The sequence below is a fragment of the Myxococcus sp. AB025B genome, from assembly GCF_006518215.1.
Classification (GTDB): Bacteria; Myxococcota; Myxococcia; order Myxococcales; family Myxococcaceae; genus Myxococcus; species Myxococcus fulvus.
Genome location: NZ_SRLW01000002.1, coordinates 1 through 97,185, shown reverse-complemented (window position 1 = coordinate 97,185; position 97,185 = coordinate 1). Strand labels below are relative to the sequence as shown.

The window sequence follows — 97,185 nt, the reverse complement described above, 5'->3', positions numbered from 1 at the left end:
GGTAGGCGGGGTCCTGGTGTCCGCCGGGCCTGGCGAGGACGAGGCGAGCGCCGGTGAGAAGGGGCCAGAAGAACTCCCAGACGGAGACGTCGAAGCTGAAGGGAGTCTTCTGGAGGACGGTGTCGAGGGCGGTGAGGGAGTACTGCTGCTGCATCCAGAGGAGGCGGTTGACGACGCCGGAGTGGGCGTTCATGGCGCCCTTGGGGCGGCCGGTGGAGCCCGAGGTGAAGATGACGTAGGCGAGGGAGTCAGGGCCCGCGAGAGGGGAGGGAGAGGCGGAGGACTGACGGGAGACGGCGTCCCACTGGGTGTCGAGGCAGAGCACCTGGGAGGCGTGCTGAGGCAGGACGGAGGTCAGGCGTGAGTGGGTGAGGAGGACGGGGGCCTGGGCGTCCTCGAGCATGCCGGCGAGACGCTCGCGCGGGTAGGCGGGGTCGAGGGGGACGTAGGCGGCGCCGGACTTGAGGACGGCGAGGAGTGAGACGACGAGGTCGAGGGAGCGCTCGAGGCAGACGGCGACGAGGAGGCCCGGGCGGGCGCCGAGGGAGCGCAGGTGGTGGGCGAGCTGGTTGGAGCGGGCGTCGAGCTGAGCGTAGGAGAGGGAGGTGCCCTCGAAGCGGAGGGCTTCGGCGTGAGGCGTGCGGAGGGCCTGGGCCTCGAAGAGGGAGTGGAGGGTGGCGTCCTCGGGGTAGCGGACGTGCTCGCCCTGGAAGTCGGAGAGCAGGAGCTGCGTCTCGGTGGCCGAGAGGAGCTTCAGGCTGTGCAGCGGCTGGTCGACGTGGGTGGTCGCCTCGGTGAGCAGGCTCGTGAAGTGGCGAGCCATGCGCTCCACGGTGGAGACGTCGAACAGGTCTGAGTTGTAGTCCAGCGCGCCCTGCAGCTTGCCGCCAACCTCGCTCATGCCGAGGAAGAGGTCGAACTTGGCGGAGTGCAGTTCGGAGGTGAGGACGTCGAGCTCGAGGCCAGGGAGGTCGAGGTCTTCGTCGGGAGTGTTCTGGTAGACGAAGGACACCTGGAACAGCGGCGAGCGACTGAGGTCGCGCTGCGGCTGGAGTTCCTCGACGAGCTTCTCGAAGGGGATGTCCTGGTGCTCGAACGCGGCGAGCGTGGACGCACGCGTGTGGGTGAGCAGCTCCCGGAAGGAGTGCTCGGGGTTGATGCGCGCGCGGTGGACCAGCGTGTTGACGAAGAAGCCGATGAGGCCCTCCGTCTCGGAGCGGTTGCGGTTGGCGATGGGCGAGCCCACCGAGATGTCGTCCTGCCGTGAGTAGCGCGACAGGAGGACCTGCCAGCCCGCGAGCAGCACCATGAACGGCGTCGCGTTCTCACGCTGCGCGAGCGCCTTCACCGCCTGCGTCAGCTCCGTCGAGAGCGTGAACGGAAGGACCGCGCCGTTGTAGGTCTGGACGGCGGGACGAGGCCTGTCGGTGGGCAGCTCGATGGCGGCGGGAGCCCCCGCGAGCTGAGTGCGCCACCAGCCGAGCTCCTTCTCGAGCACGTCACCGTGCAGCCACTGGCGTTGCCAGACGGAGAAGTCGGCGTACTGGATGGGAAGCGGCGCGAGCTGCGTGGGCTCGTTGCCGGAGAACTGGCGATAGAAGGCCGCCAGCTCGCGGACCATGACGGAGATGGACCAGCCGTCGGACGCGATGTGGTGGATCGTGACGAGCAGCCTGTGCTCCCGCGCATCCAGACGGACGAGCGAGGCACGGACCACGGGACCCCGAGCCAGGTCGAACGGACGCACGGCCTCCTGGGAGGCCAACCGCTGGGCCTCGGCCTCACGCTCCTGTGCGGGCAGGGCGGACAGGTCGATGACCGGCATCTCCAGCATGAAGTCCGGCTGGATGACCTGGACGGGCTGGCCGTCGTGAATGGAGAAGCGAGTGCGGAGAACCTCGTGGCGCTGAGTCAGAGCCTGGAGGGACTTGAGGAGAGCGGAGGAGTCGAGTGCGCCGGAGAGCTTGAGGACCCAGGGGATGTTGTAGGTGGAGGAGCCGGGCTGGAGCTGGTCGAGGAACCAGAGGCGCTGCTGAGCGAAGGAGAGAGGCAGCGGCTGGGAGCGGTCGACAGGGACGAGAGGAGGCTGACGGGAAGCGGAGCCGTGCTGGTCGAGGCGCTGAGCGAGGAGCGCGACGGTGGGTGCGGCGAAGAGCTCACCAAGAGGCAGCTCGACGCTGAAGGCGGAGCGGATGCGAGAGACGACCTGGGTGGCGAGGAGAGAGTGGCCACCGAGCTCGAAGAAGTCGCCGTGGAGGCTGACGCGCTCCAGGCCGAGGACGTCGGCGAAGATGGAAGCGAGACGGGCCTGGGCGGGAGTGGAAGGCTCGACGAACTCGTCGGCGGAAGAGGCCGAGGCGAAGTCGGGAGCAGGGAGTGCCTTGCGGTCGAGCTTGCCGTTGGCGGAGAGGGGGAAGGCCGACAGCGAGACGAAAGCCGAGGGCACCATGTACTCAGGCAGTCGCTGCTGGAGGAAGGCCTTGAGCGAGGCGGTGTCGACAGAAGAGTCGCCTGAGGTGAAGTAGGCGACGAGACGCTTGTCGCCGGGGACGTCCTCACGAGCGAGGACGACGGCCTCCTGGATGCCGGAGAAGAGGCGCAGGGCCGCTTCGACTTCACCCAGTTCGATGCGGAAGCCACGAATCTTCACCTGGAAGTCGTTGCGGCCGAGGAACTCGAGGGTGCCGTCAGAGAGCCAGCGAGCCTTGTCGCCGGTGCGGTAGAGGCGAGCACCGGGGGCGCTGCTGAAGGGGTGAGGGACGAAGCGCTCAGCGGTGAGGTCGGCGCGGTTGAGGTAACCCCAAGCCAGGCCGTCACCACCGACGAAGAGCTCGCCGGGGACGCCCGGAGGAAGCGGCTGGAAGGCGGAGTCGAGGACGAAGGCGGAGGAGTTGGAGAGAGGAGAGCCGATGGGGACGGAGCGGGAGACTTCGTCACCGTGGCGAAGGGAGTGGGTGGCGGAGAAGGTGGTGTTCTCGGTGGGGCCGTAGCCGTTGACGAGGACGTGGCCTTCGGGGAGGCGGGCGAGGTGCTCACGGACGCGGTGAGGCGGCAGCACGTCACCGCCGGCGAGCAACTGGCGGACACCCGCCAAAGCAGAAGGCTGGGCCGCAACCATCTGCTCGAAGAGGGCAGCGGTCAGCCAGAGAGAGGAGACCTTCTCGCGGGAGAGGACGGCACCCAACTCCTCAAGAGAGAGGGAGTGAGGAGGAGCGAGGACGAGCTTGGAGCCGTGAAGCAGGGCCCCCCAGATTTCGAGGGTGGAGGCGTCGAAGGCGACAGGAGCGGCGTGGAGCCAGACTTCGGAGGCACCGAAGTGGATGAAGGAAGAAGAGACGAGGCGAGTGACGCCACGGTGGGGAACACAGACACCCTTGGGCTCGCCGGTGGAGCCTGAAGTGAACATGACGTAGGCGAGGTCATCGCCCGTCACTTCGGAAACAAGCGCAGTCGTGGGGCGACGTGAGATGCGAGAGGCCTCCTCATCGACGAGGAGGAGGACGGCACCAAAAGCCGGCAAGTCATCCGCGACGTCGGAGTGGGAAACGAGGACGCCGGCAGCGGACTCACGGAGGACGAAGGAGAGGCGCTCAGAGGGCCAGGCCTTGTCGAGGGGGACGTAGGCCGCGCCGGCCTTGAGGATGGCCAGCAGGGAGACGATGAGGTCAGCGGAGCGGTCGAGGCGAACCGCGACGCGAGAGCCGGGGAGGACACCGAGGGCGCGCAGGTGGTGGGCGAGCTGGTTGGAGCGCGCGTCGAGCTGCGAGTAGGTGACAGCCTCATCTCCCGCGACGACAGCGACTGCGTCGGGTGAACGGGCCACCTGCTGTTCGAACAGCGCATGCACGCTCGCGTTGCGCGGGTAATCCGTGACGGTGTTGTTCCACGTCGAGAGCACGGCCTGCTTCTCTGCGGACGTGAGCAGCGGAATCTGGCGGAGCTGGGTCTCCGGTGAAGAGACGACCTCGATCAAGAGCACCGAGAAGTGCTGTGCGAGGCGCTCCATCGAGGCCGCGTCGAACAGGTCGGTGTTGTAGTTGATGATGCCGGAGAAGCCGTCCTTGCCCTCTTCGAGGAGGAGGCTGAAGTCGTACTTGGACGTCTCGATGCTCGGAGGCACGCCACCCAGCGTGACTCCAGGGAGCGTCAGTGCCTCTTCCGGAGCGTTCTGAAGCGTGAGCGTGACCTGGAACAGGGGCGAACGGCTGAGGTCGCGCTGCGGCTGCAATTCCTCGACGAGCTTCTCGAAGGGGACATCCTGGTGCTCGTAGGCCGCGAGGGTGTTCAGGCGCACCTGTCCCAGCAGCTCGCGGAATGAACGCCGCGCATCGATGCGTGAGCGCAGGACGAGGGTGTTGACGAAGAAGCCGATGAGGCCCTCCGTCTCGGAGCGGTTGCGGTTCGCGATGGGCGAACCCACGGAGATGTCGTCCTGTCCTGAGTAGCGAGAGAGCAGGAGCTGGAAGGAGGCCAGCAGGACCATGAAGGGCGTGGCACCTTCGCGCTGGGCCAGCTCCTTCACCTGGGTGCTGAGGTGCTTGGAGAGCGCCACAGGCACGACGGCGCCGCCGTAAGTCTGGATGGCGGGACGAGGCCTGTCCGTGGGTAGCTCCAGCGCCGGAGAAGCGTCCGCGAGCTGCTTGCGCCACCAGTCGATCTCCGAGGCGAGGACGTCGCCATGGAGCCACTGGCGCTGCCAGACGGAGAAGTCAGCGTACTGGATGGGCAGGGGCGCGAGCTGCGCGGCTTCTCCACCGGAGAACTGGCGGTAGAAGGCGGCGATTTCCCGCGTGATGACCGCGATGGACCAACCATCCGAGATGATGTGGTGGGCGGTGACGAGGAGCAGGTAGTCCTCGTCGCTCATTCGCACCAGTGACGCGTGCACGAGCGGACCGCGGGACATGTCGAACGAGTACAGCGCCTCCGCGCGCGTCAGTCGTTCGGCTTCGGTTTCGCGAGCCGCGGGCTCCAGCCCCCGCAGGTCGATGACAGGCAGATCGAGTCGAACGTCAGGACGAATGACCTGAACGGGCTGACCGTCGTGGACCGCGAAGTGAGTACGGAGCACCTCGTGGCGAGCGAGGAGTGCGTTGAGCGACTGGCGCAGCGCGCTGACATCGAGTGCGCCGGAGAGCTTGAGGGCCCAGGGGATGTTGTAGGTGGAGGAGCCGGGCTGGAGCTGGTCGAGGAACCAGAGGCGCTGCTGGGCGAAGGAGAGAGGCAGCGGCTGGGAGCGGTCGACAGGGGCGAGAGGAGGCTGACGGGAAGCGGAGCCGTGCTGCTCCAGACGCTGAGAGAGGAGCGCGACGGTGGGGGCGGCGAAGAGCTCACCGAGGGGCAGCTCGACGCTGAAGGCGGAGCGGATGCGAGAGACGACCTGGGTGGCGAGGAGGGAGTGGCCACCGAGCTCGAAGAAGTCGCCGTGGAGGCTGACGCGCTCCAGGCCGAGGACGTCGGCGAAGATGGAAGCGAGGCGAGCCTGGGCGGGAGTGGAGGGCTCGACGAATTCGTCAGCGGAAGCCGCCGAGGCGAAGTCAGGAGCAGGGAGTGCCTTGCGGTCGAGCTTTCCGTTGGCGGAGAGGGGGAAAGCTGTCAGCGAGACGAAAGCCGAGGGCACCATGTACTCGGGCAGTCGTTGCTGGAGGAAACCCTTGAGCGCGGTGGTATCGACGGAAGAGTCGCCAGAGGTGAAGTAGGCGACGAGGCGCTTGTCGCCGGGGCCATCCTCACGAGCGAGGACGACGGCCTCCTGGATGCCGGAGAAGAGACGCAGCGCGGCCTCGACTTCACCCAGCTCGATGCGGAAGCCGCGAATCTTCACCTGGAAGTCGTTGCGGCCGAGGAACTCGAGGGTGCCGTCAGCGAGCCAGCGAGCCTTGTCACCGGTGCGGTAGAGGCGAGCACCAGGGGCGCTGCTGAAGGGATGAGGGACGAAGCGCTCGGCGGTGAGGTCGGCGCGGTTGAGGTAACCCCAAGCCAGGCCGTCACCACCGACGAAGAGCTCGCCCGGGACGCCCGGAGGAAGCGGCTGGAAGGAGGAGTCGAGGACGAAGGCGGAGGAGTTGGAGAGAGGAGAGCCGATGGGGACGGAGCGGGAGACTTCGTCACCGTGGCGGAGGGAGTGGGTAGCGGAGAAGGTGGTGTTCTCGGTGGGGCCGTAGCCGTTGACGAGGACGTGGCCTTCGGGGAGGCGGGCGAGGTGCTCACGGACGCGGTGAGGCGACAGCACGTCACCGCCGGCGAGCAACTGGCGCACGCCAGAGAGGGCCACTGGCTGGTGGGCAACCATCTGCTCGAAGAGGGCAGCGGTCAGCCAGAGAGAGGAGACCTTCTCGCCGGAGAGGACGGCACCCAACACCTCAAGAGAGAGGGAGTGGGGAGGCGCGAGGACGAGCTTCGAGCCGTGAAGCAGGGCCCCCCAGATTTCGAGGGTGGAGGCGTCGAAGGCGACAGGAGCGGCGTGGAGCCAGACTTCGGAGGCACCGAAGTGGATGAAGGAAGAAGAGACGAGGCGGGTGACGCCGCGGTGAGGAACGCAGACACCCTTGGGCTCGCCGGTGGAGCCGGAGGTGAACATGACGTAGGCGAGGTCATCGCCGGAGACGTCAGAGGGCAGCGCAGTCGTGGGCCGACGTGAGATGCGAGAGGCCTCCTCATCGACGAGGAGGAGGACGGCACCAAAGGCCGGCAAGTCATCCGCGACGTCGGAGTGGGAAACGAGGACGCCGGCAGCGGACTCACGGAGGACGAAGGAGAGGCGCTCGGAAGGCCAGGCCTTGTCGAGGGGGACGTAGGCCGCGCCGGCCTTGAGGATGGCCAGCAGGGAGACGATGAGGTCAGCGGAGCGGTCGAGGCGGACAGCGACGCGAGAGCCAGGGAGGACACCCAGGGCGCGCAGGTGGTGGGCAAGCTGGTTGGAGCGCGTGTCGAGCTGCGAGTAGGTGACAGCCTCACCTCCCGCGACGACGGCGACGGCATCGGGTGAACGGGCTACCTGCTGTTCGAACAGCGCATGCACGCTCGCGCTGCGCGGATACGCCCGGGCCGTTTCGTTCCACGTCGAGAGCACCTGCTGCTTCTCGTGAGCACCCAGTGCCGAGAGCGTGCTCAGAGACTGCTCGGGCCGAGAGACGGCTGCCTCGAGCAGCACGGTGAAGTGGCGAAGCAGGCCCTGCATGGTGGCAGCTTCGAACAGGTCGGTGTTGTAGTTGAGGACGCCCGAGAACCGGTCGCCTTCATCGAACAACAGGCTGAAGTCATACTTCGATGTGTTGATTTCAGCGGGGACCGGCTCAAGCACCAGGCCCGAGAGCGCGAGGGCGGCCTCGGGTGCGTTCTGCAGCGTGAGGGTGACCTGGAAGAGCGGGGAGCGGCTCAGGTCACGCTGGGGCTGGAGTTCCTCGACGAGCTTCTCGAAGGGGACATCCTGGTGCTCGTAGGCCGCGAGGGTGTTCAGGCGCACCTGTCCCAGCAGCTCGCGGAAGGACTGCCTGCCATCCAGGCGTGAACGGAAGACGAGGGTGTTGACGAAGAAGCCGATGAGGCCCTCCGTCTCGGAGCAGTTTCGGTTGGCGACGGGGGAGCCGACCGAGATGTCGTCCTGTCCAGAGTACTTGGAGAGCAGGAGCTGGAAGGAGGCCAGCAGGACCATGAAGGGCGTGGCGCCCTCGCGCTGGGCCAGGGCCTTGACGGCCTGGGTGAGTTCCCGAGAGAGCTCGATGGGGAGCACGGCGCCGCGGTAGGACTGAACGGCGGGGCGAGGCTTGTCGGTGGGCAGCTCGAGCGAGGAAGCGGCGCCCGAGAGCTGCTGACGCCACCAGCCGAGCTCAGAGGCGAGGACGTCGCCGTGGAGCCACTGGCGCTGCCAGACGGAGAAGTCGGCGTACTGGATGGGCAGGGGGGCGAGCTGCGCGGCCTCTCCCCCGGAGAACTGACGGTAGAGGGCTGCGAGTTCGCGCAGGATGACGGCAATGGACCAGCCGTCGGACGCGATGTGGTGAACGGTGACGAGCAGCAGATGCTGCGACGCGGCCAGGCGGACGAGTGACGCCCTGACCACGGGCCCCTGCGCGAGGTCGAACGGACGCAGCGCCTCCTGCGAGGCCAACCGCTGGGCCTCGGCCTCTCGCTCCTGTTCCGAGCGCGAGGAGAGGTCGGTGACCGGCAGCTCCAGAGAGAAGTCCCGGTCGATGAGCTGGACGGGCTGACCCTCGTGAACGGCGAAGCGAGTACGCAAAGCCTCATGTCGCTGGATGAGCGAGTTGAGGGAGAGGCGCAGCGCGTTCACATCGAGTGCGCCAGAGAGCTTGAGGACCCAGGGGATGTTGTAGGTGGAGGAGCCGGGCTGGAGCTGGTCGAGGAACCAGAGACGCTGCTGAGCGAAGGAGAGAGGCAGCGGCTGGGAGCGGTCGACAGGGACGAGAGGAGGCTGACGGGAAGCGGAGCCGTGCTGCTCGAGGCGCTGAGCGAGCAGAGCGACGGTAGGCGCGGCGAAGAGCTCACCGAGGGGCAGTTCGACGCTGAAAGTGGAGCGGATGCGAGAGACGACCTGGGTGGCGAGGAGGGAGTGGCCACCGAGCTCGAAGAAGTCGCCGTGGAGGCTGACGCGCTCCAGGCCGAGGACGTCGGCGAAGATGGAAGCGAGACGAGCCTGGGCGGGAGTGGAAGGCTCGACGAATTCGTCAGCGGAAGAGACCGAAGCGAAGTCAGGAGCAGGGAGTGCCTTGCGGTCGAGCTTGCCGTTGGCGGAGAGAGGGAAGGCCGACAGCGAAACGAAAGCCGAGGGCACCATGTACTCAGGCAGTCGCTGCTGGAGGAAGGCCTTGAGAGAGGCGGTGTCGACGGACTGCTCTTCTGCGGCGATGAAGTAGGCGACGAGGCGCTTGTCGCCGGGGACATCCTCACGAGCGAGGACGACGGCCTCCTGGATGCCGGAGAAGAGGCGCAGCGCGGACTCGACTTCACCGAGCTCGATGCGGAAGCCACGAATCTTCACCTGGAAGTCGTTGCGGCCGAGGAACTCGAGGGTGCCGTCGGAGAGCCAGCGAGCCTTGTCGCCGGTGCGGTAGAGGCGAGCACCGGGGGCGCTGCTGAAGGGGTGAGGGACGAAGCGCTCGGCGGTGAGGTCCGCGCGGTTGAGGTAGCCCCAAGCCAGGCCGTCGCCGCCGACGAAGAGCTCGCCCGGGACGCCAGGAGGCAGCGGCTGGAAGGAGGAGTCGAGGACGAAAGCGGAGGAGTTGGAGAGAGGAGAGCCGATGGGGACGGAGCGGGAGACTTCGTCACCGTGGCGGAGGGAGTGGGTGGCGGAGAAGGTGGTGTTCTCGGTGGGGCCGTAGCCGTTGACGAGGACGTGGCCTTCGGGGAGGCGAGCGAGGTGCTCACGGACGCGGTGAGGCGGCAGCACGTCACCGCCGGCGAGCAACTGGCGCACGCCCGCCAAAGCAGAAGGCTGGTGGGCAACCATCTGCTCGAAGAGGGCAGCGGTCAGCCAGAGAGAGGAGACCTTCTCGCCGGAGAGGACGGCACCCAACTCCTCCAGGGAGAGGGAGTGGGGAGGCGCGAGGACGAGCTTCGAGCCGTGAAGCAGGGCCCCCCAGATTTCGAGGGTGGAGGCGTCGAAGGCGACGGGAGCGGCGTGGAGCCAGACTTCGGAGGCACCGAAGTGGATGAAGGAAGAAGAGACGAGGCGAGTGACGCCGCGGTGAGGAACGCAGACACCCTTGGGCTCGCCGGTGGAGCCGGAGGTGAACATGACGTAGGCGAGGTCGTCGCCAGAGACGTCAGAGGGCAGCGCAGTCGTGGGCCGACGTGAGATGTGAGAGGCCTCCTCATCGACGAGGAGGAGGACGGCGCCAAAGGCCGGCAAGTCATCCGCGACGTCGGAGTGGGAAACGAGGACGCCGGCAGCGGACTCGCGGAGGACGAAGGAGAGGCGCTCGGAGGGCCAGGCCTTGTCGAGGGGGACGTAGGACGCGCCGACCTTGAGGATGGCCAGCAGGGAGACGATGAGGTCAGCGGAGCGGTCGAGGCGAACCGCGACGCGAGAGCCGGGGAGGACACCCAGTGCTCGCAGGTGGTGGGCGAGCTGGTTGGAGCGCGCGTCGAGCTGCGAGTAGGTGACAGCCTCATCTTCCGAGACGACAGCGACGGCATCGGGTGACCGACCCACCTGCTGCTCGAACAGCGCATGCACGCTCGCGTTGCGCGGATACTCGACGGCAGTGCCACTCCAGTTCGTGAGGACCTGCGCCTTCTCCTCCGTGGAGATGATGGGCAGGTCATTCAGCGTCAGATCGGGGCGAGTGACCGCGGCCTCGAGCAACACGGTGAAGTGACGGAGCAGGCCCTTCATGGTGGCCGCTTCGAACAGATCGGTGTTGTAGTTGATGATGCCCGAGAGCTGCTCGGCCTCCGTGAACAAGAGGCTGAAGTCGAACTTCGACGTGTTGATCTCGGCTGGCAGCGCCGTGATGTCGAGTCCCGAGAGCGCCAGAGAGGACTCCGGCGCGTTCTGCAGGGTCAACGAGACCTGGAACAAAGGGGAACGGCTGAGGTCGCGCTGAGGCTGGAGTTCCTCGACGAGCTTCTCGAAGGGAACGTCCTGGTGCTCGTAGGCGGAGAGCGTGCTCAGGCGCACCTGTCCCAGCAGCTCGCGGAACGAACGCTGTCCTTCGATTCGCGCACGCAGGACCAGCGTGTTGACGAAGAAGCCGATGAGGCCTTCGGTCTCGGAGCGGTTGCGGTTGGCGACGGGGGAGCCGACCGAGATGTCGTCCTGTCCAGAGTACTTGGAGAGCAGGAGCTGGAAGGAAGCCAGCAGGACCATGAAGGGCGTGGCGCCCTCGCGCTGGGCCAGGGCCTTGACGGCCAGAGTGAGTTCCCGAGAGAGCTCGATGGGGAGCACGGCGCCGCGGTAGGACTGAACGGCGGGGCGAGGCTTGTCGGTGGGCAGCTCGAGCGAGGAAGCGGCGCCCGAGAGCTGCTGACGCCACCAGTCGAGCTCGGAGGCGAGGACGTCGCCGTGGAGCCACTGACGCTGCCAGACGGAGAAGTCGGCGTACTGGATGGGCAGGGGGGCGAGCTGCGCGGCCTCTCCGCCCGAGTACTCGCGGTAATACGCACCCAGCTCGCGGACCATGACCGCGATGGACCAACCGTCCGAGATGATGTGGTGGACGGTGACGAGCAGCAGATGCTGCTCGTCATCCGTGCGGATGAGTGAGGCACGGACCAGTGGCCCTCGAGCCAGGTCGAACGGTCGCGAGGCCTCTTCCCGCGTGAGTCGCTCGGTGGTGGCCTCCTGCTGTGCAGGCGCGATGCCTCGCAGATCCACCAATGGCAGTTCGAGCCGGAGATCGTCCTGGATGATTTGGACGGGCTGTCCTTCGTGCGTGGAGAAGCGAGTGCGAAGGACCTCGTGGCGTTGAGTCAGAGCCTGGAGGGACTTGAGGAGGGCGGAGGAGTCGAGTGCGCCGGAGAGCTTGAGGACCCAGGGGATGTTGTAGGTGGAGGAGCCGGGCTGGAGCTGGTCGAGGAACCAGAGGCGCTGCTGAGCGAAGGAGAGAGGCAGCGGCTGGGAGCGGTCGGCGGGGACGAGAGGTGGCTGGAGGGAAGCGGAGCCGTGCTGCTCCAGACGCTGAGAGAGGAGCGCGACGGTGGGGGCGGCGAAGAGCTCACCGAGGGGCAGCTCGACGCTGAAGGCGGAGCGGATGCGAGAGACGACCTGGGTGGCGAGGAGGGAGTGGCCACCGAGCTCGAAGAAGTCGCCGTGGAGGCTGACGCGCTCCAAGCCGAGGACGTCGGCGAAGATGGAGGCGAGAAGAGCCTGGGCAGGAGTGGAGGGCTCGACGAATTCGTCAGCGGAAGCCGCCGAGGCGAAGTCAGGAGCAGGCAGAGACTTCCTATCGAGCTTGCCGTTGGCGGAGAGGGGGAAGGCCGACAGCGAGACGAAAGCCGAGGGCACCATGTACTCGGGCAGTCGCTGCTGGAGGAAGGCCTTGAGCGAGGTGGTGTCGACGGACTGCTCTTCTGCGGCGATGAAGTAGGCGACGAGACGCTTGTCGCCGGGGCCATCCTCACGAGCGAGGACGACGGCCTCCTGGATGCCGGAGAAGAGGCGCAGGGCCGCTTCGACTTCACCGAGCTCGATGCGGAAGCCGCGAATCTTCACCTGGAAGTCGTTGCGGCCGAGGAACTCGAGGGTGCCGTCAGAGAGCCAGCGAGCCTTGTCGCCGGTGCGGTAGAGGCGAGCACCAGGGGCGCTGCTGAAGGGGTGAGGGACGAAGCGCTCAGCGGTGAGGTCGGCGCGGTTGAGGTAACCCCAAGCCAGGCCGTCACCACCGACGAAGAGCTCGCCCGGGACGCCCGGAGGAAGCGGCTGGCAGGAGGAGTCGAGGACGAAAGCGGAGGAGTTGGAGAGAGGAGAGCCGATGGGGACGGAGCGGGAGACTTCGTCACCGTGGCGGAGGGAGTGGGTGGCGGAGAAGGTGGTGTTCTCGGTGGGGCCGTAGCCGTTGACGAGGACGTGGCCTTCGGGGAGGCGGGCGAGGTGCTCACGGACGCGGTGAGGCGGCAGCACGTCACCGCCGGCGAGCAACTGGCGCACGCCAGAGAGGGCCACTGGCTGGTGGGCAACCATCTGCTCGAAGAGGGCCGCCGTCAGCCAGAGAGAGGAGACCTTCTCGCGGGAGAGGACAGCACCCAACTCCTCAAGAGAGAGGGAGTGGGGAGGAGCGAGGACGAGCTTGGAGCCGTGGAGCAACGCCCCCCAGATTTCGAGGGTGGAGGCGTCGAAGGCGACGGGAGCGGCGTGGAGCCAGACCTCCGAAGCGCCGAAGTGGATGAAGGAAGAGGAGACGAGGCGAGTGACGCCGCGGTGGGGAACGCAGACACCCTTGGGCTCACCGGTGGAGCCAGAGGTGAACATGACGTAGGCGAGGTCGTCGCCAGAGACGTCAGAGGGCAGCGCAGTCGTGGGGCGACGTGAGATGCGAGAGGCCTCCTCATCGACGAGCAGAAGGACGGCGCCGAAGGCCGGCAAGTCATCCGCGACGTCGGAGTGGGAGATGAGGACGCCGGCAGCGGACTCACGGAGGACGAAGGAGAGGCGCTCGGAGGGCCATGCCTTGTCGAGGGGGACGTAGGCCGCGCCGGCCTTGAGGATGGCTAGCAGGGAGACGATGAGGTCAGCGGAGCGGTCGAGGCGGACCGCGACGCGAGAGCCGGGGAGGACACCGAGGGCACGCAGGTGGTGCGCGAGCTGGTTGGAGCGCGCGTCGAGCTGCGAGTAGGTGACAGCATCATCCCCGGAGACGACAGCGACGGCCTCCGGTGAACGGACCGCCTGCTGCTCGAACAGCGCATGCACGCTCGCGCTGCGCGGATACGCCCTGGCTGTCTCGTTCCACGTCGAGAGCACCTGCTGCTTCTCGGCGGACGTGAGCAACGGAAGCCGCGCGAGCTGCGTGTCGGGCGTGGAGACCGCCTCGGTGAGCAGCACGGAGAAGTGGCGCGACAGGCCCTCGATGGTCGCCGCGTCGAACAGGTCGGTGTTGTAGTTGAAGACACCCGCGAATCCGCCCGAGTCCTCCTCGAGCAGCAGGCTGATGTCGAACTTCGAGGTCTCCAGCTCCGGTGGAAGCTGCGTGAGGGTGATGCCGGGGAGCGTCAGCGTGGCGCTCGGCGTGTTCTGCAGGGTGAGGGTGACCTGGAACAGCGGCGAGCGGCTCAGGTCACGCTGCGGCTGCAGTTCCTCGACGAGCTTCTCGAACGGGACATCCTGGTGCTCGTAGGCAGCCAGGGTGCTCAGACGCACCTGTCCCAGCAGCTCACGGAACGTGCGCTGCGTGTCGATGCGCGAGCGCAGGACGAGCGTGTTGACGAAGAATCCGACCAGGCCCTCGGTCTCCGCGCGGTTGCGATTCGCGATGGGCGAGCCCACGGAGACGTCGTCCTGGCCCGAGTAGCGCGAGAGCACGAGCTGCCAGGCCGCGAGCAGGACCATGAACGGCGTGGCGCCCTCGCGCTGCGCGAGCGCCTTCACCGCGTTGCTCAGACTCCCGGACAGCTCAATTGGAAGCACCGCGCCGCGCTCGGTCTGCGCGGCCGGACGCGGCCTGTCCGTAGGCAGCTCCAACGCCGACGGCGCACCCGTCAGCTGTTCCCTCCACCAATCCAACTCTCCTCGAAGCCGCTCGCCGTCGAGCCACTGCCGTTGCCAGACGGAGAAGTCGGCGTACTGGATGGGCAGGGGCGCGAGCTGCGCGGCCTCTCCGCCAGAGAACTGGCGGTAGAAGGCCCCCAGCTCACGGACCATGATCTCCGTGGACCATCCATCCGAGATGATGTGGTGGACGGTGACGAGCAGCAGGTGCTGTCGCGCATCCAGCCGCAACAGCGAGGCTCGCACCAACGGTCCACGCGCCAGGTCGAACGGACGGAGCGCCTCTTCGCGCATCAGTCGACGCGCGTCCTCCTCGCGCGGCTGTCCATCCAACCCATCGAGCTCCACCACGGGCAGCTCGACCTCGGCCTCGGGCCGGATGACCTGGAGGGGCTGTGAATCACGAACGACGAAGTGCGTGCGCAGCACCTCATGGCGCTGAACGAGCGCGCGCAGCGACTGCCTCAGGGCCGCGACATCCAGCGAGCCCTCCAGTCGCAGCGCCGCGGGCAGGTTGTACGACGCAGTGCCGGGCTGGAGCTGATCCAGGAACCACAGACGTTGCTGGGCGAACGACAGCGGAATTGCCCCCGTCCGGGAGACAGGCGCCAGCTTCGCCGCGCCCTCGGCCTCCCCCTGCGACAGTGCACCGAGCCGCTTCGCGAGCAGCTCCACCGTCGGTGCCTCGAAGAGGTCCCGCAACGGCAAAGTGACGCCCGTGGCGGAGCGCAGCTGCGCGACCAACCGCGTTCCCAACAGCGAGTGTCCACCCAGCTCGAAGAAGTGGTCGGTGGCACCGACCTGCTCGACCCGGAGGACCGAGGCGAACAGGGACGCAAGCAACTGCTCCGTCGGCGTGCGAGGCGCGACGAACTCCCGCGCGACAGGGACGAAGTCAGGCGAGGGGAGCGCCTTGCGGTCCACCTTGCCGCTGGGGCTCAGCGGGAGTGCGTCGAGGAAGACGAACGCGGACGGCACCATGTACTCGGGCAGGCGCTGGGAGAGCGCATCCCGGAGAGCCGAGGTGTCCTGTGACGTGGAGACGACATAGGCGACGAGACGCGCCTCGTCGCGCACGGTGACGACCGCATCGGAGACGGACGGAACCGAACGCAGCGCGTTCTCGACTTCACCGAGCTCGATGCGGAAGCCACGCAGCTTGACCTGGAAGTCGGAGCGGCCGAGGTACTCGAGGGTGCCGTCGGGGAGCCAGCGAGCGAGGTCACCGGTGCGGTAGAGGCGAGCGCCGGGAGAGTCGCTGAAGGCATCGGGGATGAAGCGCTCGGCGGTGAGGTGAGGAGAGCGCCAGTAGCCGAGGCCGACCTGGACACCGCCGATGAAGAGCTCGCCCGGGACGCCGACGGGGGCGGGTTGCCCCTGGGAGTCGAGGACGTAGAGGCGGGTGTTGGCGACGGGCCTGCCGATGGGGATGGAGGAGAGGGAGGAGCCGCGAGCGCAGTGGAAGAAGGAGACGTCGACGGCGGCCTCGGTGGGGCCGTAGAGGTTGTGGAACTCGGAGGAAGGGTGAAGGCGCGAGTGGGCGCGTGAGACGAGGTCCGCGGGGAGGGCCTCACCGGAGCAGAGGACGCGGCGCAGGTGGTTGAGGGAGTCGAGCCCCGGCTCCTCGAGGAAGGCGCGGAGCATGGAGGGGACGAAGTGGACGGTGGAGACGCGCTCGTCGGAGAGGAGGTGGACGAGGTAGGCGGGGTCCTGGTGTCCGCCGGGCCTGGCGAGGACGAGGCGAGCGCCGGTGAGAAGGGGCCAGAAGAACTCCCAGACGGAGACGTCGAAGCTGAAGGGAGTCTTCTGGAGGACGGTGTCGAGAGCCGTGAGGGAGTACTGCTGCTGCATCCAGAGGAGGCGGTTGACGACACCGGAGTGGGCGTTCATGGCGCCCTTGGGGCGGCCGGTGGAGCCCGAGGTGAAGATGACGTAGGCGAGGGAGTCCGGGCCCGCGAGAGGAGGGAGAGAAGCGGAGGACTGACGAGAGACGGCGTCCCACTGGGTGTCGAGGCAGAGCACCCGGGAGGCGTGCTGAGGCAGGACGGAGGTCAGGCGTGAGTGGGTGAGGAGGACGGGGGCCTGGGCGTCCTCGAGCATGCCGGCGAGACGCTCGCGAGGGTAGGCCGGGTCCAGGGGGACGTAGGCGGCGCCGGACTTGAGGACGGCGAGGAGAGAGACGACGAGGTCGAGGGAGCGCTCGAGGCAGACGGCGACGAGGAGGCCTGGGCGGGCGCCGAGGGAGCGCAGGTGGTGGGCGAGCTGGTTGGAGCGGGCGTCGAGCTGAGCGTAGGAGAGAGACGCGCCCTCGAAGCGGAGGGCTTCGGCGTGAGGCGTGCGGAGGGCCTGGGCCTCGAAGAGGGAGTGGAGGGTGGCGTCCTCGGGGTAGCGGACGTGCTCGCCCTGGAAGTCGGAGAGCAACTGGACGTGCTCATCCTGGGTGAGCAACGGCAGCTCGGACAGACGGGTGTCCGGGTTGGCGGCCACCGCGCCGAGCAGCGTGTAGAAGTGCCCACGCAGCCGCTGGACCGTCGTCACGTCGAAGAGGTCGGTGTTGTACTCGAGCCAACCGAAGATCTCGTCCGGCCGGTCCTCGCGCAGCTCCAGCAGCAGGTCGAACTTGGCCGAGCCGGGGTCCACGAGTAGATACGTGGACTGGAGCCCCGGCATGGACAGGTCCTGCCGCGGGGTGTTCTGGAAGCTGAACATCACCTGGAACAGCGGGTGACGGCTCAGGTCGCGCGGGGGCTGCAGCTCCTCGACGAGCTTCTCGAACGGCAGCTCCTGGTGCGCGTACGCCGCCATGCACACGTCCTTCGCGCGGCGCAGCAGCTCGCGGAAGGTGGGGTTGCCGCCCAGGTCGTTGCGCAGCACCAGCGTGTTGACGAAGAAGCCGATCAACGACTCCAGCTCCGGCACGTTGCGGCCGGCGATGGGAGAGCCGACGGTGATGTCCGTCTGCCGTGAGTGACGGTGCATCAGCGTCTGGAACGTCGCCAGCAACGTCATGAAGAGGGTGGCGCCCTCTTGCTGGCTCACTTCCTTGAGTGCGCGCGTGAGCGCCACCGGGAGCGTGACGAACTGACGCGAGCCCCGGTACGTCTGGCGCACGGGACGCGGCCTGTCGGTGGGCAGCTCCAGCGGCGCGGGCAGCGTCTTCAGGTGCTGCTTCCAGAAGTCGAGCTCGACGCGCAGCCGCTCGCCCTGCATCCGCTCGCGCTGCCACTCCGCGAAGTCCGAGTACTGGATGGCGAGCTCGGGAATCGCGGGCGATTGTCCCGTGACTTCCGCGGCGTAGAACGCCATCAGCTCGCGCACGAAGACGCCCAGCGACCAGCGGTCCGTCACCAGGTGGTGCATGGTGACGAGCGCCACGTGGTTGTCGGGCCCCAGGCGCAGCACCTTGCCTCTCAGCAGCGGCCCCTTCGCCAGATCGAACAGGCGCTGGGACTCCTCGCTGGTACGGCGCTCCACCTCCGCGTCCTGCTCCTCCTTGGCCAGCGCGGAGATGTCCTCCACGGGGATGCTCAGCGTCAGCTCCGGCAGGACGACCTGCACGGGGAGCCCGTCGTCGCGCGCGGCGAACACCGTGCGCAGCGACTCGTGCCGGCGCACCACCTGGTTCACGCACCGCTCCAGCAGCGGGATGTCCAGCGTGCCGGTGAACTGCACGGTGATGTGGACGTTGTAGGCGAACGCCTGGCCGCCCTCGAGCTGGTCCACGACCCACAGGCGCTGCTGCGGGAAGGACGCGGGCGCGGGCTCGGTGCTGGCGCGACGCGGGATGGTCCGCTCGAGCGCCTGGGCCGACGAGGCCTGCAGCTGGCCCTTCTTCTCCTTGAGGAGCAACTCGTACAGCGCGCGCTGCTTGGGAGTGAGCTTGTCGAGGTTCTTGGAACTACCGCTCATTGCTGGACTCCGGGTCCTCCGGTGGCTGGGGATGGCCCAGGGCGGAGGGAAGTTCGAGAGGGCCGGACGAGCAGGGCTCGCCGGTCCATGAAAGGTTCAGGGCCGGCTACCGCGAGCGACGCGCGAGCTCGGCCTCGATTTCTTCGTCACTGAGGTTGGCCAGCTCATCGAGCGCGGCCTGACTGGCGGCCTCTTCCAGCGCCGCCTGATGGTCCGCCACCAGCTTCGCCAGCGAGGCCACCGTGGCGGCCTCGAAGAGCTTCGCCAGGGGAATGTCCAGGTCGAACTGGGTGCGCAGCCGTCCCGCCACGCGCGTGGCCAGGAGCGAGTGGCCACCCAGGTCGAAGAAGTTGTCGTTGAGGCCCACGGAGTCGACGCCGAGGACCTCCTGCCAGAGCGCCGCGAGCTGCTTCTCCAGCTCGGAGCCGGGCGCGACGAAGGGCGTCTTCGAGCGACGCGGCTTGCCGGCCGCGCGGGCTCCCGCGGTGGGCTGCGACGTCTCCCGCTGAATCCACAGGCGCCAGCGCTGCGCCAGGTCACCGGTGGCGACCACCACCTGACCCTCCACGCCGAGCGTCACCAGCCGGCGCACGGCCTCCGCGCCCTCCGCGGGCGTCATGGCGTACTGGTCCATGCTGGTGCGCACGTTCGTGTGCTTCGTCTCCTCGGGCCACGGGTCCCACGACGCGCTCACCCAGCGAGTCCCCGTGCGGCCCGCGCGCGCCTGCGCGAAGGCATCCATGAAGAGGTTCGAGGACGCGTACGTCAGGTAGCCCAGGCCGCCGAGCACCGCGGCGTTGGACGAGAAGAGCAGCACGAAGTCCGCCGAGCGCCGGCTCAGCACCTGCTCCAGGGCATAGGTGCCATGGACCTTGGGACCGAACTGCGTCTCGGACTCGCTCCGGCCGATGTCCGTCAGCGGGTTGTAGAGCGACGGGCCCTGCGTGACGCCCGCGCAGTGGAGCACGCCGTTCAACGCGCCGAAGCGGGCCTCCACCTTGGCGACGGCCGCCTCCAACCGCGCCGCGTCCGCGACGTCCGCCTGCACCACCATCACCTGGGCGCCCGCCTGCTCCAGCTCCCGCACGCGGAGGATGCGGTGCGCCACGGCATCGTCCTCGGGATGCGTGGCCAGGTAGGAATCCCACTCGGAGGGCGCGGGCAGCGCCGTGCGACCCAAGAGCGCGATGCGCGCGTGGAGCGTGCGCGCCAGGTGCTCGGCCAGCATCAGGCCGACCCCGCCGAGGCCGCCCGTGATGAGGTACACGCCCTGCTCACGCAGCGGCGTGGGAGCCTCGCCGGCGGGCTCCAGGCGCAGCGGCGAGTGCGTCTGCGCGTAGCGGAGGCTGCCGCGCCATGCGACGACGGCGTCACGCGAGCGCTGGCTCAGCTCGGCGAGCAGTCGCTCCGCGAGCTTCTCCACCGCCGGGCTCCCGGGCGCGGGGGCGACGACGTCGAGGCAGCGCGTGGAGACGTGCTCCTGTTCCTGCGGAATCACCTTGCAGGGCCCCAGCAGCGTGGCCTTCTCGGGGAGCGCCGTGCCCTCGCCCGCGACGTCCTGCACGCGGTCCGTCACGACTTCAACGCGCACCGGGCGCGACGTGTCGCCCTTCGCGAGCGCCTGCCCCAGGTGCAACAGGCTGTAGTAGCCCGTGTCCTGGACCTTGCGGAACAGCTCGGGGCTGGACGGCTCGTCGCCCGAGGAGCCCAGGCTCCACAGGTGCACCACCACCGAGGGGCTCAGGTCCTGGTCGGCCAGGTCCTTCCACAGCGTCGCGTAGTCACCGCGCAGCCGGGCATCCAGCGCGTAGCGCTTCGCCGCGTCGCGCATGAAGGCGCCGCCCTGGCGCACGCGCACCACGTCCTGCCCGGCCTCCTCCAGTCGACGGGCCAGCGCCTCGCCGACGCCCAGGCCGTCCACGAAGAGCACCCAGCAGCGACGCTCCCGCAGCGCCTTGCGGTCCAGGGCGATGGGCGCCGTGCGGTGCCACGCGGGGACATGGAACCAGTCCGCGACGTCCGCGAGCTTTCCTTGCGGTGCCTGGGACGACACGGCCTGCGTGGACTCGGCGCGCGCGGCGGGGGCCACCCAGTAGCGCTGTCGCTCGAAGGGGTAGGTGGGCAGCGGCACGCGGCGAAGGCCACGGTCCTCGTTCACGTCGTCCCAGTCCACCTCCACGCCGTCCAACCAGAGCTGGCCCAGGGTGTTCAGCACCGAGGCCGGCGCGGGCAGCGAGTCCGCGAGGCTGGTCCTGATCGCGCGCGTGCCCGTGGTGCCGGCCAACGCACGGGCGCGCTCGACCAGCGCCCCCGGGGTTCCCATCGTGAGGACGACGCGGGTGGGCTCCTTCACCAGCTCGCGCAGCGCATCGTCCAGGCGGGACGTGTTGCTCGCCGCGTCCATCCAGGTCTCCGGGCGCATGGCGTCGGCATCCGTGATGAAGGCGCCCGTCGCGGCGGAGAGCAGCGGCATCTCGGGAGCCTTCAGCCCCGAGCCCGTGAGGCCCGCACGCTGACTGCTCGGGTCCCCGAGCAGCGCCATCGTCAGGGCCTTCTCCAGCGGGAGCCCACCCGAGAGCGCCGCCGCGACCCACGCGCCGATGCCCTCGCCCAGCACGGACTCGGGCGTCAGGCCCCAGGCCATCCACAGGCGTGCCAGCGCGTACTGCTCGACAAAGCGCGCCATCGTGCCCAGCGGGGCAGGGAGCGAGGGACGGCTGCCGTCCTCGGGATACATCGCGGCGCTCAGGTCCAGGTCCAACGGCGAGCGCAGCAGCTTCGCGCACGCGTCCACCTCCGCGCGGAACACCGGCTCCGAGCGGTAGAGCGACTCCAGCGGCGTGCCCGCGCCGGCATCGGAGAAGAGGAACGACACGGGCCGCTGGCTCGTCTCGTGCGTCGCCGTGAGGACGCGCTGGGGCTCGGCCATGCGCAGCACGCGCACGGCGTCCTGGACGTCACGGGCGACGAGGACCCGGCGATGCGAGTGCGCCTTTCGGCCCACCTGGAGCGTGTGGGCCACGTCCGCCAGCGACAACCCGGGCTGCGACTCCAGGTGCTGCGCGAGCCGCGCCGTCGCCGTATCGAGCGCCGTGTGGCTGCGCGCCGACAGTACGAGCAACTCCCAGGGCCGGCTCGCGGACGACGCGGGCGTGGCGGGTGCCTCCTCGAGGATGACGTGCGCGTTGGTGCCGCCGATGCCGAACGAGCTCACGCCCGCGCGCCGGGGCGTGCGCCCACGGGGCCACGGCTGGAGCGTGGTGTTCACGTAGAAGGGGCCGCTGTCGAAGTCGATCTGCGGGTTGGGTGACTCGAAGTGGAGGCTGGGCGGGAGCTGCTGGTGCTTCATCGCCAGGATGGCCTTGAGCAGGCTCGCGCTGCCGGCCGCCGCGTCCAGGTGTCCCACGTTCGTCTTCACCGAGCCGATGGGGATGGTGCGGCGCCCCTTCGTCTTGTTGCCGAAGGCCTTCGTCAGCGCGCGGATCTCGATGGGGTCGCCCAGCGCGGTGCCGGTGCCGTGCGCCTCCACGTAGTGGATGCTGTCGGCGGACACCTCGGCGGCGGCGAGCGCGTCCTTGATGACGGTGGCCTGGCCCTGCACGCTGGGCGCGGTGAAGCTGGCCTTCACGGCGCCGTCGTTGTTGATGGCGGAGCCCTTGATGACGGCGTGGATGGTGTCACCGTCGGCGAGCGCGTCCTCCAGCCGCTTGAGGACGACGAGGCCGATGCCGCTGCCGAAGATGGTGCCCGCCGCCTTCGCGTCGAACGCGCGGCAGTGGCCGTCCGGCGAGACGATGCCGCCGTACTGGTACAGGTAGCCCACGTTCTGCGGGACGTTGATGGCCACGCCGCCCGCGACGGCCATCCGGCACTCGTCGGCGAGCAGCGCCTGTCCGGCCAGGTGCAGCGCGACCAGGGCGGTGGAGCACGCGGTGTGCACCGAGTACGCGGGGCCGCGCAGGTTGAGCCGGTGCGCCACGCGCGTGGTGAGGAAGGCCAGGTCGTTGCCCAGGCCAATCTCGAACGGGTCCAACCCGCCCAGCGCGGCGGGGTTCGAGAAGAGGTTGAAGACGTACGTGTCCGTGCGCGCGCCGGCGTACACGCCGATGCGGCCCTTGAAGCGCTCGGTGTCGTAGCCCGCGTGCTCCAGGGCCTCCACGGCGCACTCCAGGAACACGCGCTGCTGCGGGTCCATCACCTCCGCTTCCTTGGGGGTGACGCCGAAGTAGCCCGCGTCGAACAGGTCCGCGTCCTCGAGGACGGCCGCGGCCTTCACGTAGTTCGGGTCCGAGCGCACGGCGGCGGTGTCGAGCGCGCTGGGCTCCAGGTCCGCGTCCTCCAGGAACCGGATGGACTCCACGCCGTCGCGCAGGTTCTTCCAGAAGGCCTCCAGGTCGCGCGCTCCCGGGAACCGCCCCGCCATGCCGATGACGGCGATCTCCAGTCCGGTGGTGTCCGCGTTGGACGAATCCGTGGCCATGTCTCTCTCCCGAGTCCCGCTCAAGTGTCGACCTTCCTCGCCCGCTGCTGCTTCAGCGCGCTCCTGCGCCGCTGACGCCGCCCCTCGTCTTCCGCGTCCTCATCGCCCTCGTCCCCGCTCACCGGGTCCGAGGCGAGCCCCACCCGACGGACCAGGTCCTCGATGTGGTGACGCGCCTTCGTCGTTCCATGCTCTTCGCGGAGCTGCTCGCCCAGCCGCGCCGCCGTGGCGCGCGGGCCCGTGTCCTCGTGCGCCGCGCGCAGCGCCGCCGCGAGTCGCTCCACGCTCAGCTCGCCGATGGGAATCGCCGGTCCACCGCAGCCGCGCTCCTGGACGACCTCGCCCCAGGTGAACTGGTCATACGTGTGCGGCACGACGACCTGGGGGACGCCCGCGCGGAACGCCGCGCCCGTGGTCCCCGCGCCGCCGTGGTGCACCACGCACGACACCCGCGAGAACAGCCACGAGTGCGGCACCTGTCCCAGCGCGTGCGCCGTCGGAGGCAGGGCGCGCTGGCCCAGGCCGCTCCAGCCGTGCTGGATGAGGGCCCGTCGTCCCGCGCGCTCGGCGGCGGCCACCAGCGTGTCCGTCAGCGCCGCCGGGTCCGCGTGCGTCATGCTGCCGAAGGTGATGCACACCGGCGGCTCGCCCTCCGCCAGGAACGCGGCCAGCTTCGGGTCCGGCGTGAAGTCCGGCTCGTCGAGCAGGCAGTAGCCGACGGTGTGGTGGTGCGCCGGCGCGTCCGAGGCGGGCGGGCGCACGTGTCGGCTCAGCGCGGTGAGGACCAGCTGCGGTGACAGTCCATCCACCAGCGGATTGTCGAGCGGAGGCAGTCGCAGGGACTCGCGCAGCGGGTTCACCAGTCCGCGCACCGCGGCCTGGAACGCCGGGCTCCCGCCGCCGCTGCCGCTGTGCTCCACGAGCACCGTCACGAAGGGCAGGTGCGTGAGGTCGTGCACCATGCGGGCGGCGGGCTGCACGCGTCCGCTGACGAGGACATCCGCGTTGCGGCATGCCGCGCGCAGGTCCTCCAGCATGAGGGGCACGGCCTCGGCGAGCGGCTGGAAGAGCTGGAGCAGGCCTCCGGCGGAGTGGGCGACCGCGGGGTTGCCCATCATCGCCTGGGTGATGCCGCTCTGTGCATCCCGCAGGTCCGGCCCCACGGGCGTGAATTCCAGGCCGTGGTGTCGCGCCAGGGGCTCGTACGAAGGCGCGGCGGCGAGCACCGGCTGATGGCCGTGTCGCTTGAGCTCGACGGCCAGGGCCACGAAGGGCTGGACGTCACCGAGAGAGCCGAAGTTGGTGAGGATGACTCGCATGGTGCGGGGCAGGGTCGACCGCGGGCCGACTCAGCCCTCGTCCTCCGCTTCCTCGTCGTCGGAGCGCCGCCGGGAGCGCTGCCGCTGGAGGTTCTGCTTGCGGCGCTGCACCGTGGACTCGCGCTCGTCCGTCTCCGACTGCACCGTGCCCGCCTCGGGAGGCTGGAGCAGGGCGGCCAGGGCCTTCACCGTGACGCCTTCGTAGAGGCTGGAGGCGGGCACGCTGATGTCCAGGCGCCGCTTGAGCCGATCACTGAGCTGCACGGCGATGAGGGAGTCTCCGCCCAGCTCGAAGAAGTTGTCCTGGATGCCGATGGGCGCGACACCGAGCGTCTGCTGCCAGAGCTCCGTGAGCGTGCGCTCCAGCTCCGTCGCGGGCGCGACGTAGGCGCTGCGCAGGTTCAATGGCCGGGGATGCTGAGGCCGCGCGGCCGGGGGGGCGGAGTCCACCGCCTCGGAGGCGCGGGGGCGGGCCTGTCGCGCCACCGGGTCGTGCGTGGACACCACCCACCAACTGCCCTCGGACTGCGAGAGCACGCGCGCGAGGGCCTCGGCGCCCTGCTCGGGAGCGATGGCCAGCCGGTCCAGGGCCTCACCGCGTGCACCCGGATGCGCGCCGTAGTCCTCCACGCGCACCACGTCCCAATCCAGGCTCACCCAACGCCGCCCCGCGCGAGTCGTCGACTGGGCGAACGTGTCCTGCCACGCGCTCGCCGCGGTGTGCGCGACGGTGGCCATGCCGCCCAAGACGGAGGAGATGGAGGACGCCACCACGCGGAAGTCCAGGGGACGCTCGCCGAGCACCTGGTCGAGCAGCGCCAGTCCCCGCACGCGCGCATCGAAGTGCCACGCGCTCTCCTCGGGCCCCGTCTCGGAGACGAGCCGCGCCACCTGCTCGCGAGGCAGCCAGGCCCCGTACACCACGCCGTGCACGGCACCGAAGCGCGCCAGCACGGTCTCCACCGCTTCGCGCAGGGACTCCTGCCTCGTCACGTCGACGGAGATGACGGTGACCTCGGCGCCCAGGCTCTCCAGCTGACGAGCCCGACGGATGCGCTGCGACGAGGGATGTGCCTCGCCGTGCAGGGACAGGTGCGTGTCCCAGTGCTCGCGTGACGGCAGGTCCGCGGGCTCCAGGCAGACCAGCTTCGCGCCGGGCGAGATGCCCGCGAGGGCGCGGGCGTTCATCGCGCCCACGCCGCTGAGACCCTGCACCAGCAGGTACACGCCACCCGGACGCGAGAGGACCTTCGCGCCCGTCGCGTCGGGCAGCGGCAGCGGCTCCAGCGTGCGGACCCAGCGGTGCGGACCTCGCAACGCGACCACCGTGTCCAGGGCCGTCGAGCGCAGCTCCGCGCGCAGGGACTGGAGGCTCGCGGGGGGCAGCTTGAAGTCCGCGTCCGTCACCACGTCGATGTGGCGCAAGCGCAGGAACGGCTGCTCCTGCGAGACGACCTGGCAGGGGCCCAGCACCGTGGCCTTGTCCGGCGAGAGGACTTCGTCGCCCGTCACCTCGTGGACGTGGTTGGTCACCACCCAGATGGAGCAGGGCTTCTCGGCGGCGTGCTCGACGAAGGCACGCGCGAGGGCGACGAGCGAGTCGTACCCGCTCGCCTGCGCCTGGGCGAAGGACGTGGGCAGCTCGGGCGTGAGGCTCCACAGGTGCAGCACGGCGTCGGGCTGCAGGCCCGCGTCACGCAGCGCGCCGACCAGCGCGCGGAAGTCCGACAGCGAGCCGGGCGCGACGGTGAACTCGGAGTCCCCCGTGCGACTGAAGGCCGTACCCGGGCGCACGCGGAGGACTCGCCGCTCCTCACCAGGGGCGGCAGCCAGGAGCGCGTCGGTGGGAGAGGCCTCGTCCTCGAACACCAGCCAGACGCGAGGCGTGGCCTCTCGCGCGACGAGCGAGGACGACAGCGGGGCGCGCTTCCAGGACGGCACATGGAACCAGCGCTCCATCGGCTCCTGGGCGAGGGCGGCCTCCGTGGCGACGGGCGTGCGCTTCGCTTCGGAGGACGGCGTGCTCCGCGTCTCAGGCTCCACCCAGAAGCGCTGACGCTCGAACGGGTAGGTGGGGAGGGGGAGCCGCTGGCGTCGCTCCCCGCCGTGGAAGCCCTTCCAGTCGACGGTAACGCCCGCGAGCCAGAGGCCGCCCAGCGTCGAATACGCGAGCGGTGGTGCGCCCGGCGGGACGGTGTCCTGCGACGTCGGCATGGACGCGAGCACCGGGCGCGACGCGACGGTGTCCGGATGTCTCCGCGCGAGCCTGCTGAGCACCTGTCCCGGGCCGCATTCGAGCAACACGCGCTTCGGGTCCGACAGCAGGGCGTGGAGCCCATCGGCGAAGCGCACTGCGCCGCGCAGGTGCTGTGCCCAGTAACGCGGGCTCGTCGCCTGCTCGGTGGTGATCCACGTCCCGGTGACGTTGGAGACGAAGGGCAGGGTGGGCGGCCGCAGCGGCATGGCCGCCGCGCGAGCGGTGAAGGCGTCGAGGATGGGGTCCATCATCGACGAGTGGAACGCATGCGACGTGGCGAGCACGTGGCTGCGCACGCCGGCTTCCTCAAGCAGGCGGCGCACGCGCTCCACCGCCTCATGCGGCCCGGAGACGACACACTGCATGGGCGAGTTCACCGCGGCGAGGCTCAGCTCGGTGCCCAGGTAGGGGCGCACCTCGTCCTCGCTCAGCGGCACGGCCAGCATCGCCCCGGACGGGAGCGATTGCATCAGCCGTCCACGCGCCGCCACCAGCTGGAGCGCGTGCTCCAACGAGAAGACACCCGCGAGGCACGCGGCCACGTACTCACCAATGCTGTGGCCGAGCATCGCCGCGGGCTTCACGCCCCAGGACATCCACAGCCGCGCGGTGGCGTACTCGAGGACGAAGAGCGCGGGCTGGGTGAGCTCCGTCCTCGCCAGCGTGCGCTCGTTCTCCTCCGGCGTGCCGGCCTTCGGATACAGCACGTCGCGCAGGTCCTTGCCGCCCAGGTGCGGAACCAGCAGCGCCGCGCACCGGTCCACCTCTGCCCGGAACACGGGCTCCGCGTCGTACAGCGCGCGGCCCATGCCCACGTGCTGCGAGCCCTGGCCGGGGAACAGGAACGCCACCGGCCGGTCCACGCTGTCCTGGGCTTCGGAGGCTGACGGCTCGGCGGGAGTCCGGGTCAGCGCCTCCACCGCGTCGCCCGCATCGCGCGCGAGGATGAAGCGGCGGTGCGAGAAGCGCTGACGACCCGCCTGGAGCGTCCACGCCACGTCCGCGAGCTTCGCGTCGGGGAGACTCTTCAGCGCCTCCGCCAACCGCTGCGTGCTCGCCTCCAACGCGGAGGGCGTGCGGGCCGACACCGGGAGCAACTGCCACGCGCGGCGCGGAGTCGCGCTGTCGAGCGGACGCGGCGGCTGTTCCAGGACGACGTGCGCGTTGGTGCCGCCCACGCCGAACGAGCTCACCCCGGCGCGGCGAGGCCTGGCGGTGGCGGGCCATGGCTTGAGCGTGGCGTTGACGTAGAAGGGGCTGTTGTCGAAGTCGATGGCCGGGTTGGGCCGCTCATAGTGGAGGCTGGGCGGCAACTCGCCGTGCTTCACCGCCATCGCCGCCTTGATGAGGCCGGTGACGCCGGCCGCGGCATCCAGGTGGCCCAGGTTGCCCTTCACCGAGCCGAGCGCGCAGTAGCGCCGACGCTGCGTGGAGGCCCGGAAGGCGCGGGTGAGCGCCTCCACCTCGATGGGGTCGCCCAGCGGCGTCGCGGTGCCGTGCGCCTCCACATAGCCGATGTCGTCGGCCTCCAGGCCGGAGGCTGCCAGCGCCTCGGCCACCACCTGGGCCTGACCCTCGACACCCGGCGCGGTGTAGCCCGCCTTGAGCGAGCCGTCGTTGTTGATGGCCGAGCCCTTGATGACCGCGTGCACGGTGTCGCCATCTCGCACCGCGGCCTTCAGCTTCTTGAGCACCACCACGCCCGCGCCGCTGCCGAACAGCGTGCCTCGCGCCTTCGCGTCGAAGGGCCGGCAGCGTCCATCCGGAGACGCCATGCCGCCCTCCACGTGCCGATAGCCATGGAGGAAGCTCACGTTGACGGAGGCGCCGCCCGCGAGCGCCATGTCGCACTCGCCGTTGAGCAGGCTCTGGCAGGCCAGGTGCACCGCCACCAGCGACGTCGAGCACGCGCTCTGCACCGCGTGGCTCGCGCCGCGGAGGTTCAGCTTGTACGAGACGCGGGTGGCCAGGAAGTCCGTGCCGTTGCCGATGTTCACCTGCACCGGCTCCACCGACTCCAGCACGCGCGGGTTTCGCGCCAGGTTCATCAGCAGGTACGTGTTGAGCGTGGCGCCGCCGTACACGGAGATGGCGCCGGGGAAGTCGCGCGGCGAGTAGCCCGCGTGCTCCAGCGCCTCCCAGCAGACCTCCAGGAAGACGCGGTGCTGCGGGTCCGTCAGCTCCGCCTCTCGGGGCGGCATGTCGAAGAACGCGGCGTCGAAGGACTCGGGCTCGGGCATCACCGCGGCGGCGCGCACGAAGTCCGGGTCCTCCACCTGCTCCGGAGCGACGCCCGCGGCGAGGCTCTCCTCGGGCGTGAAGAAGCGGATGGACTCCACGCCGCCGCGCAGGTTCGCCCACAGCTCGGCCGTGCTCCGCGCGCCAGGGAAGCGCCCGGACATGCCGATGATGGCGAGGTCCGCGTCGTCGATGTCTGAGGGCTGCTTCACGTCCACGGCGTCCGCTCCTTCACTCACGGCGGCTGCGCCGCTCGCGTCGCGCGGCTCCACGGTTCTGACTCGACTCGAACCCGGGCGGGTCCGAAGGGGCGCCGAGCGCTCCCAGCTTCTTCGCCAGCGCGGCCACCGTGGGCGCCTCGAAGACGGAGGTGAGGGGAACCTCGCGCCCCAGCTCCCGCTTCAGCCGTCCGACGATCTTGAGCCACAGGAGCGAGTTGCCGCCCAGGTCGAAGAAGTTGTCGTGGATGCCCAGCCGCGACAGCCCGAGCTGCTCCTGCCACACCTTCGTCAACGCCAGCTCCAGGTCGCCGGTGGGCGCCACGTACTCGGTGCCCAGCTGCGGCCGCTCGTGCGTCGCGCCGCCCGAGGTGTCCTGGTTCTTCTGCCCACCCTCGCGCTTCAGCCAGCGCGCCACGCGCGCCTCCAGGTCGCCGGTGGAGACCACCACCTGCCCCACCAGAGAGGACTCCGCGACGCGGCGGAAGGCCTCCACCGCCTCGTCCTCCGTCATGGCGAACGCGTCCAGGCTCGTCTTCGTCTCACGGGACTCCTCGTCCACCGAGGGCCACCCATCCCAGTTCGTGCTCACCCAGCGCGTCAGCCCCTGCTTCGAGCGCGAGGTCGCGAACGCGTCGAGGAAGGCATTCGCCGCGCCGTACGCCGCGAGCCCCAGCCCCCCGAGCACCGAGGCGTTGGACGACACCAGCATCACGAAGTCGAGCTCACGGCCCGCCAGCGCCAGCTCCAGCGCGTACGTGCCCTGCACCTTCGCGCGGAAGTGGGGCTCGCACGCGGCGGCATCCAATCCGGAGAGCAGCGCCACGGCGCCTTCGCCCGCGAGGCCCGCGGCGTGGATGACGCCGTGCACCTCGCCGAACTGCATCGCCCCCTGGGTGAGGGCGACGCTGAGCAGCATGTCATCCGCCACGTCCGCGCGAGCCAGCAGCACCTCGGCGCCCGCCGCCTCCAGCTCCCTCACCGCGCGGCGCTTGTGGCCGCCGCGGTCCATCTCCAGACCCCACCGGCTCACGAGCACGAGCCGCGCCTGATGCTGGCGCGCCAGGTAGCGGGCGATCATCAGGCCCACGCCGCCCAGGCCGCCGGTGATGACGTAGACGCCCCGGTGACGGAAGGGCCGCGCGGGCTGGGTGTCCGCCTCCAGCCGCACCGGCTCATGCGTCTGCACCAGCCGAGTCGTCCCGCGCCAGGCGACGACGGGCTCGCGAGCCTCCGTGGCCGTGCTCGTCACCTCCTGCAGCAGCGCCCGTGTGTCGAGCGCCACCGGGCCACGGCCCAGGTCCACGTAGCGGCAGGAGAGGAAGTCGTGCTCCTGCGGGATGACCTTGCACAGGGCCGGAAGCGTGGCGCGCTCGGGGGCGACTTCATCCGAGCTCTCCACGTCGAACGCCTGACGACCGACGACCGTCAGCTCCACGGGGCCGGGGAGCTCCGCCTCCGTGAGCGCCCGCGTCAGGCGGAGGAGCGGATGGAACCCTCGCGCCTGGGCCTGCTCGAAGCGCTCGTTGCCGAAGGCGTCCTGCTCGCCCTCGCGAGAATCCAGGCTCCACAGGTGGACGATGTTCTCCACCTTGAAGTCCTTCGACTTCAGCGCGAGCAGCAGGAAGCCCGGCTCGTCGGCATCCGCCGGGTCCAGGCTGAAGTGGTTCTCACCCAGCTCCTCGAGCCTCGCGCCCGGAGTCACCCGCGCGACGCGATGCCCCTGCTCCTCCAGCGCCATCGCCAGGGCCGAGCCCACGCCGGTGGAGTCCAGGAACACGACCCAGTCCTTCGGCGTAACGGCACCGGCGCGCGGCGGTGGCAGCGGAGCGCGCTTCCAGGACGGCAGATAGAACCAGCTGGAGACCTCCGCGCTCTTGTTCGCCGCGGACCGCCGACGCGCGGAAGGGGCCTGGGGCGCGAGCCAGTAGTCCTGTCCCTCGAAGGGGTACGTCGGCAGCGGGACGCGCAGCCGCCGCGCCTTGCCGCGCACGGCCGTCCAGTTCACCTCGACGCCCGCGGCCCAGAGTCGCCCGAGCGTCGCGGTGAGGTGCTCCTCGTCCGCCACCGGGTCCTGCGGATGGCGCAGGGACGAGAGCACCGCCGGCGCGGAGGGGCCGTTGACCTGGAGCCGCGCGAGCGTGCTGAGCGTCCGGCCCGGACCGACCTCCAGGTAGACGTGCGCGGGGTCCTTGGCCAGCTCGCGGATTCCGTCGCCGAAGCGCACCGTCTGCCGCAGATGCTTCACCCAGTACGACGGGTCCAGCGCGTCATCCAGGTCGATCCACGTGCCGGTGAGGTTCGACAGGAACAGCACGTTCGTCGGTGGGTTGAGCTTGATGGTGCGGATGAAGTCGCTGAAGCGGTCGAGGATCGGGTTCACCACGTACGAGTGCGCGGCGACGTCGATGGGGATGTGACGGAACTCCACCTCGCGGCGGGTCAGCTCCGTGGCCAGGGCCTCCACGGCCTCCACCGTGCCCGCGACCACGCACTGCGCGGGGCCATTCACCGCCGCCAGGGACAGCGTCTCCCCGAGCAGCGGACGGACCTCCGACTCGGGCAGCGGCACGCTGAGCATGCCGCCACCGGGCAGCTCCTCGAAGAGCTTGCCGCGCATCACCACCAGCGCGAGCGCGTCCTCCAGCGAGAAGATTCCCGCCAGGTGCGCCGCCATGTACTCACCCAGGCTGTGGCCGATGACCGCTTCCGGCTTCACACCCCAGGACTCCCACAGCTTCACCGTCGCGTACTCGATGGTGAACAGCGCCGGCAGCGCCAGGGAGGTGCGCTTGAGGCGCTGGCCCGCGCTCTGCGCCGAGGCCGCGTCCGGGTACATCACGGGCTTCAGGTCGAAGCCCAGCTTGGGCCGCAAGAGCTTGCAGCAGTGGTCCACCGCCTCGCGGAACGCGGGCTCGGCGTCGTAGAGGCCACGGCCCATGTCCGGGTACTGCGCGCCGCCCCCGGGGAACATGAAGACCAGCGATGCCGACGTCGTGCCGGGCGAGTGCGTGAAGAACCGCTGTGGATCCCGCGTCTCCAGGACCCGCACCGCGTCCTCCCGGTCCTTGCACACGATGACCCGGCGCAGGTCCAGGTCCTTGCGGCCGGTCTGCAGCGTCCACGCCACGTCCGCGAGCTGCTGCTCGGGATGCGCCTTCAGGTGGGCGAGCAGCGCCGAGGTCTGGGCCTCCAGCGCCGTCAGCGTGCGCGCGGAGAGCACGAGCGGCTGCCAGGCGCGAGAAGCATCGCCCGGCTGGGTGAACGGTGGCTCCTCCACGATGAGGTGCGCGTTGGTGCCGCCGATGCCGAACGAGCTCACCCCGGCGCGGCGCGGCGTCGGCCCCTCGGGCCAGGGCGTGAGCTTCGTGTTGACGTAGAAGGGGCTGTTCGCGAAGTCGATGCGCGGATTGGGCTTCTCGTAGTGGAGGCTCGCGGGCAGCTCCGCGTGCTCCAGCGCGAGCACCGTCTTCACCAGGCCCGTCACGCCGGCCGCCGCGTCCAGGTGTCCGACGTTCGTCTTCACCGAGCCGAGCCCGCAGAAGCCGCGCTTGTCGGTGCTCCGGCGGAACACCAGGTCGAGCGCCTGCACCTCGATGGGGTCGCCCAGCGGCGTGGCCGTGCCGTGCGCCTCCACGTAGGTGATGGAGTCCGCCGGAGTCTCCGCGAGGCTCTGTGCCCGGGCGATGACCTCCGCCTGTCCACTCAAGCCCGGCGCGGTGAAGCCGACCTTGAGGGCTCCGTCGTTGTTGATGGCCGAGCCACGGATGACGGCGTGGATGGTGTCGCCGTCCGCCAGCGCGTCCGCCAGGCGCTTGAGGACCACCACGCCCGCGCCGCTGCCGAACAGGGTGCCCTGGCCCCGCTCGTCGAATGCGCGGCAGTGCCCGTCCGGAGAGGTGATTCCGCCTTCCTGGTAGTGGTAGCCCGTGCGCTGCGGCATGTGCACGGAGACGCCGCCGGCCACGGCCATGTCGCACTGGTAGCCGAGCAGCGACTGGCAGGCCAGGTGCGTGGCCACCAGCGACGTGGAGCAGCCCGTCTGCACCGTCAGCGCCGGGCCGCGAAGGTCCAGGTGGTACGCGACGCGCGTGGAGAGGAAGTCCTTGTCGTTGGCCACCATGGCCGGGAACGTGTCCTCGGCCCGCTGGAATTCCTCGCGCGACAGCAGGTTGAAGAGCAGGTAGCTGCTGAGACTCGAGCCCGCGAAGACGCCCGTGGAGGTGCCCGGAATCCGTCCCGTGGAGTAGCCGGCGTGCTCCATCGCCGTCCACACGCACTCGAGGAAGACGCGGTGCTGCGGGTCCAGCAGCTCCGCTTCCCGAGGGGCGTAGCCGAAGAGGCCCGCATCGAAGCGGCCCGGGCGCTCCAGCACGGCCCCGGCGCGCACGAAGTTCGGGTTGGCCAGGAACGACGGGTCGACCCCGAGGGACTTCAGCGCGTCGTCGGAGAAGAGGGTGATGCCCTCCACTCCGTCGCGCAGCATCCGCCAGAACGCGTCCACGTCCGCGGCGCCGGGCACACGCACAGCCATGCCGACGATGGCCACCGCCAGCCCCGAGTCACCCTCGTACACCTTGTGACGACGACCCATGACGGACCTATCCCTGTTTCCTTGCCCGTTGCTGCTGTCGCTTCAGGCTCTCGAGCTGGCGTTTCGCGCGGTCCTGCGCCGTCTCCACCGGACTGGCCTGCGGCGTGGTGGCGCCCTGGCGCAGGTGACGCGCGAGCGCGCTGACGGTGGGGTATTCCAGCAGCTTCAGCAGCGGCAGCTCCCCACCGAGCACCGCCCTGAGCCGCGCGTGGACCTGGACCATGAGCAGTGAGTGCCCACCCAGGTCGAAGAAGTTGTCGTTCACGCCGACCTGCTCGACCTTGAGCACCTGCTTCCAGATGTCGGCGATCTGCTGCTCGAGCTGACCCTGCGGCGCCACGAAGGCCGCGCGTGAGCTCCGCGTCGCGCTGGGGGCGGGCAGGGCCTTGCGGTCCACCTTGCCGTTGGGCGTGAGCGGCAGCGCCGGCAGGTCCACCACCACGGAGGGCACCATGTGCTCGGGCAGCTTCTGCGCCACCGCGTCGCGCAGCGCCGTCCCGTCCACCGTCTGCCCGTCGCGCGCCACCACGTAGGCCACCAGCCGCACGTCACCCGGCGAGTCCTCGCGGGCCACGACGACCGCCTCGCGCACCTCGGGTCGCGCGCTGAGCACCGCCTCGATTTCACCCGCCTCGATGCGGAAGCCGCGCACCTTGAGCTGGTGGTCCACGCGGCCCAGGAACTCCACCGTGCCGTCGTCGCGCCAGCGGGCCCTGTCTCCGGTGCGGTACAGCCGGGCGCCTGGTTCGGAGGAGAACAGGTCCGGCACGAAGCGCTCGGCTGTCAGCTCCGGACGCGACAGGTAGCCGCGCACGACGCCCGCGCCGCCGATGTAGAGCTCGCCCGGAACGCCCACGGGCACGGGCCGCAGCCGCGCGTCGAGCAGATAGAAACGGGTCCGGAGGAACGGCGTGCCGATGGACACCACCGGCCCCGACTCGCCGCGCACGTCGTGCGTGGAGGACCAGATGGTCGTCTCCGTGGGGCCGTACATGTTGAGCAGCCGCACGTCCTCGGGGAGCACCTGTCGCAGCGACGTCGCCAGGGAGGAGGGGAGGGCCTCGCCGCCCACCATCCACCGCTTCAGGCCACGCAGGGCCTCGGTGGACTCGGAGTCCGCGAGCAGGGCGCGCGCCAGCGAGGGCGTGCACTGCAGATGCGTCACGGCGTGCTCGCGCAGGTTGAGCGGGATGGAGCGCGCGGTGCGCTGGCGCGCGCCGTCCCGGTCCGCCTGGCACTTCACCTCGTGCAGCAGCGGCAGGCTGGCCAGCACGGTGTCCGCGGGGATGCCGAAGTCGATGAGGCAGCCCACCTCGTCGACGCCCAGGGAGCGCAGCTGCTCCATCCGCTCGCGCACGGAGCGCGGCGTGCCGAACAGTCCGCTCGTCTCGAAGTAGCGCTCGAAGGCCTGCGCGGCCAGCCGGTCCAGGTCCGCCTCGGTGGCGGTGTCCAGGTCCACGCCCAGCGTGCGGCCCAGTCCGCGCATCAGGTCCGCGGAGCTGCGCAGGTAGTTCCGGAAGGGCTTCTCCACCACCGAGCGCACCGTCGCGGCGTCCTCGCCGATGAACGTGTGCAGCATCAGCGTGACGTGCCCGTCGCCCGCGTGTCCCGCCGCGCGCCAGGCCTCACGGTAGAGGGCCAGCTTCTTCTCCAGGTCCTCCCACGTCTGCCCCAGCAGGTGGGTGAGGACGTTGCAGCCCAGGCGCCCCGCGGTGACGAACGTGTCGGGGTTGCCCGCCGCCGTGAGCCACACCGGCAGTTCCTGCTGCACCGGCCGCGGCCGCAGGGTGACGTCCACCTGGGTGCCCGCGCCTCCCGGGAAGCGCAGCGTGTCGCCGCGCCACAGGCGGCGCACCGTGTCCAGTCCCTCCAGCATCAGCTCGCGGCGCTGCTCGTAGCGCTCGGGCGCGAAGACGAAGTCGTTCGCGTGCCAGCCGGAGGCGACGGAGATGCCCACGCGGCCTCGCGACAGGTTGTCCACCAGCGCCCACTCCTCCGCGACGCGCACCGGGTGGTGCAGCGGCAGCACCACGCTGCCCGCGCGGATGGCCACGCGCTCCGTCACCGCGGCGATGGCCGCGCCCGCCACGGACGGGCTGGGATACAGCCCACCGAAGGCATGGAAGTGACGCTCCGGCGTCCACACCGCCGCGAAGCCGTGACGGTCCGCGAACTTCGCGCCCTCCAGCAGCAGCTTGTAACGGTCGCCGGCCGAGGCCTCCGCGTCGTCCGCGAAGTAGAAGAGGCTCAGCTGCATCGGCGTGGCGCGCGCGGCCGAGGCCCGGGCCGGCGCCTTGATGGACGCGCCCTCGCCCTGGACCACCACCTTGAAGCCGCGCGTGAGCGTCCACAGCAGCTCCAACACGGAGATGTCGAAGGAGATGCTCGTCACGGCCAGCCACGTGCCCGAGGGCGGATGGCCGATGCGCGTGTCCATGGCCGAGAAGAAGTTGGCCACCCCTCCGTGCGGCACCATGACGCCCTTGGGGCGGCCCGTGGAGCCGGACGTGTAGATGACGTACGCCAGGTGCCCCGCGCCCGTGGTCGACGGCGGAGGCGTGTCCCGCTGCGTGCCCTCCGTCAGGGACAGGTCCTCCAACGCGACGACGCGCGCGCTGCCCGTGGGGATGGCGCCGCGCAGGTGCGTCTGCGTGAGCAACACCGGCGCGCCCGAGTCCTCCAGCATGTACGCCAGTCGCTCGCGGGGATACTCGGGGTCCAACGGCACGTATGCGCCGCCGGCCTTGAGCACCCCCAGCATCGCCACCACCATGGCGGCCGAGCGCTCCACGCACAGCCCCACGCGCGTCTCGGTGCCGACGCCCTGGGCGCGCAGGTGCCACGCCAGCGCGTTGGAGCGCGCGTCCAGCTCCGCGTACGTCAGCGTCGCGTCGTCACCTGCCACCGCCACCGCGTCCGGAGTCCTGGCCACCTGCGCTTGGAACTGCGCGTGGATGGAGGTGTGCTCGGTGCTCGCGGGCGTGAGGTCGTTCCAGTCCACCAGCAGCCGCCGCGACTCGTCCGCGCCGAGCAGCGGCAGGTCGTCCACCCGCGTCTCCACGGTGTCGACGACCGCGCGCAGCAGCGTCTCCAGCTGTCGGGCCAGCCGCGCCACGGTGGCGGGGGTGAACAAGTCGGTGCGGTACTCGAGCGCGCCGGTGAGGCCGTCCGCGCCCTCCGCGAGCGAGAGCTGGAGGTCGAACTTCGACGTGCCCTCCACCGCGCCATCCGGCACCGGCAGCACCGGACGCCACTGCATGCCGGGCACCGACAGGTTCGTCGGGGGCAGCGCCTCCAGCAGCAGGGCCGTCTGGAACAGCGGATTGTCCGCGCCGCCCCTCGGCGCACGGGCCGCGCCCACGACCTCCTCGAAGGGGAGGTCCGCGTGCGCCAGCGCCTCGTGGAACGTCAGCCGCGTGCGGGCGAGCAGCTCGCGGAAGCTGGGCGTGCCGGAGAGGTTCGCGCGCAGCACCAGCGTGTGCGCGAAGAAGCCCACCACGTCGCGCAGCTCCGGACGCTCGCGGTTCGCCACCACGGTGCCCACGGCGAAGTCGGCCTGTCCGCTGTAGCGGTGCAGCAGCGCCGTCCACGCGGCCGTCAGCGTGACGAAGAGCGTGCAGCCCTCGCGACGCCCCAGCGCGCGCAGGGACTCGACGAGCGTGCGCTCCAGCGTGAGGTGACGCAGCGCGCCCTGGAACCCGGGCTCGCGCGGACGCGGGAAGTCGGTGGGCAGCTCCAGCCTTGGCAGCCCCGCAAGCTGCTTGCCCCAGTACGCGCGCTGCGCGTCGAGCAGCGGCCCCAGGCCCTGCTGCCACCGGGCGAAGTCCGTGTACTGGAGCTTCACGGCGGGCAGCTCGGTGGCCGCGCCCGTCACCTGCGCGCGGTACAGCGCCGCCAGCTCATGCGCGAGCACGCCGATGGACCAGCCGTCGGTGGCGATGTGGTGCTGCGTCATCAGCAGCACATGCTCGTGCTCGCCCAGCGTCACCAGGGACGCGCGCACCGCGGGGCCCTCGGCCAGCCGGAAGGGCTCACGCGCCTGCTCCAGCGACAGCCGGCGCAGCTCCTCGTCACGCGCCTCGGACGCGATGGGGCGCAGGTCCACGACGGGGAACGACAGCTTCACGCTGGCGCGCACCACCAGCCGGGGCTGTCCGTCGACCTCCGGGAACGCCGCGCCCAGCACGGGGTGACGCTCGACGAGCGCATCCAGGCTCCGCGCCAGGGCCCCGGTGTCCAGCGCACCGGTGAGCCGGAGCTGGAAGTGGAGGTTGTACAGCGCGCTGTCGGGGACCAGGCGGTCCAGGAACCACAGGCGGAGCTGACCGGAGGAGAGGGGATGCTCGCCCTCGCGAGGTCCCGCGCTCAGCGGCGGCGCCACCAGCGAGTGCTCGGGCCGGACGCCACGCCACGCCTCCAGGAGCCGCAGGGCCGCGGCCTCCAGCGTGGGGCTCACCCAGAGGAATGCAGCGGGCAGCGCCACGCCCAGCTCCGACTCCAGCTGGCCGTGCACCTCCAGCACCATCAACGAGTCGAGCCCCAGGCCCGCGAGCTGCGTGTCGCCCGGGAGCGTCGAGGCATCCAGCCGCAGCGCGCGCGCCACGGCCCGGCGCAGGAAGTCCTCCACCAGCGCGAGCCGCTGGCCGTCCTCCGCCGTGGCCAGCTGCTCCTTGAGCGGGATGGTGGACTCGGGGACGCTCGGCGAGGGCTCCGCGGCGGCGACCGAGGCCTCGACGATTTCGAGCTCACCCGCGAGCCAGGCCGCCTTCGTGGCGCGGCGCTGGATCTTCCCGCTCGACGTCTTCGGGATGCTGCGCGCCTGGAGCAGGACGACGGCGTGCGCGTGGACGGCATGCTGCTCCGCCAGCGCCTTTCGCACGGCGGCCACGACGATGCTCGCGTCGAAGCCGTCGCGCACGTCGACCTCGGCCGCGACCACCAGCCGCTCCTCGCCCTCCACCTCCACGCTGAAGGCGGCGCAGCAGCCCGCGCGGATGGCGCGATGCGCGCGCTCGGTCTCCAGCTCCAGGTCCTGGGGGTACAGGTTGCGGCCGCGGATGATGAGCAGGTCCTTCAGCCGGCCGGTGACGAACAGCTGCCCCGCCTCCGAGAGGAAGGCCAGGTCACCGGTGCGCAGGAACGGCCCCTCGCCCGACGCGAGCCGCGCGTCGAACGCGTGCGCGGTCTCCTCGGGACGCTCCCAGTAGCCCGTCGCCACGCTGGGGCCGCGCACCCAGACCTCGCCCACCTGGTTCGCGCCGAGCCGCTCGCGCGTCTCCGGCTGGACGATGAGCACCTCCTGGTCCACCGCGCTCACACCCGAGCCCACCAGCGTCCGCGCCCGCGTGTCACCCGTCCCGGGCGCCGCCGCGCGACCCTGCTCCAGCGCGTCCGCGGAGAAGTCGCCGTGGACGAACGCCTCGCCCTGCGTGCCGCCGGTGACGATGAGCGTGGCCTCCGCCAGACCGTAGCAGGGGTAGAATGCCGTGCGCTTGAAACCACAAGGCGCGAAGGCTTCCGTGAAGCGCTCCAACGTCTCTCGCCGCACCGGCTCCGCGCCGTTGAACGCCAGCTCCCAGCTGCCCAGCTTCAGCTTCGCGCGGTCCTCGTCGGTGGCCTTCCGGACGCACAGGTCGTACGCGAAGTTGGGCCCTCCGCTGCACGTCGCCTGGTAGTGGGAGATGGCCTCCAGCCAGCGCAGCGGACGCTGGAGGAACGAGATGGGCGACATCAGCGTGCACGGGAAGCCCAGGTACAGCGGCTGGAGCACCTTCCCGATGAGCCCCATGTCGTGGAACATGGGCAGCCACCCCATCCCCGACGAGCGCGACGCCTCCAGCCCGAAGCCCCGGGTGATGAGCGCCTCGTTGTGCAGGATGTTGGCGTGGCTGACCATCACCCCCTTGGGGTTGCCCGTCGAGCCGGAGGTGTACTGGAGGAACGCCGTCGTGCCGCCCTGAAGCTCCGGACGCCGCCAGTCCGCCGCCATCGACTCTGGCACCGCGTCGCTGGCCAGCCACTGCAGCGCGGCGAGCTCCGGGGCCTGTGGCTTGAACAGCTCCGACATCTCCAGGATGAAGCTCGTGGTGAGCACGTAGCGCGCGCCACAGTCCTGCGCGATGGCCCGCAGGCGGGGCAGGGTGCGCTCCAGCCGCGTCGGGTCCGGCGGATAGCACGGCACCGCGACGACGCCCGCGTACAGGCAGCCCATGAAGCCCGCCACGAACTCCATCCCCGGCGGATACAGCAGGAGCGCACGGTCTCCCGGCGAGCCCGAGGCCCGCAGCAGCGCGCCCAGCGCCCGCGCTCGCGCGTCCAGCCGGGCGTAGCTCCACTCCTCCACCGGGCCGTCCACGTCTCCCGTTTCGAGAAAGCGATACAGCAGCGCGTCGCCCTGGGTGCCCGCCCGATGGCACAGCAGGTCCACGAGGTGGTGGAAGTCCCCCGCGGACGTCTCATGGTGCTGTTTCATGCGTGCTCCCCGGCGGACGACTCGCGATGGTGGTACCGCGGGCCCGGGCGTGGCCGTCCCGGTACCGCTTCACGCCCTGGTGGCTGGTGGGGGTCGGCGTCTAACAGCGACGACACGAAACGCCGCGGCGCCTCAGGGGGAACCCTGTCCCGATACGCCCCTGGCTCTGCCGCGAGTGGCCCGCTACCGCACGCCGGCACGGCACCGTCGTCCGGAGCCGTGAGTGAGGAAAATTAGGTCGAAGGTGAAGCATGCCCTCTGCCTTCATCCCTTGTTTTATCTGGAATGTCTAGTCAGCCACGAACCGCTCTAACTCCTTGGTTTGTCAGGGGGTCAGGCTCTTCTGATAAACTGGAGAACTTCGCTCGCGAGACCTCATGGCATCGCCTCAAGCAGCTTCGTCCGCCCCCGGCCCCCGGGGTCTTCCCGTCTGGCTCAATGTCCTGCGTCAGGAGCACGACCCGCTGGGTTACTTCACCCAGGGTTTCCGGAAGTATGGCGACGTGGTCCGCTTCGACACGGGCGCGTCCGCGACCTACATGGTGAGTCATCCGGATCAGATCCGGTACTTCCTCACCGAGAACGCGCCCAACTACTCGAAGCAGGAGCTGTCCGAGGACCCCTTCCTGGGCAACGGGCTGTTCGTGAGCGAGGGGAACTACTGGCGGCGCCAGCGCCGGCTCGTCCAGCCCTCGTTCCACCGGGACCGGCTGGCGGGCCTGCTGGCGGGCATGGTGGACCTGGTCCAGCGGACGCTCACCGCGTGGGAGGCGGACGCCACCGCGCGGCCGTTCGACATGGCCGCGCAGATGGGGAGCCTGTCGCTGCGGATGACCACACGCGCGCTCTACTCGGAGGAGCCGGACGCGGCGGCGGCGGCGGCCGTCGGGCGGATGATGTGGATCATGAACGACCGGGGGACGTTCATGTCGCGGCTGCTGCGGCTGGAGCGGCTGCCCATCTACAAGAAGAAGTGGGCGGACTTCTTCGGCACCCTCCGGATGCTCAACGTCAAGGCGAAGGAGGTCATCGCCCAGCGCAAGGCCGGTGGCCCCCAGGATGACATCATGGCGATGCTGGTGGCGGCGAAGGACCGCGACACCGGCGAGTCGATGACGGACAAGGAGCTGCGTGACGAGTTCATGAACCTGTTCTCCGGCCACGAGGGGCCGGGCGTGGCGCTCTCCTGGGCCTGGCACCTCCTGTCGCGGCACCCGGACATCGAGGCACGCCTCGCGTCGGAGTGCGCCGAGGTGCTCGGTGGCCGCGCCCCGACGCTCGAGGACCTGCCCCGGCTGCGCTACGCGACGCAGGTGTTCGAGGAGACCCTCCGCCTGTATCCACCCGCGTGGCGACTGCTGCGCACGGCCAAGGACGCGGACACGCTGGGGGGTTACACCGTGGAGCCGGGCGCGTCCGTGCTCGCCGTGCCCTACATCTTCCACCGGCATCCGGAGTTCTGGCCGCGTCCGGACGTGTTCGACCCGGAGCGCTTCACGCCGGAGCAGAAGGCCGCGCGGCACAAGTTCGCCTACCTGCCGTTCGGCGCGGGCCAGCACATCTGCATCGGCAACAACCTGGCGCTGATGTTCGGCGCGCTGGTGCTGGCCATGGTCTCGCAGCGCTACCGCTTCCACGCCATCCCTGGCCGGCGCGTGGACATCTACCCGGGCATCGCCCTGTTGCCCAAGGGCGGCATGCCCATGCGCCCGGAGCGGCGCGGCTGAAGCGCCTCGAAGCAGCGGCCGCGCGCGGCTCAACCCACGGCGCGCGTGGCGTCCTGCTCCTTGGCGGCGTAGAGCGCCTGGATGTTGGCGCCGCCGAAGCCGCGCGCCTGGTGGCGCTGGATGACCTCGAAGAACAGCGTGCGCCGCGCATGCTGCGAGCGGGTGAAGACCTGGAGCAGCACGCCCCACGCATCGCGGTCCATCAGGATGTTGCGCGACTGGAGCTGCTCACGGGGGAACGGCCCCAGCGAGCCGAGCCGCGCCTCCAGCGCCTCGTAGTAGCCCCGAGGCGCGTCGAGCAGGCCCACGCCGCGCTGCCCCAGCGAGTCCACCGCGCGGACGATGTCGTCCGCCAGGAAGGCCAGGTGCTGCACGCCCGCGCCACCGTGGGCGTCCACGAAGTCCTCCAGCTGTCCCCGACGCGTGCCGGAGACGGGCTCCTGCAGCGGGAAGCAGATGCGCCCGCCCGCCGCCTGCACCACGCGCGAGCTCATGCCGCTGTACTCGGTGCGCACGTCCTCCTGGTGGGTCTCTTCGAAGCCGAACACGTCCACGTAGAAGGCCACCGTGTCCAGCAGCGTGCCCGCCCGCAGCGCGAAGGCGAGGTGGTCCACGTCGCGAAACAACGACGCGCCTCCGGATGGTCCCGCGTCCACGGGCAGGTAGACGCCCGGAAGGAACGCGCCCCCGGGCGTGTCCCGCTGGATGAGCGAGTGCACCCAGCCTCCGGGCCCGGCGAGCGTGGCCTTCACCACGCGCTGGCCTGCCGCCTCGAAGACCGCGGGCCGTGCCACCGGACGTGCGCCCCGGCGCACCGCCTGGTCGAACGCGGCGACGACGTCGGGCGTGCCCAGCGCGATGTCCCGCACGCTGTCACCGTGTGCACGGACATACTCCGCGACCTCACCTTCGGCACCCAGCGCCGAGGTGACGACGAGCCGGGCTGCGCCTTGCTCCAACACGAAGGAGCGCTGTCCCGCGAGCCCCGACTCCGGCCCGCCGCTCGCCACCATCCGGAAGCCCAGCGCATGGCAGAAGTAGTAGGCGGAGAGGACCGCGTCGCCCACATACAGCTCCGCATGCTCCACGTTCGTGAGCACCACTCGCAGAACCTCGATTCAGGGGACCTGAGTGAACCGCGCTCAGTCCGGTGCACGTGTCAGGCGGTCACTCCGTTACAAAAACCATTATCACGGATTGCCACTGAAAGCGTGACACTCAGGTATCCGAGTGATGTGTCGGAGTCTGTATCACCCTGTCTTCATGCGGGCACGGCCGCCACCAGGGGCGTGGAGGAGGGCACCAGCTGCCCGGCCTCGAGCTTGAGCACCCGGTCCGCCAGGTGGAAGTAGCGGTCGTCATGGCTGATGACGAAGACGAGCTTGCCCTGGTCCCTGAGCGCCGGGAGCATCTCGCGGTAGAAGAGCTCGCGGAACACCGGGTCCTGGTCCGCGGCCCACTCGTCGAAGACGTAGATGGGGCGGTCCTCCAGGAACGACGTGAGCAGGGCCAGGCGCTTGCGCTGCCCCTGGGACAGCGCCACGGTGGACAGCTTGCCGTCCTCCACCCGGACCTTCTTCTCGAGCTGCAGGCGGGTGAGGTACTGGCGGGCCTTGTCCTCCATGCCAGGGTGGTCCAGGCCGAGCATCCGCTCGAAGAGGTGGAAGTCGAAGAAGACGGCGGAGAACAGCTGACGGTAGGCGCGCCGGGTGGCGGCGGTGACGGGGACGCCGTCCACGCGCAGCTCGCCCTGCTCGGGGGCGTAGAGGCCCGTGAACAGCTTGGCCAGCGTCGTCTTGCCGCTGCCGTTGCCACCCACCAGGAACACCAGCTCCCCGCGCCGCAGCGTCGCGTCGATGGGGCCCAGCGTGAAGCTGGCGCCGTCCAGCTCACGTCGGTAGGTGTGGCCGAGGCCGACCAGCTCGATGCGCTGGAAGTCGCGCGGCATGCCGTCGTCGGACGCGGAGGGCTCCGGGTCCTCCAGCGACAGGCCCAGCTTCTCCAGCTTCTTCATCGCCACGTGGCTGCGCGACAGGTTGGGCCACTGGTTCATCAGCCCGTCGAGCGGCTGCTGCAGGTACAGCACCACCAGCGCGTACGCCGCCAGCGTGGACATCTCCACGTCCTGGAAGCGCGGCACTCCGAAGAGGATGAAGCCGATGACGGCCATCACCATGAAGCCGCCCCAGCTGCCGGTGATGATGAAGAGCTTGCTCGTCGTCAGGGAGATGCGCGAGACCTCCTCCGCCGTCGGCTTCAGGTCCCGGTTGAAGAAGTCCTCGCTGCGCGCGTGGTGGAGCTGCAGCTCCTTCGAGCCGTCGATGAGCGTGCGAAAGCCGCTGTACATCGCGTCATGGGTTTCACGCCGCTTGAAGAACTGCGCGTAGGCATAGCGGTTGGGCAGCGCCACGCTCGCCATCACCACCGCGATGACGCCCAGGATGAGCCCCAGGAGGGGACCGGACAGCCACGCGAGATACACGAGACAGCCGACCAGCGTCGCCAGACAGATGATGACGCCGGGGATGACGGCGATGGTGCTGTTGATGACGCTGATGTCCTCGGTCAGCGCGGCGAGCAGCTTGTGCGGCCCGGCCTCCTCCAGCTTGCGCAGGGGCGCCTCGAGGATGCGTCGACACAGCGACAGCCGCAGGTCCAGCAGCGCCTCCTGCTGCATGGAGGCCAGCTGGAGCTGGGAGATGATTCGCAGCACCAGCACGGCCACCGCCAGCCCCACGAAGACGGGCATCAGCGGCATCGCATCCGCCACCGTCCGGGACGTCAGGGCCTGATTCATCGCCGCGACGAGCGCCGCGCTACAGGCGCCCGTGAGGATGCCCAGCAACGCGGCGAGGATGATGGGCAGCTTCGACTTCTTGAAGAGCAGGGCGAGCAATGACACGACGGCTCCAGGAGACCCGGAGGGCTCTGATAACCGAGCCCTCCCGGCTCTCATATGTCATCGCCGTGCGAAGTGATACCCGGGGGCAGGCGGCTTCTCCGGAGAGCCGGGCGAGCCCGACGGGCGGGGTGGCGGTGGAAGGCGGGGCAAGGAATACTGGGGACATGCGATTCTCCTCGGGGGCTTCCAAGGTCATCACCGGGCTCGTCGTCCTGGGCGGCACCGGCTGGGCCGCGCTCGCGCTCGCGCTGACGGGAGCGGGGCCGGAGGGGCCGCACTGGTTGCGGGCCCTGGGCGCGCTGGTGGTGGCGGGGCTGGCCGTCTTCGTCTGGAAGAAGGGCTCGAAGCTGGGCGCGGTGGGCGTGGTGGTGGCGGCGGGCGCGGGCCTGCACTTCTGGGCCTTCTCCCACGCGCCGTCCAACCAGCGGGAATGGGCGCCGGACCTGGCGCGGATGGCCCGGGCGGACGTGGAGGGCTCGCGCGTGACGATTCATGACGTGCGCGACTTCCGCTACCGCAGCACGACGGACTGGGATGCCTCCTGGTACACGGCCACCTACGACGCGAAGGAGCTGACGGGGGCCTGGTTCATCGTCGAGCCGTTCTCCGGCTTCTACGGCGCCGCGCACACCATGGTGAGCTTCGGCTTCTCGGACGGGCGCTACGTCGTCTTCTCCGTGGAGGTGCGCCGCGAGAAGGGCGAGACGTTCTCCGCCGTGGGCGGGCTGTTCCGCCAGTTCGAGCTGGTCTACGTGGTGGGTGACGAGAGGGATTTGGTCCAGCTGCGCGCAAACCACCGCCGCGACGACGTGTATCTCTACCCGGTGAACGCGTCGAAGGAGCGCATCTCCGACTTCTTCCTGGACATGGTGGCGCGGATGAACGCGCTGCACGAGCACCCGGAGTTCTACAACTCCGTCTACAACAACTGCACCACCAACCTGGTGCGTCACTTCGAGAAGGTGAGCGCGCTGAAGGTGCCGTACGACCACCGCACGCTCCTGCCGGCCTTCTCCGACGAGCTCGCGTACGAGCTGGACCTCATCGAGCGCGACGCGCCCCTGGCCGACGTGCGCGCCCGGCACCTCATCAACGCGCGCGCCCTGGAGGCCGCGGGGCAGGCCGACTTCTCGCAGCGCATCCGCGAGGGCGCGGCCCGCGCGACGACCTCAAGCCCCTGAGGCGGCCTTCAGCTCCGGGGGCGGCGCGGGCGTCGTCAGGTTGCGCGCGTAGTGCGCCTCCAGCGTCGTGAAGTAGCCGCGCTCCTCCCAGAGGATGGCGAGCAGGCGCTCCGACAGCGACTTCACCTCGGTGCCCTCGCCGGGCTCCGGCGTGCGGGGCCCGACGTTGCCCGGGTTCCGGAACACGCGCGTGGCCTCGGCCATCAGCACGCGGCTGCTCGCGAAGAGCCGGCGCAGGGCCTGGTTGATGGGCCGGGCGTCCACCTCCGCGCAGGCCGCGACCATGGCCGCGTGCACCGCCGCGGGCTTGTCGCCCTGCAGGCTCAGCGCGTCCAGGTCGCCTCGCTCCAGCGCGTGGTGCAGCAGGTAGCCGTGGTGCAGGGACACCGAGGCCACGTCCACGCAGTCCTTCACCCACAGCACGAAGAAGACCTTGCGGAACACCTTCTTCACCGGCAGCAGCATCAACCCCTTGAGGTAGCTGGCCAGCCGTCCGCCCAAGGTCCTCCCCTGGCTGGAGCCCGCCAGCGCCTCCACCGCCTGGGTCGAGGCGCGCAGGCCGCGCTCCTCCAGGAGCGAGCGCACCAGCTGCTCGCGCACCTGGTAGAGCGCGTAGTCATCCAGGAACGGCACCGGGATGAGGGGCGTGAGCCCCGCGGCGACGGCGTGGAGCGCCACGCGCCCCAGGGGGGCGGACGACGGGGCACCGGGCGGTAGACGGGGGTTCGGCTCGCTCATCGCTCTCCTCTATGCGCGAAAGGGCGAATCATTGCATCCGGACCGGACCGCGCGCCTGCTCGCCCGGAGGGCTGCCGGGACGTCACTTCTGGCGCGCGCCCTTCGCGTGCGGCAGCAGCACGGAGTACAGCGTGCTCATCACGGGCGTGGGGACGCCGAGCGCGTGGCCGCGCCGCGCCACCGTGCCCTGGAGGTACTCGACCTCCAGCGGCTTGCCCGCGTCGAAGTCCACCATCATCGAGGGGCGCACCTCCGCGGGGACGCCGTCCATGTAGTTCATCACGTCGTCCGCCCGCGTGGTGGTGGTGACACCCTCGGCGGCGGCGACCCGGAGCACCTCGGCCGCCGCCTCCCGGAACATCTCCCGGAAGAAGGGGCCTTCCCGCAGCGGCCCCACCGGGGTCCTCGCGGCGGTGCAGAAGCCCGCCATGGGGGCCAGGAAGGCGAGCTTCTCCCACAGCGGTGCTCGGACGTCCGCCACCGCCTCCGCGTTGAGCCCCGCCTGCGCGAGCACGTCCCGCACGGCCTGCACCCGCCGCGAGACGCGCGAGGTGTCACCGAAGGCCTCACCCAGCACGATGCGGTGCTGCGTGCCCGTCTGCTTGATGACGCCCGGCTCGCTGATGGCGGTGGAGATGTACGTGGTGCCGCCGATGACCGCCGCCTCGCCCACGGCCGCGGCGACCTCGGACGGACTGTCCACGCCGTTCTGCAGCGTGACGACCACCGCGGTGGCGCCGCCCAGCGCGGGCTCCCGGGAGGCGGCCAGCAGCGTCTTCACCTGGGGAAGCACGCTGGCGACGTCGTAGTTCTTCACGCCCAGGATGACGACGTCCACGGGACCCAGCAGGGCGGCGTCCTCCTCGGCGCGCACGGGGACGGTGAAGTCCCCCTCCGGACTGAGGATGGTGAGGCCCTTCTTCCGCAGGGCGGCCAGGTGCGCACCCCTGGCGAGGAAGCCCACCTCATGACCCGCGCGAACCAACCGCGCGCCGTAGTAGCCGCCCACTCCTCCCGAACCGACGATGGCGAATCGCATGGTCCGGGAGGATAGCGAAGGCTCGCGCCCGCGCCACGACGCTTTCTGGGCGCCGGTCAGCTCGCGAGCGGCCGGATGCGCGTGCCCGTGTCCCAGCCCAGCACGCCCGTGGCCGCCAGCACCTCCGCGCTCGGGCGGCTCGCGTTCATCACGAACTCCGCGGTGGCCTCGGGAGAGGCGCACGCGCCCAGGATGCGCTCGGGAATCATGAACGCGCTGACGATGGCGTCCGCCACCCGGCTGTCGCGGCTGCCCGCCACCAGCAGGTCGATGACGTGCGCAGGAGGCGGCTCGAGCAGCGCGTTGGTCCACGTGGTGGCCGGCGCCACGGCGGCCCACATCCGGGCCTCGGTGTCGCGGCAGAACGTCTCGTCGAAGGGGCGCTCCGACAACAGCGTGTCGTGGATGGCCACCGCCAGCGTGAAGGCGGACGCGGACGCCGCGTTGGCGCCCTGGCCCGCGATGGGGTCGTTCGTCACGTGCGTGTCGCCCACCGCCATCGCATAGCGCCCCTCGCCCAGCTCGGCCCACGCGCGGCGCACCGTCGGCGCGAAGCCGCCCTGCAGGAAGTCCAGCGGACCGCGCACGCCGAACTCCGTCGGGTCGATGCGCTCGTACGTCGCGGGCGCGAAGCGGCGGAAGATGTCCAGCAGGCCCGCGTCGAACGCGGCCGGGTCGTCGTCCCGCTTGCGGGAGATCAGCGCCGCCAGCTCCGTGCCGGGAATCGCCTCGATGAGCGTGCTGGGCACGCGGCCCTGGCGGGTGATCATCTGCGACTCGAAGACCTCGCCCTGGCCGGGCACCAGGTTGACGTGCATGCCGAGCGGCTCCGGCATGCGCAGCCCCTTGAGGATGGCCGCGAACAACACCCGCGGAGGCTTGGTGTGCGGGGACAGCTCCGGCACGCGCGGGAACAGCGCGTTGAGGCCGTTGCGGCCGGTGGCCACCACCATCAGCGTGTGACGGCGCGACAGCGCCTCCAGCTCCTTCGCGTCCACCGGGCGGACCTCCAGGTGGCCCCCGCGCTCCACGAAGGCCTCGGCCAGGCGCGGCTGGTACAGCCGGTAGTCCACGCACAGGCTGGGCTCGCCCACCCGTCCCCTCAGGCTGATGAGCTCCGGCCCGTGCACGTGGATGGCGCAGCGGTTCATCGCCAGCTCCGGCGCGCCCCAGAAGTCCACCCACAGCTCCCGCTCGCGCGTCCGCGTGGGGGCGTGGTGCGTCACCGTGTTCATCAGGCGGCCCGAGCGCAGCGCGTCCGGCTCCTGCTCCGCGTAGATGCTGACCGGGATGCCCTGCGAGAGAAGCTTCAGACCCAGGTGCAGACCGGCAGTGCCGGCGCCGACGATACCGATGCTCGCCATCTGTCTCTCCTTCACTTTTCCCGAGCCGGAAGCTTCGAGGTCGGGGAGGCCCCCCCAGGGGATGTGGGGTTCCCCGGGTGTTCCGGGGTGTGCAGGGCTCCATATCACAATGCGAATGGAGTTCTTCAGATTGGACATACCCAGAGTCTTAGAGCCAAGGGGGTCTGGGGGGCCCCGTTCGCGAATGGACCGTTGGGTCGGACCTTGGGCCAACCCGTCCGGAGCCCTACAGTCCGAGGGATGAGCGCGGCTCTCGACGTGGTGCTGGAAGTGGGGGACGTCACCGAGGCGACGGCCGACGTTGTCTTGTTCAAGTTTGCACAGAAGCTGTACGGCGCGGCCGGGAAGGCGGTGCGGCTGCTGGAGGTGGTGGGGGTGCCGCCGACGCAGGTGTCGGTGCTGCCCGGGGAGCACCACTTCGTGGAGACGCACGGCGCGCTGGGCTCACCGCTGGCGCTCTTCGTGGGCACGGTGCGGCTGGGCGAGTTCGGCTACCACGAGATCCGCCAGTTCTCGCTGCGCGCGCTCAAGGCGATGGAGTCCAGGCCCGGGCTCAAGCACGTGGCGAGCACGGTGCACGGGCCCAACTACGGGCTGGACGAGGACGAGGCGGTGCTCGCCTTCGTGGGAGGGCTCATCGAGGCGTTCCAGCGGGGCTCGGGGCCCAAGGAGCTGGAGCGCTTCACGGTGGTGGAGGTGGACGAGCGGCGCGCGCTGCGGCTGCGCAGGGCGCTGGAGCGCGGGCTGGGGGGCACGCCCGGCGTGGAGCCCCTGCCCGGCGGGGGCTTCCGCGTGCGCCGCGAGCGCGGCTTCGTGCAGGCGCCTCCCATGGCGAGCGCGGGCACGGTGTCCAGCGCGAAGCCCCACGCCTTCGTGGCGATGCCCTTCACGCCGGAGCTGGAGGACACGTTCCACTACGGCATCCAGGGGCCGGTGAAGGCCGCGGGCATGCTGTGCGAGCGCGTGGACCAGGACGTGTTCGACGGGCCCATCATCCAGCGCATCAAGGAGCGCATCGACACGGCGAAGGTCGTCATCGCGGACCTGTCGCTGGCCAACCCCAACGTGTACCTGGAGGTCGGCTACGCGTGGGGCAAGGGGCGGCCCACGCTGCTGCTGGTGCGCGACGTGCGCGAGCTGCGCTTCGACGTCGCGTCGTACCGCTGCATCGTCTACCGGAACATCCGCGAGCTGGAGACGCTGCTGACGCGGGAGCTGGAGCGGCTGGACGCCGTGCGCGTGCCGGGCTGATTCACCAGCCGCGCGCCGCGACCTCCCAGGTCTCCATCACCGTGTCCTTGCGCAGGACGTGCAGCCGCTCGTGCAGGTTGACGGCGGCGCAGACGTGGTTGGGCACCACGCGCACGCGCTCGCCCACGCGCGGTCGCCAGGACGTGGACGAGACGTCGAGCAGGCCGTGCTCCTCGGAGACGCTGCGCACCACCAGCTCCGGCCTGTCCAGCAGCGCGCCGTAGCCTCCCGAGGGCGCGAGCCCCTCCTCCTTGGCCAGGGCCTTGGAGCCCGCGTCGAGCACCACCTGTCCGGGCACGGCGGTGCTCACCACGGTGGCGAGCACCGAGAAGGCGCAGTCGCTCCAGGCGCATGCGCCCAGCGAGGCCGTGTTGCGGTCATTGAGCACATTGATTCCGGGGCGTATCTCCGTCAGGCCCGGCACCTCGTGCGAGCGCCACAGCATGGGCGTCGAGCCGCCGCTCACCACCTCGGGCTCGAGCCCCTCGACCGAGAGCGCGTCCAGGAAGGCGCCCAGTCGCGAGCGCTGGTCCGCGAGCGCCGCGTCCTGCTGCTCCACCGGCGCGCGCACCTGGCCCGGATAGAAGATGACGCCGCGATACGCCACGGACTTCGTCTCCGCCACCGCGCGCGCCAGCGTCACCGCGTCCGCCGGCGTCTGCACGCCCACCCGCCGCATGCCCAGGTCCAGCTCCACCAGCACGCCCACGGTGCGCCCGGCCTGCCGCGCCGCGTGGCCGAGCCCGTCGAGCGCCACGGTGGAGTCGAGCGCCACGGTGAGGCGCGTGCGCGAGGGCAGGGCCATCAGTCGTGACAGGCGCGCCGGGCCCACGGGTGGGTAGGCGAGCAGCACGTCGTCCGCGACGGTGGCCATGACCTCGGCCTCGCGCACGGTGGCCACCGTGGCGCCCACGGCCCCCGAGGCGAGCTGCAGCCGCGTGAGCTCCGCCGTCTTGTGCGTCTTCGTGTGGGGCCGCCAGTGGAGCTTGTGCTCGCGCGTGTAGTCCGCCACGCGGCGCAGGTTGGCTTCCACGCGGTCCAGGTCCACGAGGGCGGCGGGCGTGGTAAGGGCGTCGAGCGGGGTGGGGGACATGCCGCGCATGGTGGCACGCGTGCCCGTGGCCACTCCAGGCGACAGTGCACCCCGGACATGACGAGGCCCGCGCACGTGTCCGGAAGAACAGTCCCGGACCCGCGGCGGGCCCCGTGCACGACGACGCTGTGACTACTGCGGCTTCGGCGCGGCCACCTTCTTCGCGGGGGGCAGGTACTTCACGCCCAGCTGGCTGAAGATGAACGAGTACGCGTCCACCTCCTCCTCGATGCGCGCGTTGAGCGGCGTGCCGGCGCCGTGGCCCGTCTCCGCGTCGGCGCGCAGCAGGATGGGGTTCTTCGTCGACGTGGCCGCCTGCATCCGCGCCACCATCTTGCGCGAGTGGAACGGGTCCACGCGCGGGTCATTGGCGCCGGAGGTGAAGAGCACGGACGGGTACTTCGCGCCGTCCTTCACGTTGTGCACGGGCGAGTAGGCCAAGAGCGCCTTGAACTGCTCGGGGTCCTTCACCGAGCCGTACTCGGTGACGTTGAACTGGCCGTTGGACGTGCGCTCCGAGCGGAGCATGTCGTAGAGGCCCACGCGGGCCACCACGGCGCCGTACGCCTCCGGGTGCTGCGTGACGACAGCGCCCATGAGCAGGCCGCCGTTGCTGCCGCCCTGGATGGCCAGCTTCCTGGGCTGCGTGTACTTCTGGTCCACCAGCAGCTTCGCGCACGCGTGGAAGTCGTCGAACACGTTCTGCTTCTTCGTCAGCGAGCCCTCGGCGTGCCACTTCTCGCCGAACTCCGAGCCGCCGCGCAGGTTGGCCACCGCGTAGACGCCGCCCTGCTCCAGCCACAGGCCCGCCAGCGCGTTGAAGCCCGGGGAGATGGAGATGTTGAAGCCGCCGTAGCCGGTGAGCAGCGTCGGGTTCTTCCCGTCCAGCTTCGTGCCCTTCTTCTTCAGGATGGAGAGCGGAACCTTGGTGCCGTCCTTGGACGTGGCCTCGGTGCGCACCACCTCCACGTCGCTCATGTCCAGCGGCGCCGTGCGCGCCAGCGCCGTCTTCGTCACCTGGCCGTCCTTGGCGGAGAAGCGGTACCAGGCCTGCGGCTGCACGAAGCTGACGTTGCTGAAGTACACGTCGTCACCGCCCGCGCTCACCAGGCCGCCGGTGGAGGACACGGGCGGCGTGGGCACCAGGCCCAGGTCCTTGCCCTTCAGGTCCACGATGCGGACCTGCGACGGGCCACCCAGCTGCTCGTTGATGTACAGGCGCGTCTTCGCGGGGAAGAAGCCCTGGATGCTGGCCTCGCCCTCGGGCACCAGCACCGTGGCCTTGTCCAGCGTCGGCGTGGCCAGGGGCAGGCGCAGCACCTTGCCGCGCGGCGCGTCCTGGCGGCTGAGCAGGTAGAGGGCGCCGTCGTGGCCGAAGCGGCTGCGGATGACCTTGTCCGCGAACTTCGTCACCTGCGCCCACTTCCCGTCGGGGCCATGCAGATAGAGCATGTACTCGCCGCCGTCGCCGTTGGCGACCATGGCCGCGATGTGCTTGCCGTCCGGAGACGTCTCCAGCTCCGTCATGGCGATGCGCGGGAAGTCCTTGCCCAGCGCGTACGTGTCCTGCTCGGTGGGCGTGCCCAGCTTGTGGAAGTAGACCTGCTGGAAGAAGTCGCGGTCCGCGGCCGGGCGCTCCTCGCCGCGCGGATAGCGCGTGTAGAAGAAGCCCGTCCCGTCCGCGTTCCACGCGAGCCCGCCGCCGGCCGTGCCGCCATTGACGCGCGGCACCACCTCGTTGGGCAGCGGCTTGCCGGTGGCCACGTCATAGACGGAGACGTCGCCGCTCTCCGTGCCGTTCTTCGACAGCGACACCGCCAGCTTCTTGCCGTCCAGCGTGGGCTCGAAGAAGTCGATGGTGGTGTGGCCCTTGGGGTCCAGCACCATGGGGTCCAGGAGCACGCGCTCCTTGGACGGGTCCTCCACCGAGCCGAGCACCGCCAGGTACGGCTGCTGGCGCGGCGGCTGGAACTTGATGACGAAGAGCGTGCCGCCCGCCTCGGTCAGCGCGCCGTAGCCCGGGGACTTCCACCCGAGCAGCTCGGAGATGCGCTGGCGCAGCGGCTCACGGCCAGGCAGCTTGTCGAGGATGGCGCGCGTGTGGGCGTTCTGCGCGTCGTTCCACTGCTTCACCTTCGCGTCGTCGGTGGCCTCCAGCCACTGGTACGGGTCCTTGACCTCCGTGCCGTGGTAGGTGTCGACGACGTCCTTCTTCTCCGTGGCGGGCGGCTTGGAGGGGCCCTTGGCCGCGGCCAGGGACGCCAGGGGCAGCATCAGCGCCGCCGCGGCCATCGCGGTTCTCAGCTTCATGTTCACACCTCGGAAGGGGGATTTGGCGGGCCGCAGCCTGCCATGTCCTCCCACCTCCAGGGGTGGGTTCCCGCCAGGGGAATGCCGCGAGGGGCCGGGTGTTGCCTCGGATTGCCTCCAGGCGCGCGGCGCGTCAGGCGCGCCGGGAATACCGGCCGTTCCCGCCTTCTACGGCGCGCGCAGCGGCAGCTCCACGAGGGCCGCGGCGAAGCGGTCGAACGCCTCGTTGGCGGGCAGCGCGGTGGCCTCGTCCATGTTGCCCAGCATCAGCGCGAAGACGACGCGCGGGTGCTCGGCGTCCCCGGGGCGCTCCACCACGCCCGCGAAGCACTTCTGTCCGGACAGGGTGCCCGTCTTCGCGCGGATGCGGCCTGCGGTGACGGGCGTCACCGGGCGGTTGGCGAGCGTGCCGTCCACGCCCGCCACGGGCAGGCTGTCCACCAGCGCCGCGCCATACGGCTCGCGCAGGCTGGTGAAGAGCACGCGCGCCAGGCCCCGCGCGGTGGCCAGGTTGTAGCGCGACAGGCCGCTGCCATCGACGGGGCGCAAATCACGGGCGGGGATGCCTCGGCGGGTGAGCTCCTCGGCCAGCGCGGTGCGCAGGTTCGCGTAGCCCTCCGCGCCGCCGCGCTCACGGGCGAAGCGCAGGCCCAGCCGCTCCGCGTAGAGGTTGAGCGACTCCTTGTTGGTGACCTTCACCAGCTCGGACAGGGGCGGACTGGCGAGCGTGACGAGCGGCTCGGGCACGGGCGGACGCAAGGGGGCGGGGGCCTCCAGCGTGAAGGGCAGGCGCGGCACGCCCCGCTTGAGCAGGGCCTCCTCGACACACGCGGCGAAGAGCACCTGGGGCTCGTCCACGGAGAGCCGCACGTTGGCCGTGCGCGGACACTGGTTGACGGGCGAGCGCCACACGCAGCGAACGCCCGGAGCGCCGCGCTGACGGGTGCAGGAGAGGTTGGCGCGCTCCGCGTTCGGGTCCACGCGCACGACGGTGGAGAGCGTGGCGAAGGCGGGCGTGAGCTGGACGTGGGGCGGCTGCGCGCAGTCCGCGCCCTCGGGGCGGGAGAGCGCGAGGTCCACCACGTTCTCGCGGAAGACGAAGGGCGTGGGCGCCGCGCTGTAGGCGTACGCGACATCATCCCAGGCCCAGCCGGGGCCGAAGGGAGCGTCGTCGTCGATGCCGCGCACGCGCACCTGTCCCTTCCACTGCCGCACGCCCTTCGCCTGGAGCGCGTCGGCCACCTGCTCGCAGGCGAGCGCTGTCTCGGGGAAGCGCCACGAGCCCAGGGACGGGTCTCCCGACGAGTCCACCACGAGGTCTCCGAGGAACAGCCCGTCGGTCAGCGTGCCCTCCAGCGTCACCGGCGTCTGGAAGCGATAGTCCGCGCCCAGCGCGGAGAGGACGGACGCGGTGGAGACGACCTTCATCGTCGACGCGGGCAGCAGCCGCACGTGCTCGCGGTGGGCATACAGCGGCTCGCCCGTCGTCGCGTCCAGCACGAAGGCGCTCGCCAGCGCACCCTCGTCCTCCAGCGTGGCGAAGAGCGAGCTCGCCACCGAGCTCACGGTGGGCGTCGCGGGATGTCGGGTGTGACGGCAGCCGACGGGCAGGGCGGCGGCGGCCAGGACGAGACAGAAGGAGAGGGCGCGGCTCATCACGGGCGCCACGCTAACGCCCACGACCTGGGGTGTCATGTGGCGCGACGGGCCCCGCGGGTCGCTGCGGCACCCCGGCCGTCCGGTATCCGACCCGGCCCGGGGACCTGTCGGGCGGACGCGTCCGGCGCCGAGCAGTCGACGAAGGGGGTCACCCGCCACCGGCTCGAGGACGGCGTCTACTCCGAGCTCGAGCCGGTGGGCGCCGCCGCCGCGTCCGAGTGACTACGAGGCGGGCCAGGGCGACAGCTTCTCCGCCTCGTACTTCAGGAGCAGCGCGTGCGTCTCGCGCGCGGCGGACTCGACCTCCCCGGGTGAGAGCCCGGGGGGCAGCTTGGAGACGAGGGTGGGGAACGGGCCGTCGAAGACGAGCAGGTTCTCCAGCTCCAGCGCGTCATTCTGCAAGTCATACAGCTCCCACTGGTCCGCGTGCTCGCCCGACGGGTCGAACGTCCGCGACAGCTTCCAGCGCGGCGTGCGCACGCAGCGCACGTGGTTGGGCTGGCACACCGGCCCCGGCGCGAGCCATGGCAGGTGCCCCGCGCGAGTGGTGCCATCGCGAAGCGCCTCCACCGAGCGCACGAACACCGAGTAGATGGCCTCGTCGTGAATCTGGTGCGGGTCGCCGGTGCGCGGCAGGGGCTCGGTGATTTCGTCGTCCGTGATGAAGAGCACGCCCTGACGGGCCGTCCCATCTTGCTCCGTCACCATGTCCGCGGTGCCCTGCACCAGCGGGCTCAGGTCCGCGCCGACGAACGGCGGCACGGGGTGATGCAGGCGCAGGTCCGTGCGGATGGCGTCGACCTCTCCCGGTGACAGGCCCGCGAGCCCCAGCAGCGTGGGCAGCACGTCCACGTGGCTGGTGAGCGCCTCGTGCTGCCGCGTCTGGGGACGCTCCTTCTCCAGCGGCATCCGCACCACGAGCGGCACGTGCAGCGCCTCCTGATAGGCGGTGTGCCACTTCTCCATCATGTAGCCGTGGGAGCCGGCGTACTCACCGTGGTCGGAGAGGAAGACGACGATGGTGTTCTTCGCGAGGCCACATTCATCGAGCGTGCGCAGCACGCGCTCGATGTGTCCGTCCACCAGGTGGATGAGCCAGGTGTAGTACTGGTTGAAGCGCAGCGTGGACTCGTCCGGGGCGGCGGTGAGCTGGAAGGGGATGCCCGAGTTGAGCGTGACGGCGACGGGGTCGATGGACTCCTTCGCCTGGTGCATCGCGAGCCCCGTCTTCGCCGCGAGCGCGAGCCCCATCTTGTACGCGTAGTCGCGCTGACAGGTGGGCTTGTTGGCCAGCGAGTCATGCACGTTGGGCGGCAGGTGCGAGTTCTCCTGCGGGAAGCCCATCGGGTTGAGCGGGAGCGTCCAGCTGCCCGCGACGGGCGTCGCCGACTGGCTGTGCTGACCGGGCACGAGCAGGGGGCCCACGGGACGCGCGTCCGGGTCCATCTGCCTGGGGAGGATGGGATACGTCGCGATGTCGTGCGGGTTGGTGAACGACGCGACGGCGAACCACGGCTGCGGCGTCGTCGACGGTCCGTCGGCGCGCGGCGCCGCATAGGCCTGCTCGGCCAGCGCGCGGTTGTAGGGCTGCCCCAGGCCCATCCTGCGCAGGAAGGTGCACGCGAGGTCGGCGAAGCCCACGTCCCGGAAGGTGCCCAGGTTGTTGACCGAGGACCCGTGGGGCTCCGGATAGGACAGCTCCCAGTCGTCGAAGCCGAGCCGCTTCAGCGAGTGCTCGGGCGGATTGGCGAAGTGACACTTGCCGAAGTAGTGCGTGTGATAGCCGGCCTTCTGGAACCAGTGGCCGATGGTGGGAATCCCCTCCGGCGCGAGCCACGGGAAGGCCGCCGCGTCGCCGCTCTTGAAGAGGCCGTCCGTCTGGGTGACGCCGGTGCGCGTGCCGTACTGGCCCGTGTAGATGGCGGCGCGACTGGGGATGCAGGCCGAGGCGGCGATGGTGTGGTTGCGGAAGATGGACGCGTTGCGCCGCAGCGCCGCGAAGCCCGGGAAGAACTTCCGATAGGGATTGTCCTCGCCGCCTTCGTCGATGAACCCCAGGAGGTCCTTGATGCCGGGAAGGAATCCTCCCCCCGCGCCATACGCGAAGCGCGGGAACATGAGCTGGTCCACTGTCAGCAGCAGGATGTTGGGGCGTGTGGGGTTGTCCATCCCGACAGCGATTGCAGCCACCGTGCCCGGTTGTCTCGGTGCACGCGGGGCTCGGAAGGACAACCCCGTCGATGCGCCATCGCGCGTCGCGATGGTACGCGTCTGCGTTCATCGCGGACGCGAGGCGGTGCCTGGGAGATGGGGTGGGAGTCGGACCCGCGAGGCGTCACGACTCCCGGCCCCTGCTTCACGCTCCCGTCACGGCGTGCGCGTCAGCTCGTAGCCGATGTCGACGTTGAGGACCTCCGGCTGGCACATGAAGTCACGCGTGCCGAGCGACGCCTGCCAGCACAGGCTCTGGCCCTGGAAGGTCGAGACATCCATCACCGTCTCCGACACGCCCGCGGCCAGGGGCGCATGCAGCCAGGTGGGCGTCGGGTTGGGCACGCAGGTTCCCGCCGAGCACACCCTGCAGTCGGGGGAGATGGCGTAGGAGGCGTAGACCTCGCTCGTGGAGGCGCAGTAGGGGCCGAACGCGTCCGACTTCCCCACCCTCACGCGCGAGACGAAGCAGCGCGGGTCCAGGTCCTGGGGCAGGGCCCCGAGCGAGGCGGCGCGCGCGAGCCCCGAGGGCTCGGCCTGCAACTGGAACACGACGTTGGCGAAGTCCCGGTCGCCGCCGCCATTGAGGTCCTCCCAGCCCATCAACCAGCGCCGCGGGTACGCGGGTGTCGAGGCCAGGGCCAGGTGCGGCATGGCGCCGTTCGACGCGGCGGGGACGACCAGCCGCTCCGAGGGGAGCATCATGGCGCCGTACTCGGGCCTGCGCAGCGTGTGCATGCCCAGGTCATCCAGCCAGCCACACATCGGCCGCCCGTTGCCCGGCAGGGCGCATGCGGTGGGCGTCGTGGGGTGCACGCGGTCGCAGGTGTCGCGATAGGTGCAGCCCTGGTTGAACTCGGCCGCGGGGCTGGTGCCTCGCGTGTCCATGTCCAGGTTCCAGGCGGCCTTGGAGAAGAACACGGAGACGGGGGACTGGAGGAACAGGGCGCACCTGCCATCCGGCGACTTCTTCAAGCAGGGGAACGTGATGCCCGTGTCCGCGGGCGCGTGCTTGCTCTCGTAGTAGGTGACGAGGAAGAAGACGATCTCCCGGTGACTGTCGATGGTGCCCAGGGTCATCTTCCGGTCGCGCGGCGTGATGCCGGGGTCGGGGTTCTGGGGGTTCGGCAGGCCCTGGGCCGTGTACGCGGAGACGTCATAGTCGGGGATGCCATCCGGCAAGGCCAGGCGCGCGTCCTGGACGGGCCCCATCTGATTGAACGTGGTCGCGTCCTCGTCGTCGTCCGTGAGGAGGACGGCGAGCCGGCCCAGCCCCTTGAAGTCGTTGTCCGGCAGCGCGGGCTCGAGCAGGTTGGGGATGCGCGCGAAGCGCCCTCGGTCCGAGTAGCCGTTCGGGTGGGCGTCGACGGCCCACTGACCCACGATGTCCGTGGTGTACGCGGTATTCCCCTGTCCCGGACGGGGATCCGCCAGCGGCTGACGCCGGTAGGTCGAAAGGCAGGTGGACCTCATCGCGAGGTCCGGCTCGCTGTACGTGAAGCCCCCCGAGACGAACGTCCGCGGGCACCGGGGGTTCACGCCGATGTAGGGCCGCGCCTGGGGACCGCTGTGCGGCGCGACGTTGTAGAGGTCCTCGTGCAGGTCGGCGATGCCATTGCCGTTGGTGTCGAGCAGCTCGTCATTGGCGCCGACGTAGCCGCGCGCCACGAGCTCGTCGTGGTACATCCACCCGAGCGTGTGGCTGGCGACGGCGCTCTTGCGCACCATCTGGAGCGACAGGAACACCGGCTCCTCGAAGACGATGCGCTCCGCGCTCATCGGCCTGTGCGACAGCGCGAGCCGCAGTGAGTCGTTCTCGGAGAGGGTGACGCCGTTCAGGTGACTGAACTGCGAGGCGGCGAAGGGCTTCTGGTAGTCGAGGTACAGGTCACCGCCGACGTTGAAGGTGAAGGCCACCTCGGACGTGAGTCCGTGGCCGTTGGTGATGGCCACCTTCACCGGCGCGCTGCTGGGAGGAAGGCAGTCCGGCGCGGTCCAGGTGACCTCGCTCGTGGTGGCGCCGTGGACGGGCGGCGCCAGCGCTCCCTCCGTGGAGGTCCACGTGAAGGTGAGCGGCGAGCCCTGTGGGTCGCTCGCCGTCACGCCGAGCACCGACGTGCCTCGTGACGGGACCTGCTCGGCGGACTGGGTGGTGCTCTCGACTCGCGGTGGCAGCAGCGCGAGCGAGGCGGGGTCCGCGTGTGCGCTCGTGGCGGCGAGAGACAATAGACAGCCCAAGGCCATCCACCTTGGGGCGGGGCGGGATTGCTGTGGCATGTGTGTCCTGTGGAGTGGCGTGGACCGCCAGGCGCCGTCCACGCGTTGGGGCTGTCACGCCCGGACAGGGGTGACAGCCCGCAGACGCGGGCTTCATCAGAAAATTCTAGAAAGCATGAGAATCCCGGAGAGGGTCCGTCCGAGGAGAGCACCAGGAGTGCCTTGACGAGGTCGCCCGCGCCCCCCATCCTGCCGCGCCCCATGCCAGTCCTACGTGGTGCCGTCACCTTCTCGCGCTTCCGGGTCGAACCGTCGAAGGAAGCGCCTTCCGACATCAAGCGTTCGCTCCCGCGGGGCCTCAAGGCAAACGCGTTCGAGCCCATCGACCGCCGCTCCGAGGATGACCGGGCCGCGGGCTTCGTGGAGCTGGAGAACGCGGACGCCGTCGACTTCTCCGTCGGGCGCGTCTTCTATGGCGAGTACGCGCTGTTCTCGTTCCGCATCGACTCGCTGAAGGTCCCCGCCGCCGCGATGAAGGCGGAGCTGGCGAAGTGGACCACCCAGTTCGAGGCGGAGAACGACCGCCCCGCGTCGCGCGCGGAGAAGACGCAGGCCAAGGCGCAGATCAAGCAGATGCTGCGCACGCGCACCACGCCGCGCACCAACGTGCTGGACGTGAGCTGGAACCAGAACACCCAGCAGCTGCAGATCTGGGCCGCGTCGCGCAAGGTGGTGGAGGAGATCCTCATCGCGCTGGAGAACGCGCTCGGGCTGAAGCTCGTCGCGCTGACGCCGGCGGCCATCGCGCAGGCGTCGGGCATCGACGAGGGGGCCCTGGGGCCGACCGCGGAGCTCATCGGGATGGACCTGCCGGCGGGTGCCGGGGCGGAGGTGGTGCATGGCGAGGCGTGAGCAGGCGCGGGCGGATGCCGCCTTCGCGCGTGGAGACATCGGCGTCGACGGCGCCTCCACGGAGGAGACGAAGGACGTCGCCGAGGTGGAGAAGGGGCAGGCGCGAGAGCAGCTCCTGCGGGGCCGCGCGTACCTGGGCCGCGAGCTCTTGACGTGGATGCTCTGGCGCTCGGAGTCGGGTGACGCGCTGGTGGAGCTGGAGGGCACGGGCGTCAACGTGCTCTTCATGGGCCGCATCATCCTGCGCGGCGTGGCGGGCGACGTCACGGAGCTGAGCGCGAAGGGCACGCTGGCGCCGTACTCGGAGCAGGTGAAGCACGCGCTGGACAAGGGCCTGCTGGTCGCCCAGGCGCGCATCCGCTTCACCCATGGCGAGAAGGAGTACGAGGCCACCATCGACTCGGAGTTCCTCGACATCCGCGCCGCGAAGCTGCCCGCGCTGATGAGCGAGGAGGAGGATGACCAGCTCAGCGAGCGGCTGTTCCTCACCGAGCAGCTCTCCGCGATGGTGGACGCGCTGGTGAACGACTTCCTCAAGGTCCGCGTCGGCAAGACGTGGAGCAAGCAGGTCGTCCCGGCGATGAAGGAGTGGATGCGCGGGGACGAGCAGGGCGCGGATGCGCTCTCCAAGGCCGCGCGTGCCCGGGGCCGAGAGGCCCGTGCCCCCCGGCACTGAGTCCGTCTGAAGTCGGCTTCGTGAGCTCGCCCCGGACAGGCGGGCTCACGGAGCGGGCGGCGCGAGCGCGCGGAAGCCCTCCGCCAGCGCCAGCCCGATGTTCCCCATCAAGTCCTGTCGCGCGTTGACGACGTACAGGTGCGGCGTGAGCGCCCACACCTCGCGGACGATGCGCCGGGGTGGGGGAGGAGGCTGGATGCTCAGCTCCGCTTGCAGCAGCGGCAGCACCTTGTCGGAGAGCCGCAGCGCGGTGTCCATGACGAAGACGCTGACGTGGGGGCGCAGGGCGCGGACGCGGCGGAAGAACGCGCCCACCTCGTCCGGTGCCAGGTGCTTGGGCGGCGAGGACTTCATCTCCAGGTAGACGAGGTGGCCCTCCGCGGTCGCCACGACGTCCAGGTCTCCGCCGACGTCGGGCGCGTGGAACTTCACGCCCGCGGCCACGTCGAAGCGCAGCCGCTCGCGCAGCTCGTGCGCGACGTACCACTCCAGCGTGCCGCCGAAGCTCATGGCGGGGTGGGTGAGGCGGTAGCGGCCGGCCTCCTCGCGCGTGGCGAGGTCCATGGACACCAGGTCCTCGGCGAAGGCGGTGGCGCGGTCCTCCTCGAGGTAGCGCGTGGCCTCCTGGGGCGTGAAGCTGCCGCGACGGAGGATGGCGCCGCGCAGGAAGAGTCGGAACGCGTAGTGGCCCAGGCGCTCCACCAGCCGCTCCGCGCGGCTCGGGTCCAGGTCGGCGGGGAAGGGCAGGTCGAGCGGCGCGACGGTGGCCTGGAAGCCTCGGCGCGCGAGCATGGCGAGCGGCTCGTTGCCAGGGGGAAGCAGCAGGCGCGACGTGGGCGTGGCGCTGGCCTCGTCCTGCTCCAGCTCACGGGCCGTGGGAAGCTCATCCTCGGAGGGCGGCTGCACCGTCATGACGCCACCCTAGCCCGTATCGGGGCTGCTGGTGACGCGCGACACGGCCAGCCGCCTCTACAGGCCGAGGACCGTCAGCGTGGACAGGCCATTGAGCGTCGTCAGCCCCTGGGGAGACAAACAGGCCGCGAGCTGGTCGAGGATGGGGATGGCGACGACGAGGTTGACGAGCTTGCCCGAATACCGCCCCGAGGTGACGGTGCCGACGGACGTGTACACCTGGAGGTTGCCCACCACGTTGGCCTCGACCCCCAGAATGGACAGGGTCGACACCTCCTGGTTGGACCAGGCCACCGTGGCGGTGCTCAGGCTCGGCGCGGCCGTGCAGGTGGCGTTCTTCAGCACGACGCTCTCCACGTAGACGGCCGAGGTGACGACGCCATCCGACACGGGGCAGCTCGTGTAGTCGATGCGCCCCTCGAAGAGGACGTCGCGCGGCGTCAACAACAACAGGCCTGGCGAATAGGTCGACTGCTCCACCCCCACGCACGTCACCAGTGGCCCTTCGTCGGCCAGCGCGGCGCGAGGCGCCAACACCCCCAGCCCCACAACGAGCGCGAGCCTCGCGACCTGTCGAATGGAAAGGAACATGAGCCAGCTCCGGGAAGGGCGCCTCGCGCCAGGGGATGGACGCGAGTGTCACGGAGCCCAGGGCCCGCCGGAATTGTCGGCGGGTCCACCCGACCTGTCAGGTGCGACACAGGACACGGACCGCGGCGCGGCGGCCTACTGCACGGGCACGGGGCAGTAGCGCAGGAACTCCGTCACCGGCGGCTGGCAGAGCTGGAGCAGGCGCGCGTCGTCGCCGAAGCTCTTGCCTCGCGCCTGGAGATAGCACGCGGCCGGGTCGTCCTCATCGGTGGCGAACTGGCAGAGCTGGAGCGCCTGGGCCTGCGTCAGCGAGCCCTGTTCCTGCACGCGCAGGAAGCACTTCGCGGGCGCGGAGGAGCGCGCGCCGCGACACAGCTGGGTGGCCGCGTAGTCGTCCGTCAGCCCGCCCTGGCTCGCGGCCGTGTAGCAGGCGACCTGGGGCGCCACCGCCTCCTCGTCATCATCGTCGTCCTGTGCCAGCCCGCTCGTGGGCGCGAGGGTGAGCAGCCACGCTGTCAGGCCACCCAGGCCAGCGAGCGTGCGGACGAAACGGAACCGGCAGTGGGCTGGTGTCATCGCGTGTCCTCTCGGCCCTCAATCTAGGGAGTGCGCGCGTCGTGCTGTCCCACCGTGCCTCCCGGCTGCTCCAGGACGGTGCGAGCGACGGGGCGCCACGCGCCACGCACGCAGACGCGGATTCGGTAGAGTGGCCCGCGCACGCGACAGCGATGGGGGCATGGTGGACGTCGCTTCATCCAGCCTGGATCCGGAGTGGCGAGCGTGGCTCGCCGAGAACGTCGTGCGAGGCGTGGCCCCGACGCGACTGGTGGACACGCTGGTGTCCGCGGGAGTGCCGCTGTCCGAGGCGCACGCTCACGTCGAGGCCGTCCAGCGGCATCCCGCCGTGTCGATGGGACGTGGCCATCTCACCCGACACGAAGACGTCCTCTCGCTCCTCGACACCCGCGTCGCGCTCCATCGTCAATCCGGTCGACACCGCCACCTGGCGCGTCACGCGGACCTCTCCATCCCGGCGCTGATGGAGCGCCACTACCTGGCCCACGAGCCCGTGCACCTCCAGGGCTTCATGCGCGACTGGCCCTTGATGGAGCACTGGCGCCCATCGTCCCTGGCCCGGCGCTACGGCCACGTGGACGTGGAGGTCATGGCTGGCCGGGAGGCGCGCGTGGACCACGACCTGGACCCGGACGCGTGCCGCGCGGTGATGCGCTTCGAGGAGTTCCTCCGTCGCCTGGAGGAGGGCGGACCGTCGAACGACCTCTACCTCACGGCGCGCAACTTCGCGCTGGAGCGCGAGGAGCTGCGCGGCCTGCTCGACGACGTGCGCTACCCGTCAGGCCTCCTGCGCGCCTCCGACCGGCCGGGCGCGGTGAAGCTCTGGGTGGGCCCCGCCGGCACGCTGACGCAGCTGCATCACGACCTGGGCACCGTCCTGTTCGGACAGGTGCATGGACGCAAGCGCTTCCGCCTCATCCCCTCGTTCCACACCCACCACGTCTACAGCCACCTGGAGGTGTGGAGCCAGGTCGACGCCGAGCACCCCGACCTCACGCGCTTCCCCCTGTATCGCGAGGCCGACGTGCTCGAGGTCGTGGTGGAGCCCGGTGACATGCTCCTGATTCCCGCGGGCTGGTGGCACTGGGTGCACGCGCTCGACGTCAGCGTGTCCGTCACCTTCCAGGAGTTCGACGTCCCGGGAGGCAACACGTGGTGGAGGCTCGGATGAGGCCCGCGGGCGTCGTCACTTCTTCAGCGGCGGCGTGGTCGGCGGCTCGGTGGGCGTCGTCCTCTCCACGGAGGGAACGGAATGCCCTCCCGGGTTGGGGACGATGCGCGGCGCCTGCCGCGTGGCCGGGTTGGGCGGAGGATTCGGAACGATTCTTGGAGCAGGTTCCTTGGACGTCGTCATGCCATCCCCAGTGCAACGTGGTTGCCTTCGTGGGTGGTATATCGCACCGCGCGAAACATGACTCGTGACGACAGCGAGACCCTGCCGGCGTCCCTGCGTTCCTGGCTCGCGGAAAACTTGACCGCGGGGGTGGGGCCCGCCCGGCTCGTCGAGGTGCTGCTCACGCTGGGGCTGTCCGAGCCCCGAGCCCACGAGGCCGTGCGCACCATCGCCGAGCACCCCGCGGTGCGTCACGGGCAGCGCTCCGCGCCCCTGCGCGACGAGCTGGAGGCCTTGTTGACGGCGCGCGCCGCGCTGCACGCCCAGCGCCACCCGGGGCCCACGCCCGCGGCGGTGGAGCGGTGCCACGGGCTTCCGGCCGAGGACTTCTTCGAGCGCTACTACGCGCGCAACCAGCCCGTCGTCATCGAGGGGCTCCTGGACGACTGGCCCGCACGGACGCGGTGGACGCCGGAGTGGTTGGAGGAGCGCTTCGGTGACGAGCCGGTCGAGGTGATGGCGGGCCGGGACGCGGAGGCGGACCCGGACTTCCACGCCGAGCGCCTGCGCCGCACGTGGCTCCTGCGAGAGCTGGTGACGCACGTGCGCGGGACGCGAGGCTCCGACGACGTGTACCTGGTGGCGCGCAACAGCCTGCTCCTGCGCCCCGCGTTCCGGCCGTTGCTCCAGGACCTGCGGCCTCCCGCGGGCTACATCCATCCGGACCTGAGCGCGCCGGACAGCGTGCACCTGTGGTTCGGTCCCGCGGGCACGGTGTCCAACCTCCACCACGACCACCTCAATGTCCTGTTCTGCCAGGTGCTGGGGCGCAAGCGCTTCTGGCTCTTGCCGCCCTGTGAGACGCCCCGGCTCTACAACGACCGGGGGCTCTACAGCGCGGTGGACATCCGCGCTCCGGACCTGACGCGCTACCCCGGCTTCGCGCGCGCCACACTGCATGCGTGTGTGGTGGGGCCGGGAGACACGCTGCTGATTCCGGTGGGCTGGTGGCACGCGGTGGAGGCGCTGGACGTGAGCATGTCGGTGACGTTCGTCAGCTTCGACAGACCCCAGCGCAACGTGGAGTGGCGCGACTACTGGATTGGCCCCAGGCCGGAGAGGGCTCCCCGATGACGGAGGCAGGCAAGCCGGACGTGCTCGCGCCGGAGTGGCGGCGCTGGGTGGTGGAGAACCTGCTGCGAGGCTCCGAGGTCGAGGACCTGGTGGCCGTGCTCGCGCGCGCCGGAGTCGACCCGGAGCTCGCGCGCGCCGCGGTGCACGCGGAGGCGGAGGACCCGTGCTTCCAGGGCGCCGCGCGGGCCGTGGCCATGCAGCGCAAGCTGGAGGGACTGCTCGACCTCTATGGCGACCTCCATCGGCAGTCGAAGGGACATGCGCGCATCGACCGACACGAGCACCTGTCGCCCGAGGACTTCTTCGAGCGCTACTACTTCCAGAACCTCCCCGTGGTGACGCGCTCATCCGTGGGACTGGTTGCCCCGGAGTCACCCTCGGTCGAGGTGCGGGACGCGCCGGGCGCCGTGCGCGCGTTGACGCCCGTGCGCCGCAGCACCTTGCTGGGTCAGGTCCAGGGTCGCGCATGTCTGGAGTTGGTCCCCGCGTACGCGTTGCACCGCGTGTCGGGCGCCGGGTCGGTGCCGGAAGGGGTGCCGCGTCTGGAGGTGGAGCTCCTGCCCGGTGAGCTGCTGCTCCTTCCCGTGGGCTGGTGGTTCACCCATCACTCCCCGGAGGGCGGTGCCGCCACGGTCCACGAGTCCTTCGCCGTGCCCGGGCCCGACGTGTCGTGGACTCCCCGGCCGGAGTCCCGTGAGCCTACGCCGGCTCCTCTCCGCCGCCCCGGTTGAGCAGCCGTCGCGCCATCGCCTTCAGGGCGGGGGAGCCGGGCTCGCGGTCGAGCCGCTCCAGCACGTCCTGGGCACGGTCGATGCGTCCCGCCTGCTCGAGGATCTTCAGCGCCTTGAGCTGGAGCAGCTCCTCCGGTGGCATCGAGTGCGTCGCCGGTGTCTGTCCCCGCATGGGCAGTCGGCCCTTCTGGTTCAGCAGCTCCACCAGCGCGCTCACGTCCTCGCCCTCCAGGGGCGCCGCCGCGAGGGGCTTCGCGGCGTCCTCCAGCTCCTCCAAGGCCTCCATCAGCTCTGCCCAGGCGAAGCCTCGCGGCGGGACGTCGCGCTCCGTCACCATCCGCCTGAGCTGCTCGCGTATCGTCGGCATGACAACTCCTAGCATGTCCACATGATGTCTATCTCTGGGACCTGCTCCGTCCCGACGGTGATGCCGAACGCGTTGCGCTCCAGGTCCACCTCCCAGAGTCTCCCCTGGGCTCGCAGCGTTCCCATGAGGAACGGCAGGGTGGGGTGCAGGTAGCGACGACGCAGCGAGGAGTCCTTCCCCAGTCGGACGGGCCTGCCGTCCGCGGGAGGCAGCGGCATGTCCAGCTCCACCGGCTCGCTGCGGAAGCAGGCGTCGTAGAGGTAGAGCCGGCCGGAGTCCTCCAGGAAGTTCAGGCAGTGGCCGTCATCCCAGCCCGCCATGAAGGCATAGCGGGACTCCACGCGGCCCAGCAGCTCCACCGGCTCGTCCGGCGCGAAGGGGTAGTGCGCGCAGTCCTGGAAGCGGCCGTGCAACCGCGTCAGCCGGCTGGGCTCGGGTTGGTTGATGCCCGGCGCCACCGCCACCATCGCCTCCCAGCGCACCTCGTCCGTGCGCGCGTCCTCGCGAGGCATCAGGTGCAGCGTGCGCCCCTCCAGCCTGACGCCCTGGATGTTGGCCAGCTGCTGGAACAGCTGATACCAGCCGCCGCACATGCCGCCACCGACCGCCAGCATGTGCCGCACCGTCCACGCCGGCACGCCGTAGCACAGCCCCGTCTCCGGGAGCCCCCGGAGCACGGCGTCGCAGATGTCCTTGCGTGACTCCAGCCCCGCGCACCAGCGCGAGGACCAGCGCACCAGCGGCGCGTAGGCCCCCGAGACGGGCGCCCCCGTCTCTCCGTGGCGCATCGGCGCGCCCGTGGTGAAGAGCTCGTGCTGGCTGTCCCCGAGGAAGAGGGTGCGCGGGCTGCCGTCCGCGTCCGTCCACTCCGCCACCCATTGGAGCTCCAGCGCGTGGGTCCCGATGTGGTTGGGCAGCGGCCGGTTGAAGGGCACCGGCTCCGCGAGCGTGCTCCAGCCCGCCGTGCGCTCCAGGCTCACCGGATGGGGACCGAGCCAGCGGATGCGCGTGCCCGGACTGCCCGGCGTGGAGAGGGCGGGGCCGAAGGCGCTCAGCTCGAAGGAGGAGGGGACGAAGTGGTTGGCGAGCAGGGACACCCGGACGGAGGGGCGCGCGCCTCGCACGTACGCGACGGGCTCGGCGCGATGGTCGCGAATCCACTCCGGCAGCTCGCCCAAGCGGGTGTCCGTGACGGGATTCCAGAGTGGAATCGTGCCGCTGTCCGCGTCACCTCGGTCGAAGTGCAGGCTGTAGATGGCCAGCGGTTCCGCGTGGTGCATGTCCACCTCCCCCTCGCGCGTGCCCCCGGGCACGGCTCTGCTTCACCAGCACCCGCGGCCTCCCCGAAGGCCGTGGGTGGCGCTACTCGTACAGCAAGACCTGGCTCACCCAGGGCGCGCCCTTGACCTCGCGCAGCCAGCGCAGCCGCTCCGCGCGCAGGGCCACCGCGGGCGTGGCGCCGCCGTGGATGCGCTCGCGCACGCCCTGGAAGAAGCGCCCCGCGGAGTCCGGGATGTCCACCGTCGCCGCGAACACCGCGCGCGCTCCGGCGCCCACGAAGGCCTGGGGCAGCGACGACGTCTGATGCAGCAAGGGTGGCAGTCGCGCCGCGCTGCACGCGCCCAGCAGCACCACCGGCGAGCCCTCCAGCTTCACCTGCCGCAGCGCCTCCGAGGTGAGCGCGTAGCGGCCGTCGTACTCGGGGGCCAGCGCGATGACTGGTGCCTCGGACAGGCTGCGGTCCACCACGCCGTGCGCGTGGAACTCGATGTCGGTGGCGCGCGCCATGGCCTCCAGCACGCGCGAAGGCGTGGCCTGCGCGCCCGACAGCTCCATCGACTGACCGACGGGGGCGGGCGTCGACTCCCACGAGGACAGGCGTGCGAGTCCCAGCCCCGCGGGGGTCTCCACGTTGGCCACCACCACGTGCAGCGGAGCCGCGGGCTTCCTGTCGGGCGCGGTGGCGGTCCGCGTCGCCACGCGGTAGCTCCACGCCATCTCGGGCGGCAGCAACCCGGCGCGGCTGTCGAGCGGCGGCGCGGCGAGCACGTCCACCTGGGGACAGGGTCTCAGCAGGGCCAGGAGCGACTCCGGCACCAGCCCCGAAAGGTCCTCGCCCAGCGGCTCCTTGCGCGAGGCATCCAGGTGTCCCAGCACCTGACCCCGGGGCCCCAGCGCCACCGCCACCGTGCGCTCGGCCTCCATCGCGGCGATGAGCGCGCACTGCTGGGGCCGTGTCACGCCGAGCTGCCTGGCCACCACGTCCGGCACCTCCTTGAAGGCCCCGGCCTCGCCCGCGGTGACGGCCATCGTCTGATAGGCCACCGCCGCCGCGTCGCGCGCGTCCGCATCGGTGGAGAGGTACGGCTCCGCGTCGCGGATGACGGCGGAGAGCTTCTGGTTGCCGACGCTCCGGTTCAGGAGCAGCTCGAAGCGCGCTTCCACGAGCCGGGCCAGCATCCTTCGCCCGGGCGTCTCGCGGGCCGCGAGGGCCCGGGCCAGCTCCGCGCGAATCTGCTGTTCGTCCTGGGGCTTGCGGTCCAGCCGCATCAGGTCCGTGAGCGTCCACGCGCCGACGAGCCCGACGGTGGGTCCACACTCCTGCGCGCGCACCAGGGCTCGGCGCGCCTCCTGGGGCCGCAGCCGCATCAACTCCAGGGCCGCCACGTTGCGGTGGACGTAGTTCTTCACGTCACAGGTGTCGGGCGCCCGGGCCAGGTACTCGGCGAGGTAGGCGCGAGCGGCGGCCACGCGGAACTGGAAGCGCGCGGCCTGCGAGAGCGCACGCAGCGCGGCGGACTCCAGCTCCCACTCACCCATGGACTGCGCCTCGCGCCAGCTCGCGCGCGCCGTCTCGTCGGCCTCCAGCAGGCGATTGGCGGACGTGGCCCGGTGGCTCACCTTGCGCAACAGGTCCGCGCAGCGCGGGCGCAGCCGCTTCTCCCGGCACAAGGTCAGCGCGGCCTTGAGCCGCTGGTCCGCCTGCCACGCCTCGCCAGCCAGTCCCTCCTGCATCGCGAGCGCGTCCTGGACGAGCAGCTCCACCCAGGGGTCATTCCACTTCCGGGCCAGCGACTCCCATTCGTCGGGAGGGCTCGGCGCGTCGGGGGAGCGCAGCTTCGCGCCGAGCAGCAGATCTGCCTCCCCCGAGGCGCGCAGCCGCGTGAGGAGGTCCGCGGAGGCGGCGGCACGCGTCTCGAGGAGCCTGGCGTACTCAGCGGCCAGCGGCGCGCGACGGGTGAAGTCCCGCGCGGCGGTGGCGCGCGTGTACTCGGCCAGCGCCGTGCCGCCGTGGATGCCGTCGAGCAGCTCGGCCAGGGGCAGCAGCGCCGTCACCCGCGCGGAGGAAGGGGCGGTGCGGACGGCGTCATAGAACAGCCCGCGCGCGATGCCGGGGTGCTGGCGAGCCTCCTCCAGCGGCACGGGCGCGCGTGCGTCCGTGCTCAGCCGCGTCATGGCCGCGTGGGTGCGCTTCCAGGACTCCATCCGCTGCGTCACGGAGCGCCGCAGCGCGGCCGCCTGCTCGCGGGCCTCCTTGCTCCAGCCCGCCTCGCCCAGCGCGGCCACCTCGTCGAAGACCGAGGCCGACACCAGGTGCAGCCCCATCTCCCGCAGGACGAGCGCCCGGTTCCACAGGGCCTGGGGATGGCGCCCGGACGCCTCCAGGAGCGTGTCGAGTCGCTCCAGCGCGTCGTCATGCCGCCCGAGCAGGAGCAGCGCCACAGCCTGGTCATTGTCCCGGTTCAGGGACGGCTGCGCGTGCTGCAGGTGTGCGAGCCCCTGCTGCGGGTCGCCATGCACCAGATAGGACGCGGCGATGCCGGCGCGGTCTCCCTTCTCCTCCAGCCGCGCCAGCTCTCGCAGCGGCACGGCGACCGAGGCGCGCTCCTCGCGGGGACGCGAGTAGGGACGGTGCACATCCGCGGCGGGGACGGAGAGGCGCGCTTCCAGCGGCCGCGTGCGCGCGTCCGTCAGCCAGAGCAATTCCTGGCGGCGGTGGGCCAGCGGCCCCGAGCGGGCGATGAGGATGGCCGGGAACACGAGCAGCGGGATGAGGTGCCACGCACGCAGGCGAGGGGCGCGTCGCCCTCGAGTGGACTTCCCTGGTGCATCCAGCTCGGCGGCCATCCGCTGGACCCTCCCCGTCACTTCGCGTCCCGGGGCGCGAAGCCAGCACTGCGTTCGTGTGTCTTAAGCCAAAGACGCGGATGTCGACAAACCGTGGAAAATTGAGGCGCGAATCGCACACCGCCTCGCGGATGACGCTGCGGGTCAACCCTGACGTTCCGCACGCGGTAGGCTGCGGTCCCATGTTCATCGTCGTCCTGGGTGGTGGTGTGTCAGGTCTGACCTGCGGCATCCGCTTGCTGGAGGCGGGGCACACCGTCGAGGTGTGGGCGCGGGAGGTGTCACCGCACACGACGTCGGATGTCGCGGCGGCCGTCTGGTATCCCTACCGCGCCTGGCCGCAGGAGCGCGTCAACGCCTGGGCCAGGAGGACATACACCGTGCTGGCCTCGCTTGCGCACGAGCACCCCGAGGCGGGCATCCTGCAAGTCTCCGGCGTCGAGCTGTTCCGTCGCCACGTGGAGGACCCGTGGTGGCGCGACAGCGTGCCCGACTTCCGCCGCGCGAGGCCCGAGGAACTCCCACCTGGATTGTTGGAGGGTTATCACTTCACCGCGCCGGTCATCGAGATGCCGCGCTACCTGCCGTTCCTGATGTCACGGCTGCGCGCGCTGGGCGGAAGGATTGTCCAGCGCGAGGTGCGCTCGCTCGACGAGGCCTGGGCGCGCGCGTCGCTGGTGGTCAACTGCACGGGGTTGGGGGCGCGCGAGGTGGTGGGGGACTCGACGCTCTATCCGGTGCGTGGCGAGGTGCTGCGGGTGTCACCGCCGCCCACGGACCGCTTCCTCTTCGACGACGAGCACGAGGACGGCATCGCCTACGTGATTCCGCGCTCGGGCGACTGCATCCTCGGCGGCACGGTGGAGGAGGGGAACGGCTCACTCACTCCGGACTCGGCCGCGGCGCGCGGCATCCTGGCTCGCAACGCGCCGCTGTTGCCGCCGGGCGCGGTGTTCGACGTGGTGGAGCACAAGGTGGGGCTGCGCCCCGGACGACCCACCGTGAGGCTGGAGGCGGAGGTCATCGCGGGGCGCTGGGTGGTGCATGACTACGGACACGGAGGCGCGGGTGTCACGCTTTCGTGGGGTTGCGCGGAGGAGGTGGTGGCGTTGGTCGCCGCTCACCAGACGCAGCTGACGTAGCCCGTCTTGCCGTTGGTGACCTTGAGGTCCGTCCAGCCGGTGGCGTCGTTCTTGGTGAGCGTCACGCCGTCCTCGTAGCCACCGGTGAAGTCACCGAAGACGCCGCGCAGCAGGCCCACGGTGGAGGCGCCGTTGCACATCTGCACGGTGGCGTTGCCCTCCCACGAGCCATCGGCCACGCCGCCGCCGGGGAAGTCCACGCAGTGCGCGGTGCCGCCCATGTTGGCCGGCTCGCTCGCGTCGTCGGACGACCAGCCCTTGAGCACCCACGCGTCGTAGGACGCGCCGCCATTGGGCGGGAAGATGGTCTGCTTGCTGACGAGCAGACCCGGCTTGGAGTCACCCTGGTAGTGGAACGTCATGCCGGCGCGAGACCAGATGCTGGTGATGAAGCAGCGGCGATTCGTGTTCACCGGCACGTAGGGGAAGGCACAGCTGAAGGACGTGCACTCCGACCAGCTCATGGACACGCGGTTGGCGGTGTTGGCGATACAGGTCGCCTCGCCCACCACTCCCGTGCCGATGCCGTCGCGCGTCTTGAGCTTCCAGCGGCCGCCCTCCTCGTAGACGCCGACGCTGGAGATGGGGTTGTAGGGATAGGCGGACTGGCCCTTGAGGTTGCCGCGCACGCCCGTGAGGAAGCACGTCTGGGTGTTGGAGGGGCCCAGGTCCAGGTCGGGGCCGCTGTTGCCCGGCGTGCCCCAGCCCCAGCGCCCGGTGACGACGAGGCCCTGCTTCGCCTCGCCCAGCTCCTCCGCCACCGGGGTGTTCTCCGGCGTCTGCGCCACCTCCATGCCCTCGCCGCAGGCCACGGCGAGCAGGGTGAGCGGCAGGGTCCACAGCAGGTTCGTTCCACGCGTCATGATTCAGGGCCTTTCCAGTCGAGTGCTTCGCCGGGTGTTCATTCCCGGTGTCGCTCGCTGGAACGGACCTTCGCGCGGATATTCCCGCGGCATTTTCCGCCGTCAGGCGTTGGCGCGCAGCACGCCGCCGAAGCCCCGCTCGCGGCCGAGCGCTGGAGACACCGCGCCGTCACTCACCGCCTCGCGTCCGGAGATGAGCACGCTCTTCACCGCGGCGTCGTTGCGGCGCACCAGGCGCACGAAGCCGCCGAAGTTCTCCATGGGCGCCTCTGCGATGGCGTCGAGCTTCGCGTCCAGGCCCTCGGGATTGACGATGACCAGGTCCGCGCGCTTGCCCTCGGCGAGCACGCCCGCGTCCATGCCCAGCCACTCGCCAATCTCACCCGTGAGCCGGTGCACCGCGCGCTCCACCGTCATGAATGACTCGCCGCGCTTGTCGGCCTCGCGCACCAGGCGCAAGAGGCGCAGCGGGAAGTTGTAGTGCGCCATGTTGCGCAGGTGCGCGCCCGCGTCCGAGAAGCCGATGAGGATGTCCGGGTGCTTGCAGATGTACTCCAGCTCCTGGAGCCGATCATTCGCCATCACCGTGTACCAGCGCAGCGCGTCCCCGTGCGTGGCGATGAGGTCCAGGAACACGTCCACCGCGTCGCGGTCCTGCTCCTTCGCCACCTGCGCGAAGGACTTGCCCACCACGCTTTTGTCCGGGCACTCGAGGATCTGCGATTGATTGAAGTCACGGTGGAAGGCGCGCGGCAGGAAGCGGTTGGTCCACTGGCTCCTGAACTGAGCGCGGTAGACGGGGTCCTTGAGCAGGCCCGCGCGCGAGGCGGCGTCCTGCAGGTGCAGCGCCGCGGCGCCCGCGCCGAACTCCTCGAAGACGACCAGGTCGATGCCGTCCGCCCACAGGTCGAAGAGCTCGGGCAGGGCCTGCCAGCGGAAGTTGGCGCCCAGCAGCGTGTTGGCCGCGCGCGAGAGCACGCCGATGAGGCGGTGGATGCCTCGGCTGGCGCGCGGGTCCATCATGGAGATGACCGTGGTCTTCAGCGTCTTGCGCCACAGGCCCATGCTCTCCAGCAGGAACAGCACCACGTTCACCTTGGTGCTGATGTTGGGCACGCCCTGGAAGACGCGGCCGCGCTCGCGCAAGAGCTTCGTGAGCCGACGGTACTCGCTCCAGCGCGCGTAGGTGGAGGGCAGGGGGCGGCTGCGGATGTCTCGCGAGCCGCCCATCTTGTCCCACTTGAGCGTCATGATGGACAGGCCCAGGTAGCCCAGGTCCAGGCCGTCGCGCACGAGCGACTCCATGCGGCGCAGCTCGTCCTCGCTGGGGCGCACGGTGGCATCCAGGCTGCGGTGCAGTCCCATGGCGTGGGCGCGCAGCGCGGAGTGTCCCAGGAACGACGCGACGTGGGGACCCAGCGGGAGCTGGTCCAGGTGCTCCATGTAGCCGCCCAGCGTGTCCCAGGACTTGCGCTCCTCGAGCAGCGAGCGGACGGTGTCGTAGGGGATGGCCTCGACGCGGCAGAACATGTCCGCCAGGTCCTCGGGCTTGCCCACCGCGAGGCTCAGCGAGCAGCTGCCCACGACGACGGTGGTGACGCCGTGGCGGACGGATTCGGAGAGGGACGGGGCCAGCTCGACTTCGGCGTCGTAGTGGGTGTGGAAGTCGATGAAGCCGGGCGTCACCCAGTGCCCGGTGGCGTCGATGACCCGGGTACCTGGAGCGCGCTCGATGGGGCCCTCGGAGAGGCGCGCCACCTTGCCTGCCTGGATGCCCACGTGGAGCTTGCGGGGTGGGTTGCCCAGACCATCGAACACGAGTCCGTTCTCGACGATGAGGTCCATGGCGGGAGCCTAGGTCCGCTGTTCTGTCGAGTTCCAGGAAGAAGCCGTGTCGGGGATGTATGTGCTTGCTCGCGGGCGCACTGCGTCATGGCGACGGATTGCCCCTGGGACGAGGGGGAGGGGGCTCGGCTGAGTGCCCGCTGTCAGGGGTGGGGGTGCCTAGCTTGGTCGGCGGAAGAAACGAACGCGACGAGCACGGGAGGCGAGATGGCACGGACACGATGGAAGTGGCTCACGCTGCTGGGCTTGGGGACGTCCCTGGTGGCCTTCGCGGGATGCGAGGACGGGGAGGTGCGCGAGAACTCGCGGCAGGTGGGGCGTGAGGTGGGCAAGGCCGCGAAGGACGTGCGCGAGGGCACTCGCGAGGCGGCGAAGGACATGAAGACGGCCGCCGAGGAGGCCTCGCAGGGCTTCAAGGAAGGCATGGGCGGCGCGGGTGAGGCCGGTGAGGTGGAAGAGACTCCGGACGCGCGGGAACGTTCGCTGGAAGACCACGAGCTGCCCGCCGAAACGCCTGCTCGCTGACGTTGCGGGAGGCTCGGTGGCGTCATGGCTTCGCGGGGTGACAGGATGTGCCCCGCGGCCACGAACTGGCGCGCGGGTGTCCCATGAGCGAAGTCGAGCTGGGCAAGGTGTTGCGTCGGGGTGAGGAGTCCTCCGGCGTGCGGCGCATCCAGGAATGGCTGACGTTGAGCGGGTTCGCGGTCGCCATCGATGGGGACTTCGGTCCGGCGACGGAGGCCGCGCTCAAGCGCTTCCAGGCGAAGGTGGGGCTGCCCGTCTCGGGCGTCGCGGATGCGGCGACGTTCGAGCGACTGACGGGGCCGCTGCGCGCGGCGCTCGCCACGATTCCGCCGGCGGGGCGCACGTTGGGGGCGCTGACGGTGGCGTACGCGGCGCAGCACCTGCGGCAGATGCCGCGCGAGGTGGGCGGACGCAACCGGGGGCCGTGGGTGCGGCTGTACCTGGATGGGAACGAGGGTGCGTCCTTCTGCTGGTCCGCGGGGTTCGCGACCTTCTGTCTGAACCAGGCCGCGAGGACGCTGGGGACGCCGATGCCGCTGGAGCGCACGTTCTCCAGTGACCTGCTGGCGGCGCAGGGCAGGGCGCGCGAGCGCTTCGTGTCGAGCCTGAGCGCTCCTCCGGACCGCGCGCGAATCCGACCTGGGAGTCTGTTCCTGCGAAGGCGCACGCCGGGGGACTGGTCCCACTCGGGCATCGTCACCGAGGTGGATGAGGAGACCTTCCAGACCATCGAGGCGAACACCAACGACGAAGGCGCGCACGAGGGCTACGAGGTCTGCGCGCGCACCCGGGGCTTCAAGAACGTGGACTTCGTCGTGGTGTGATGGACGTCAGACTTCGCGAGCGCGGGCGAACCGCCAGGCGAGGTGCGTGAGCAGCCCGGCGATGAGCGCCTTGAGCAGCCCGCCGGGGAGGAAGGGCACGAAGCCCTTCTGGAAGGCCGTGGCGAGGTCGAGCGACTTCGCCACGCTCAGCCAGCACATCCCGATGACCAGGACGAGCAGCTGTCCCGCGAGGAACAGGGGCACCGCCGTCCACAGTCGCCGGTCGTAACCACGCCGGGCCGCGAGTCCCACGAGGAAGGCCGCGGGGAGGAAGCCCACCAGATAGCCGCCCGTTGGCCCGAGCAGCGCTCCCCATCCGCTCGCCGCCTTGGCGAAGAAGGGCAGGCCCACCGTGCCCAGCAGCAGATAGGCGAGTTGGCCCAGCAGCCCGCGTCGAGGCCCGAGCGCGGCAGCGGTGAGAACGACGGCGAGCGTCTGTCCCGTGACGGGCACCGGTGAACCTGGCACCGAGATGGCGACCTGCGCGAACAACGCAGTGCAGAGCGCGGCGCCGAGGATGACCGCGACCTCCTGGACTCGAGTCCGCACGAAGCGGTCCGCCAGGACGTGACCAGACGGGACGTGGGCGCTCACCGCGGACCTGTCCACGAGCAGTGCGTGCGGCGTGAGGACCTGGAGGGGCGTGAAGACACGGGCGGATGCTCGGCGAGGAGGCAGAGCGTTGCAAGGCGATGACCACGGCCTTCGACCGAGCACCGGCTGCCCCAGCGGGTCCTCGCCCACCGCTGAGCCTTCGGCGAAGAGACGGAGTATCGACCCGACGAATGTCGCTTGGGCGACGCTCCCGAGGTGATGAACCCTTTGGCTCCAGGGGCCTGCCTGACAGGCTCCGGATGGATTCAACCGCGCGGAGGGCATGCCCCATGGGGATGCAAGTCCGGCCCCTGCCGGAGGTGGAACCGTCGACGCCTGCTCCGAAGGGCTCGACGCCCGAGGTCGAGCAGACGCCCTCCGCCTCGATGTCGGCCGGCAGCCGTCTGCTCGCGGTGCTCGGGACCTGGCGCGCGCGGCTGGCGCTGATGAGCGTCTGGGGCGTGTTGCTCTTCGTGGCCTTCCAGCCCGGGCTGCTCTCCAGCGACTCGCTCGACATGCTGGCGCAGGGGCGTGCGGGTCGCTACTCGGATTGGCACTCTCCCTTCTTCTCGTTCGTGCTGGGGAAGTCCTTCGCGCTGACGGGCTCGACCTGGCCGCTGCTGGCCCTCCAGCTCCTGGTGCTGTCGCTGGGCCCTGTCCTCCTGCTCGGGCGTGTCTCCGGAAGACGCGGGCTGGGGGCGCTCGCGCTGCTCGTCGTGTACTGCCTGCTGCCGAGCACCTGGGCCGTCGGGGTGACGCTCTGGAAGGACGTGTTCAACGCGGTGATGCTGCTGGGGACGGCGGTGCTGCTCACCCGAGGGCGTCCGGGTTGGGCCTTCGCCTGTCTGGTCTTCGCGACCCTGACACGGCACAACGCCATCGTCGCCAGTGTGTGGCTGGTGCCCATGGTGGTGGCGCGCGTCCCCGCGCTGATGAAGGAGCGGGCTCGCCCTTTCATCGCCGGTGGCATCCTGCTCGGAATCCTGGCGTGCGCCCCGGGCTTCGTCGAACGAGCCATGGGCGCGCAGAAGTCGTGGATCGCCGGCGCGCTGCTGGTGTTCGACGTGGTGGGCGTCTACGTGCGCGAGCCCTCGGCGATGGATGGCTCGCCGCTCGTGGAGCGGTGGCAATGGACTCCGGAGCAGCTGGGCGGACTGTATGACCCCCGGTCCATCACTCCGCTTCTATGGGGAGAACCGGCGCGTGGCTCCATCTCCACGACGCAGGTGCTCGAAGCAAGGGATGCCCTGACACGCGAGTGGCTCCGGGTCGTGCGCACGCATCCAGGCTCGTATCTGCGGCACCGCTTGTCGGCGTACTCCGCGAGCCTCGGCCTGGGAGACTCCTCCGACAGCTACTATCGGGACATCGGGAGCTTCCACCGCGTCATCGATCCCAACGACCTGGGCTTGACGCTGCGAACCCACACCGCGGTCCATCGGGCCCTGTCGGCGATGCGCGAGGAGTTCCCGTGGGTCGCGGCCAGTGGCGCACCGTGGCTGGCGTTGACGCTGGCGCTGGCGGTCGTGGGCTGGCGCCGTCGCGCGTTGGATGGCGGGTTGATGTTCTGCGTGGCCGCCTCGGGCGCCTGCTATGCGTTGGCGTATCTCCCCGTCTGCGTGAGCGCCGAGTTCCGCTTCTATTATTGGACAGCCATCTCCTCGTTCGTCGCGAGCGCGCTGTGGCTGGCCTGGCCTTCTTCGGACAGCGCACAGTCACCTGCGCTAGAGTCTCGCTCATGAAAGCGTCCTCTCTTCTCCGGAAGGCAGCACTCACCGCGGTCGTCGCCTGCGGTGTGGCGTGTGGCGAGTTCGATCCCGAAGCGGCCCGGACCATCTCCCAGGGTGTCTACGGGCTCACCGAGTACGTCGACGACGTGTGCTCCTCTTCCTGTGACCCCGAGCCGCGGTCGATGGACTTGAGCATCCGCACGCCGTCCGACGGTGAGCTGGTGGCCTCGGTGAAGTCGGACGACGACGGGTTCTACGAGGCCGAGCTGGCCTCGGGTGACTACGTCATCTGCACGAGCTTCGAGCGCTGCACGGACTTCCGGGTCGAGCCCGGACAAACCGTTCGTCTCGACTACGAGATGTCCGTGGGCCCGGGCTGGAAGAAGTAGGCCCGGAGACGCGCTGGCGGCGTCTGCACGAAGTGAAGTGCCTTGAGGTATACGGGCCACCAAGGAGCCCGTCCTCCACATGGACGATGTCGAATGGACTTCCGAACTTGCGGCACACTCGTCCATGCCACTGCCGTAGTCTTGGCTGGGTGCGCCACTCCTCAAAAGGCGCCTGCGGCGCAGGAAGCGTCTGACACCTACGCTTGGGCTCCGGTACGCCCACCTGCTGTTCCTGGTACGGGCCTTCCCACCCCCGGGCAGCCAGGACAGGTTCGCCCCGAGCCCCTACCTCGGAGTCCCCACAAGCGCGTCTTGCCGCCAACCCAGGAGCCGGGCCTTTGGGCCGGAGACGCTCCTCGGGCCTCGCAGGAGCCGGAGGCAAGCCCCGCAGTGGAGAGGGGCAACGCGAACAGGAGCATCCCGCCTCCCCCAGTGACGCTGGAGCGCCGCCCGGAGTGCCAACCCATCCTCGTGCCGCACGCGGGCAGGGATGATGCGCATGACGCGTGCGCCGATAAGTTTCCGCCCAACCGTTACCCCGGTATGGACGTGCTCGTGGCGGGAAGCCGCTTTGATGCGCTGCAAGTGGGTGTACGCATGCTGTGGGAGATCAAGACCCACAGATTCGACACATATCCGGCCTTCATCCAGGCGCGGGAGATTGAGAAGGAAATGGAGCAACTGGAAAAGGAGCAGGACGCTGCGGAGGCATGCGGCTACGGCTACACGATTGGGGTGAGTACCCAAGCGCACAAAGATGCGCTGCTGGAACGGGATCAGTCCCTCAATATCGTCGTCACGGGGTGCAAACGATGACGACGCAAAACAGCCTCGGCATCATCGTTTATGCGCCTGCGCTGGTGCGCAACGACCGGCGGACGCTCGATATTGTCCATGGGATGGAAAAGGCGCTCCCCGGCTTGCGCCTGGAGTGGCGGCTCTCCGGTGGGGGGCGCCCCATCGAATTGCCACAGCGCGATGCGTGGCTCGCAGAAAACACACAGGATGGGAAATTCCCTCTCTTGTGCAACGGGGATGAGCGCTACCCCGTGACGGTGAACGGGAGGGGAAGATCGGGACGCCGCAGCCCAGGCGGCCAGCCCCTGTCTGAAATACATGTAAGGCTTCCACTGGACGAGCGCGTGATCGCGTCAGCGGTGGCGGTGCTCGAGGGCGTGGCGGAGGGGGCGTGTGCATTGTGGGGGCGCGCGACGCCGTCCGACGCCGCGGTGGACATCGCGTATCAGACAGCCCCCACACAGGGGGGGCCACCGTCCCCACGACGCGGGCTGCCGGCCCTGAAGCTCTTCGAGCACATCCGCTCGCCCGAGATTCCGTTTTACCTTGGGTGGCTGAATTATTGGTCTGCCGCCGCTGCGCGAACCATTGGATTCCCAGACTCCTCACGCGACGCCGAGCTGCTTTCGCGGGCGAGGCGCACGGCGTCGGGCGGGTGGGTGGTGCAGCTCACCGAAGCCCCGCTTGAACTCGATGGCAGCGCCCACTTGGACGCACTCAAGCGCGCCTACGATCGCTTCCCGGAGATTGGGGGCCGGGCCCGTGCGGATGTCCGCGACGGGTCCACACGTGGCGGGTAAGGTGACCGCATGGCTCTCACCTCCCACCTGCGCGTCGTGCTGCACCAGACCCAGGGCCCGGACAACCTCGGCGCCGTGGCGCGCCTGGCCGCGAACTTCGGCGTGGCGGAGCTCGTGCTCTCCGACCCCCAGCTCCAGGAGATGGACGGCGCGCGCCGCATGGCCGTGCACGCCGGCCACATCCTCGAGTCCGCGCGCATCTACCCCACGCTCCCCGAGGCCCTCGAGGACGTGGTCTTCGCCATGGGCACCACCTCGCGTCAGAACCTGCGCGGCATGTCGACCCTCTCCCCCGAGGACGCCGTGGCGCTGCTGTCGCTGCACGCGCAGCGGGGCAAGGTGGCCCTGGTGCTCGGCGGCGAGAAGCGCGGCATGTCCGACGAGGACCTGAGCCACTGCCAGCAGGCCCTGGTCATCCCCACCAGGCCCGAGCAGCCCTCCATGAACCTGGCCCAGGCGGCCGCCGTCCTGCTCTACCTCTGCGCGCGAGAACACGTGGAGCAGACCACGCCCGGCGCCGTGGACGGTGCCCCGCTGCGGCTGGTGCAGGCCCTCCAGGCCTGGATGCGACAGGTCCTCCTGAAGGTGGGCTTCCTCAACACGCAGGCCCCGGACGCGCTGCTCGCGGAGATGATGCACTCGCTCACCCGCGCGGCGCTGTCCCGGCGCGAGGTGGAGATGTGGCTCACCGCCTTCAAGCACCTCTCCCGCAGCGTCGGGCTCCCGAAGCTCGATTCAGATTCCAAGAAGGAGAGTTGAGCACACGTCTGTGAATGCGTTGGGCCGGGCCTCGTCGGAAGCGGCCCGGGGGTACTGGAAAACCCCCTGAAGGGCGCCTAGAAGCACGCCCCTCATTCACGACGAGGCACACCCACCGTATGAATCGAAAGAACGCGCTCGGCACCCTGCTCGCGCTGGGCCTGCTGACGACCCTGACCGCTCACGCCGAGGTGGTGTTCGCCCAGGCCAACCTCCTGCTCAACAAGAACCAGCTCTCCGCGGTGAACTACCGGGGCAAGGGGCTGTCGCTTCCGGTGGGCACGAAGGTGCAGGTCCTCGAGCGGGATGACGACGAGGTCCGCTGCCGCGTGGTCGACTCCGGCGCCGAGTTCCGGTTCGTCTCGCACAAGAGCCTGGGCAAGACGGCGCTGGCGCTGTTCCCCGGCTTCTTCTCCGCCAAGGACCCCGCGGCGCGCATCGCGGCGCTCACGCCCGAGGAGCAGAAGCAGGTCAAGGCGGGCACGCTCGCCAAGGGCATGTCGCGGGACGCGGTGCTGCTGACGGTGGGCCCGCCGCCGCCGCACCGGACGCTGTCGCTCGAGAGCACGAAGTGGACGTACTGGAGCTCGAAGTTCTCCACCTTCGAGGTGATCTTCGACGCGGACGGCAAGGTCGTCTCGTACGGCGGTGAGCCCGAGCCCGCGCCGGCCGCGGAGCCGGCTCCCGCGCCGGCGCCGAAGTTCTTCCACGCGACGGCGAACTTCCACTTCCAGGACGACACGGTGTCGTGGGTGAACTACCTCAAGGGCCCCATCCTCCCGTTCAACACGAAGGTGGAGGTGCTGGACAAGGGCAGCTCGAAGGTGAAGTTCAAGGTCGTGGAGACGGGCAAGGAGTTCGTGTTCGAGAACGACTCGCGCTCCGGCGCGGACACGTGGGCGCTGTTCCAGGCCTCGTTCGCCGCCGAGGACCAGGCCGGCAAGCTCGCCGAGCTGTCGCCCGAGGACCGCAAGAAGGTCTCCGCGTCGGAGGTGGTGATTGGCATGTCGCGCGCCGCCGTGCGCATGGCCTGGGGCCCGCCGCCTCCGCACGAGACGGCGTCCTTCAACTCCACCACCTGGACCTACTGGAAGTCGTCGCTCGCCAAGGTGCGCGTGACGTTCGACCCGGACGACAAGGTGAAGTCCATCGACTAGCGGTCCGCTGTCACGGCTGTCCGGGTGGAAGCACGCCCCCGGACAGCCGCGCATCACCCGCCGAGCCGCAGCGCGGGCGGCAACGGCGCCTGGAACTGGAGTCGCTCGCCCGAGCCCGGATGCGTGAAGGCGAGGGACTCGGCGTGCAGCAGGTAGCCACCGTCTCCGGGCAGGCCCGGGTGCTCCGCGTGCGGAAGTCCCCCGGCGACGAAGAGCGGGTCTCCCACGAGCGGGTGGCCGATGAAGGCCAGGTGGATGCGGATCTGCTCCGAGCGCCCCGTGTGGATGTCGACCTCGAAGAGCGTGTCCTCCTCGCGTCGCTCCAGCACCCTCGCCGTGCTGTGTGAGGGCTTCCCCGTCGCACAGGCGCCATGCACCTCTCCCAGCCTGGGGTGCGGCACCAGCCCGATGGGAGCGCGGATGTCGTAGGTCTCCTCGACGGCGAGGCCTTGCGCGAGCGCGCGATAGCGTTTGTTCACGCGGCCCTCGCGCCAGTCGCTCGACAGACGCACCGCGGCGTCGCGCGCCCGGGTGAAGAGCACCAGGCCCGACGTCGCGCGTCCCAGCCGGTGCATGGGGACCGCCTCGGGCCAGCGCTCCTGGACGAAGGAGAGCAGGGTGTTCTTGAGGAACCCGCCCGACGGCAGGGTCGGCAGCCCGCTCGGCTTCACCACGATGACCAGCTCCGCGTCCTCGTGCACCAGGTCGAACGACTGCGGCGCGTCCGGCTCCTCCCAGGGCGGGCGGTGCCAGCACAGCCACTGCCCCGCCTTCAGCGGCTCCGAGCCATCCGCGACGCGGTCATCGAGGCGCACCTCTCCGCGCGCGAAGCGCCTGCGCCACTCCTCCTCCGTCGAGTGACGGTACTTGTTCGTGAGGTGGGCGAGCGCGCTGCGGCCGGGCTGACGCCCGAGCTTCTCGCGGTACACATAGCCATCGTTGAGCAGCACCCGGGCACCCTATACCGCGCGAGCCCGAGGCGGGAGCCGCTCGTCCGTGAGCCCCAGGCGACCGAGGGGCCGGACGTGGCGCGAAAATCCTCGGGAAATCCCCGCTGTAACCATGTGGGCGCTCCTGGCGAAGAAGGGGTGGCTGTCCCTCATTGCGCTCGGAAGGAAGTGACCCGTGAACATGCTGAGCAAGGTGGAGAATCGCTCGTCGGTGCGGCAGCAGCAGGGCCCGAAGACGGATGACGCGCAGCGCGCGGACGAAGCACGCAAGCGGGCGGAGGCGGAGGTTCGCGCCGCGAAAGCGGCGAAGGAGGCGGAGAAGCAGGCCCGTCGCCAGGCCGAGGCCGCCCAGAAGGCCGAAGCGGAGGCCTCTCGCGCGCGTGAGGAGGCGGAGAAGAAGGCGAAGGCGCCCGGACAGACGCCCGAGCAGCAGGAGCTGTCGAAGCAGGCCCTGAAGGAGGCCCAGGCCGCGGAGAAGGTCGCCGAGGCGGCGCTGACCGACGCCAAGAAGCAGCTCCAGGCCGCCTCCGCCAAGACGACCGAGGCCACGCGCCGCGCCGAGGAGGCCAAGAAGAAGGCGAACGAGGCGGCGGAGCGCGCCGGGCAGACGCCGCCGTACGGCAAGCAGCAGGCGATGACCCACGAGATGTCCACCTTCGAGGACGCTCCGCCGAACCCGGAGATGGAGAAGCTGATGGGCCGCACGCCGCCCGCGAGCGGCATGCAGTCCATGCCCGTCTCGGACCTGCCGATGATGAGGCCCTCGGACGGCATGCGGTCGATGAGCGTCTGAGGCCGGCTCCCGCATTCCCACGTCCTCGACGCGCACGCTATGGTCGCCGCGCGGCGAACGGGGGCACATGAGCCATGGCGCAGTTCGAGCAGCACCTCGCGAAGGGTGACTTCCAGGCGGCACTCCAGTTGATCGACGCGGAGTTGTCCTCCGCGCCCTCCGCGGACCGGTGGCTGATGGCGTTCAACGTGCGAGCTCGCCTGGAGGACTTCGACGGAGCCCTGCGCGCCCTCCTCGGTCGCCGCACCCAAGGTCCCTGGAACGCTGACACGCACCCACGGAGCCCGCGTCCGCTTCACCGATATGAGCGACTCGGATGACCTGACCGGCCTGGTGGGGCTCCTCCAGGTGGCGCGCATCGACTTCGACGCGGGCGGCAGGCCTACCGCCGAAGAGCCTCGACCGAAGGAGAAGAAGTCCTTCGGGTCGAAGCTCTTCGGGTGAGCCGGCGCGCGGCTACTCCAACTGCAGGGCGCTCGGGTGCGCGAAGCCCTTCTTCAGCGGAGCGGTGGGGCCCCCGTTGAGGATGCACTCGCCGGAGCGCTGCGAGACGATGTTGTCGCAGCCCGCCTTGTCATTGCCCCAGTCCGACGTGATGTTGAGCCACGCCAGGGAGCCGGTGAACGTCCCCATCGGCTGCCAGTGGAAGATGACCGGCCGGTCCCACGCGTTCCAGCTCACGCCATGGCCCGTCATGTCATCCAGCGTGCCGTTGTTGGGGAGGTACTCGTACGTGTGCTTGCCCGGGGTGGCGTAGAGCGCGTGCGAGCCCTGCGCCGCGTAGGCCGTGGGACGGAAGCCCGACAGCGCCATGTCCTTGTGCCCGAACTCGAAGAGCCCGCCGTGCGAGTGCTGGCTCATGTAGACATACGCGGGCCGCCCGTCGATGAACCGCACGGTGAGGTGCTCCCAATCCCCCACGTGGTTGCCGAAGGTGGACCTGCCCACGCCCAGACAGCCACCTCCGGTGTCGTAGCCGATGCAGACCTCCTTGCCCGCGTTGTAGGGATAGAAGGTCCAGTAGATGAGGTCCGTGATGTTCGTGGGCATCCCCAGCGAGGTGCGGCGGACCTTCTGGATGTAGACGGGCACGTGCGTCTGGTCCGGCCGCTGACCGTCGAGGAACGCGGGGTCCGTACACGACGGGCACCCGAGCGACTGGTTCGTCTTCAGGTGGTATCCCGTGTCGTGCACGTTCGCGAGGAAGAACTCCACCGAGGAGGGCATGTAGTACTCCCCCGGGTGGAGGTAGATGCGCGGCGCGTACTGGAACGCGGCCAGCTCGTCGACCAGCCCGCCCTGCAGCTCCGGATTGGCGAGCATGCTCTTGTTGAGCGCCCAGAAGCGCGAGGCGTCCGCGCCGCCGTAGCCAGCCTGGCCCACCATGACGGGGACCGTCAGCGCGCGATGGTCCACGCCGCCCGTCTGGAAGACGGAGCCGTCATTGTGTCCCCCCGAGCCCTGGTCGTTCCAGAGCCAGCTCGAGGTGCCCGGAAGGACATACTCCGAGCGGACGCAGCGGATGAGGTCGGTGGACGGCTTGTCATAACCCAGCTGGGCCACTGAACCCAGACACGTATAGCCCGGCGGCGCCACGGGGTGCCAGAAGCCGACGTCGTGGCTGCCGCCCGTGCCACGGTCATTCCAGACGAACGTGTAGTCGACCGGACGCGCCAGCACGTCCCCCTCGCCCTTGACCACGAAGGTCATCCTCGGCGCCGGGTTGTGGTCCGGCATGGCGACATCGCCCAGGGAGTAGTAGCCGGGCAGCTGGCTGAGATTGGGACGCCAGACGGAGACGTCGTTGTTCGCGTGGGTCCCGAAGTCGTCGTAGATCCAATCGAACCAACTGGTCGCCTGCACCCAGAGCCGGAGCGGGGCTCGCAGGCGTGCCTTGTCGGAGCGGAGCGTGAACTCTCCCGCGCGTCCCACCAGCGTCGTCGCGGCGACCAGCTTGTACGTGCCGGGGTTCAGGTAATACGAGATGCGCGCGACGGGGCCGCCGTCCCGGTTGTTGACCTCCGCGAGCACCCGGTTGCTGGTGTCCAGCAGATAGAGGTAGGGGCCGACGTTGGCCTCCAGCTCGAACGTCACGACGTCCGGCGCTCCGGTGTAGTCGACGATGAACTGGCGGTTGTCGAGGCTGCTCGGGAACTGGCCGCCGGACGGCGTCCAGCGTCCGTGCAGGGTGTTGTGGTCATTCCGCTCGGTGGTGGACTCGACGATGATGCTGGACGTCTGCGCCTGGAACGGCTGTCCGGCGAGGTCCGTGTCCTGGGTGAGCACGAGCTGTTCGCCCTGGAAGCCGCCGTGCCAGAAGAGGGTGACGCGGTAGCCCTCGGGCACGCGGATGGAGCGCAGCGTGTCGTTGCCGATGGTCAACTGGCTCAGGTCGTAGCGGCCCGCGAGCAGCGTCTGCTGTGCCCCCTGGAAGCCATTGCCCGTGTAGAGGATGACCGGCGCCTCCACCTTGAGGCTCGACGCCTTCAAGTCGATCGCCTGGCCCGTCAGGTCCGTGTCCGACGTGAGGGTGGCCGGTGTGCCCTTGAAGGCCCGGTCCGGATAGAGCGTGAGCAGCCAGCCTCGCGGCACGCGCACCGAGTGGATGGCGTCCTCGCCCACGGGCAGCTCGGAGTGGTCGTACCAGCCGGGCTGCAGCGACTGGGGCTGGGCCGTGGACGTGCTCGCGGGGTAGACGCCCACCGTGGGCGTCCACGCCGTCGCGGCGCCAGCGTAGAACAGGGAGAGGCTTCCCCCGTCGAACCCGTTGGAGTCCGCGGGGCCGTTCCAGCCGCAGTAGCCACCGCCTCGCAGCGCGACGACCTGATCTCCCCAGGAGTAGATGCTCGCGCCGTGCTGGGCGTAGCCCTTCAGCGCGAAGGCCTCGGTCGCCACCTTGAACGCGGTGCCCCGGAGGTCGATGTTGGCCCGGCCCGAGTCCGCCCAGTCGCAGGACATCGCCGTGGCGAACGGCATGGAGGTGATGGGCTGGCCCCCGTGGAAAACCTGCCCGGTGGAGGTCGCGAAGGTCGTGTCGTTCGTGTCCACGCGCAGGGTGTGCGGGTCGATGCGCAGCCTCGTGTAGACGGTGCGCACCGTGGTGCCCGGGGTCGCGCCTCCCGCGGTGTACTGGGAGAAGTTGGCGAGCTGTCCCCGCTCACGCGGCGTGAGGTACTCGCGCGGCGTCCCCGCCATGTCATGGCACCAGGCCATCCACGGCCGGGCGGGGTCTCCCATGAAGTGCAGGGCGTACTCGCCATCTCCCGCCGTGGGACGGGCCGCGCGAATCTCCTGACAGGACTTCTCCCTCACGGGCCCCAGCGGCTGCTCCACCACCCGCAGCGCGTCCAGCTCTCCGGGCCCTGGCTCCTCCGGGGTCACCTCGTCGGGTGACACCGGCTGACAACCGATACAGAGCACGACGAGGGCGCTCCACCGCTTCCATCCAAGACGCCGAGGCATTCTTGCAAGACCGTCCTTTCATCCAAGGAGTGATGTCTCCTTCGACAAAAGGACGGCGGGGTGGAGCGCGTGTTATTTCCGGCGCCTATTGCATCGACAGGCTGCCCGGCTGGGTGAACGGTCGGGCCATGGGGGCCTTGGGGCCCGGGTTGAGGATGCAGTCGCTCACGTAGATCAGGTTCGGGTTGCCGCAGCCGGCCTTGTCATTGCCCCAGTCCACGGTGAGGTTGAACCGCTCCAGCCCGGGCGTGGTGTACGTCCCCGCCGGCTGCCAGGGGAAGATGACGGCGTTGCTCCAGCCATCCCAGGCGAGGCCTTGCCCCGTGTCATCGTGGTAGTACTCGCTGAAGTTGGCCTGGGCGTAGGTGTATCGGCCAGGGGCCGGATACAGGCCATGGGAGCCCTGGGCCGCGTAGACCTCGGGGTGGAGGCCCACCAGGGCCAGGTCCTTGCTGGCGAAGTGGGTGGGCGGACGTCCCGCGCGCTGGCTCATGGCCAGCTGGGTCGGTCGGCCGTCGACGAACCGCAGGGTGAGGTGCTCCCAATCCCCCACGTGGTTGTCGAAGGTCGTGTATTGCACGCAGGTGCGAAGGATGGGATTCCACTGGGTGCAGATGGGCTTGCCACGGTTGTAGGGGAAGAACAGCCAATAGACGACGTCCGTGGTGTTCGTGGGCAGGCCCGCCTGGGTGCGCGGGATGATCTGCGCGTAGACGGGGACGCCGTGCTGGTCCGGGCGCTTGCCCTGGAGGAACGGCAGGTTCGTGCACTCGGGGCAGGCGAGCGCGTCACGGGTCCTCAACCGTGTGCCGTCGTCCACCATGTTCGGCACGAAGTCATTCATCCCGGAGGGGAAGTACGTCTCGTTCGGGTGGAGCCGGATGCGCGGGGCGTAGCGGAGCACCGTGAGGTCGTCGACGAAGCCGCCCTGCAGCTCCGGGTTGGCGAGCGCGCTGTTGTTGAGGGCCCAGAACCGCGAGCCATCCGGACCGTCGTAGTTCCCCTGGCCCACGAAGGTGGACGTCGCCAGCGTGCGGTGGTCCCTGGGGTCCGCCTGCCACAGCGCGATGTCTCCACTCGCCTTGCCGGAGCCCTTGTCGTTCCAGACCCAGCTGGCGCCCGCGGGCAGCACGTACTCGTCCTTGACGCAGCGGATGCGGTCCGTGGGAGGCGCGTTGTAGCCCAGCTCCACGACGGAACCCAGACAGGTGTAGCCGGGGGGAGGCACGGGCTGCCAGAAGGCGGCATCGTGGTTGCCTCCCGTGCCGCCGTCCTCCCAGATCCGGTTGTAATAGAGCGGCCTGGCGAGCAGGTCTCCCTCGCCGGAGACCGCGAACGTCATCCGCGGTGCCTGTCCATGGCCGGGCATGGCGATGTCGCCCAGCGAGTAGTAGCCGGGGTGCTGGCCGAGGTCGGGACGCCAGACGGAGACATCGTCATGGGAGCCCGTGCCGCTGTCGTCGTAGGCCCACGTGAAGGTGTTCACCGTCCTCACCCAGAGCTTCTGGGGATAGCTCAGGCGCGCCTTGTCCGAGCGGACCGTGAAGTCCGCCGTCCGCCCCGCCTGGGCGGTGGCGGCCACCAGCTTGTACGTGCCCGGGCTCAGGAAGTACGCGAGGCGCGCGCGGCCGTCTCCCAGCGTCTCCCCGCCCTCCAGGAGCACCTGTCCGTTGGCATCCAGGAGGTAGAGGTAGGGGTCGACGCCGGCCTCCAGTTCGAAGCTCACGACATCGGGGCGGCCCGTGTAGTCGACGGTGAAGGCGCGGTTGCGTGTGCTGCCCTTGTCCTGTCCTCCCGAGGAGAGCCAGCGGCCGTGGACGATGTTGTTGTGCCGGGCGGTGGTGGACTCGACGACGATGCTGGAGGTCTGCGCGTCGAACTCGTGGCCCGCGAGGTCGGTGTTCTCGGTGAGGATGAGCCGACCGCCCTGGAAGCCGCCATGCCAGTAGAGGGTGACCTGGAAGCCCTCCGGCACCTCGAGCGAGCGCAGGGCGTCATTGCCGATGGTGAGCTGCGACAGATCGTAGCGGCCGGCGCGCAGCGTCTGTCTGGCGCCCTGATAGCCGTGACCGGCGTAGAGGGTGACGTCTGCCTTCACCTCGATGCCGCGGGCCTGACGATCCCACCCGTTGCCGACGAGTTCGGCGTCGGCGGTGAAGGTGCGCGTGCTGCCGGTGAAGCCCGGGCCGGCATGGAGCACGACCCTCCAGCCGCGCGGGACATGGACGGCGCCGAGGCCCTGGGGGCCCAGGTTCAGGTCCTGGGTGAGGTAGTAGCCGGGCTGCAGCGGCTGCGCGGTGGCCTCCGAGCCGTCGCGTGGATAGACGCGGGCGACGGGCGTCCAGGCGGCGTTGGCGATGGTGTAGAACAAAGGCAGCTTCCCGCCGGTGAGCCCGTCGGCATTGAGCGGCGCGTTCGAGCCGCAGTACCCGCCGCCCTTCAGCGAGACGACCTGGTCGCCGAAGCTGTAGACCTGGGAGCCGACCTGGCCCCAGCCGCTCACCACGAAGGCCTCCGGGGCGACCCTGAACGGCGTGCCACGCAGGTCGATGTTGGCCCGGCCCGAGTCAGCCCAGTCGCAGGACATCGCCGTGGCGAAGGGCATGGAGGTGACGGGGACGCCGGCGTGAGCGAGCTCACCCGTGCTGGTCGCGAACGTCGTGTCGGAGGTGTCCACCTCCAGGGTGTAGGGATTGATGCGGAGCCTGGAGTACCGGCTGCGCACGGTGGTGCCCGGTGCGGCGACGCCCGCGGTGTATTGGGAGAAGTTGGAGAAGAGGGTGCGCTCCTGGAGGGGCAGGTACTCCTTGGGTACTCCTGTCATCCCGTGGCAGTAGACGCGCCATGGCCAGGCCGGGTCTCCCAGCACATACAGCGTGTACTCCCCATCCGGGGCCGAGGGCCGGGCCTGCTGGATGTCCAGACATGACTCCTCCCTGGGGGAGGCGAGCTCCCGCTGGAGGGAGGCGAGGCTGAACTCCGCCTCCTCTTCCAGGACTTCACCCTGACATCCCATCGCGAGTGTTGTGAGGCTTCCCAGCAGCTTCCTGCCAATCCGACCCATTGCGTTGACCTCTCCCAGCGTGAATTCCGCGAGCAGGAGACGGGATGGGGGCCTGGGTTGTTATTTTCGTTGGGGACTTCCTGAATTTTCGGGCCGCGGTGTCCTTGATGATGAGTGACGGTGAGGACGGACTCGAACCCCGAGGTTCGAATCCGCCGTCCCGAAACCCTCACGTCGCCTGGGTCGGCGCCGGCTTCCCGTTCTGGCTCTTCGCGGGTCGCGGCGTGTAGTGCGCCACGACGGGCTGGTGGTCCGAGGACTCCGTGCTCCGGTCCACCTCGAAGAGGACAGGCTCCAGCTCCGGGCTCGCGTAGAAGTTGTCGAAGCGCTTGCCCGTGGCTGGCACCACACCGGACTCGTCCGGAAGGGACGTGAGCGTCGCGCTGTCCGCGATGTCCTGCAATCGCAGCCAGTGCTCGCTGCCTCGCTGCACCTTCCCCGAGCGCAGCTCCGCGCAGGCCTGCTTCGGCGTCATCATCGCTCCGCCGGGCAGGCGCACCCGCGTCACGGCCGCGTGAGCGATCGTCTCCGGCAACCCCTGCTCGAGCATGTGCAGCTCGTGCCGCAGTCGCGGGTCCGCGATGTTGCCCACGCCCTTGTCGCCCACGCTCGCGTTCGGCTCGCCGTAGCGCACGGCGTACTCCTCCACCGTGTCCGTGTCGTCGTAGGTCCTCAGGTGCGCCATCAGCCAGGAGCCACCCGTCTTGATGGCGGTGTTGGCGTTGAAGTCGCCCAGCGCCACCGCGTGGGGCGCCTCCCGGTGACGCACCAGCAGGTTCAGCTGGCGCATGTTGTGCGCGTTGATGCCGGAGTCCCCCAGCGTGTGGTGCACGTTGTAGAGGACGACGGGCAGCCCCGCGACCTCCAGCCGGACCATGAGCGCGCCCCGGTCCTCGGGAATCTCACAGGGGTCCCCGCCTCGCCGCTGGATGGCGGCGGCGCGCTCGGCGTCGGAGATGACGTAGGTGAAGTGCGCCGCGTCCGCGAGTGGATGCCGGGTGAGGAAGGCCTTGCCGTTGACCAGCCGCGTGCCGTGGAGCCCGTCACTGCCGTGGTACGCCAGGTGGAAGCCGTAGCGCGCCGCCAGCAGCACGGAGATGGGGACGTTGGCCTCCTGCAGGCCGATGACGTCGGGCATGCGGCCCTCGGCCTCCAGCTCGTCGAAGTACGCCAGCAGCGCGGCGCGGCGCTGGCCCCCGAGCAGGATGTTGTACGTCATCACCGTGAGCCCCGGACCCGTGGTGGGGCGGGGCTCGGGGTGACGGACGATGATGGCGCGCCCGTCGCCGAGCTGGCGCTCCGTGGCGGGCAGCTTGAGGGCATCGAGCGTCGGCAGGACGAGCGTCGAGTCCCTCCGCGGATGCGGCTCATCAATCGGGGTGGCCATCCGGCCGAGCAGGGGGCCCACGCCGGGCAGGTGCTCCAGGACCTCGGGCACCTTCATACGGCCTCCCGGGACGCGCGCGGGGCGCGGGGCAGCGAGTCGAGCTGACGAGCGACGGTATCCACCAATCCTCCTGAGTGCCCCTCAAGTTCGGTGCGGATCCTCCGACTGGCCAGGGGCAAGCCCCCCCCCGAAACGCGGGGTTGTCTTCCTCGCTGGGAAGGAGAGCAGGCGGACAGGAAGGCACCGCCTTCCTCCTCGGGACTCGGGGCAGGGGACCGGGGACAGGCCTTCAGCAGCAGGTGCGGCGACAGGCGCGCAGGCGCGACGTGCACACCGCCTGGCAATCGGCCTCGCCCTCGTAAGCGTCCCAGCAGGTGCCGAAGGTCCCGTCGCAGTCATCGCAGCACGCGGCCGCGAGCCGCTCCATCTGCTCGACCTCGACCCGCGGCGGCGCGTCCTCGGCCGCCACGGCGACGCCGGCCCCACAGCAGACTCCGACGAACAGCGCCACGAGCATCGTTCTCATGTGCCCCCCCACGGCCTGGACTCGACCCGGACCGTGGTTGTCCCACGGCGACGACGGGTCGACCCCCGAGGAGACGGCGCTTGTCCGAAATCTTCGGTTGCCTCGTACCGCGGGGCAGGTGCGAGGCGTCCGGGCGACGGCTCAACGCACCCAGGCGAAGGCGCGCTCCAACCGGGGCAGGGCATCTTCGAGGTAGCTGCGCCCATGTCCCACGACGACGCGCTGGGGCCTCCACGCGAGCATCCGCTGATAGCAGGCGCGCGCGTCGGCCTTGCGTCCCCAGGCCGTGAGCTGGACCTCCCTGGGCGTCTGTCCCGGCCACATCGCCCCGCCGAGCGTGAGCATCCAACGGAAGCGAGGCTGGACGCGCTCGTGCTCCATCGCGATGACCATGTCCGCGACGAGCAACGTCGACGAGTCCCGGTGGAAGAACACGACCTCTTCGATGTAGCGGCTGCCTCGGAAGATGAGCTGGTCGATTTCGCCCGCCCAGACCTCCGGCGCGCCGTCTGCGAGGTCCGCGTCGAACGGGGCGTCGAGCTTCTGCGAGCGCGCACGCTCACGCACTCCCGGAGACGCCCAGGCCGTCGCGCGGGGATGGCGCGCCTTCCACGCGGCGATGGAGACGTAGTGGAGCCGGTTGGGGGAGACGAGGTGCTCGACGGGACCGAGCGCGTCGATCTCCGCGAACAACCCGGGCGTGGGCGCGATGGGGGACCACAGCCACAGCCCGCCCGAGCGCAGGCGGATGATGACCATGCGCGTGGGGAAGGGCAGGGTGATGGGGCCCACCTTCATCTCGATGACGGGCCCGTCCACACACCAGAGCCCCTCCGCCACGGGCTTGAGCGTGCACAGGGGTGCATAGGGCCGGATGCCGTGGGACCACTCCCCCTGTTCGTCGCCCCGCTCGCGCGTTCCCGAGGTCATGGCCGCGAAGCCTACCGCCCGAGGCCAGGGCCGTCGAAGACGCTCAGCGCGCGCGCACCGTGCACGAGGTCTTGATGAAGTCCACGTCGTCGTAATACGCGCAGGTGAAGTACACGTTGACCTCGGGCCGATCGGCGCAGTCCCGACGCCCCGTCTGCGTGATGAGGTCCGTGTCCAGGCTCACGCACTCGCAGCTGTTGCAGCCCGCCTCCTTCTTCAGACACACGTGGCTGGTCGTCGCGGTGACGATGGTCCCGCAGTACTCCGTGGCGCGCTTGCAGCGCGTGTCGCCGCACTCGACGGTCTCCGGGAAGGTCGTGTCGCCTCCGTCGTCCTTCCCATCGTCCCCCTTCGAGTCGCTCCCGCAGCCCACCACCAGCATGGAGAGAAGCACCAGGTACTTCGCCGTCGCCTTCATGTCGTCCTCCCGAGGAGTCACAGGGGGCAGCAACGCCCCCGCCTGAAGGGAGGAGACAGGCCGCGAGACACCGTTGCAGGAATTCGACAGCCCCCCCTCGTGCTTGGACGCCATACCGCCTCATCGGAATATTCGTTATGTTCCGGACAATGACGCCGTGGCGACTGCTGGCGATGTGTCTCTTCGGGATGACGGCGTGCGCGACGACACCGACGGCCCCACCGGTGCCTGCCTCGTGCGAGCCGGGGGCGTTGCTGCCGTGCGCGGAGTGGGGGCAGAAGCTCCTGCGCGAGGGTGACCGCTATCGCGCCACCGAGGCCTTCGCCAAGGCCTGTGAGGAAGGCGACCTGTCGGCGTGCATGACGGAGGGCGAGCTGCGCAAGGAGGCCGGTGACTACAACGGCGCCGAGCGCCCCCTGCGCAAGGTCTACGACACGGGCCAGGAGTCCGCCGCCATCGCGCTGGCGGAGGTGCACGAGGCCCGTGGCGGCCCCAGGGACCTCCAGCTCGCGTCGGACTTCCGACACGAGGCCCTCGCGCTGAACAAGCCGGACACGGAGGTGGTCTTCGCCCTCCGCGTGACGTCCGAGGCGGGCGCCGCGACGGAGCTGTCCTTCAACCTGCAGCCCATGGCCTTCAACCACCGGCGCCTGGGCTTCGGGGTGAACACCGTCCTGGGGCCCCCCGACCTCTTCGAGCTCAACGGCTTCGGGGGCTATCAGCACTACGTGTCGCCCTGGTTCGTCCCCTACGCGCGGCTGATGATGGGCGCCCGCTCGGTGGCCGGAGGCAGCGCGCTGAACGTCGGCGGCGAGGCCGGAGCCAAGCTGGCGTGGGAGGACATCGGCCATATCAACATGGCCGCGGGTGTCTCCATGGCCAGCGGCGGCTACTTCTCCGTGGGCCTGGGCCTCAACGGCATCATCGTCCTCGCGCTCCTGCTGCAGGTCCGCTGAGTCACTTCGTGGGCAGCCCCAGCACATAGGAGATGGCCGCCTTGCCCGGAGCCTTCACCTCGCCCACCTCCCAGGTGTAGCCCTCCTTCGCCAGCGACGCGGTCATCTCGGCGAGCTCGCGGGGATGGTGCACCCGCAGCGCCGACACCAGCCCGTCCCAGAAGATGAGCAGCGGCGCCACCGGCACCCCGTACGTGAGCAGCAGACGCAGCGGCGTCATGGGCCGCACCAGCGGCGTGAAGAGCAGCACCAGCACCGGCACCAGCAGCATGGAGAGCACACCGGCCGGCGTGCGCCGCACCGTCTCGAATGCGGCGATGGGGACGCCCTTCGCCTGCGCGTCCGCGAGCACCTGCCGGGCCTCCTCGGGGCGGAAGTGGTGCAGCGCGCTGAACAGCGTCCGCATCCCGCGCAGGTCCGAGGGCACCTCCAGCGCGTCCACCGAGCGCTCCAGGTAGGTGACGCCCTCGCCGCGCGCCCGCTCGGCGGCCTCCGCGTTGGGATACTTGTCCGACAGGAGCACGCGCGCTTCCACGCCGTGCTTCTGCGTCAGCAGGCGCTTGAGCCGGGGCAGCGGTCCGCGTCCCCCCGAGCCCAGATCCAGGAGCGCGTCGCTCCCGGAGGCCCTCAGTCCGCGCGCGAGCACCTCCGTGGCGCCGTCGAAGAGGCCCAGGCGCGAGCTGACGGTGTGCAGGTAGTCGGTCGCCAGATCTCTCAGGGCGCGGGGGAACCAGTCCTGGTCGATGAACTCGAAGAGGTGCAGCCGGGGCACGCAGGCGCGAGCGGTGACGGTGTCGTTCATGCGCCAAGGGTGCCGTCCCGAGCACCCGGCCGCAGTGACAGCCCGCGCCAGAACGGCTTGCCGCGCGCGCCAGCCGGCGACTACCGTCCGCCGTGTGCCGAAGCCGTCCTCCAGTGGCGTGCCGTCACTCTCCGCCCGACTGGCGCGCCAGGCCCTGCGCATCGCGAGTCGGATGGGGCTGCCCGTGGAGCCGCTGCTGCGGCGCGCGGTGGGCCTGAGCCTGGAGGACCTGGACGACCCGGAGCTGCGCGTCCCCTACGCGGTCCTCGACGACCTGCTGGAGCAGATGGAGTCGCTGTCCGGTGACGCCAACCTGGGCCTGCACCTCGCCCGCGTGGACATGGTGGACCTGGACGACCCGGCCACCTTCGTGGTGCTCACCAGCGCCACGCTGCGCGACTCGATGGAGCGCGGCGTCCGCTACCAGCGCGTGTGGGGCGACGGCGAGCGCTTCCGGATGGAGGACACCGCGCGCGGCGTGCGCATGCGCTTCACGCCCGTGGGCGCGTGGCGGCCCGCGCACCGGCACCTGGTGGAGGCCGCGCTGAGCCAGTTCGTCACCGGCGTGCGCGCCTTCACCGGCGAGGACGTGCACCCGCTGCGCGTGCGCTTCGCCCACCCGGCGCCCCAGGACCTGTCCGAGCACCAGGCCCTGTTCCAGGCGCCGCTGGAGTTCGACGCGCCCTTCAGCGACATCGAGTTCTCCCACGAGGACGCCAGCCGCCCCTTCGTCCACGCGGACACGCTGCTGCACGCCATGTTCGAGCGGCTGGCCCAGCGCGCCCTGGAGAAGCTCCCGGCGCTGAGCACCACGGCGGACCGCGTGCGCGAGCAGGTGCGGCAGGCCCTCTCGGGTGGGGACGCGTCCTTCCAGGCCGTGGCCCGGGCGCTGCGCGTGCCTCCCCGCACCCTCCAGCGTCGTCTGGCCGAGGAGGGCCACTCGTACGCGGGAATCGTCGACACCCTGCGACGTGAGCTGTCCGGCATCTACCTGCGACGTCGGATGTCCATCGCGGAGGTCTCCTTCCTGCTGGGCTACGCCGAGCCCGCCGCCTTCCACCGCGCCTTCAAGCGCTGGTGGGGCCTGAGCCCGGAGCGCTTCCGCCGCGAGCAACAGGGCTCCTCTTCTTCCTGATTTGCACGTGTTACGGCGTGTCAACGGGTCCGCCGGGACTGCGCGCGACATGTCTGGGAATGATTGAGGGGCCGAGCGGAGAAGGACCGTTTGACTCGCTTGGCGGCGCGTTCCTAGCATCCGGGGATACCGCAGCGGGGGACTCTCCACTCACATGCCGGCTTTGACTGAGTCACCTGGGTTCCTGACCCAGGGCGAGGACTCGCTCTATTACGTCCACCATCGGGCCCGGGCGGAGCGCCGCGCGGCGGTGTTGCTCGCGGGGCCGTTGGGATTGGAGCGCGCGCATGGCTACGTGGTGTGGGTGCGGTGGGCCCGCTATCTGGCGGAGCGGGGCGTGGAGGTGCTGCGATTGGACTACCGGGGCTCGGGGGAGAGCACGGGCCGCTTCGATGAGATGACCTTCCCGCGCTGGGAGGAGGACGTGCGCACGGGCCTGGAGCACCTGCGCGCGGCGAGCCCCGGGGTGCCGGTGTTCGTGCATGGCTTGCGGCTGGGGGCGCTGCTGGCGGCGCGGGTGTTCCGGACGGACGCGGTGAATGGGTTGTTGATGTGGGAGCCGCCGGAGTCGGGGCGGGCGCACCTGATGGAGGTGCTGCGGCGCAAGGTGGCGGCGGACAACCTGGAGGGGAC

Annotated in this window: 56 protein-coding genes; 22 read left to right on the top strand and 34 right to left on the bottom strand. The window is 70.2% G+C overall.

Annotation, left to right across the window (positions count from 1 at the left end; translation table 11 throughout):
- From FL311_RS00830 to FL311_RS00805, 6 genes are all read right to left on the bottom strand, one after another.
- Nucleotides 1-18,073, bottom strand: an 18,073-nt coding sequence (locus FL311_RS00830; protein ID WP_141322881.1) for a non-ribosomal peptide synthase/polyketide synthase, incomplete at its 3' end; no start/stop codon positions are given.
- A gap of 106 nt (nt 18,074-18,179) precedes the next feature.
- Nucleotides 18,180-22,553 carry a type I polyketide synthase gene (locus tag FL311_RS00825; protein WP_228556602.1) on the bottom strand — a complete coding sequence of 1,458 codons (4,374 nt, stop codon included), beginning with the start codon at nt 22,551-22,553 and terminating at the stop codon, nt 18,180-18,182.
- Nucleotides 22,554-22,573: 20 nt separating this feature from the next.
- Nucleotides 22,574-23,872 (bottom strand): glycosyltransferase, encoded by a 1,299-nt coding sequence (locus FL311_RS00820; protein ID WP_141322879.1) that lies wholly within the window; start codon nt 23,870-23,872, stop codon nt 22,574-22,576.
- A 30-nt stretch (nt 23,873-23,902) separates the two neighbouring features.
- Nucleotides 23,903-28,579 carry a type I polyketide synthase gene (locus FL311_RS00815; protein ID WP_228556601.1) on the bottom strand — a complete coding sequence of 1,559 codons (4,677 nt, stop codon included), beginning with the start codon at nt 28,577-28,579 and terminating at the stop codon, nt 23,903-23,905.
- 19 nt (nt 28,580-28,598) lie between these two features.
- Nucleotides 28,599-33,179: a type I polyketide synthase gene (locus tag FL311_RS00810; protein WP_141322877.1), complete on the bottom strand. Its 4,581-nt coding sequence runs from the start codon at nt 33,177-33,179 to the stop codon at nt 28,599-28,601.
- Nucleotides 33,180-33,186: 7 nt separating this feature from the next.
- Nucleotides 33,187-39,651: a MupA/Atu3671 family FMN-dependent luciferase-like monooxygenase gene (locus tag FL311_RS00805; RefSeq protein ID WP_141322876.1), complete on the bottom strand. Its 6,465-nt coding sequence runs from the start codon at nt 39,649-39,651 to the stop codon at nt 33,187-33,189.
- Between the two features lie 377 nt (nt 39,652-40,028).
- On the opposite strand from FL311_RS00805, the gene FL311_RS00800 reads away from it, so the two are divergent.
- The gene (locus tag FL311_RS00800; RefSeq protein WP_141322875.1) at nt 40,029-41,378 is read left to right on the top strand and encodes a cytochrome P450; all 1,350 of its coding nucleotides are present in this window, start codon (nt 40,029-40,031) and stop codon (nt 41,376-41,378) included.
- A gap of 29 nt (nt 41,379-41,407) precedes the next feature.
- Here the strand turns inward: FL311_RS00800 and hppD are convergent, their stop codons facing one another.
- Nucleotides 41,408-42,481, bottom strand: a complete 1,074-nt coding sequence (hppD, locus tag FL311_RS00795; protein ID WP_194868992.1) for a 4-hydroxyphenylpyruvate dioxygenase — start codon at nt 42,479-42,481, stop codon at nt 41,408-41,410.
- Between the two features lie 158 nt (nt 42,482-42,639).
- Entirely contained in the window at nt 42,640-44,280 is a 1,641-nt protein-coding gene (locus tag FL311_RS00790; RefSeq protein ID WP_141322873.1) for a cyclic peptide export ABC transporter, read from the bottom strand.
- Nucleotides 44,281-44,444: 164 nt separating this feature from the next.
- On the opposite strand from FL311_RS00790, the gene FL311_RS00785 reads away from it, so the two are divergent.
- Entirely contained in the window at nt 44,445-45,461 is a 1,017-nt protein-coding gene (locus FL311_RS00785) for a DUF4105 domain-containing protein (protein WP_141322872.1), read from the top strand.
- Here FL311_RS00785 and FL311_RS00780 read toward each other — a convergent pair.
- The 3 genes from FL311_RS00780 to FL311_RS00770 all read right to left on the bottom strand — a co-directional run bounded on the left by FL311_RS00780 (nt 45,450) and on the right by FL311_RS00770 (nt 48,602).
- Nucleotides 45,450-46,199 (bottom strand): hypothetical protein, encoded by a 750-nt coding sequence (locus tag FL311_RS00780; RefSeq protein ID WP_141322871.1) that lies wholly within the window; start codon nt 46,197-46,199, stop codon nt 45,450-45,452. The two genes, FL311_RS00785 and FL311_RS00780, sit on opposite strands and share 12 nt — an antisense overlap.
- Before the next feature lie 82 nt (nt 46,200-46,281).
- A complete protein-coding gene (locus tag FL311_RS00775; protein WP_141322870.1) occupies nt 46,282-47,238 on the bottom strand; it encodes a ketopantoate reductase family protein in 957 nt (318 codons plus the stop codon).
- 56 nt (nt 47,239-47,294) lie between these two features.
- Nucleotides 47,295-48,602 carry a styrene monooxygenase/indole monooxygenase family protein gene (locus FL311_RS00770; protein WP_141322869.1) on the bottom strand — a complete coding sequence of 436 codons (1,308 nt, stop codon included), beginning with the start codon at nt 48,600-48,602 and terminating at the stop codon, nt 47,295-47,297.
- Between the two features lie 240 nt (nt 48,603-48,842).
- On the opposite strand from FL311_RS00770, the gene FL311_RS00765 reads away from it, so the two are divergent.
- Entirely contained in the window at nt 48,843-49,853 is a 1,011-nt protein-coding gene (locus FL311_RS00765; RefSeq protein ID WP_141322868.1) for a hypothetical protein, read from the top strand.
- Between the two features lies 1 nt (nt 49,854).
- Here FL311_RS00765 and FL311_RS00760 read toward each other — a convergent pair whose 3' ends face one another.
- The 5 genes from FL311_RS00760 to FL311_RS00740 form a co-directional block, all read right to left on the bottom strand.
- A complete protein-coding gene (locus FL311_RS00760) occupies nt 49,855-50,955 on the bottom strand; it encodes a D-TA family PLP-dependent enzyme (RefSeq protein ID WP_228556600.1) in 1,101 nt (366 codons plus the stop codon).
- A gap of 123 nt (nt 50,956-51,078) precedes the next feature.
- The gene (locus FL311_RS00755) at nt 51,079-53,256 is read right to left on the bottom strand and encodes a prolyl oligopeptidase family protein (protein WP_141322867.1); all 2,178 of its coding nucleotides are present in this window, start codon (nt 53,254-53,256) and stop codon (nt 51,079-51,081) included.
- Nucleotides 53,257-53,424: 168 nt separating this feature from the next.
- Nucleotides 53,425-54,912, bottom strand: a complete 1,488-nt coding sequence (gene dacB, locus FL311_RS00750) for a D-alanyl-D-alanine carboxypeptidase/D-alanyl-D-alanine-endopeptidase (RefSeq protein ID WP_141322866.1) — start codon at nt 54,910-54,912, stop codon at nt 53,425-53,427.
- 225 nt (nt 54,913-55,137) lie between these two features.
- Nucleotides 55,138-57,084 (bottom strand): sulfatase-like hydrolase/transferase, encoded by a 1,947-nt coding sequence (locus tag FL311_RS00745; RefSeq protein WP_141322865.1) that lies wholly within the window; start codon nt 57,082-57,084, stop codon nt 55,138-55,140.
- 198 nt (nt 57,085-57,282) lie between these two features.
- Nucleotides 57,283-59,364, bottom strand: coding sequence for a DUF4114 domain-containing protein (locus tag FL311_RS00740; RefSeq protein WP_141322864.1), 2,082 nt, complete (start codon nt 59,362-59,364; stop codon nt 57,283-57,285).
- A 240-nt stretch (nt 59,365-59,604) separates the two neighbouring features.
- Between FL311_RS00740 and rdgC the strand changes: the two genes are divergently transcribed.
- Together rdgC and FL311_RS00730 are read left to right on the top strand one after the other, a co-directional pair.
- The gene (gene rdgC, locus FL311_RS00735; protein ID WP_141322884.1) at nt 59,605-60,255 is read left to right on the top strand and encodes a recombination-associated protein RdgC; all 651 of its coding nucleotides are present in this window, start codon (nt 59,605-59,607) and stop codon (nt 60,253-60,255) included.
- Nucleotides 60,242-60,931, top strand: coding sequence for a hypothetical protein (locus FL311_RS00730; RefSeq protein WP_141322863.1), 690 nt, complete (start codon nt 60,242-60,244; stop codon nt 60,929-60,931). Before rdgC ends, FL311_RS00730 begins: the two co-directional genes overlap by 14 nt.
- A 45-nt stretch (nt 60,932-60,976) precedes the next feature.
- Here the strand turns inward: FL311_RS00730 and FL311_RS00725 are convergent, their stop codons facing one another.
- The 3 genes from FL311_RS00725 to FL311_RS00715 all read right to left on the bottom strand — a co-directional run bounded on the left by FL311_RS00725 (nt 60,977) and on the right by FL311_RS00715 (nt 63,010).
- Nucleotides 60,977-61,843, bottom strand: a complete 867-nt coding sequence (locus tag FL311_RS00725) for a hypothetical protein (RefSeq protein ID WP_141322862.1) — start codon at nt 61,841-61,843, stop codon at nt 60,977-60,979.
- A 57-nt stretch (nt 61,844-61,900) separates the two neighbouring features.
- Nucleotides 61,901-62,434 carry a hypothetical protein gene (locus tag FL311_RS00720; RefSeq protein WP_141322861.1) on the bottom strand — a complete coding sequence of 178 codons (534 nt, stop codon included), beginning with the start codon at nt 62,432-62,434 and terminating at the stop codon, nt 61,901-61,903.
- Nucleotides 62,435-62,569: 135 nt separating this feature from the next.
- The gene (locus FL311_RS00715; protein ID WP_141322860.1) at nt 62,570-63,010 is read right to left on the bottom strand and encodes a hypothetical protein; all 441 of its coding nucleotides are present in this window, start codon (nt 63,008-63,010) and stop codon (nt 62,570-62,572) included.
- Between the two features lie 130 nt (nt 63,011-63,140).
- On the opposite strand from FL311_RS00715, the gene FL311_RS00710 reads away from it, so the two are divergent.
- Nucleotides 63,141-64,181, top strand: a complete 1,041-nt coding sequence (locus FL311_RS00710) for a cupin-like domain-containing protein (RefSeq protein ID WP_228556599.1) — start codon at nt 63,141-63,143, stop codon at nt 64,179-64,181.
- Between the two features lie 15 nt (nt 64,182-64,196).
- Here the strand turns inward: FL311_RS00710 and FL311_RS00705 are convergent, their stop codons facing one another.
- Nucleotides 64,197-64,364 carry a hypothetical protein gene (locus FL311_RS00705; RefSeq protein ID WP_153882662.1) on the bottom strand — a complete coding sequence of 56 codons (168 nt, stop codon included), beginning with the start codon at nt 64,362-64,364 and terminating at the stop codon, nt 64,197-64,199.
- A gap of 117 nt (nt 64,365-64,481) precedes the next feature.
- Between FL311_RS00705 and FL311_RS00700 the strand changes: the two genes are divergently transcribed.
- Together FL311_RS00700 and FL311_RS00695 are read left to right on the top strand one after the other, a co-directional pair.
- A complete protein-coding gene (locus FL311_RS00700; protein WP_228556598.1) occupies nt 64,482-65,477 on the top strand; it encodes a cupin-like domain-containing protein in 996 nt (331 codons plus the stop codon).
- Nucleotides 65,474-66,208, top strand: a complete 735-nt coding sequence (locus tag FL311_RS00695) for a hypothetical protein (protein ID WP_141322858.1) — start codon at nt 65,474-65,476, stop codon at nt 66,206-66,208. The genes FL311_RS00700 and FL311_RS00695 overlap by 4 nt, the downstream gene beginning before the upstream one ends.
- Here the strand turns inward: FL311_RS00695 and FL311_RS00690 are convergent.
- The 3 genes from FL311_RS00690 to FL311_RS00680 all read right to left on the bottom strand — a co-directional run bounded on the left by FL311_RS00690 (nt 66,177) and on the right by FL311_RS00680 (nt 70,703).
- Nucleotides 66,177-66,575: a hypothetical protein gene (locus FL311_RS00690; protein WP_141322857.1), complete on the bottom strand. Its 399-nt coding sequence runs from the start codon at nt 66,573-66,575 to the stop codon at nt 66,177-66,179. The genes FL311_RS00695 and FL311_RS00690 overlap by 32 nt on opposite strands.
- An 8-nt stretch (nt 66,576-66,583) precedes the next feature.
- Entirely contained in the window at nt 66,584-67,855 is a 1,272-nt protein-coding gene (locus FL311_RS00685; protein ID WP_141322856.1) for a hypothetical protein, read from the bottom strand.
- A gap of 82 nt (nt 67,856-67,937) precedes the next feature.
- On the bottom strand, nt 67,938-70,703 hold the full coding sequence (locus FL311_RS00680) for a hypothetical protein (protein WP_141322855.1): 2,766 nt from the start codon (nt 70,701-70,703) through the stop codon (nt 67,938-67,940).
- 182 nt (nt 70,704-70,885) lie between these two features.
- On the opposite strand from FL311_RS00680, the gene FL311_RS00675 reads away from it, so the two are divergent.
- Complete coding sequence (locus FL311_RS00675; protein ID WP_141322854.1) at nt 70,886-71,845, top strand: FAD-dependent oxidoreductase; 960 nt, start codon at nt 70,886-70,888, stop codon at nt 71,843-71,845.
- Here FL311_RS00675 and FL311_RS00670 read toward each other — a convergent pair.
- Together FL311_RS00670 and FL311_RS00665 are read right to left on the bottom strand one after the other, a co-directional pair.
- Nucleotides 71,824-72,708 (bottom strand): hypothetical protein, encoded by an 885-nt coding sequence (locus FL311_RS00670; RefSeq protein WP_141322853.1) that lies wholly within the window; start codon nt 72,706-72,708, stop codon nt 71,824-71,826. The genes FL311_RS00675 and FL311_RS00670 overlap by 22 nt on opposite strands.
- A 102-nt stretch (nt 72,709-72,810) precedes the next feature.
- The gene (locus FL311_RS00665) at nt 72,811-74,553 is read right to left on the bottom strand and encodes an amidohydrolase family protein (protein WP_141322852.1); all 1,743 of its coding nucleotides are present in this window, start codon (nt 74,551-74,553) and stop codon (nt 72,811-72,813) included.
- A gap of 207 nt (nt 74,554-74,760) precedes the next feature.
- Between FL311_RS00665 and FL311_RS00660 the strand changes: the two genes are divergently transcribed.
- Complete coding sequence (locus FL311_RS00660) at nt 74,761-75,078, top strand: hypothetical protein (protein WP_223751062.1); 318 nt, start codon at nt 74,761-74,763, stop codon at nt 75,076-75,078.
- Nucleotides 75,079-75,161: 83 nt separating this feature from the next.
- Nucleotides 75,162-75,902 carry a peptidoglycan-binding protein gene (locus tag FL311_RS00655; RefSeq protein ID WP_141322851.1) on the top strand — a complete coding sequence of 247 codons (741 nt, stop codon included), beginning with the start codon at nt 75,162-75,164 and terminating at the stop codon, nt 75,900-75,902.
- A 6-nt stretch (nt 75,903-75,908) separates the two neighbouring features.
- Here the strand turns inward: FL311_RS00655 and FL311_RS00650 are convergent, their stop codons facing one another.
- Entirely contained in the window at nt 75,909-76,451 is a 543-nt protein-coding gene (locus tag FL311_RS00650; RefSeq protein ID WP_228556597.1) for a biotin transporter BioY, read from the bottom strand.
- Between the two features lie 335 nt (nt 76,452-76,786).
- Between FL311_RS00650 and FL311_RS00645 the strand changes: the two genes are divergently transcribed.
- The 6 genes from FL311_RS00645 to FL311_RS00620 all read left to right on the top strand — a co-directional run bounded on the left by FL311_RS00645 (nt 76,787) and on the right by FL311_RS00620 (nt 82,129).
- Nucleotides 76,787-78,238, top strand: coding sequence for a hypothetical protein (locus tag FL311_RS00645; RefSeq protein ID WP_141322850.1), 1,452 nt, complete (start codon nt 76,787-76,789; stop codon nt 78,236-78,238).
- A complete protein-coding gene (locus FL311_RS00640; protein WP_141322849.1) occupies nt 78,235-78,615 on the top strand; it encodes a hypothetical protein in 381 nt (126 codons plus the stop codon). The genes FL311_RS00645 and FL311_RS00640 overlap by 4 nt, the downstream gene beginning before the upstream one ends.
- A gap of 432 nt (nt 78,616-79,047) precedes the next feature.
- The gene (locus tag FL311_RS44870) at nt 79,048-79,431 is read left to right on the top strand and encodes a DUF6310 domain-containing protein (protein ID WP_228556596.1); all 384 of its coding nucleotides are present in this window, start codon (nt 79,048-79,050) and stop codon (nt 79,429-79,431) included.
- The gene (locus FL311_RS00630) at nt 79,428-80,213 is read left to right on the top strand and encodes a DUF5953 family protein (RefSeq protein ID WP_141322847.1); all 786 of its coding nucleotides are present in this window, start codon (nt 79,428-79,430) and stop codon (nt 80,211-80,213) included. The genes FL311_RS44870 and FL311_RS00630 overlap by 4 nt, the downstream gene beginning before the upstream one ends.
- A 9-nt stretch (nt 80,214-80,222) precedes the next feature.
- A complete protein-coding gene (locus FL311_RS00625) occupies nt 80,223-80,972 on the top strand; it encodes an RNA methyltransferase (protein WP_141322846.1) in 750 nt (249 codons plus the stop codon).
- Between the two features lie 119 nt (nt 80,973-81,091).
- Nucleotides 81,092-82,129 carry a hypothetical protein gene (locus tag FL311_RS00620; RefSeq protein WP_141322845.1) on the top strand — a complete coding sequence of 346 codons (1,038 nt, stop codon included), beginning with the start codon at nt 81,092-81,094 and terminating at the stop codon, nt 82,127-82,129.
- Nucleotides 82,130-82,182: 53 nt separating this feature from the next.
- Here FL311_RS00620 and FL311_RS00615 read toward each other — a convergent pair whose 3' ends face one another.
- Nucleotides 82,183-83,079: an RluA family pseudouridine synthase gene (locus FL311_RS00615; RefSeq protein WP_141322844.1), complete on the bottom strand. Its 897-nt coding sequence runs from the start codon at nt 83,077-83,079 to the stop codon at nt 82,183-82,185.
- A gap of 175 nt (nt 83,080-83,254) precedes the next feature.
- On the opposite strand from FL311_RS00615, the gene FL311_RS00610 reads away from it, so the two are divergent.
- Complete coding sequence (locus FL311_RS00610; RefSeq protein WP_141322843.1) at nt 83,255-83,872, top strand: hypothetical protein; 618 nt, start codon at nt 83,255-83,257, stop codon at nt 83,870-83,872.
- A gap of 303 nt (nt 83,873-84,175) precedes the next feature.
- Nucleotides 84,176-84,316 carry a hypothetical protein gene (locus FL311_RS00605; protein WP_153882661.1) on the top strand — a complete coding sequence of 47 codons (141 nt, stop codon included), beginning with the start codon at nt 84,176-84,178 and terminating at the stop codon, nt 84,314-84,316.
- Between the two features lie 12 nt (nt 84,317-84,328).
- On the opposite strand, the gene FL311_RS00600 is transcribed toward FL311_RS00605, so the two are convergent.
- From FL311_RS00600 to FL311_RS00575, 6 genes are all read right to left on the bottom strand, one after another.
- A complete protein-coding gene (locus tag FL311_RS00600) occupies nt 84,329-87,292 on the bottom strand; it encodes a Vps62-related protein (RefSeq protein WP_194868991.1) in 2,964 nt (987 codons plus the stop codon).
- 127 nt (nt 87,293-87,419) lie between these two features.
- On the bottom strand, nt 87,420-90,398 hold the full coding sequence (locus FL311_RS00595) for a Vps62-related protein (protein ID WP_141322841.1): 2,979 nt from the start codon (nt 90,396-90,398) through the stop codon (nt 87,420-87,422).
- Nucleotides 90,399-90,567: 169 nt separating this feature from the next.
- Nucleotides 90,568-91,842, bottom strand: a complete 1,275-nt coding sequence (locus FL311_RS00590) for an endonuclease/exonuclease/phosphatase family protein (RefSeq protein ID WP_141322840.1) — start codon at nt 91,840-91,842, stop codon at nt 90,568-90,570.
- Nucleotides 91,843-92,074: 232 nt separating this feature from the next.
- Nucleotides 92,075-92,311, bottom strand: coding sequence for a hypothetical protein (locus FL311_RS00585; protein ID WP_141322839.1), 237 nt, complete (start codon nt 92,309-92,311; stop codon nt 92,075-92,077).
- A 141-nt stretch (nt 92,312-92,452) separates the two neighbouring features.
- Nucleotides 92,453-93,241, bottom strand: coding sequence for a DUF4336 domain-containing protein (locus FL311_RS00580; RefSeq protein ID WP_141322838.1), 789 nt, complete (start codon nt 93,239-93,241; stop codon nt 92,453-92,455).
- A 43-nt stretch (nt 93,242-93,284) separates the two neighbouring features.
- Nucleotides 93,285-93,659, bottom strand: a complete 375-nt coding sequence (locus tag FL311_RS00575) for a hypothetical protein (protein WP_194868990.1) — start codon at nt 93,657-93,659, stop codon at nt 93,285-93,287.
- A 137-nt stretch (nt 93,660-93,796) separates the two neighbouring features.
- Between FL311_RS00575 and FL311_RS00570 the strand changes: the two genes are divergently transcribed.
- Nucleotides 93,797-94,615, top strand: a complete 819-nt coding sequence (locus FL311_RS00570; protein ID WP_141322836.1) for a lipopolysaccharide assembly protein LapB — start codon at nt 93,797-93,799, stop codon at nt 94,613-94,615.
- Nucleotide 94,616: 1 nt separating this feature from the next.
- Here FL311_RS00570 and FL311_RS00565 read toward each other — a convergent pair whose 3' ends face one another.
- Complete coding sequence (locus FL311_RS00565; RefSeq protein WP_141322835.1) at nt 94,617-95,417, bottom strand: hypothetical protein; 801 nt, start codon at nt 95,415-95,417, stop codon at nt 94,617-94,619.
- 118 nt (nt 95,418-95,535) lie between these two features.
- Between FL311_RS00565 and FL311_RS00560 the strand changes: the two genes are divergently transcribed.
- Both FL311_RS00560 and FL311_RS00555 read left to right on the top strand, forming a co-directional pair.
- Nucleotides 95,536-96,552 (top strand): AraC family transcriptional regulator, encoded by a 1,017-nt coding sequence (locus FL311_RS00560; RefSeq protein WP_228556595.1) that lies wholly within the window; start codon nt 95,536-95,538, stop codon nt 96,550-96,552.
- A 154-nt stretch (nt 96,553-96,706) separates the two neighbouring features.
- On the top strand, nt 96,707-97,185 hold a 479-nt coding region (locus FL311_RS00555), incomplete at its 3' end, for an alpha/beta hydrolase (RefSeq protein ID WP_194868988.1).

Excerpts from the sequence above, each read along its gene's own strand:
- FL311_RS00695 (WP_141322858.1), top strand. The coding sequence starts at position 65,474 with ATGACGGAGGCAGGCAAGCCGGACGTGCTCGCGCCGGAGTGGCGGCGC.
- FL311_RS00590 (WP_141322840.1), bottom strand. The coding sequence starts at position 91,842 with ATGAAGGTGCCCGAGGTCCTGGAGCACCTGCCCGGCGTGGGCCCCCTG.
- FL311_RS00805 (WP_141322876.1), bottom strand. The coding sequence starts at position 39,651 with ATGAAACAGCACCATGAGACGTCCGCGGGGGACTTCCACCACCTCGTG.
- FL311_RS00780 (WP_141322871.1), bottom strand. The coding sequence starts at position 46,199 with ATGAGCGAGCCGAACCCCCGTCTACCGCCCGGTGCCCCGTCGTCCGCC.
- FL311_RS00825 (WP_228556602.1), bottom strand. The coding sequence starts at position 22,553 with ATGGCCACGGATTCGTCCAACGCGGACACCACCGGACTGGAGATCGCC.
- FL311_RS00715 (WP_141322860.1), bottom strand. The coding sequence starts at position 63,010 with ATGACACCAGCCCACTGCCGGTTCCGTTTCGTCCGCACGCTCGCTGGC.
- dacB (WP_141322866.1), bottom strand. The coding sequence starts at position 54,912 with ATGAGCCGCGCCCTCTCCTTCTGTCTCGTCCTGGCCGCCGCCGCCCTG.
- FL311_RS00675 (WP_141322854.1), top strand. The coding sequence starts at position 70,886 with ATGTTCATCGTCGTCCTGGGTGGTGGTGTGTCAGGTCTGACCTGCGGC.
- FL311_RS00690 (WP_141322857.1), bottom strand. The coding sequence starts at position 66,575 with ATGCCGACGATACGCGAGCAGCTCAGGCGGATGGTGACGGAGCGCGAC.
- FL311_RS00760 (WP_228556600.1), bottom strand. The coding sequence starts at position 50,955 with ATGCGCGGCATGTCCCCCACCCCGCTCGACGCCCTTACCACGCCCGCC.
- FL311_RS00575 (WP_194868990.1), bottom strand. The coding sequence starts at position 93,659 with ATGAAGGCGACGGCGAAGTACCTGGTGCTTCTCTCCATGCTGGTGGTG.
- FL311_RS00630 (WP_141322847.1), top strand. The coding sequence starts at position 79,428 with ATGACGACGCAAAACAGCCTCGGCATCATCGTTTATGCGCCTGCGCTG.
- FL311_RS00745 (WP_141322865.1), bottom strand. The coding sequence starts at position 57,084 with ATGGACAACCCCACACGCCCCAACATCCTGCTGCTGACAGTGGACCAG.
- FL311_RS00775 (WP_141322870.1), bottom strand. The coding sequence starts at position 47,238 with ATGCGATTCGCCATCGTCGGTTCGGGAGGAGTGGGCGGCTACTACGGC.
- FL311_RS00765 (WP_141322868.1), top strand. The coding sequence starts at position 48,843 with ATGAGCGCGGCTCTCGACGTGGTGCTGGAAGTGGGGGACGTCACCGAG.
- FL311_RS00755 (WP_141322867.1), bottom strand. The coding sequence starts at position 53,256 with ATGAAGCTGAGAACCGCGATGGCCGCGGCGGCGCTGATGCTGCCCCTG.
- FL311_RS00580 (WP_141322838.1), bottom strand. The coding sequence starts at position 93,241 with ATGACCTCGGGAACGCGCGAGCGGGGCGACGAACAGGGGGAGTGGTCC.
- FL311_RS00605 (WP_153882661.1), top strand. The coding sequence starts at position 84,176 with ATGAGCGACTCGGATGACCTGACCGGCCTGGTGGGGCTCCTCCAGGTG.
- FL311_RS00660 (WP_223751062.1), top strand. The coding sequence starts at position 74,761 with ATGGCACGGACACGATGGAAGTGGCTCACGCTGCTGGGCTTGGGGACG.
- FL311_RS00620 (WP_141322845.1), top strand. The coding sequence starts at position 81,092 with ATGAATCGAAAGAACGCGCTCGGCACCCTGCTCGCGCTGGGCCTGCTG.
- FL311_RS00570 (WP_141322836.1), top strand. The coding sequence starts at position 93,797 with ATGTTCCGGACAATGACGCCGTGGCGACTGCTGGCGATGTGTCTCTTC.
- FL311_RS00730 (WP_141322863.1), top strand. The coding sequence starts at position 60,242 with ATGGCGAGGCGTGAGCAGGCGCGGGCGGATGCCGCCTTCGCGCGTGGA.
- FL311_RS00595 (WP_141322841.1), bottom strand. The coding sequence starts at position 90,398 with ATGGGTCGGATTGGCAGGAAGCTGCTGGGAAGCCTCACAACACTCGCG.
- FL311_RS00685 (WP_141322856.1), bottom strand. The coding sequence starts at position 67,855 with ATGCACCACGCGGAACCGCTGGCCATCTACAGCCTGCACTTCGACCGA.
- FL311_RS00810 (WP_141322877.1), bottom strand. The coding sequence starts at position 33,179 with ATGGGTCGTCGTCACAAGGTGTACGAGGGTGACTCGGGGCTGGCGGTG.
- FL311_RS00585 (WP_141322839.1), bottom strand. The coding sequence starts at position 92,311 with ATGAGAACGATGCTCGTGGCGCTGTTCGTCGGAGTCTGCTGTGGGGCC.
- FL311_RS00565 (WP_141322835.1), bottom strand. The coding sequence starts at position 95,417 with ATGAACGACACCGTCACCGCTCGCGCCTGCGTGCCCCGGCTGCACCTC.
- FL311_RS00640 (WP_141322849.1), top strand. The coding sequence starts at position 78,235 with ATGAAAGCGTCCTCTCTTCTCCGGAAGGCAGCACTCACCGCGGTCGTC.
- FL311_RS00785 (WP_141322872.1), top strand. The coding sequence starts at position 44,445 with ATGCGATTCTCCTCGGGGGCTTCCAAGGTCATCACCGGGCTCGTCGTC.
- FL311_RS00670 (WP_141322853.1), bottom strand. The coding sequence starts at position 72,708 with ATGACGCGTGGAACGAACCTGCTGTGGACCCTGCCGCTCACCCTGCTC.
- FL311_RS00770 (WP_141322869.1), bottom strand. The coding sequence starts at position 48,602 with ATGGCGAGCATCGGTATCGTCGGCGCCGGCACTGCCGGTCTGCACCTG.
- FL311_RS00705 (WP_153882662.1), bottom strand. The coding sequence starts at position 64,364 with ATGACGACGTCCAAGGAACCTGCTCCAAGAATCGTTCCGAATCCTCCG.
- FL311_RS00800 (WP_141322875.1), top strand. The coding sequence starts at position 40,029 with ATGGCATCGCCTCAAGCAGCTTCGTCCGCCCCCGGCCCCCGGGGTCTT.
- FL311_RS00680 (WP_141322855.1), bottom strand. The coding sequence starts at position 70,703 with ATGGCCGCCGAGCTGGATGCACCAGGGAAGTCCACTCGAGGGCGACGC.
- FL311_RS00655 (WP_141322851.1), top strand. The coding sequence starts at position 75,162 with ATGAGCGAAGTCGAGCTGGGCAAGGTGTTGCGTCGGGGTGAGGAGTCC.
- FL311_RS00720 (WP_141322861.1), bottom strand. The coding sequence starts at position 62,434 with ATGTTCCTTTCCATTCGACAGGTCGCGAGGCTCGCGCTCGTTGTGGGG.
- FL311_RS00820 (WP_141322879.1), bottom strand. The coding sequence starts at position 23,872 with ATGCGAGTCATCCTCACCAACTTCGGCTCTCTCGGTGACGTCCAGCCC.
- FL311_RS00665 (WP_141322852.1), bottom strand. The coding sequence starts at position 74,553 with ATGGACCTCATCGTCGAGAACGGACTCGTGTTCGATGGTCTGGGCAAC.
- FL311_RS00725 (WP_141322862.1), bottom strand. The coding sequence starts at position 61,843 with ATGACGGTGCAGCCGCCCTCCGAGGATGAGCTTCCCACGGCCCGTGAG.
- rdgC (WP_141322884.1), top strand. The coding sequence starts at position 59,605 with ATGCCAGTCCTACGTGGTGCCGTCACCTTCTCGCGCTTCCGGGTCGAA.
- FL311_RS00645 (WP_141322850.1), top strand. The coding sequence starts at position 76,787 with ATGGGGATGCAAGTCCGGCCCCTGCCGGAGGTGGAACCGTCGACGCCT.
- FL311_RS00625 (WP_141322846.1), top strand. The coding sequence starts at position 80,223 with ATGGCTCTCACCTCCCACCTGCGCGTCGTGCTGCACCAGACCCAGGGC.